The organism is Alteromonas sp. ABH4_456 (assembly GCF_056160645.1).
Genome location: NZ_JBSWXO010000001.1, coordinates 576,716 through 657,759, shown reverse-complemented (window position 1 = coordinate 657,759; position 81,044 = coordinate 576,716). Strand labels below are relative to the sequence as shown.

General features: G+C 46.3%; 73 protein-coding genes, 3 tRNA genes and 1 pseudogene (1 of these 77 cut by a window edge). 49 read left to right on the top strand and 28 right to left on the bottom strand.

Annotated features, from left to right (window positions below; all coding sequences use genetic code 11):
• Window positions 1-211: 211 nt before the first annotated feature.
• From ACXAG2_RS03065 to ACXAG2_RS03055, 3 genes are all read right to left on the bottom strand, one after another.
• On the bottom strand, window positions 212-3,325 hold the full coding sequence (locus ACXAG2_RS03065; protein ID WP_474864421.1) for an efflux RND transporter permease subunit: 3,114 nt from the start codon (window positions 3,323-3,325) through the stop codon (window positions 212-214).
• A complete protein-coding gene (locus ACXAG2_RS03060; RefSeq protein ID WP_474864419.1) occupies window positions 3,318-4,373 on the bottom strand; it encodes an efflux RND transporter periplasmic adaptor subunit in 1,056 nt (351 codons plus the stop codon). Before ACXAG2_RS03060 ends, ACXAG2_RS03065 begins: the two co-directional genes overlap by 8 nt.
• Window positions 4,374-4,498: 125 nt before the next feature.
• Window positions 4,499-6,259 carry an ABC transporter transmembrane domain-containing protein gene (locus ACXAG2_RS03055; protein WP_474864418.1) on the bottom strand — a complete coding sequence of 587 codons (1,761 nt, stop codon included), beginning with the start codon at window positions 6,257-6,259 and terminating at the stop codon, window positions 4,499-4,501.
• 276 nt (window positions 6,260-6,535) lie between these two features.
• Here ACXAG2_RS03055 and ACXAG2_RS03050 point away from each other — a divergent pair, with 276 nt between their 5' ends.
• From ACXAG2_RS03050 to rplS, 6 genes are all read left to right on the top strand, one after another.
• Window positions 6,536-8,566, top strand: a complete 2,031-nt coding sequence (locus ACXAG2_RS03050) for an MHYT domain-containing protein (protein ID WP_474864416.1) — start codon at window positions 6,536-6,538, stop codon at window positions 8,564-8,566.
• On the top strand, window positions 8,547-9,434 hold the full coding sequence (locus ACXAG2_RS03045; RefSeq protein ID WP_474864414.1) for a response regulator: 888 nt from the start codon (window positions 8,547-8,549) through the stop codon (window positions 9,432-9,434). Before ACXAG2_RS03050 ends, ACXAG2_RS03045 begins: the two co-directional genes overlap by 20 nt.
• A gap of 135 nt (window positions 9,435-9,569) precedes the next feature.
• The gene (gene rpsP / locus ACXAG2_RS03040; protein WP_070174859.1) at window positions 9,570-9,821 is read left to right on the top strand and encodes a 30S ribosomal protein S16; all 252 of its coding nucleotides are present in this window, start codon (window positions 9,570-9,572) and stop codon (window positions 9,819-9,821) included.
• A gap of 25 nt (window positions 9,822-9,846) precedes the next feature.
• Window positions 9,847-10,368: a ribosome maturation factor RimM gene (rimM, locus tag ACXAG2_RS03035; protein ID WP_119500786.1), complete on the top strand. Its 522-nt coding sequence runs from the start codon at window positions 9,847-9,849 to the stop codon at window positions 10,366-10,368.
• Complete coding sequence (trmD, locus tag ACXAG2_RS03030) at window positions 10,368-11,129, top strand: tRNA (guanosine(37)-N1)-methyltransferase TrmD (protein WP_474864411.1); 762 nt, start codon at window positions 10,368-10,370, stop codon at window positions 11,127-11,129. The genes rimM and trmD overlap by 1 nt, the downstream gene beginning before the upstream one ends.
• An 18-nt stretch (window positions 11,130-11,147) precedes the next feature.
• On the top strand, window positions 11,148-11,507 hold the full coding sequence (rplS, locus tag ACXAG2_RS03025; RefSeq protein WP_119500788.1) for a 50S ribosomal protein L19: 360 nt from the start codon (window positions 11,148-11,150) through the stop codon (window positions 11,505-11,507).
• A gap of 79 nt (window positions 11,508-11,586) precedes the next feature.
• Here rplS and ACXAG2_RS03020 read toward each other — a convergent pair whose 3' ends face one another.
• From ACXAG2_RS03020 to ACXAG2_RS03010, 3 genes are all read right to left on the bottom strand, one after another.
• The gene (locus ACXAG2_RS03020) at window positions 11,587-12,198 is read right to left on the bottom strand and encodes a response regulator transcription factor (protein ID WP_119500789.1); all 612 of its coding nucleotides are present in this window, start codon (window positions 12,196-12,198) and stop codon (window positions 11,587-11,589) included.
• 2 nt (window positions 12,199-12,200) lie between these two features.
• Entirely contained in the window at window positions 12,201-13,139 is a 939-nt protein-coding gene (locus tag ACXAG2_RS03015) for a sensor histidine kinase (RefSeq protein WP_474864410.1), read from the bottom strand.
• A gap of 177 nt (window positions 13,140-13,316) precedes the next feature.
• Window positions 13,317-13,646, bottom strand: coding sequence for a DMT family transporter (locus ACXAG2_RS03010; RefSeq protein ID WP_119500791.1), 330 nt, complete (start codon window positions 13,644-13,646; stop codon window positions 13,317-13,319).
• Window positions 13,647-13,900: 254 nt separating this feature from the next.
• On the opposite strand from ACXAG2_RS03010, the gene ACXAG2_RS03005 reads away from it, so the two are divergent.
• From ACXAG2_RS03005 to ACXAG2_RS02985, 5 genes are all read left to right on the top strand, one after another.
• Window positions 13,901-16,033, top strand: a complete 2,133-nt coding sequence (locus tag ACXAG2_RS03005; protein ID WP_474864409.1) for a TonB-dependent siderophore receptor — start codon at window positions 13,901-13,903, stop codon at window positions 16,031-16,033.
• A 96-nt stretch (window positions 16,034-16,129) separates the two neighbouring features.
• Window positions 16,130-16,645, top strand: a complete 516-nt coding sequence (locus tag ACXAG2_RS03000) for a maltose acetyltransferase domain-containing protein (RefSeq protein WP_474864407.1) — start codon at window positions 16,130-16,132, stop codon at window positions 16,643-16,645.
• A gap of 236 nt (window positions 16,646-16,881) precedes the next feature.
• Window positions 16,882-17,973 carry a 3-deoxy-7-phosphoheptulonate synthase gene (locus tag ACXAG2_RS02995; protein WP_474844790.1) on the top strand — a complete coding sequence of 364 codons (1,092 nt, stop codon included), beginning with the start codon at window positions 16,882-16,884 and terminating at the stop codon, window positions 17,971-17,973.
• A 30-nt stretch (window positions 17,974-18,003) separates the two neighbouring features.
• Window positions 18,004-19,149 (top strand): bifunctional chorismate mutase/prephenate dehydrogenase, encoded by a 1,146-nt coding sequence (gene tyrA, locus ACXAG2_RS02990; RefSeq protein ID WP_474864405.1) that lies wholly within the window; start codon window positions 18,004-18,006, stop codon window positions 19,147-19,149.
• A gap of 393 nt (window positions 19,150-19,542) precedes the next feature.
• The gene (locus ACXAG2_RS02985; RefSeq protein ID WP_474864404.1) at window positions 19,543-22,197 is read left to right on the top strand and encodes a TonB-dependent receptor plug domain-containing protein; all 2,655 of its coding nucleotides are present in this window, start codon (window positions 19,543-19,545) and stop codon (window positions 22,195-22,197) included.
• 106 nt (window positions 22,198-22,303) lie between these two features.
• Here the strand turns inward: ACXAG2_RS02985 and ACXAG2_RS02980 are convergent, their stop codons facing one another.
• The 7 genes from ACXAG2_RS02980 to yciH form a co-directional block, all read right to left on the bottom strand.
• Window positions 22,304-23,005, bottom strand: a complete 702-nt coding sequence (locus ACXAG2_RS02980) for a TorF family putative porin (RefSeq protein WP_474864402.1) — start codon at window positions 23,003-23,005, stop codon at window positions 22,304-22,306.
• Window positions 23,006-23,014: 9 nt separating this feature from the next.
• Window positions 23,015-24,232, bottom strand: coding sequence for a BCCT family transporter (locus tag ACXAG2_RS02975; RefSeq protein ID WP_474864400.1), 1,218 nt, complete (start codon window positions 24,230-24,232; stop codon window positions 23,015-23,017).
• A 3-nt stretch (window positions 24,233-24,235) separates the two neighbouring features.
• Window positions 24,236-25,939, bottom strand: a complete 1,704-nt coding sequence (gene betA, locus ACXAG2_RS02970; RefSeq protein ID WP_474864399.1) for a choline dehydrogenase — start codon at window positions 25,937-25,939, stop codon at window positions 24,236-24,238.
• A 9-nt stretch (window positions 25,940-25,948) separates the two neighbouring features.
• Window positions 25,949-27,412, bottom strand: coding sequence for a betaine-aldehyde dehydrogenase (betB, locus tag ACXAG2_RS02965; protein ID WP_474864397.1), 1,464 nt, complete (start codon window positions 27,410-27,412; stop codon window positions 25,949-25,951).
• Between the two features lie 323 nt (window positions 27,413-27,735).
• Window positions 27,736-28,923, bottom strand: coding sequence for a prephenate dehydratase (gene pheA, locus ACXAG2_RS02960; protein ID WP_119500799.1), 1,188 nt, complete (start codon window positions 28,921-28,923; stop codon window positions 27,736-27,738).
• Window positions 28,924-29,178: 255 nt separating this feature from the next.
• Window positions 29,179-29,979: a response regulator gene (locus ACXAG2_RS02955; RefSeq protein WP_474864395.1), complete on the bottom strand. Its 801-nt coding sequence runs from the start codon at window positions 29,977-29,979 to the stop codon at window positions 29,179-29,181.
• A gap of 54 nt (window positions 29,980-30,033) precedes the next feature.
• Complete coding sequence (yciH, locus tag ACXAG2_RS02950; protein WP_474864393.1) at window positions 30,034-30,357, bottom strand: stress response translation initiation inhibitor YciH; 324 nt, start codon at window positions 30,355-30,357, stop codon at window positions 30,034-30,036.
• A gap of 238 nt (window positions 30,358-30,595) precedes the next feature.
• Between yciH and ACXAG2_RS02945 the strand changes: the two genes are divergently transcribed.
• From ACXAG2_RS02945 to ACXAG2_RS02910, 8 genes are all read left to right on the top strand, one after another.
• Window positions 30,596-30,901, top strand: a complete 306-nt coding sequence (locus ACXAG2_RS02945; RefSeq protein WP_474864392.1) for an STAS domain-containing protein — start codon at window positions 30,596-30,598, stop codon at window positions 30,899-30,901.
• 21 nt (window positions 30,902-30,922) lie between these two features.
• A complete protein-coding gene (locus ACXAG2_RS02940; RefSeq protein ID WP_474864391.1) occupies window positions 30,923-32,572 on the top strand; it encodes an ATP-binding SpoIIE family protein phosphatase in 1,650 nt (549 codons plus the stop codon).
• A gap of 93 nt (window positions 32,573-32,665) precedes the next feature.
• Window positions 32,666-33,112 (top strand): tellurite resistance TerB family protein, encoded by a 447-nt coding sequence (locus tag ACXAG2_RS02935; protein WP_474864390.1) that lies wholly within the window; start codon window positions 32,666-32,668, stop codon window positions 33,110-33,112.
• Between the two features lie 65 nt (window positions 33,113-33,177).
• Entirely contained in the window at window positions 33,178-35,238 is a 2,061-nt protein-coding gene (locus ACXAG2_RS02930; RefSeq protein WP_474864389.1) for a putative bifunctional diguanylate cyclase/phosphodiesterase, read from the top strand.
• 216 nt (window positions 35,239-35,454) lie between these two features.
• On the top strand, window positions 35,455-35,727 hold the full coding sequence (locus ACXAG2_RS02925; protein WP_474864387.1) for an EF-hand domain-containing protein: 273 nt from the start codon (window positions 35,455-35,457) through the stop codon (window positions 35,725-35,727).
• Window positions 35,728-35,825: 98 nt separating this feature from the next.
• Window positions 35,826-37,226, top strand: a complete 1,401-nt coding sequence (locus ACXAG2_RS02920) for a sensor histidine kinase (protein ID WP_474864462.1) — start codon at window positions 35,826-35,828, stop codon at window positions 37,224-37,226.
• Window positions 37,226-37,819, top strand: a complete 594-nt coding sequence (locus ACXAG2_RS02915; protein ID WP_119500808.1) for a hypothetical protein — start codon at window positions 37,226-37,228, stop codon at window positions 37,817-37,819. The genes ACXAG2_RS02920 and ACXAG2_RS02915 overlap by 1 nt, the downstream gene beginning before the upstream one ends.
• Window positions 37,816-39,156: a sigma 54-interacting transcriptional regulator gene (locus tag ACXAG2_RS02910; RefSeq protein ID WP_119500809.1), complete on the top strand. Its 1,341-nt coding sequence runs from the start codon at window positions 37,816-37,818 to the stop codon at window positions 39,154-39,156. The genes ACXAG2_RS02915 and ACXAG2_RS02910 overlap by 4 nt, the downstream gene beginning before the upstream one ends.
• A gap of 108 nt (window positions 39,157-39,264) precedes the next feature.
• Here the strand turns inward: ACXAG2_RS02910 and ACXAG2_RS02905 are convergent, their stop codons facing one another.
• Window positions 39,265-40,167: a DUF72 domain-containing protein gene (locus ACXAG2_RS02905; protein WP_474864385.1), complete on the bottom strand. Its 903-nt coding sequence runs from the start codon at window positions 40,165-40,167 to the stop codon at window positions 39,265-39,267.
• A gap of 26 nt (window positions 40,168-40,193) precedes the next feature.
• Window positions 40,194-40,349 (bottom strand): hypothetical protein, encoded by a 156-nt coding sequence (locus ACXAG2_RS02900; protein ID WP_161599126.1) that lies wholly within the window; start codon window positions 40,347-40,349, stop codon window positions 40,194-40,196.
• Here ACXAG2_RS02900 and aspS point away from each other — a divergent pair.
• The 16 genes from aspS to ACXAG2_RS02820 all read left to right on the top strand — a co-directional run bounded on the left by aspS (window position 40,348) and on the right by ACXAG2_RS02820 (window position 52,497).
• Window positions 40,348-42,111 carry an aspartate--tRNA ligase gene (gene aspS / locus ACXAG2_RS02895; protein ID WP_474864383.1) on the top strand — a complete coding sequence of 588 codons (1,764 nt, stop codon included), beginning with the start codon at window positions 40,348-40,350 and terminating at the stop codon, window positions 42,109-42,111. The two genes, ACXAG2_RS02900 and aspS, sit on opposite strands and share 2 nt — an antisense overlap.
• A 6-nt stretch (window positions 42,112-42,117) precedes the next feature.
• Window positions 42,118-42,555: a dihydroneopterin triphosphate diphosphatase gene (gene nudB / locus ACXAG2_RS02890; RefSeq protein ID WP_474844803.1), complete on the top strand. Its 438-nt coding sequence runs from the start codon at window positions 42,118-42,120 to the stop codon at window positions 42,553-42,555.
• Complete coding sequence (gene ruvC / locus ACXAG2_RS02885; protein WP_119500813.1) at window positions 42,552-43,070, top strand: crossover junction endodeoxyribonuclease RuvC; 519 nt, start codon at window positions 42,552-42,554, stop codon at window positions 43,068-43,070. The genes nudB and ruvC overlap by 4 nt, the downstream gene beginning before the upstream one ends.
• 31 nt (window positions 43,071-43,101) lie before the next feature.
• A complete protein-coding gene (gene ruvA / locus ACXAG2_RS02880; protein WP_119500814.1) occupies window positions 43,102-43,719 on the top strand; it encodes a Holliday junction branch migration protein RuvA in 618 nt (205 codons plus the stop codon).
• Window positions 43,720-43,731: 12 nt separating this feature from the next.
• Window positions 43,732-44,736, top strand: coding sequence for a Holliday junction branch migration DNA helicase RuvB (gene ruvB, locus ACXAG2_RS02875; protein ID WP_474864381.1), 1,005 nt, complete (start codon window positions 43,732-43,734; stop codon window positions 44,734-44,736).
• Window positions 44,737-45,170: 434 nt separating this feature from the next.
• Entirely contained in the window at window positions 45,171-45,578 is a 408-nt protein-coding gene (gene ybgC, locus ACXAG2_RS02870) for a tol-pal system-associated acyl-CoA thioesterase (RefSeq protein ID WP_119500816.1), read from the top strand.
• Window positions 45,568-46,248: a protein TolQ gene (gene tolQ, locus ACXAG2_RS02865; RefSeq protein ID WP_349585487.1), complete on the top strand. Its 681-nt coding sequence runs from the start codon at window positions 45,568-45,570 to the stop codon at window positions 46,246-46,248. Before ybgC ends, tolQ begins: the two co-directional genes overlap by 11 nt.
• Window positions 46,249-46,267: 19 nt before the next feature.
• Window positions 46,268-46,693, top strand: a complete 426-nt coding sequence (gene tolR, locus ACXAG2_RS02860) for a protein TolR (RefSeq protein ID WP_119500818.1) — start codon at window positions 46,268-46,270, stop codon at window positions 46,691-46,693.
• Window positions 46,694-46,699: 6 nt separating this feature from the next.
• On the top strand, window positions 46,700-47,512 hold the full coding sequence (gene tolA / locus ACXAG2_RS02855; protein WP_474844805.1) for a cell envelope integrity protein TolA: 813 nt from the start codon (window positions 46,700-46,702) through the stop codon (window positions 47,510-47,512).
• A 5-nt stretch (window positions 47,513-47,517) separates the two neighbouring features.
• Window positions 47,518-48,873, top strand: coding sequence for a Tol-Pal system beta propeller repeat protein TolB (gene tolB, locus ACXAG2_RS02850; RefSeq protein WP_119503354.1), 1,356 nt, complete (start codon window positions 47,518-47,520; stop codon window positions 48,871-48,873).
• Window positions 48,874-48,909: 36 nt separating this feature from the next.
• Window positions 48,910-49,476 (top strand): peptidoglycan-associated lipoprotein Pal, encoded by a 567-nt coding sequence (gene pal, locus ACXAG2_RS02845; protein ID WP_303574978.1) that lies wholly within the window; start codon window positions 48,910-48,912, stop codon window positions 49,474-49,476.
• Between the two features lie 22 nt (window positions 49,477-49,498).
• Entirely contained in the window at window positions 49,499-50,314 is an 816-nt protein-coding gene (gene ybgF / locus ACXAG2_RS02840; protein ID WP_474864460.1) for a tol-pal system protein YbgF, read from the top strand.
• A 505-nt stretch (window positions 50,315-50,819) separates the two neighbouring features.
• Window positions 50,820-50,895: transfer RNA gene (locus ACXAG2_RS02835), tRNA-Lys, on the top strand.
• Window positions 50,896-50,940: 45 nt separating this feature from the next.
• Window positions 50,941-51,016 (top strand) — tRNA-Lys (locus ACXAG2_RS02830).
• 229 nt (window positions 51,017-51,245) lie between these two features.
• The gene (nadA, locus tag ACXAG2_RS02825; RefSeq protein ID WP_119500822.1) at window positions 51,246-52,307 is read left to right on the top strand and encodes a quinolinate synthase NadA; all 1,062 of its coding nucleotides are present in this window, start codon (window positions 51,246-51,248) and stop codon (window positions 52,305-52,307) included.
• 99 nt (window positions 52,308-52,406) lie between these two features.
• Window positions 52,407-52,497 (top strand) — tRNA-Ser (locus tag ACXAG2_RS02820).
• A gap of 519 nt (window positions 52,498-53,016) precedes the next feature.
• On the opposite strand, the pseudogene ACXAG2_RS02815 reads toward ACXAG2_RS02820, so the two are convergent.
• A pseudogene (locus ACXAG2_RS02815) lies at window positions 53,017-54,060 on the bottom strand (recombinase family protein); the annotation flags it as partial.
• Between the two features lie 33 nt (window positions 54,061-54,093).
• Window positions 54,094-54,945, bottom strand: coding sequence for a recombinase family protein (locus ACXAG2_RS02810; protein WP_474864379.1), 852 nt, complete (start codon window positions 54,943-54,945; stop codon window positions 54,094-54,096).
• A gap of 892 nt (window positions 54,946-55,837) precedes the next feature.
• On the opposite strand from ACXAG2_RS02810, the gene ACXAG2_RS02805 reads away from it, so the two are divergent.
• From ACXAG2_RS02805 to ACXAG2_RS02775, 7 genes are all read left to right on the top strand, one after another.
• The gene (locus ACXAG2_RS02805) at window positions 55,838-56,158 is read left to right on the top strand and encodes a tyrosine-type recombinase/integrase (RefSeq protein ID WP_474864377.1); all 321 of its coding nucleotides are present in this window, start codon (window positions 55,838-55,840) and stop codon (window positions 56,156-56,158) included.
• Entirely contained in the window at window positions 56,140-56,379 is a 240-nt protein-coding gene (locus tag ACXAG2_RS02800; RefSeq protein WP_474864375.1) for a tyrosine-type recombinase/integrase, read from the top strand. The genes ACXAG2_RS02805 and ACXAG2_RS02800 overlap by 19 nt, the downstream gene beginning before the upstream one ends.
• Window positions 56,380-56,455: 76 nt before the next feature.
• A complete protein-coding gene (locus ACXAG2_RS02795; RefSeq protein ID WP_474864373.1) occupies window positions 56,456-56,800 on the top strand; it encodes a hypothetical protein in 345 nt (114 codons plus the stop codon).
• Between the two features lie 21 nt (window positions 56,801-56,821).
• Window positions 56,822-57,397: an ABC-three component system protein gene (locus ACXAG2_RS02790; RefSeq protein ID WP_173359510.1), complete on the top strand. Its 576-nt coding sequence runs from the start codon at window positions 56,822-56,824 to the stop codon at window positions 57,395-57,397.
• Window positions 57,397-57,891: an ABC-three component system middle component 5 gene (locus ACXAG2_RS02785; RefSeq protein ID WP_474864371.1), complete on the top strand. Its 495-nt coding sequence runs from the start codon at window positions 57,397-57,399 to the stop codon at window positions 57,889-57,891. The genes ACXAG2_RS02790 and ACXAG2_RS02785 overlap by 1 nt, the downstream gene beginning before the upstream one ends.
• Window positions 57,884-59,791, top strand: coding sequence for a hypothetical protein (locus tag ACXAG2_RS02780; RefSeq protein WP_474864369.1), 1,908 nt, complete (start codon window positions 57,884-57,886; stop codon window positions 59,789-59,791). The genes ACXAG2_RS02785 and ACXAG2_RS02780 overlap by 8 nt, the downstream gene beginning before the upstream one ends.
• A gap of 299 nt (window positions 59,792-60,090) precedes the next feature.
• Window positions 60,091-61,158, top strand: coding sequence for a hypothetical protein (locus ACXAG2_RS02775; protein WP_474864367.1), 1,068 nt, complete (start codon window positions 60,091-60,093; stop codon window positions 61,156-61,158).
• Between the two features lie 166 nt (window positions 61,159-61,324).
• On the opposite strand, the gene ACXAG2_RS02770 is transcribed toward ACXAG2_RS02775, so the two are convergent.
• Entirely contained in the window at window positions 61,325-61,627 is a 303-nt protein-coding gene (locus ACXAG2_RS02770; protein ID WP_474864366.1) for a hypothetical protein, read from the bottom strand.
• A 46-nt stretch (window positions 61,628-61,673) separates the two neighbouring features.
• Here ACXAG2_RS02770 and ACXAG2_RS02765 point away from each other — a divergent pair, with 46 nt between their 5' ends.
• The 3 genes from ACXAG2_RS02765 (at window position 61,674) to ACXAG2_RS02755 (ending at window position 65,531) form a co-directional block, all read left to right on the top strand.
• Complete coding sequence (locus ACXAG2_RS02765) at window positions 61,674-61,892, top strand: hypothetical protein (protein ID WP_474864364.1); 219 nt, start codon at window positions 61,674-61,676, stop codon at window positions 61,890-61,892.
• A 328-nt stretch (window positions 61,893-62,220) separates the two neighbouring features.
• Window positions 62,221-63,921, top strand: a complete 1,701-nt coding sequence (locus ACXAG2_RS02760) for an ATP-dependent nuclease (protein ID WP_474864363.1) — start codon at window positions 62,221-62,223, stop codon at window positions 63,919-63,921.
• On the top strand, window positions 63,921-65,531 hold the full coding sequence (locus ACXAG2_RS02755) for a UvrD-helicase domain-containing protein (RefSeq protein ID WP_474864361.1): 1,611 nt from the start codon (window positions 63,921-63,923) through the stop codon (window positions 65,529-65,531). Before ACXAG2_RS02760 ends, ACXAG2_RS02755 begins: the two co-directional genes overlap by 1 nt.
• Before the next feature lie 179 nt (window positions 65,532-65,710).
• Here ACXAG2_RS02755 and ACXAG2_RS02750 read toward each other — a convergent pair whose 3' ends face one another.
• Window positions 65,711-66,025, bottom strand: a complete 315-nt coding sequence (locus ACXAG2_RS02750; RefSeq protein ID WP_474864360.1) for a hypothetical protein — start codon at window positions 66,023-66,025, stop codon at window positions 65,711-65,713.
• 277 nt (window positions 66,026-66,302) lie between these two features.
• Complete coding sequence (locus tag ACXAG2_RS02745) at window positions 66,303-66,647, bottom strand: hypothetical protein (protein WP_474864359.1); 345 nt, start codon at window positions 66,645-66,647, stop codon at window positions 66,303-66,305.
• Window positions 66,648-66,975: 328 nt separating this feature from the next.
• Here ACXAG2_RS02745 and ACXAG2_RS02740 point away from each other — a divergent pair, with 328 nt between their 5' ends.
• The 3 genes from ACXAG2_RS02740 (at window position 66,976) to ACXAG2_RS02730 (ending at window position 70,454) form a co-directional block, all read left to right on the top strand.
• Window positions 66,976-68,601, top strand: coding sequence for a hypothetical protein (locus ACXAG2_RS02740; protein WP_474864357.1), 1,626 nt, complete (start codon window positions 66,976-66,978; stop codon window positions 68,599-68,601).
• A 339-nt stretch (window positions 68,602-68,940) separates the two neighbouring features.
• Window positions 68,941-69,648, top strand: coding sequence for a deoxynucleoside kinase (locus ACXAG2_RS02735; protein ID WP_474864355.1), 708 nt, complete (start codon window positions 68,941-68,943; stop codon window positions 69,646-69,648).
• Window positions 69,645-70,454 (top strand): hypothetical protein, encoded by an 810-nt coding sequence (locus ACXAG2_RS02730; protein WP_474864353.1) that lies wholly within the window; start codon window positions 69,645-69,647, stop codon window positions 70,452-70,454. Before ACXAG2_RS02735 ends, ACXAG2_RS02730 begins: the two co-directional genes overlap by 4 nt.
• Before the next feature lie 224 nt (window positions 70,455-70,678).
• On the opposite strand, the gene ACXAG2_RS02725 is transcribed toward ACXAG2_RS02730, so the two are convergent.
• The 4 genes from ACXAG2_RS02725 to tpx all read right to left on the bottom strand — a co-directional run bounded on the left by ACXAG2_RS02725 (window position 70,679) and on the right by tpx (window position 75,244).
• Entirely contained in the window at window positions 70,679-70,897 is a 219-nt protein-coding gene (locus tag ACXAG2_RS02725) for an antitoxin Xre/MbcA/ParS toxin-binding domain-containing protein (RefSeq protein WP_474864352.1), read from the bottom strand.
• Between the two features lie 644 nt (window positions 70,898-71,541).
• Entirely contained in the window at window positions 71,542-71,835 is a 294-nt protein-coding gene (locus ACXAG2_RS02720; RefSeq protein ID WP_474864350.1) for a superoxide dismutase family protein, read from the bottom strand.
• Between the two features lie 142 nt (window positions 71,836-71,977).
• The gene (locus ACXAG2_RS02715; protein ID WP_474864349.1) at window positions 71,978-74,293 is read right to left on the bottom strand and encodes an Ig-like domain-containing protein; all 2,316 of its coding nucleotides are present in this window, start codon (window positions 74,291-74,293) and stop codon (window positions 71,978-71,980) included.
• 456 nt (window positions 74,294-74,749) lie between these two features.
• Entirely contained in the window at window positions 74,750-75,244 is a 495-nt protein-coding gene (gene tpx, locus ACXAG2_RS02710; RefSeq protein ID WP_303574976.1) for a thiol peroxidase, read from the bottom strand.
• A gap of 165 nt (window positions 75,245-75,409) precedes the next feature.
• Here tpx and ACXAG2_RS02705 point away from each other — a divergent pair, with 165 nt between their 5' ends.
• Window positions 75,410-75,835, top strand: coding sequence for a CBS domain-containing protein (locus ACXAG2_RS02705; RefSeq protein WP_474864347.1), 426 nt, complete (start codon window positions 75,410-75,412; stop codon window positions 75,833-75,835).
• On the opposite strand, the gene ACXAG2_RS02700 is transcribed toward ACXAG2_RS02705, so the two are convergent.
• The 4 genes from ACXAG2_RS02700 to ACXAG2_RS02685 all read right to left on the bottom strand — a co-directional run.
• Complete coding sequence (locus ACXAG2_RS02700; RefSeq protein ID WP_474864345.1) at window positions 75,832-76,314, bottom strand: N-acetyltransferase family protein; 483 nt, start codon at window positions 76,312-76,314, stop codon at window positions 75,832-75,834. The two genes, ACXAG2_RS02705 and ACXAG2_RS02700, sit on opposite strands and share 4 nt — an antisense overlap.
• A gap of 17 nt (window positions 76,315-76,331) precedes the next feature.
• Window positions 76,332-79,493 (bottom strand): efflux RND transporter permease subunit, encoded by a 3,162-nt coding sequence (locus tag ACXAG2_RS02695; protein WP_474864343.1) that lies wholly within the window; start codon window positions 79,491-79,493, stop codon window positions 76,332-76,334.
• A gap of 9 nt (window positions 79,494-79,502) precedes the next feature.
• A complete protein-coding gene (locus ACXAG2_RS02690; protein WP_474844812.1) occupies window positions 79,503-80,660 on the bottom strand; it encodes an efflux RND transporter periplasmic adaptor subunit in 1,158 nt (385 codons plus the stop codon).
• 111 nt (window positions 80,661-80,771) lie between these two features.
• Window positions 80,772-81,044, bottom strand: the 3' portion of a protein-coding gene (locus tag ACXAG2_RS02685; protein ID WP_474864342.1) for a GGDEF domain-containing protein. The gene runs 825 nt beyond the window's last position; 273 of the gene's 1,098 nt are visible here — the last part of the coding sequence; the start codon falls outside the window, past its right edge — the gene reads right to left on this strand; it ends in the stop codon at window positions 80,772-80,774.

The following is an 81,044-nucleotide window of genomic DNA, read 5'->3' as shown; positions in this document are numbered from 1 at the left end:
CTCGGTAATTTCTTTTTGGCGATTGATCTGATCGCAGAAATCACACTGAGTTCCCCTATGGGGTGCTCTACACTTAAGAACAGTTATTTAGAGTCTCAGGGATGCGAATCGTAGACTCAAGTCAGCATGAAAAGGACAAGACACCATTTTATAAGCTTACAGCTTTAAAGCGACAATCGAGTCCTTTAGACAAATATGTCAATTAGTTTGTTTACGCTATTTGCTGTTCATCAGCATCGGTGAGCTCTTTCTCCAGCCGCTGGGTTTCATCTGCCCGTGGCTTAGTGAAACGGGCGAGGGCGAGATACAGCACCGGTGTCAGGTAAAGAGTAAACACTACTGCGATGCCAAGGCCTCCGAACACCACCCAACCGATGGCGTTACGGGATTCCGCGCCGGCACCGGAGGACAGGATAAGCGGCAGACCACCAAGGATGGTGGATACCAGTGTCATCATGATGGGACGCAGACGTACCTTACCGGCTTCTACTATGGCGTCGTAGACTGAATAGCCGTGGTCGCGGAGCTGGTCAGCGAATTCGATGAGCAGGATGGCGTTTTTCGCCAGCAGGCCTATCAGCATCACCAGACCAATCTGCGAATACACATTAATTGTGGTATTGGTCAGGTACAGCGCATAAATCGCTGCGGCGATACCGAAAGGTACAGTGAGCATAACCACAATGGCACTGTTAACACTCTCAAACTGCGCTGCCAGAACCAGCAGCACGATGATGAAAGCCAGAACATAAGTCAGTGCAACTTGCTGAGAGGTTTCTTCAAATGTTTGTGCTTCACCCAGGAACACAGTGCCAATGCCATCAGGAAGTGTGTCGTTGCCGAGGGCGCGGATTTTCTCCACCGCTTCATTGATGGGGAAGCCGTCAGGTAATTCCATTTCCAGTTTAATGGCTCTGCGCTGGGACTGACGCTCCAGCTCCGCGGCAACACCTTCTTCCGTGATGTACGCTACGCTGCTCAGCGGGATGAGTGAGCCATTATCAGACTTCACATAGAGATTAGTTAAATCCGACGGGTTGCTGGTATTTCGTCTGCTGGATTCCAGCATGATTGGAATCGCCTGGTCACCTACATTCAAATCAGCAATATCGTCGCCATTCACGGCAGCCCTGAGTGTCGCAGCAATGTCACTAAGCGGTACGCCCAGCTCTTCTGCCCGGCGACGGTCGATATTCACACGCATTTGAGGCTGGGTGGGTTCATAACTCACACGGGGTGAACCCAATTCCGGAATGTTGGTTTCAATAGCAGCTGCAAAGTCCATCGCGGCTTCATAAATACGTTCGTAGCTGCTGCCGGTTAAGGCGAGTTCAAGTCCGCCACCCTGACCACGTAAATTCAGGCTGTTGCCCCCGAATGCATTTCCCGGCGCTCCCGGAATTGCCTGCAACTGAGGACGGATTTCCGACACGATATCCTGTAATGATTTATCGCGGTCATCCCAGTGTTTAAGAGGTACTGTGATAAATACAATGTTTGGATCCCAGGAGCCGACGACCGTATAGATAGAATCCACAGTACCGTTTTCGACGTAAGGCAGCAGCACCTCTTCCATCTTATGAGCCTGACGATCCATAAAATTCATGCCTGCGCCGTCAGGGCCACGGGCGAAAATACGGATTGTGCCACGGTCTTCGCTGGGGAGCAGCTCATTGTTTATATTCTGAGCTGTAAACCAGGCGCCAACAGCAGCCAGAATACTTAACAGGACAATAAGCCAGGCGTATTTAAGCGACCATAAAAGTGAGCGCTGATAACCACGCAGGCATGCATTTCCGAAACGTCCCAGCGTGGCTGAAAATATGCCTTTCTCTTTGGCTTTCTTCACCGGCAAACGTGCGGTCAGAGCAGGTACCAGAGAAAGTGCGACGAAGGATGAAATGATTACCGCACCGGCCAGTACACCGCCGAATTCTCTGAACAGACGTCCCGCCGTAGACGGTAAAAATGCGATGGGGATGAACACCGAAGCGAGTACCGCCGTGGTTGCTACAACCGCAAAAAACACTTCACGGGTACCGATAACTGCCGCGGCTCTGGCTCCGAGGCCCATGCCCCGGCGACGCTGAATATTTTCTGACACCACAATAGCATCATCAACAATCATCCCGGTTGCCAGCACCAGTGCGAGCAGGGTAAGAATATTGATTGAGAAGCCAAGCATCCAGATAACGCCAAGCGCCCCGGCCAGGGATACCGGAATGGACAGGGCGGGGACGATGGTTGCACGCCATGAACCAATGAAGACTAATAATGTAAACACAACCAGAATAATGGTGATGCTTAAAGAGCCAATCACTTCGCCCACAGAATCACGGATGAATTCAGCGTCATCACTGGTAACGACAATGTCCATATCAACAAAACGTTTGTTCAGATCTTCCACCATGGCCATAACTTCATCTGAAATTTCGATGGTATTAGAGCTGGCTTGTCTGATCACGCCTAAACCAATCACCGGACGACCGTCAAGGCGCACCATACTGCTGCTGTCTGCGGGGCCAAAAAATACGCTGGCGACATCGCCAACCCGGATATCTCCGCTGATCACGATATCTGAAACATCCTGTGCTGAAACAGACGTCGCATCTGCGCGGACGATGAGAGACTGGTCCTGAGACTGGATGCTCCCTGCAGGAACATCAAAGGGCGCTAATTCGAGTGCATTTGCCACATCTGTCATCGACAGGTTGAAACTGGTCAGCCGCAGAGGATCGACAGACACGCGAAGTACGCGCTCGCGGTCGCCACTTAACTGTACGTCAGCAACTCCGGGAATACTCAAAAATAGCGGCGCCAGATCGGTATCAACACGCTCGGTCAGCGTTTCCATATCCAGAGTGTCACTGGATACTGCCAGACTGACTACCGCCTGAGCGTCACTGTCTGCACGGATAATGGATACCTGTTCCACATCCTCGGGTAACTGGCGCTGTACACGACTTACTGATTCGCGGGTTTCATTGGCAGCATCTTCCAAATCAATGCCGGGTCTGAACTCAACCCGCACGCGGGCGGAGCCTTCTTCGCTCTGAGCGTAGATATTTTTCACACCGCTGACCCGGGCCACTGCGCCTTCCAGCCGGCTGGTCACTTCAGCGTCCACGGTTTCCGGAGAACCGCCGGGGTACTCCGCCGTTACAGTGATTTGTGGTGTATCAACGTCAGGCAGTTCCCGTACTTCCAGACCGTTAACGGCAGCAAAGCCGGCAATGACAATAAGCAGATTAAGAACAACAATTAATACGGGGCGGCGAATAGAAACCGACGGCAAATCGCCGGTCTGTTGAGAGTGCTTAGTCATTGTTGTCGCTCCGGCGTGCCAGTTCGGTTGTGATTTGCTGCCCTTCACGAAGACGCTGAACACCTTCAGAAATCAGCATATCACCCGGAGACAGGTTACCGGATACGAGAATTGTGCCTCGCAGACGCTGATGCACAATCACATCAACGCGGCGGGCTTTACCATTTTCAGCAATCCACACGTAGGCACCGGTTGCACCCCATAACAAAGAAGCTTCAGGTACAGCCGCATATTCATTGCCATTAATCTCAAGGTTTACACGGAAGCTCATTCCCGGGCGGTAGTTGTCGAGATTGTTGTCCAGGATAGCCCGTGCACGTAAGGTACGGTCAGTTTCGCTGATACGCGAGTCAACTTCAGCAATTTCTGCCGGCAGTGTTTTATCGCGGTTTGTCCAGGGTTGTAACGTGACTTCCGGCTGGTTGAGCAATACAGTAAGCGCTGCTTCAGGGGCGCGGAAATCAACAAAGAGTTTGCTTCTGTCATCCAGAGTCGTGATGGCGGTGGTGGCTGTAATACGATCGCCCACTTCAACATCTGACAGGCCGACAATCCCGCTGAACGGTGCTTCAACGGTGCGGTCTTCTAAATCAGCTTTGGCTTCATCAAGGGTAACTTTGGCAAGGTCTCGGGTGGTTTGCGCCAGATCGAGTTCACTCTGGGGAATGGCGCCCTTTGCCCGGCTTTCCTGTAAACGTTTATAGGAACGTTCTGCGTCAAGTAACTGGAGCTCAGCGCGGCGAACGGCAACCTGCTGACGGCGGTCGTCCAGTTTTACCAGTACCCGGCCCTGTTCTACATACTGGCCCGGTACAAAATTCACTTCAGTCACTTCGTCTGCAACAGCGGGATACAATACAACCGAGCGGACGGCTTCTGCAGTTCCCACAGCTTCCACATCCCGTTTGGCATATTGAAATTTAATTTCTTCAAGGACAACGAGTTTGGCCTGATTATCGCCAAAAAACTGGGCATTGGCACTGCTGCTCACTATGGAAAATAAAACAGTGAGACTAAAAAAAACAGAGGTTCGTAGTTGGGTTTTCATTGTATTTCCGTGTTTCATCAACGCTTGTCACTCTCCTGCACGCTGAACGGAGACGCGCCGGAGTCAGTAAAGTGATTGTTGTTAAATTTTTGTTTTTATAAGCTGCGTATAGCACCACAGCCTTGTCAGCTAAGCAATTGCAGTTCAGCGTACTCCCTGTACAGCGTATCGTTTTCTATCAGTTCATCGTGTTTTCCGGTACTTACAACGTGTCCCTTATCCATTACGATGATCCGGTCAACATGTTTCACGGTGGCCAGCCTGTGAGCAATAATGATGGTAGTACGACCCTGCATCAGCTTATTCAGCGCCTCCTGCACCATTTTTTCACTGCGGGCATCCAGTGCGCTGGTTGCTTCATCAAGTAACAGTACTGGCCTGTTGGCCAGCAGGGCACGGGCAATGGCAATGCGCTGCTTCTGACCGCCGGACAACCTTACTCCCCGTTCTCCCAACTGGGTGTGATAGCCTTTCTCCAGCTCTTCAATGAATTCGTGGGCAAATGCGGATTTAGCTGCTTTCCTGACCTGCTCATCGCTGGCTGACGGGCAACCGTAGCGGATATTTTCAAGTACGCTGGTGGCAAAAACCACGGGCTCCTGAGTAACAATCGCGATCTGACTTCTTAATGATTCCAGCGATAATGACGTTATAGGGGCTTCGTCCAGCAGAATGGTGCCTTTGCGCACATCATAAAAGCGAAGCAACAATTGAAACAGCGTCGTTTTTCCTGCTCCGCTGGCCCCTACCAGGGCAACCTTCTCGCCGGGATTGACAGTTAAAGACAGTTGATTAAACAGGACGCCGCTGCCGGGGTAACAAAAAGTAATATTGTCAAAAATGATGGCTGGTGGTCTGGCCGTGTCATTGCTGAACTGTATTATGCCCGGGGAGATGTCCGGCACCGTATGTAAAAGTTCCAGTAACCGTTCGCTAGCGCCGGCTCCACGCTGAACTTCGCCGATAACCTCGCTGATGGTTGCCACGCTGCCGCCGGCCATCACCGCATAGAATAAAAAGGCTGACAGTTCACCTGCCGTCATATCACCGGCAAACACTTGTCTGGCACCGAACCAGGCAATCAGGACGATCGCGCTGAGACTCATCAGCATAATTAATCCAATCAGCATAGAACGGTAATGGATACGGCGTCCGGCGGTTTCCATAATGGCATCCACGCCGGCCTTGAACTGGGATCGTTCCAAATCTGCTGCGTTGAACGCCTGTACAGTCATTATTTCATGTAAACTTTGATCAATATGCGCCCCCAAATCTGCCACCCTGTCCTGACTCAGACGGGCGTAATGACGTACCTGAGGGGCAAGCAAACGGATGGGGACTAACACCGCCGGCACCGCCAGTAATACGCACAAGGTCAGCACCGGGCTGGTAATGGTCATCAGCACCAGCGCGCCGGTGAAAGTGATAAAGGAGCGGATCGCCATCGACAGACTCATACCCACCACTGTTTGAATAATGGTGGTGTCGCTGGTGAAGCGGGAAATGACTTCTCCGGTGCGTAATTTGGCAAAGAAAGACGGTGGCAGGGTGAGCAAATGAGAAAATACGCTGATGCGTATATCGGCACTGATGCGTTCACCCAGCCAGGTCATCAGGTAAAAACGCACATAGGTTGCCAGGCTTGCCACCGCAGTAATCACAAGAACACCAATAATTGCCCGGTTCAGCATGTCTGCGTTGTCGTTCATAAAACCCTGATCGACGGCCAGCTTAATTCCCTGACCCAGAAGCAGCCACGCGCCGGAGGCCACCAGCAAGGCGATGATTGCGCCTGTCACCTGTATCCGGTAGCCCGTGAGCAGGGTCCGGATCCATTTAACAACCTGCCAGGTTGTTGCCTTATTCTTTCCTTGATCTGAAGTCATGCCGGTATCTCAAAAAACTCTGAACTTTGTATTTTACGCCACAGTTAACTATCAGGATTGCCGGATAAGACCACTTCGTCATTCAGCAAGACCAAAAACACAATAAATTTCTGACCCATAATTTGAATTTCACCGGAGATTGACCATAGTTAAACAACAGCAAAAGGTATTTTTAGTAGTCAGTCAGGTTCTGTGTTTGTTAAACAAGTGAACCGTCTCCGGGAGCCTCCATGCAAAACCTTTTACATTTATCTGTGATACGAGGAATATAGCAGTATGACTTTCTGGAGGTTTATTACGCCGGAACCGGCGTTATATACGGAAGTAAACGGTCATTATAATCACTTTATTCTTTTCCTTTCTCTGCTCGTTTCTACGCTGGCGGCCTACTCGTTAATTGTTGTGTTAAAACGGATGTGGCAAACCGAATTGTTGTCGACAAGACGGCAATGGAAGCGGTTTGGCAGTGTGACATTTGGGTTAGGGGTTTGGGCGATGCACTTCACCGGCATGCTCGCCTTTATGTTGCCTATCGGCATGTCATTTGATGTGGCATTGACTATGGTGTCTATATTGCCGCCCATTGTTGGCGCTTATATCGCTGCGAAACTCATAGCGACACAAGTATTCACCTTTGCCAATATTCAACTGAGTTCATTGAGTCTGGCGATCGGGATTGGGGCAATGCATTACACAGGCATGGAAGCTATGGAGACTGAAGCTGCCATGACCTACGATTTTGGCTTCTTCTTACTCTCCATCGTTTGCGCCTGGCTGTTTGCGATGGTTGCCATTTATATGGTGATTTACATACAGCGTAAAAACATTCGCGGGCAATTAGGATTGGTGGGGTGTGCCATGGTGATGGGCATGGCCATCGCGGGCATGCACTATGTGGCAATGTATGCGGTGCATTATTATTTGCCAGTAACATTTATTCCCTCAGAGACCGGGGGCCACGCTGAACCAGCCATTCTCGCACTGGCTATTACAACACTGGTATTCGTCATTTTTGCAACAACGCTGCTGGGGTCAATTTTCGACAAGCGTTTACAGGCTGCTGAGCTTACAGCCAAAGTCAGCGCTGCCAGAGAGAAAGACATCGTGGAAAACCTGGCTGACGGCTTGCTGGTGGTCAATGAAAATGGCCGGATTACCGGCGTGAATACTGTCGGACTCAGTTTGTTCGGATATAAAGATGCAGACCAGTTGCGCAACGAGGATATTACAAAGATCCTGCCCGGATTCGACATCCGGCTGCTCACAGGAGACGGTGAAGAAGGGAAGCAACAACACGTCATGCAACTGGACGGTAAACGGTCGGACGGCACTACCTTCCATTGCGAAATGAATTTTTCTCCTATGACCGTGGTTATACAGAACATGCATCTGTTCAACGTGGTTATCCGTGATATCACCCAACGACTTATGCTGGAAGACCAGTTGCGGCAGGCACAGAAAATGGAATCCATCGGCCAGCTTGCTGCCGGTATTGCTCATGAAATAAATACTCCGACGCAGTATGTGTCAGACAATATCTTCTTCTTAAAGGGCGCATCTGAAACCGGCATTTCTGTGATGAAAACCGTTCATGCGCTTCTCAACAGTAAGGATGAAGGCGAACAGGCTGAAATAAGAGCAGAACTTGAAGCTCTGATGAAGGGTGAAGATATTGAGTTCCTTATTGACGAGATGCCAGTGGCATTCGACCAGTCGGTTGAAGGTTTGCAGCGTATTGCAAAAATCGTCGGGGCGATGAAGTCTTTTTCCCATTCGGGTGACGAAAAAATGCATAAGGTCGACCTGAAAGAAGCAATCTCCTCAACCATTACGGTGGCCCGGGGAGAATGGCGTTATGTGGCCGACCTTGAAGCGGAGTTTTCTGAAGATGTACCGCTGGTGACCTGCAGCAGAGACGAAGTGAATCAGGTGGTACTAAACTTTATTGTTAATGCCGCCCATGCCGTAGAAGAAAAGTTTGGCCGCGAACGGATGGAAAAAGGTTTGATTCAGGTGCGTGTGTATCCTGCGGGTGACACGGTGATCATTGAGATTACCGACAATGGAACAGGCATGAGTAAAAAGGTATGCAAACGCATTTTTGAACCGTTTTTTACGACCAAACCGCCCGGTAAAGGAACAGGGCAGGGGCTTTCACTGGCCTATGCAGTGATTATAGAAAAGCACAAAGGCCAAATATTAGTTAACAGTGAAGTTGGACTGGGAACTACCTTTAAAATTGTTTTACCGGTGGAACACCCGCAGACCGTTGAAAGTGAGCTCAGTGATGAAAATACTCTTTGTTGATGATGAAAAAATGGTGCTCAACGGCCTTAAACGGGCGTTGTATCAGACCGGCTGGAAAATCAGTATTGCTGACTCGCCGCAAAAAGGGCTGGAGGCTATCGCCTCCGGTACGCCTGATGTGGTCATTACCGACATTATGATGCCGGTGATGAACGGTGTTGAATTTCTTGAGAAAGTGAGCGAAGGCAACCCGGTGATCAGTCGTTTCGTGTTATCAGGCCAGGCGAATGAGAGTTTAATACTGCAGGGAAGTCAGGTGTCTCACTGCTGGTTTACGAAACCCTGCTCACATGGTTTGCTGACCCAGCATTTACGTGCTGTTGAGGAAGTGAATCAGACATTTCCGGATAGTGCTGCTTGTCAGTCGATGGCAGCCAGTTCGCCTTTGTTTAATTCTTTTACCTTGCTGAAACAGTTCATGCAATGCGTCAATTCCAATTTGTGCGAGCTCACTGCATCTGTACGGCCTGACATCAATGATAATATGAAAAAGGCCGTGTCCCTTTGTGGAGAACGTTTTTTCGGGCAGGGAGATTACAGTGATTTCAAGGATGCATCATTGAAACTGACACTGGGGGAGAGTCAGTTTTATGCGTTGTTGTTCACCGCTGAGTTAATGATGCGGCTGCCGGGTTTATTAAACGACCCTGCAGTTGGCGCCAGGCTGGAACAGGCACTTTCCCGGTGCAAAGACCATGCTACCCCCCTTAATGCACTGGTTCTGATGATCATGGCGTTGAAACAGGATTTGCTGGCCGGTGTAACCATCCCGGCAAAAGTTTCACCCCGACAGGCATTGTTATTTATGCTGCATATGTGGAACTTACCTTACCCCATCATCCACACCGTATCGGAAAAGGTGTCCTGAGGCGCTTTTTTCATCACTAAACTTGCAATTAAAGCGTAGATCCGTATAATGCCGCGGCCTTCTTGTTGGCGCTGACTTTTCAGTGCTTTCAACGAGGTAAGTTAACGGTAACGCTACAACGAGTTTGAGGCAACTATGGTTACTATTCGTTTACAGCGTGGTGGCGCGAAAAAGCGTCCATTTTATCAAGTAGTTGTGGCTGACAGCAGCCGCGCAAGAAACGGTCGTTTCATCGAAAACGTCGGTTTCTTCAACCCAACTGCACAAGGTCAGGCAGAACGTCTGCGTTTAGATCTTGAGCGTGTTGAATACTGGGTTGGTGTTGGCGCGAGCTTATCTGAGCGCGTTAACAGCTTGGTAAAAGAAGCTAAAAAAGCGGCAGCGTAAGCTGTCCTTAATCTGGTAGGTAAAGATGAGTCAAGCGTCTGACAAAGTGATTATTGGCAAGATCGGGGCATCGTATGGTGTGAAAGGTTGGGTCAAGATCAACAGCTTTACTGATGTACCAGAAGGTATTTTTGACTATTCACCGTGGCAACTCAGTGATGGTAAAGAATACCGGATTGATCAGTGGCGACCCCACGGTAAAAGTCTGGTGGCGAAAGTTGTCGGTGTAGAGAGTCGTGATGACGCAGAGCGCATCAAGAATCTGGACATCGCAATTAACGAAAACCAGTTACCTGAACTTGGTGAAGGTGAATTTTACTGGCGGGAGCTCACCGGCATGCAGGTCGTAACTACGCAAGGTTACGATTTGGGTGTGGTGAAAGATGTGTTTAACACTGGCGCAAATGACGTTTTGCAGGTCCGCGCCAAAGTGAATGACGCATTTGGTCAAAAAGAAAGATTATTGCCGTATGTGATGGACTCCGTCATTAAATCGGTAGATAAGGCTGCAAGTGTAATTACGGTAGACTGGGACCCGGGGTTCTAGTGACTGCGGAGAAATGGTTCGGCGTTATCAGTTTGTTTCCTGATATGTTCGCACCCTTCATGCAACAAGGCGTTGTGGGACGGGCTGTGAAATCAGGCATTCTGGATGTCGACATGTTTAACCCACGTGATTACACACACGATCGTCATCGTACCGTCGATGATCGCCCTTATGGCGGTGGTCCGGGTATGTTGATGATGGTGAAGCCTTTAACTGACGCCATCGCCGCGGCAAAACAAGCCGGCGGTGAACATGCAAAGGTGATTTACTTATCACCACAGGGTAAAAAGCTGGATCAGGCAGGGGTTAAACGCCTTGCTACTAACGATCGCATGATATTTATCTGCGGACGTTACGAAGGAATCGATGAGCGCGTCATTGAGGCCCATGTTGACGAAGAATGGTCAGTAGGGGATTACGTGCTAAGTGGCGGCGAACTGCCAGCGCTTGTGCTCATGGATGCGGTAGCCAGAATGGTGCCGGGTGTACTCGGTCATCAGGCTTCTGCCATTGAAGATTCTTTCACCGACGGGTTACTGGATTGTCCGCATTATACGCGGCCTGAAGTACTCGACGGTAAAGCGGTTCCTCCTGTGTTGTTGAGCGGTGATCACGAAAAAATCAGACAGTGGCGACAGATGCAATCGCTGGGCAGAACCTGGCAGCGTCGCCCCGAGTTATTAAACCACCTAGCTCTGACTGAGGAGCAGCAGCGTCTTCTTGAAGTATTCAAGTCGCAGTTGCAGCAAGATGACAGTTAACTAGGACGAGAGGATATGATGAGCAAAGTCAGTCAAGATATCATCAAGAAAATTGAGCAAGCACAGCTCAAAGCTGATGTTCCTGCATTTGGTCCAGGTGACACAGTAGTAGTAAAAGTTCGCGTTACTGAAGGTGACAAAGAGCGTCTTCAGGCGTACGAAGGTGTTGTTATCGCTAAGCGTAACCGTGGTCTTCACTCGTCTTTTACCGTACGTAAAATTTCAAGCGGCGAAGGCGTAGAGCGTGTGTTCCAAACACACAGCCCGGCGGTTTCTTCTATTGAAGTTAAACGTCGTGGTGCAGTTCGTCGTGCTAAGCTTTACTATCTGCGTGAGCGTTCAGGTAAATCTGCACGTATCAAAGAGAAGCTTAACTAAGATTACTAATCCTTGCGTTACTGTTAACTATGAAAAAGCCCGCTTTAAGCGGGCTTTTTTGTGTCTTCTGAAAAAACCTTTACAGCCAGCCTTTCTGTTCTGCGATTCTGGCTGCATCAACACGGTTTGTTGCCCCGAGTTTGGCAATGGACTCTGAGAGATAATTTCGAATCGTGCCTTCTGACAGAAATAACTGAGATGCAATTTCTTTGGTTTTTAATCCGTCGCTGGCGAGTTTCAGCGCCTTACGCTCCTTTTCAGACAGGGGGTTATTGTCATCTAATGCCAGTAAAGCCAGCTCAGGATCAATGACACGTTCTCCACGATTGATTTTCCTTAACGCTGAGATAAGATAATCACTGTCAGATTCTTTTAAAATAAAGCCTTTTGCACCAAGCTGCATAGCCCGTTTAATATAACCGGGTTTAGAAAATGTCGTCATAAATACCACAGTGCCGGCAAAACCTGAGTCCTGTAACTTACGGGCCATGTCCAGGCCACTCAGATTTGGCATTTCGATGTCAGACAAAATCATATCGGGATGAGGATTGTTACTAAGCCATGAGATGGCAGCTTCCCCGTCCACACACTTTCCGGTGACAGTGATGTCATCTTCCAGATCCAGTAAACTGGCGATAGCATCCCGCACCAGTGACTGGTCTTCGACAATGAGTAACGAAATAGCCTGCATAGTTATTCTCCGGTGTGTAAGGTCAGTCTGACCCTTGTAGCGTCGCCACTCGTTATCGACATCTCTGCACCTATTAAGCCTGCGCGTTCTCTGATGCCAGTCAGTCCATTTCCCGCATCAATAACCGCATGCTTACCATTATCTTCAATCGTTATCGCTAACATTCCGTCTTCCCGCAGGGCTGAAAGACTCACAAGATTCCCCTTGCTGTGCCGCAAAATATTGGTAAATACTTCTTTTACGACCAGCGCGAGATGAGATTCTTGCAAGGCGCTGAGACCGCTAAATGCATCGTCGTGAACAGAGGCGTTGACTGCAAAGCCCAGTTCAGAGAGTGCGCGGGTGTTTTTGGTAATTTCTTCCGAAACGCTGAGTTTTTTCAGGTCGCTGACTGCATGACGGATCTCGCTTAAAAGAGACTGAGAAAGATGTGCAAGCGCTTTTACTTCCCGGTGTGCTTCCTGCGTGCGGCCTTTTTCGATGAGTTTCCCCGCTAACTGTGCTTTCAGTGACATGCTGCTTAGTGCGTGGCCGGCAATGTCATGGAGGTCACGGCCAATGCGTTCCCTTTCTGCAATAGCACTGAGCGCACTCAATGACTCTGCGTGTCTGGCATCTTTGAGCTGGCTCCAGGTTTCCTTACGTTCCATTACGCCAAAGCAAAAAAGTACAAGCAGGTTAATTAATGAAGCGAGAAAAAATAGCAGGTGATCATCAAACCAGAATAATTGTAAGCCTGTTAAGGACAAACCGGTAAACAGTACAAATGCGATACCGGCGGAAACCGGGTAGTAGTAGCCGGCAATATATGCAATAAAGCCAAATAGTACAGACGCTCCCGGATTGTAAAAGCTGATGGTAAATGACAGGGCCGTCAAAGCCGACAAAGGCAGGGGCAGGGTAGATAGCTTGCAGTGAATGGCAAGCAGATACAGAGCCACAAACAGGATGTATCCGCAGCCAAAGATCACTAACTCCCGGGGAGCAACTGATTCAGCATAAAAAAGAGGGACAAAATAAGATAACGAGAAAATTAATGAACTGTAAGACCATTTTTTCTTGGATCCTTCCGACAGTAACGGTAGCTGAGCAGCATGCATAACTGATGAATTCCTTCCTTATTGGAATACGACGGCAGATTTGCTGGTAATTAATAGTGTACCCGAAAGTATGAGCACTATTCCCGCAACAGCGTAAGTGTCGAATTTTTGGTTCCAAAATACAACTGACGCAGTGACAATAAGCGCAATGCCCATCCCCGACCATATTGCATAAGCGACACCAATACCCATATTTTTTAATACGGCCGCAAATATCATTCCTGAGATTGCATAAAGAGCAATTGACGCAGAGCCATAATGCCATTTTTCCCAGCCGTCCGACATTTTTAAACAAAGTGTGGCAGCAACTTCTGTGAAAATGGCGCAAGCAAGTAATACATAAATCATGGTGTTCTCCTTATTGTGCAAGCCGGGCTTGCAGCGGGTTCAGTTCCGGTTAAATGTACTCAATGTTGAAGCATGTTCAGTATGGCTTGAGCGGTTGCCTGTTGTAAGTCACAAACATCATCAGTGTCAGATGACAAATGTCATGATAAATAATAATTATCTAATGTTAATGATAATAATTATTATTTGAAATTCGCTATGTCCTCTTTATAATGTCGTCCGAATTTTCACTTTGGTTAAGAGCAGGTTTCACAATGACTAAAAAGCACATTTTTGCGCTTTCACCTATCATGCTGGCAATGGCTGTACAGGCGCAGAATGCTGATGCAGACAACAACGGTGCGCAAGCGGATGAAGACAATATCGAAGTAATCCGAATTGTTGAAAGTCGCGTTCAGCGTATCAGTTCAGGCGCGACAGGCCTGGGGCTGGACAGCTTTGATACGCCACAGTCGCTGTCGATTCTGGAATCTGATCTGATTGAAGACTACCGCTTAAGTGATATCAACAGCCTGTTTAAACAGGTGACAGGTATTAACGTCGATCAGTCTGAAACCGACCGGACATACTTCAACGCCCGTGGTTTTGACATCACCAGTATGCACATTGACGGCTCGGGCATTCCTTTCGGCGATATTTTTGTCGGCGACCTGGATACGGCAATTTATGAAAAGGTTGAGTTTATCCGTGGTTCAAACGGTCTGATCACCGGTCTGGGTAATCCGTCCGGGACGGTAAATTACGTGCGCAAACGCCCCGGTAACGAAACCGAAGCCAGTGTTGACTTTACACTGGGACGCTGGGCATCCATGCGAACTGTGGCTGACGTATCCACACCACTGACTGATTCCGGCAGCTGGGCAGCCCGTGTGGTGGTGGCCCATCAAAATAAAGAAAGCTGGCTGAACCTGTACGAAAATGAACGTAATGTGTTCTACGGTATCGTTGACGGACAGCTGAGTGACAGCGTGACTGTGATGTTCGGCTATTCGCATCAGGACAACAACAGTGACGGTGTAACCTGGGGCGCAGTGCCTTTAATTTATTCAGATGGCACCCAGGTTGATTTCGACCGTTCTACCACGACAGCGATGGACTGGACATACTGGGATACCCTGAATAAAACCGCCTTTGCCGAACTGAACTGGTTTATTAACGATAACCTGCAATATACGTCGAAGCTGAACCACATCCGTTATGAAGATCATTCAGCATTATTCTATACCTACTCCAACACGGGTTTAGAGGCCGACACAGGTCTGGGAATGCTGGGTTATCCCGGCAGATTTGATGCCGAAGATAAAACCCTAATCTGGGATAACAACCTGCAGGGCGTGTTTCAGGCCTGGGGCAGGGAGCAAACATTTAATGTCGGTATCAGCCTGGCTGATGCAGAAACCAGCGATCTGGATGCCGGCGCACTGAGTGGCTTTGATGACATGCCTGCTCTGCCTGGCTGGACGGGAACTGAAGTGGCACTCCCTGAGTGGGCGGCGCCTTATCAAGCGGGTTATACCGACATTTCATTAAACCGTTTTTACGGCTCAGTACAGCTTGCGGTTACCGATGCGCTTGATTTGGTGCTTGGTGTCAGCTTTGTTGACTATGAAAACGAGGGTGAGTCCTGGGGCGCGTCAACCTCTACGACTGAAGATGGCAGCAGCCCGTATATCGGCTTTACCTGGGAAGTACTGGAAGGCCTGAATGTATACGGCAGCTACAGCGATATTTATCAGCCACAGTATTACCTGAATGAAGATCTTCAGCCTCTGGGTTCAGCAGAAGGCCGCAGCTATGAAATGGGCGTTAAGAAAGAGTTCGCAAACAACTTCCTGCTGACTGTTGCACTGTTCAGAACGGAACAGGAAAACCTGTATGAATTCATCGAATACGGCGATGGTGACGGTGTTGATGACGACGATTACTCAGATGACTTTAATTATGCGCTGTACCGTGGTGTAACCGTAGACTCAAACGGTTTTGAAGTTGAACTGTCCGGTGCAATCACTGATGAGTTATCTGTTCAGGGTGGTTTAACGGTGCTGAGCATGGATGACGAGAACGGCGATGAAGCCCGTAACTTTATTCCCCGTCGAACTTTTAAGATGCTGGCGGACTATGCTCCTGTGTGGAATGAAAAGCTTAATATGGGTCTGTCTGCCCGGTATCAGAGTGAAACTTATTTCACATCAGGTTATGGCCGTATTACTCAGGATGCATACGCTGTGCTGGGCGGTTATGTGACCTACAGCTTCAGTGATAATCTGTCTTTCAGCCTGAATTTGGATAACATTACTGACGAGAAATACCTCAGCTCAGTAAGAACCGAGCAGGCATTCTACGGATCACCGACAAACTACAGTCTGACGGTTAGCTGGGATTATTAATTCCTGCTGACAATGTAACAAAATGCCCGCCTGAGTAGCGGGCATTTTTGTGTCTGTGATAGGCTTTCTCTTCCCCATCTTTACAGGCATTTCTGAATGGAAAACGGCACTTCACTTTTACAGCACAATCCTGAATTTCTGAACATGCTGGCAGGGGAATGGTATCTCACTAATGATGCCGGCCTCAGGCAGGCAAGAGCGCAGGCAAAACAGTTGTGTCATCAGGCTGACGTTCTCTCAGGAACGGAAAAGTCACAGTTACTCAGTCAACTTATTCCCGGTGCCACGGGCTTACAGACAGGTCGTCACTTTAATTGTGATTACGGATTTCAAATTGTTTGCAGGGGTGTGTTTACCGCTGGTTGTTATTTGACCATTCTTGATGGCGCTTCTGTGGAAACCGGCGATAATGTAAGGGCCGGAGATAATGTGGTTATTGCCACCGTTGAGCATCATAAAGATCCGCAAAAGCGACTTGCCGGATGGCAACGGGCACGTCCTGTGGTGATAGGGAGCAATGTAACTATCGGAAATGGCGTAACAATTCTGCCGGGCACCGTAATAAAAGACAATACAGTCATCCCCGACGGCGCAGTCGCAGGCCGGCGATAACCTGGTCTTTAGAACGATTTTGCCGGCGTAGTGTCAAAAAAGTCTCCGGTGGTGGTTGCGGCCTTTATCAAAAATTGATAAAAAGTCAACGAGCTACGCCAATAAAGATTTTTGTATTCTGTAAACTTAGATTTACATCGTGAGCGGGCAGTTAAAATACCGTGTAGCGCCGGCGGCAATTTTGCAAAAGGTCACTGCAGGCAGGCCAACCAATTTTATTTTATGAAGAGAGTCTCATGATTAAGGACACCGTTAACAACGTACACGTCAGTGCTGAACAGGTACTGATCACTCCGGATGATTTAGCTAAAGAATTGCCGGTTTCTGATGAAGCCCTTTCGGCTATCTCTGAATCCAGAAAAATTATTTCCGATATTATTCATGGCCGTGACCACCGTTTACTGGTGATCTGTGGTCCCTGTTCCATTCACGACATCGACGCTGCGAAAGATTATGCGCTGCGCCTGAAAGAACTTCATGAGTCGTGCAAAGATACCCTTTTCATTGTTATGCGTGTGTATTTTGAAAAACCACGTACAACCACAGGCTGGAAAGGGCTGATAAATGACCCGCACCTGGACGGTACGTTTGATATTGAAACCGGCCTGCGTAAAGCCCGTGAGTTACTGATCTGGTTAGCAGAGCTGGAAATCCCTGTTGCGACAGAAGCGCTGGATCCAATCAGCCCGCAATATCTGGCAGAGCTGTTCAGCTGGAGTGCTATCGGTGCCCGTACTTCTGAGTCTCAGACCCACCGTGAAATGGCATCAGGTCTGTCTATGCCTGTCGGATTCAAAAACGGCACAGACGGCAGTCTGGATATTGCAGTGAATGCGCTGAAATCAGCTGCTTCCGGTCACAGCTTTATGGGTATTAACAAACAGGGGCAGGTAGCGGTGATTTCTACCAGTGGTAACCCTGACGGCCATATCATTCTGCGTGGCGGTAAACAACCAAACTACGACTCCGTTTGTGTGTCTGATTGCGAAGTTGATTTGGAAAAAGCCGGTCTGACTGCCGGACTGATGGTGGACTGCAGTCACGCTAACTCCTCCAAAGATTACCGTCGTCAGCCGCTGGTTGCACAGAACGTGGTTAACCAGATCCTGGAAGGTAACCAGTCGATTATCGGTATAATGCTCGAAAGTCATATTAATGCCGGTAACCAGAAAGGGGATGGTGTGCCTGTTGACGAGCTGGAGTACGGTGTGTCAATCACTGACGGATGTATTGACTGGGAAACCACAGATACGCTTATTACCCAAACCAGAGATAAGCTGATAACTGTGTTACCATTGCGCCAAAATAAACGGTCTGCTGTAGCCTGAAGCTGCAGCGCCTCTCTTCAGAGTCGCAACATGACGGATCATTCCAGTAAACTGGCCGCACTGCGGTCAGGTATTGACGAGCTCGATGCTGAGCTCGTTTCTTTATTATCCCGGCGGGCAAAACTGACCACTCAAGTTGGTCAAATCAAAGCGGAAACAGGCATGCCTGTGTATGTGCCCGAGCGGGAAAAAGAACTCATTGCCTCAAGACGTGCCGATGCAGAAGCTGCCGGTGTATCGCCTGATTTAACCGAAGATTTACTGCGCAGGATCATGCGTGAGTCTTATCACACCCAGAATAACCGCTACCGCTGTATTAATCCTGATATTCAGCAGGTTGTTATTGTCGGTGGTGCCGGTGCGCTGGGTAAAGTCATCGTCAGTCTGTTTGAAAAGTCCGGTTATCCGGTGGCAGTGGTAGAAAAAGACGACTGGTCAAAACCGGAAACGGAACAGTTTTTTGCGCGGGCAGATCTGGTGATTGTTGCCGTACCTATTACACTGACTGAAGCGGTGATCAGACAACTGGATGCATTGCCTGAACATTGTGTGCTGGCTGACATCACCAGTATTAAAGTCAAGCCTCTGACCACCATGCTGGCGTGCCACAAAGGTCCGGTGGTGGGTTTACACCCCATGTTCGGACCCGATGCGCCCGGTATGATAAAGCAGGTTGTGGTGGTATGTGATGGCAGGGGAGAAGCCAGCTATCAGTGGTTGATTGAGCAAATGCGCACCTGGGGTGCCACTGTTCATCACAGCACGGCAGAAGAGCACGATCGGGCTATGGCCTTTATTCAGGTAATGCGCCACTTCAATACATTTGTTTATGGCGCCCATTTGCAGGGTGAAAACCCGGATCTGGAAACTCTGACAGTATTCAGCTCACCGATTTATCGTCTTGAACTGGCAATGGTAGGCCGCCTGTTCGCTCAGTCGCCGCAACTCTACGCAGACATTATCTTCAATAATCCTGATAACTTTGCGTTGTTAAAGCGTTTTCATGAGCGTTTCGGACAAGCATTATCGTTATTAGAAAAAGGCGATAAACAGGCATTTATCGATGAGTTTGACCGCATTGGCAGCTGGTTCGGAGATTACGCGAAAAAATGTCTTGTCGACAGTAAACAGCTTTTATTAAAAGCCGACGATGATGAGATGTTGAGAAAAAATTAATTATCTTTATTTGATATTTAATTAATAGAAAAAGGTGGACGTTTGTCTGCTTTTTTGTTTTGTATGATATTTAACTCAAATTCGTCGAATTAAAAGGTGATTTTACAATTAATTCAAGGTTAGTGTTCACTATCAATAAAGTTACTGTTTAGTTGGGCTTTATTTAGGTTTCACTGATGTGTGTAAAAATTATTCATCCACTGTCTTTAAAATGTAATTAAAAGTAAAAAATGGAATTTTTGTCGCTATTTCCCCTTTTGTAAATTGATTTACACAGCTGGAATATGATTTATTCCCCGCCGCGATTTCAGTCGCACAAATATAACCATCAATAATCAGAACTTCGTAATTGTCTGATTTCAGATAATGCAAATAGTTCAGGGGAACTAAAAAGTGAACATCAATCCTAAAATCGCCCAATCGATTAAAATTGCATTTGCAATGGGAGCAGCTTCAACCCTTCTAACGACAACACACGCCTTCGCACAGGATACAGCCACAGCTGAACAGCAGGTTGAAAAAGTGCAGGTTACCGGCTCACGCATTAAGCGTACCGACATGGAAACGGCCAGTCCCGTTGCAATCATCAGCGCTGAAGACATTTCTTTAGGCAGCTACACGTCGGTTGAACAGGTTTTACAACAAAGTCCTGCTGCCAGTGGTATGGCAACAGGTGCCGCATCGAACAACGGCGGTGTGGGGGCTGCCCGCATTAACCTGCGTGGTTTAGGCGCCAACCGTACACTGGTACTGGTTAATGGGCGCAGAATGGTAAATTCCGGTACCGGCGCAGACTCTTCGGTTGACCTTAACACTATCCCGCTGGCGGCAATCAAGCGTATTGAAGTACTGAAAGACGGTGCTTCTGCGGTATACGGCTCAGACGCTGTTGCCGGTGTGGTTAACATCATGACAAAAGACGACTTTGAAGGTTTTCAGATTGATGTCGGTTATGCAGGCAGTGATGAGGGTGATGCCAACACAGGTAACATCAGTATTGTAACCGGTGCAGGCGGCGATAAAGGCAATATCGTTCTGGGTATCAGCTATGTTGACCGTGGCTCTGCCATGCAGGGCGACCGTGGTTTCTCTGCCTGTCCTGACAACGATTATGATGCAGAAGGTAACTGCCAGTCAGGCAGTTCCTATGTACCGGGTGGTGCATACAATGCGGGCGACGGCTGGGGAACACTGGACAGTGATAAGAACTTCTCTGAAGGTTACACGCCTTACAACTACTCTGAGCGTTCTTATCTGTACACGCCGCAGGAACGTATCGGCTTATTCGCGAACGGTAATTACAACCTGACTGATGATGCACAGGCATACATGGAATTTTTGTATACCAAGCGTACATCCACGCAGCAAATGGCGCCGTCTCCGATCAGTGCAACCCTGACCGCTGATGCGACAGGTAACCCTTTCGGTGTCGCAACCTCCATGCGTCGTCGTATGACAGAAGTGGGTGACCGGGTTTTCGATCAGACCACAGATACCATCCGTTCAGTCGTCGGATTCCAGGGCTATCTGGATATCGGTAACGGTTTTGACTGGGATGTGTCTTACACCTACGGCCGTAACGATGCCACAGACCGTTCTTCCAATTACATCAACCTGACTAAAATTTATCAGACCATGGACACTGATGTGTGTGACGATGTCACGATTCCTTGTCAGGACTGGTTCGCCACTGAAGGCAACATTACTCAGGAAACTCTGGATTACATCACTTATACCGACCAGGCATCCGGTGGTAACCAGTTTACTTCCTGGAATGTAAACCTGTCGGGAGAGCTTTTTGAACTGCCAGCCGGTTTCGTCGGCTTTGCCGGTGGTGCGGAATACCGTAAAGAGAAAGGCTGGTATCAGCCTGATGCGGTAACTGTTGCAGGTGATGGCAGCGCCTCGGCGCAGGATCCTACATCCGGCGGCTACGACACCACGCAGGTTTACGCAGAATTTGCTGTGCCTTTACTGGCTGACGTCCCCGGAGCAGAAGAGCTGTCTCTTGATGCCGCTATCCGCTGGTTTGATTACAGCACGTTTGATTCTGATATCACCTGGAAGCTGGGTCTGACCTGGCGTGTAAACGAAGATCTGATGTTCCGTGGTGTGGCGTCTACTGCATTCCGTGCACCCACCGTCGATGAACTGTACGGCGGTAACGTGGGTTCCTTCGATTACCTGGTTGATCCGTGCTCAGGCTATGGCAGCCTGGATACCGCGTCAAACGTATATCAGGCTTGTAATGCGCAGATTGGTAACACCTCTTATGCGTACACGGATTCTCAGATTGAGAATACCTACGTGACCATTGATAACCTGAGCCCGGAAGAGGCTGATACTTATACATTAGGTGTGGTGTACAGCCCGTCTTTTGTGGAAGGCTTATCAATGACACTGGATTATTTCACCATTGAATTGAGCAACGCAATTTCCCGTATCGATACACAGTCTTATCTGGACAGCTGTTACGGTGGTGATGAAGAAGCTTGTAGTGTTCTGAGCATCGTCCGTGACGATATCACCGGTAACATTGATTATATGGAATCACCGCTGACTAACGTGGGTACCCTGAAAACCCGTGGTGTTGATGCCAATGTGACCTATAACTTCGACGCACTGGGTCTCAACTGGAACGTTAACTGGGATACCACCCGTCTGCTTGAGTACACCGAAGACAATGTGGAATACACAGGTAAAATCGACGGTAACAACGGTGGATTTGCAGAGTGGAAGTCTAACTTTGCGATTAAAGCCGGTACTGATGACTGGAAGCTGCGCTGGAAGATGCGCTACATCGGTGGCATGACAGACGATTACTATCTGGAATCGTACGGTCTGATGACTGATGTGGGTACTGTGGTGTACCACGATGTTTCAGGTGAATACTACATCAATGATCAGTGGTCAGTGTCTGCCGGTATTGACAACCTGTTTGATAAAACGCCTCCGTACCTCTATTCGTACAACGATATGAACACAGTACCGGAAGTTTACGACGTGCTGGGCCGTTATTTACACGCCCGCATCACTGCACGCTTCTAAGCTTTGTGCAATATGAGTAAAGCAAGTCCTCAAACATGCTTGCTTTACTCTGATTGAACTGCGCAACCGGTCGTCTCCCTGGTACCGTGTTGCGCTTTTTTTTTAGTTAAAAGCTGAATGTGCGGCTGACACTGGCAAATAATCTTGCATCCGCCGTGTCGTAACTCAATGTTGTATCCTCCGCTGCAATCTCAATATCAAAACCATGAAACTGCGTCTGATACGCCACTTTGTAATGCACATAACTGCTGTCACCGGTATCCCACTGATATTTTTCTTCATCCAGTGAATGAGAGTTATCAACTGTCAGCTGTATTGCATGGTTGTCTGCAATACTGAACGTATGGGCGACTTTCCCGATGACATGGTCTGCGCCGGTACCGAAATAATCCCACGAATACCACAGTGTGGTTTCTGTTATACCCAGACGGTGGGTAAAAATCAGTTTTCCGTACATCTCCGGGTAGTTATATTCGCTGGCTGCAGAGCTGCCATAGTAGCTGTAGTAAGCAATACCGAAATCAGCATCTGTTGAATCATTCAGTGACTGATAATAACCGGTGTAAAAATCCAGTTCGCGGTTTGCTGAATCGCCGTAATCCACATTGGATGTCCAGCTGCCCGCATACCAGCCGTTGTCAGCCGCATAGTCGATACTACCCTGAAGGGCCGGATCATTCTGCGTCTGACTTACCCCGTTAAATATGTAATCAGAGGCGCCGGTTACCGTGGCTGACCAGTCCGCCAGCGCGGCTGGTGCAACGGCAAGTGAGCAAATCGCTACCATTTTTGAATATGTAAACTGCATATATTCTCCTTACTGCATGGTTTCGATTTTTTCAAAATCGAGTTCATTTTCTTTCGGTGAGCTGTCTATTTTTCTGACCGGTGTGAATTTCTTGTACAGAATATAGCCCAGACAGCAATAGAACAGGGCAATCACCAGGGCGCCGACCCACTGAATTTTCAGGAAGTCGATTTTGAACAGCATGGTCAGTGCTGCCAGTGCGATGAAGTTCAGGAAGAAGTACTTCCATTTACCCAGTCGTCCAGACGACAGATTCAGGTTGTCGGTATATAAACGAATGAGGGAATCCAGCGAGTTGATCACGAACACAATACCCACAAACACCATGGCGATGTTGCGGATCCCGGTGGTGTCTAAACCGGCCTCGTGATAGTGATACAGCACACCAAACCACAGTGCGATGGGAATCGAGGGGAAGATCAACATCGCTGACAGCACCTGCCAGGTTTTTAAGCCGCCGACGAAGCGGGAAGTAAACTGACCAATCATGATGCTCCAGGCAAACCACCAGAACAGATAAAACGCGTGATAGTTATTCAGCGGGAACAGAAAGTGCTCAATATTTGCGAAATAGCCGCCCAGCAGGGATGTGGCAGCGAAGTATTCTGAAATGTCACTTTTACCCCACAAGAAAGCACCGCCCCACATGAATGCGATGAGCGAGATAAACAACCAGGTCGTAGAAACACTTAAAATTCTGACGTATTTAATATCTGTGCTGCTGTACACCGAAAAAGCGATGGCTGCGAACACGATAAGATAAAACACAGGTACTATGGACTCGCCATCTCCGAGGGACGGCAAATACCATGGCAGGTTTTTAAGAAGCAGGAACGCCGTAAATGCACAGGTACCGATGATCACCATGTTATTGATGAACTTTACCCAGCTGATTTCAAAGAATTTTACCTTCGGCTCGATGACACAAAAGTAAAAACAGGTAACAAAGTAAAAAGCCCAGATGAAGAAGCCCCAGAACCCGAACTCAATGGCGAGAGGGTTGGTAAAGGCATACTCCGGGTTTGCCGGGGTATCGGCATAGGTGCTGAACTCCGTCAATGGAAACATGATCAGTCCTACATCCAGTCCTGAAGTAAACAGAATGGAAATGAAGGTCAGTGTTTTCACCGGCGTCACACCGATCATGGTTAAGTTGCCCCATTTCCACAAAATGAAAACAATGGCGATAAGGGTTAGCGCGATACCGGCGCTTAACCATAAATTCATAGGTTACTCCTGATTGTTCACCGGCGATTCAACGCCCATGACACCCATATCTCTGCTGCGCTGACGTTGCTTCCACTTGAGATCGCCGAGCACATCACGGTTCTCTGAAGCCAATGGTTCATTACCCAAAATCAGATCGGCAGCCCGCTCAGCCACCATGATGGTCGGTGCATTCAGGTTACCGTTAGGAATGGTGGGGAAGATGGACGAGTCAACCACGTGCAGATTAGCGATACCGTGTACCCTGGTTTGCGAGTCGACCACGGCCATATCATCCTCACCCATTCTGCATGAGCAGGAGGGGTGGTAGGCACTTTCCACCGCCCGGCGGACAAATGCATCGATTTCCTCATCAGTCTGCACCTGTTTGCCGGGCTGGATTTCTTCGCCACGGTATTTGTCAAAGGCAGGCTGATTGATGATTTCGCGGGTCAGTCTGACGCAGGCGCGAAAGCCTTCTATGTCATCCTGATGTTGCAGGTAATTAAACTGTATTGCCGGAGCCTGTGACGGATCCGCTGATTTTACATGCACGAATCCACGACTCTTTGGTTTGTTGTGGCCAATGTGCACCTGGAACCCGTCACCTTTCACTGCGCTTTTTCCATCGTAACGCATGGCGGCGGGTAAAAAATGGTATTGCAGATCAGGCCATTCCACACCTTCTTTCGAACGGATAAAGCCGCAGGACTCAAAGTGATTCGTAGCACCGAGGCCATTTTTAAACAGCAGCCAGCGGGCTCCGATCAGGCCTTTTGAAATCCAGTCCAGTTTGCGGTTCAGTGTGACAGGTTCTTTGCAGTAGAACTGAAAATAAAACTCCAGATGGTCCTGCAGGTTTTCTCCCACACCGGGTAAGTGATGTTGACAATCAATACCGGCTTTTTCGAGTACTTCGCGGTTACCGATACCGGATAGTTGCAACAAATGAGGAGATCCGATGGAACCGGCACTGAGAATAACAGCCTTGCTTGCAAATGCTTTTTCAGTGCCGTCTTTGCCGGTGAACTGAATACCTTTTGCGACTTTGCCTTCCAGCAGGACTTTTTCAACAGTCGCCAGGGTCACAATGGTCAGGTTGTCACGGTGCTTAACCGGATCCAGATAAGCCCTTGCGGCAGAGCAACGTTTTCCGCCTTGCACGGTCATGTGCATCGGGCCAAAACCTTCCTGCTGTGCGCCGTTGTAATCGAGCGTTTCTGCATAACCCGCCTGTTTGCCCGCTTCAATGAAAGCGGTATAAAGGGGGTTCTGCATCTGGTTGCCGTTATTTGTTCCCAGCGGGCCGTCTTCTCCGCGGTAGGCGTTGGCACCTTCGTACCAGTCTTCTGCACGTTTAAAATAAGGCAGACAATGTTGATAATCCCATTGCTCAGCACCGTGCTCTGCCCATTCATCAAAATCGCGGGCATGGCCCCGTACGTACACCATTCCGTTTATTGATGATGAGCCACCCAGCACCTTTCCTCTCGGGCAGTGCATTTCACGGTCATCAAGATAAGGCTCCGGTTCCGTGTGAAACTGCCAGGCGTATTTGTCGGTATTCATCGGAATCGACAGGGCAGTGGGCATCTGAATGAAAATGCTTTTATCACTGCCGCCGGTTTCTACCAGTAATACCTTATGCTGCGTATTGGCAGACAAGCGGTTTGCCAGCACACAGCCTGCAGAGCCCGCACCGACGATAATGTAGTCATACTGTTTCATCGTGACTCCTTAAAACGGTGCTTCAAGTGGTGTCATGCCCATGTATACTGATTTTGTCTGGGTATACTGATCAAGGGTTTCGATACCGTTCTCACGGCCGATGCCGGATAGCTTGTAGCCGCCCACAGGCATTTCAGCAGGAGAAGCGCCGTAGTTATTGACCCAGCAAATTCCGGCTTTCAGCAGGTGGATGACACGATGAGCCCGCTGTACATCTTTGGTCATGATGCCTGCTGCCAGGCCCAGAGGGGTGTTATTAGCACGGTCTATCACTTCGTCTTCATCTTTGAAGGTCAGAATACTCATGACAGGGCCGAAGATTTCTTCCCTGCAGATAGTCATGTCGTCCGAACAGTCAGTGAAAATGGTTGGTGCCACGAAATAGCCGTTGGGGGCATCGTCCGGTTGCAACGTCGTGCCGCCGGTGAGCAGTGTCGCGCCTTCAGCTTTTCCTTTTTCGATGTATCCCATCACAAGGTCCTGATGTTTTTTTGAAATCAGGGCGCCGAAATTGACGTCCGGGTTCATCGGGTCGCCGGCTTTGATATTGTTTTCCGTGCGGGTTTTCAGTTCACCGACAAAAGCGTCATAAACACTTTCATGAACAAATACCCGTGTGCAGTTTGTGCATACTTCGCCCTGGGTATAGAAATTCCCCAGCATGGCTGCACTCACAGCCTGAGAAATATCCGCATCGTCAAAAACGATAAGGGGGGACTTGCCACCTAACTCCATGGTGACATCTTTTAAATTGGCGGCAGCGGCTTCCATTACTTTACGGCCCGTGCCTACTTCGCCGGTAAACGACACTTTTTCAATGTCCGGGTGAGTGGTCAGCCAGTTACCTGTGTCGCCGTCACCATGAACCACATTAAACACACCGGCTGGAACGCCGGCTTCTATGTAGACTTTGGCCAGCTCAACCGCTCCCCGCGGTGTTTCTTCTGATGGCTTGAACAGCATGGCATTGCCGGCGGCCACTGCCGGCGCTGATTTCCAGCAGGCGATCTGGATTGGATAATTCCACGCACCAATCCCGGCACAAATGCCCAGAGGTTCTTTTCGGGTGTAGTAGAAATCCCCGCCCAGATCCTGTTGCTGACCAACCTGAACAGGGGCAAGATTGGCGAAGTATTCGATGGCATCAGCACCGGTGACCACATCCACACAATCTGCTTCCTGAATAGGCTTTCCGGTATCCAGTACTTCGTAACGGGCCAGTTCGTCGTTGCGCTCACGCAGAATAGCGACGGCTTTAAGCAGTATTCGTGAACGTGCCATTGCAGTCATAGAGGACCACTGCTTAAAACCTTCTCTGGCACTCTCTATTGCTGCCTGACGGATTGAGTCATCAGCAACTTCAACATCGTAAATGACTTCTCCGGTGGCCGGGTTAGTAACAGAGAAGGTTTCCCCGGACTGGTTACTGACAGGTTTGCCGTGGATAAAATTCAGAAGTCTTTTTTCAGACATTAGATACCTCAGTAAAAATTAAAAATGACGATGACACCGGCCAAAATACGGGTAGCAAAGTACCCCCGCAGTGCAGGTATCATTCAGTTCGAAATCGCGTTATATACTTTCTGAGAGGGTGTTTTGGCTCACTTTCGTTTGAAGTCAAACGGGTGTGATGACGCTTAATTATTATTTAGTGAATTTGAAAGCTTTCTGTATCATATAGATAGCATGCTGAACTTCAGCAGAAAAAAACGCAGTATAAATCGCGGCGCATGGTCGCAGAAATGAGAGGAAAAGGCAAATCAGCCCCTGCACGGGGCTGATTTAAATGTTGGCGATTACTCGCTGTCGATGAGCGCGCTGGCGGCGGCTACTTTTGTCGGACTGACTTCTTCAGTGGGGTAACAACCCAGCACCTTCAGGTAGCGGGTCATCTTTTTCAGGCTCTCAATGGCATTCTGTACCGGTCCGTCTTCCAGATTTCCTTCGAAGTCGATGTAAAACATTTCTTCCCAGGGATTACCCGTGATCGGCCGTGATTCCAGTTTGGTCATATTAAGCTGGTTGTCTTTGAGCACTGTCAGTGCTTCAACGAGAGCCCCCGGCTTCTGTACCGTAGACATAATAATCGTGGTCTTTGCCGGAACCTGTAACGGTACTTTTACCGGATCTCTGGATACAACAAAGAAGCGGCTGTGGTTCTCTTTCTGATTTGCCAGATTAGACTTAATAGCCATTAATCCGTAAAGATTTCCGCCGGCTTCACTGCCGATAGCAGCCACATCGTCACGTTGTAACTCACTGACAGTCAGCATAGCTGAAGAGGTAGCATCCATGGTTTTCACTTCAACATTGCCCAGTTCCGCGAGGAAATGGCTGCACTGAGTAAATACCTGAGGGTGGGCATACAAGGTTTTAATTTTGCTGAGACTGGTGTCTTTAGCTACCAGTAAGCTGTGGCGGACAGGGTGGGTAAGTTCACCAATGATACTCAGGTGAGTGTGTTGCAGCTGGTCATAAACTTCATTGATGCTGCCTGAGCTGGTGTTTTCAATGGGTAGTACAGCGTAATCAGCTTCATTACTTTCTACTTTCTGAACAATTTCAGCAAAGCTCTGGCAGCCCATTTCCATCAGTTCACCGGGCCGGCGGGAGAAATATTTTTGTGTTGCCAGATAGCTGTAAGACCCTTTATCACCCAGAAAAGCGACACGGTTAAGCGGCAGGCTGCTGCCGGGATTCGCCCGTTCAGCCAGCATGGCTTGCTGATTCAGTACACTGTCTTCAATAATGACGTGAAAAATTTGGGTAACGTAGTGGGGGTCCAGGCCAGCGTTCCGGCCTTCTTTGATTAAACGGATAAGCAGTTGTTCTTCCCGTTTAACATCTCTCACCGGAATGTGGTGGCGGATTTTCGTTTCTGCTACTTCATTGGTCAGCTGACGCCGCTCGGCCAGAAGGGTTAACAACTGGCTGTCCAGTTCGGTAATGCGTTTTCGTATTGCGTCTAAAGCGGGTTCTGACATAGTTCTACACTCGTATTCGTGGCAAAAAAAAACCTCCCGTGCGGGAGGTTTATACACACAGCGCATCCTCCCTCAAATGAAGGTGATAAAACCAAAAAAGAATGCGTTAGTGTGCTTTATATTCGTTTTCATATGCCCGACTTTATGACGATGACCGGTGAGTGTCAATAGTTTTATACAGTTTTGCACCGGTCGTTATCACCGTTCATCTTCAATCTTAGTGCCGGTTGTGCTAACAGCACCGGGGTTTACCGGTTACTCGCCTAGAAGGGCTGCCAGCATAGCCCGCACTTCGGTGGGTTCGAAGGGTTTATCACACAGGGCATTAACCCCGGTTTGCTGAATGTTCGCCATGTGCATACTGTCCTGAGACTCAGATGTCACCATGATAATCGGAATATGCGCAGTTTCCGGATTAAAGCGGATAAATTCAGATAATTCACGGCCGTCCATTTCCGGCATGTTGTAGTCTGTCACTACCAAATCAAATTCGGCATCTTTGATATGCGTCAGGGCCATGGCACCGTTTTCTGCTTCAGTGATCTTCTTCAGACCCATTCCTTCCAGCACCCGGCGGATATGATTGCGGGCCAGACGGCTGTCATCAACCAGCAGCACGCGGACTTCATGCACGTCGAACAATTCCAGTTCAAGCTCATCGTGATTAATTAAATCTAAACTTGCGTTCAGTGCCCGGGATAGGTGAATGGGTTCGAAAGGCTTAGGCAAAATCGCGGCTACCCCTGCCTGTTTAAATTCTTCCAGTTTCACAGTACGGCTTTCGCTGGACACCAGCATGAAAGGAATGGATGCATATTCCTGATGACTTTTAATGAATTTTAATAACTCAATGGCGGTGCCGTCTTCAAAATACATGGCACTGACAACCAAATCTGCACTGTGGGATTCGATAGCGTCGCGGGCTTCTTTGATTGAACTGACAGCGTCAATTTCTCTGACGTTTTCCTTGAGTAACAGGTTTGTAATTATTTTTCGTTGTGTATCTGAAGGTTCGACCAGCACTATGTGCAAGTCAGAGATTGAAAGCTTTTCCATTTTTTCTCACCTGACGTCACTATTGAATGAGACTAATTGTAGTAAGGATTCGGTTTATCCACCGGCCAGTTTAACGGTATATTGTTTGTCCTGAAGTAAAGTCCGCAGTTTTTCGCGGTCATCAGTTTGCACTTCTATCAGGCCTTCTTTTACTGCGCCACCGCAGCCGCATTTCTTCTTCAGCTCGGTACACAAGGCCTTCAGGGCTTTTGCATCCAGGTCCAGACCGTGGATAACAGATACACCTTTACCTTTGCGTCCTTTTGTTTCACGGTGAATTCTGACCACACCATCTTTGGAAGATGAGCGGGTCATTTGTGGTTTCGATTCCTGAACACGTCCACCGTCGGTACTGTATACTAATTTTGAGTCTTGCATATGTATGTCTCTGATTACGTTTGTATGGCACCGTACGGGTGATTTAGTCTTTAGTCTAATATCAGTGCGCTTTTCGCTATTTCCGCATGCATCTCAGTACGTTAGTGTGCCTGTTAAGGTAATGATAAGAAATATTACAAGGAAATCCCAATGGATTCCGGCTTTTTCCGTTGTTTATGTTTTATAAACGGTTAATAACGGACTACGCTTAAACAAGGTTTAATCAAAGGAAGAATGAATGACAATTACAGCTGGTTTATCTGATGATGGCGTCACCTGGGTAATCGAAATGGACGATAAATTTGATTTCGGCAAGGTGCAGGAATTCAGAGATGCGTATATGTCGCTACCTCAAACTGTTGAAACCGTAGAAGTCGATTTGGGCAAAACGGAATACATGGACAGTTCGGCTCTTGGCATGTTGCTCAACATGCAGAAAACACTGGCAGACAAATCGCTGAAATACAAAATAACCCATTGTCGTCCTCAGGTCGGGCGCATCTTAACTATCTCCCGGTTCGACAAGAAATTTGCCATTTCCTGATAAGCGGAAAGGCTCAAAGCCATGAAAATTCTGATTGTCGATGACGAGTCGCTGAACCGCTTTTTGCTTCTGCACATGCTGGAAGAAGAGGGGTACACTGATTGCTACGAAGCGAAAAATGGTGCAGAAGCACTGGAGATGGCCTCACGGCTTAAGCCTGATCTTATTTTGCTTGATGTGATCATGCCCCAGATGAACGGATACGAGGTCGCTCCCCATTTAAAGCAAATGTATGGTGACAGCTATCTGCCGGTGATTTTCATCACTTCACTGGACGATAAAGAGAGTCTGGCCCGTTGTCTTGAAGTGGGTGGTGATGACTTTGTCGCCAAGCCTTTTGATAAAGTCATTCTGGCAGCGAAAATCCGTGCTCACGGGCGTATCAGGCAACTCAGCAATAAAATTGAATTGCAGAACCGTGCTTTACGGTATTTTCAGCAGAATGTTGACCGCGAACATACTATTGTTGAGCATATTTTTAATAATGCCATTGTAAACAAGTCTGACATCACCGCTTTCTTCGATTTCGATTTGTCACCGGCGGCGGTGTTTAACGGAGATGTGTTTCTGTGTGAAGCCAGTCCTGCCGGCGGCGTGTATTTCATGGTGGGTGACTTCACCGGTCATGGTCTTGCATCTGCTATCGGTGTGCTGCCTGTCAGCCGGTCTTTCCGTTCTATGGCCAGGCGTGGTCTTTCTGTCGGAGAAATGGCGGCAAAACTGAATACCACCTTATTATCTTTACTTCCGGCAGATATGTTTTGTGCCGCTGTCATTGTGGAAATAGATGCCAGCGGCAAGCGGTTTTCCGTCTGGAATGGCGGCATGCCTCAGTTATTGCTGAAGGAAGCTGGCACACGCCGGGTGCGCACCTTACCGCCAAGGCATATGGCTTTGGGTATCCTCGAGTCTGATGAATTTGAAGATGACTGTGAGGTGTTCGAAGCGGCAGAGGGAGACCAGCTACTGGTCTACACCGACGGATTGATGGAGGTGATGAATGCTGCCGGAGAAATGGCTGACGAACAGGGCGTTATTAAGTGGTTTTCCGCACAGGCAAAGGTAACTTCACAATATTTGCATGACAGGGCAGTGAATTACCGTGGCGACCTGCAGCAGGCCGACGACATGACCATTGTGTTGTATACCTGTCAGTCACTGGCAACAGTGAAAAATGACTTTATCCTCAATGAGCTGCCTTACAGCATCAGTCTGTCTCTCAGCGGAGCAGAGCTTAAAAATCAGCATATCGTACCGTCGCTTATCGAAATGATAAATTCTCAACCCGGTATGACGTTGCTGCGTTCAGATCTTTACACTGTACTTTCGGAGATGTTCAATAACGCACTCGAGCATGGCATTCTGAAACTGGACTCTGCGTTAAAATCCTCACCGGACGGCTTTCTGGAGTATTATCAGGCGCGGGAAATCAGGCTTAAACAACTGCAGGAAGGCTCGGTCAGTTTTTTAATTCAGTTTCTGCCCAAAGATGCTGCACTGGATATCACAATCAGCGATTCCGGAGAGGGGTTTGATTATACAGCGCCGGCAAATACCGGGGAAGACAACAGTTTTGGCAGAGGGCTGACACTCCTCAACGAGCTTTGTGAGCAGGTGACTTACTCAGGTAACGGCAACGCTCTGAAGGTACGGTTGTCTGTTGACCGGTAATTTATCGCCGGCGCTTGCTTGCTTATCTCACGGGGTGAAACATTCTGGTTGAAAACGCGTATAAACAGTTAAACGTCCAAACCGGAATATCACATGTTAAAAGCCGTACTTGATTTGTTCAGGGATAACCCGTCAGACAAACCGCAAACCCATACAACAGAACTGGCCACCGCCGTGTTGCTGAGTGAAATTATTCGCGCAGATCGCGAAGCAGACCCCAGGGAACTTGAGGCATACCGCGCCTTGCTGGAAAGGCAGTTTTCTCTGGATGCTGATGAGCTGAACGCATTAATGAACGAAGGTCAGACGTCGGCAGAAGAAGCGGTCGATATGGTGCAGTTCACACATGTTATTAATCAAAAGTGTAATATTGATGAAAAGCAGGCTATTCTAACGGGCTTATGGGAAGTGGCCTATGCCGATAAAAATATTGCTCCTGTTGAAGAGCATACCATCAGACGTATAGCCGACTTATTACATTTACCTCACAGCCAGTTTATTAAAACAAAGCTTTCCGTTACGGAACAGTCTGCCGGTTGAGCAGTTTGCATAGCTGAGTCGTCCGACTGGTGTAAACAATCAGGCAGGTTAGTTTGTTCCGGTCCATGAAGTTGCCGTTGACGTTGCTGATATCTGTAGCAGTAGCGGCGTCTGTAATCGTTGTCTACATCGTGTCGCTGAACGCGCAGCAAGCCCGTGTTACCTCCATGCAGCATGAGCAGTTGTCTGCCCTCGTGCAGAATGTGGCGGCCCGCCTGGAGCCGGCACAGGGTAACCGTGACATCGATGGCGAAGTAGCACGAAAGGAACTTGCTCTGCAGTTATCACACCGTCAGGTCACTGCGGCTTTCGTATTTGATTTAAGAAAAAACCTCATCACCTCTTCGGTTAAACAGAATAACCTGGCCAGTGACTCCTTTGCTGCCACATTGCCTGCTGGCATTCAGGTGGCTGACGGACTTATGTATGCCGTTGCCAATATCGGTAAAGAGCCTTATCTGACTGGCAGAGTGGTGATGGTCAGTGATATGAACGGGCTGCTGGCGCAGTCGCAGAAGACATTATTTTTCTCTGTCATTCCCTGGCTTGCCGGCACCATCTTTCTCACCGTGATTGTCGCGCTGCTGGTAAGCCGCAGATTGCTCAGACCGCTGCAGGCCCTGATCGAATTTACCCGTGATATCGCCAGAGACAAAGACTACTCAAAGCGATTTTCTGATAAACATAATCACGAGGTCGCCAGGCTGGGCACCAGTATCAACAGTTTTCTCGATACAATCGAAGTCGAACTGATCATCAATAAAGAACAGAACGATACGCTGGTGGAACAGCAGCAAACAATGATGCGGCTGGCGAATTACGACAGCCTCACAGGACTCCCTAACCGGCAATTTGTGGTGGATAACCTCAGGCTTGAGCTGGCCCGTGTAAGACGCACCAAAGATGATTTGGCACTGGTTTTCTTTGATCTCGACGGATTCAAAGGGATTAATGACTCGCTGGGACATGAAACCGGTGATCTGATCCTGATAGAAGTGGCAGACCGTGTGGTGAACCTGTTGCGGGAAGGCGATTTAATTGCACGGCTGGGCGGTGATGAATTTATCATTGTGCCTGACAGGGATGTGTCGGATGCAAGCCTGAAAAATCTGGCGGATAAACTGGTCAGCGCATTTACCGAACCCTTCATGCTGAGAGGTCTGGCGTTGACCGTTGGTGTCAGTGTGGGGATTGCCAGAGCCAGTGATGCGGAGTACGAGCTCAGTCAGTTAATGAGTAATGCTGACCTTGCCATGTACCGATCTAAAGCGAAAGGACGCGGGACTTACACATTATTCACCATTGATATGGTTGAATCGTACAAGCGTAAAATGTCTATTGCTAACAGCATTGACGGTGCCATCCGGCAGGATGAATTTCTGGTTTACTATCAGCCCAAAATTAGTCAGCAGGGTGAAATTATCGGCCTTGAGGCGCTGATACGCTGGCAGCATCCTGAATTTGGTCTGGTGATGCCATCAGAGTTTATTCCCATTGCAGAGCAGGGCGGTAAAATATCGGCCATCACCCAGTGGATGATTGAACGGGTATGTATGGAGCTGCCCGATTTGCAAATGCTGATCTCCCGAAAATTTAAAGTTGCAATCAATCTGTCCGGCCACGATTTACGCCACACCGGATTGTTCGACGATATCTACGGGTTATTCGAACGTTATCAGGTGAATCCTGAGTATTTCGAATTTGAAGTCACCGAATCCGCCTATCTGGAAAACTTTGCTTTTGCTGATAAGTTCTTTAAGCGTCTCAGCAATCTCGGTTGTGCTATTTCTCTGGATGATTTTGGTACCGGTTATTCATCGTTAAGTTACCTCACGCAAATCACCATCGATACGCTTAAGGTTGATCGTCAGTTTATCCGTGAACTGGACACCTCTGAGCGCTCACGGCTGGTAACCGGTACCATCATTGATCTGGCTAAACGACTGGCACTAACCGTATGTGCCGAAGGTATAGAGCACCCCGGTCAATGGGCGTATCTGATTGAGCATGGCTGTGATCATGTTCAGGGGTACTTGTTCAGCAAGCCTGTACCCCTCTCCAAACTGCTGACTATTGACCAAAATTATCTGCATTTATTAAATGCTCCGGATGCGGCGCAGGGATAAAAATTTGCGCCGCCAGTGTAGATAATTTGCAACACTTGCAACTTCTTATTCGTAGTGTTAAACCGCAAGTTACTGATTTTGTTGGTTAATGGTATTTTGGCACTACTTGTGCAATCTCCTGTTTAACGTGAGCTTCTGTATAACCGGACGGGTCTCAGTCCTTTACATCCGCTCACAACCCGCGAGCACAGGAGCCCGCGAGCACAGGAGGTTGTTATGAAGCGAATTGAGAAAGTATTTTTATTGTTATTTACCATTATTGCTGTTCAGGCTGTCGCTGTTGCAGAGGCCAATGCCGGTGAAGCATGGATGTCTGAACTGGATGAAGATCAGGACGGTTATATCTCCCTTAAAGAGGCTGTTGCTGACACCCGTTTGTTACGTCTTTTCAGTCGCATTGACGATAATGCAGATGGTCAGTTGAGCATTGATGAACTGAAAGCCAGTGAGGAAGTAGAATTACTCGGCATGCGCGCATCTGCTAAATAATCTTTTTAACGATGGCACAGGGTATTTGGTGCCATCATCTATTGCGGCATTGAAAGGGGTATGCGATCCTGAAAAACCGGACTTTATTTAGTGATCGAATTTTGCGAGTTGGTTCCCTCAGACAACTTACGTTAGGTAGTTTCTTACTTGCGCTGGTTCCCCTTATAGCACTGCTTTGGCAAAGCCAGAGCGATCTTGCCAAAGTCAGCAGGATGACCACCAAAGAGACACGTTTCGTCGTGACGGTCGTGGGTTACCTGCAAAATCTGGACGGTGCTGCCATCGATCTGGAACGTACCCTCCGTCAGTACGCCATTATCGAGAACGCCACCGTCGCTGATTTAACTGACAATGCAATTGCTCAGTTTGCCAGCGCGCAAAGCAAGCTCTGCGGTATCGTTCCGGCGAGTGAAAATTGCGGGCTGCTGAAAAAGCAAATTGAGCAATTACGAAATTTCCGCACTATTAACGATCAGCTTTTACTGAATGCGTATCTCGCTTCATTAAGTAACGGTGTTACAGCCATCCGTAAAGACGTGGACAAGGCTATTCAAACCCGTCTGGCTGTGCAGCAGGAAGACATGACTGATATGCAGGCCAAGCAGGCATGGTCGACGGCGCTGCTGGTCAGTGTGTCATTGTTGCTGATTTTGCTCGGCAGCCAGTTGATTGTGAATCCGGTGCGCAAGCTCAAGCAAATCATTCAGATCCTCGCCCATCAGCGTGGTGAGCTGCCGCCATTGTCTACGAAGGCGCCCTACGAATTAATTGGGGTAGAAAGAGATCTTCATTGGCTGGCGGAACGTTTACAGCAGCTTGAACATATCCGCACTGCGCTTTTGCGACATGCCGCCCACGAACTTAAAACGCCGCTGGCAAGCATTAAAGAAGGGTGTAGTTTGCTTTCTGAGAATGTTGTCGGTGAGCTGAATCCCCAGCAGGTTGAAGTACTGTCTTTGCTCAGTTCCAGTACCCAGCGCCTGAATACGCTGGTAGAAAAGCTGCTGGATTACAACCTGCTTCTGCAGCAGGCTGAACCCAAATTTACGGACATCAATCCGCAGGATTCGGTCAGAGATTGTATCGAAGATTACGCCCTGGCACTGCAGGACCGTGAGGTTACTGTGGATGTAACAGTAGAAACCATTAGTGTCGACGAGGAGTTGTATCGTCGTATACTTGATAATCTGGTATCGAATGCTGTGGCACACGGTGCAATAGGCAGACCTATTTCCGTCAGAATTTATCAACAGGAGGAGGTAGCAGTACTTGATGTAGCTAACCGGGGGAAAAAGATTCCGCCGGAAAAAGTGGGTAAACTTTTTGAACCGTTTACCCGGGGTGACGATCCAAGAAACGACAATGTCATTGGTACGGGTTTGGGCCTGTCCATTGTTTCAGACTGTGCCCGTTTGATGCACGGCGATGTGTCTGTTGTTGATGTAGATTATGCCGATGTCTGTTTTAGAGTAAGCATTCCGCAGAAGGAAAAACGTTAATGAAAATCAAATTATTGCTGCCACTGGCCGCCATGCTGGGTGGATGTGCAGCGATAGAAGGGAATGAGTCTGCACCAGTTATTCCGGTCGAGGAAAACACGGTCGCACCGCAACTGGTGGAGAGTGATTCCCTTTGTCTGGTAGAAAAAGACACAGAATCTTTTGAGCACCAGTGCGATTTGCTCTATTGGGTGAACCTGTGGGTTCAGGCCGACAATACCCGCTGGCCTGTGCGCAGAGATGCCATCGCCGGGTTGTCCGATTCCACAGAGGATAAAATTAAAAAAATCATTTTATCACTGCCTGTAGACACCCCTTATCAGAGTCGCCTTCGTGCCCGGCACTGGCTGACTGAAGTGAAGGATAAGCTGACGCCGGATATGCAAACCGTGGTGGCCACTATTGTTAATGCCCCCAACGATGAAATGCTTGAGCTTGAATCGGCAATGGTGATCTTAAACCGCGTGAACACCGATAAAGAAAAGCAGTTGCAGATGCTTGAAAAAGAACTGGAATCACAAACAAAGAAGATGGAAGAGTTGCTTAAAGTTGAAGCAACGCTGATGGATAAAAACAGGAGTACGCAGCGATGAATGAATCCGGAGCGCGAAACGCCAGATTATTGCTCGTTGACGACGATAAAAGTTTACTTCGCCTGCTGACCATTCGCCTTGAAGGCGAAGGATATCAGGTCACGGCGGTGGAAGATGGTCAGGCGGCATTACGCAAAATTCGTAGTGATGACTACGACGTGGTGTTGTCTGATTTACGTATGCCGGGCCTTGATGGTCTGAGCTTATTTGAAGAAATCATGGGGGTCCGTAAGGATATTCCTGTGATATTGATGACAGCCCACGGTACGATTTCTGACGCCGTTGCGGCAACCCAGCGTGGTGTGTTCGGCTTTTTGCCTAAGCCGGTGGATCACGATGAATTACGCAAGTTATTGCAAAAAGCCCTGAGTCAGTCGTTATCTGTTCAGCCGGAAGAGTGGTGCAAAGATATCATCACCCGTGCACCGGAAATGACCAGTGTGATGGACCAGGCTTTCCGTATTGCCCAGCGTGAAGTGAGTGTGCTTATCAGTGGTGCCAGCGGTACCGGTAAAGAACTGCTGGCGAATGCTATTCATCGTGCCAGTAACCGTCGTGACAAGCCGTTTATTGCCATTAACTGTGGTGCATTGCCGGAAAACCTGCTGGAGTCAGAATTGTTTGGTCATGCAAAAGGCGCCTTTACCGGTGCGGTGCATGCAAATCCCGGTTTGTTCCGTGAAGCGGATGGCGGTACCTTGTTCCTTGATGAAATTGGCGACATGCCAATGACGTTACAGGTCAAATTGCTGCGTGCTTTGCAGGAACGTCAAATCCGGCCTGTGGGCAGTGCTAAACACGTAGACATCGACGTACGTATTATTTCTGCAACACACAAAGATTTGCATAAAGAAATGGAAGAGGGCAGCTTCCGTGAAGATTTGTACTATCGTCTTAACGTGGTGAATCTGAAACTACCTTCCCTGAAAGAGCGCAGTGAAGACATTCCGTTGCTCGCCCGTACATTGCTTCAGCAAAGCGGTCAGCGTCACGGTGTGAATGTGACGCAGTTTTCTGATGATGCCATGCAGCTACTGGTGAAATCAGAATGGCCCGGTAACGTGCGGCAACTGGTTAACGTGGTTGAGCAATGTGTGGCGCTGACACAAACGCCGGTGATCCCGCTGCATCTGGTGCAACAGGCGCTGTCGGCTACCCGCCAGAGCTGGCCAACACTGACCGAAGCCCGTGATGCATTTGAACAGAAGTATCTGCACAAATTATTGAAAATGACCGATGGCAACGTGACCCGTGCAGCCGAGCTGGCCGGTCGTAACCGTACCGATATGCACAAGCTGATGAAAAAACATGAGCTTGATGCCGGTGATTTCCGCTAGAAGCCGGTAACTTCACCAACATTATTTTCTGATAATGCCCCGCCGCACTCTGTTAAATGAGCAGAGTGCGGATATTTATTTCCTCTCTACAACCCGGTTCTTAATCTTTCAAAACAAAGAAGTTTGCTCAGCAGATGGTGGTGCGAAAGTCAGAGCAGGCAATGCTGCATCAGGATAGCAGACGTTGTAACTGTCGATAAATTCTGCTGCCAGCCAGGGCGCATCGCCATTTTCCGGTTTATGAAAGAACATGTATGGTGTGCGGCCTTCAAGCCGCCACTGATGGCATTTTCCTATCCAGGGCTGTAAGCAGCGAGTATTGGCGGCATCGTCATTGCCACCCACAAAGCGCACAACCGGTGCCGTGGATGTCGCAATCACATTCACCGGCAGTCTGGGCTTTTTCATCCGTACTTCTGTGGTCAGTTCGCTGTCAGACGGACCGGCGAATAATCCCCGCGTATCCATAATGACCCTGTTTACCTTCTGTTCTATGAGCATGCGGTTAAATTGTTGTTCCGCGCCGCCTTTATCAAAAAATGCCGGATGACGTACTTCAACGGCAAGAGGTATGTCTGCCGGAAATTGCTGCAACATGGCGGAAATGGCCTGTAAACTGTCAGGGCCGGTGCTGGCGGGCAGTTGCAACATCAGCATGCCCAGCCGTTCTTTCAGCGGGGCCAGCAGCGACAACTGCTTTTCAATATCAGGGTGGTTCGGGTCCGGTCCGCCACTGTGAGTGATGGTCTGGTGGACTTTAAACGTAAAGCGGAAGGTCTGCGGGGTCTGCTCAATCCACCGTGCCACAGTGTCCGGTGAGGGCAGGGCATAGAAGGTGGTGTTGCCTTCCACTGAATTCATCTGCTTTGCATAATATCCGAGGGCATTTTTTCGTGCTCCGGCATCGTTAAACCAGTCCCCCGGCCAGCGGCTGTGTTGCCACTGAGGCACACCAATGTACACAGGTGGCAGAGAATTGTTCAGTTGGCTGTGGAAATCGCTTTTAGTCATTGGGCTTTACGATGCATTTGTTTATACTATGCGACCTTATTTTTATCTAAAGTCTGAGGCTTAACCGGATAGTTGCCTGACTGAGACAAGTCACCGTCCGGCTGCATTGAAGCACTGACCGCAATGCCTTGCAAGTCAGCATCGCCAGGCAGACAACACATTACCAGAGGTTCAGGGACCATGCGCACAGATTACTGTGGGAATATTGATTCATCTTACGCCGGCCAGGAAGTCACACTTTGTGGTTGGGTTAACAAGCGTCGTGATTTAGGCGGCGTTATTTTCATCGATCTTCGTGACCGCGAAGGCATCGTGCAGGTGGTATTCGATCCCGATTTACCGGAAGTACTGGACGTAGCCAATAAACTGCGTAATGAATTCTGCGTGAAGCTGACCGGTAAAGTGCGTGCCCGCCCTGAAGGTCAGATCAACAAACAAATGCGTACCGGTGAAATTGAAATTCTGGGCACTGGCCTGGAAATCATCAATAAGTCTGCGGTATTGCCGCTGGACTGGAACCAGGAAAACTCTGAAGAACAACGTCTGCGCTATCGTTACCTCGACCTGCGTCGTCCGGTAATGAGCGACCGCCTGAAGTTTCGTGCCCGTGTTACCGGTGCAGTACGCCGATATCTGGAAGAAGAAGGTTTCCTGGATATCGAAACCCCGATTCTGACGAAAGCTACGCCGGAAGGTGCCCGTGACTATCTGGTACCCAGCAGGACTCACAAAGGCGAATTCTTTGCACTGCCACAGTCACCTCAGCTTTTTAAACAGTTGCTGATGATGTCGGGTATGGACCGTTATTACCAAATCGTAAAATGTTTCCGTGACGAAGACTTACGTGCTGATCGTCAGCCAGAATTCACTCAAATCGATTTGGAAACCACCTTCCTTGATGCTGATGGCGTAATGTCTATCACCGAAGGCATGATCCGTGACTTGTTCCTGAAAATGCTGAATGTCGATCTGGGTGAATTCCCCCGTATGACATACGCAGAAGCGATGCAGCGTTTCGGTAGTGATAAGCCTGACTTACGTAACCCGTTGGAACTGGTAGATGTGGCTGATTTGCTGGCTAACGTAGAGTTTAAAGTATTCTCCGGTCCGGCTAACGATCCGAAAGGTCGTGTGGCGGTTATCCGTGTGCCAGGCGGTGCCAGCCTGTCCCGTAAGCAGATTGACGAATACACCAAATTCGTCGGCATCTATGGTGCTAAAGGTCTGGCATGGATGAAAGTGAATGAAGACAAGCCTGGTCAGGAAGGTCTGCAATCACCCATTCTGAAATTCCTGTCTGAAGACATTACTGATGCGCTGTTACAGCGTACCGGCGCACAGGCTGGCGACATTCTGTTATTCGGTGCGGACAGCAAAAACGTAGTAACTGAAGCTATGGGTGCACTGCGTCTGAAGCTGGGTGAAGATTTCGAGTTGCTGGAAGGTGACTGGAAACCTCTGTGGGTTGTTGACTTCCCTATGTTTGAAGAAGCGGACGGCGCGCTGTTTGCGTGTCACCATCCGTTCACGGCACCCCGCGGCCTGACCGCTGAAGAGCTCAAAGCGAACCCGGCTGAAGCGATTTCTGATGCCTACGACATGGTACTGAACGGTGTGGAACTGGGCGGTGGTTCTGTGCGTATTCACAATCAGGACATGCAGTCTGCGGTATTCAGTATTCTGGGTATCGACGAAGAAGAAGCGCAGAACAAGTTTGGCTTCCTGTTAGAAGCTCTGCAGTTTGGCGCGCCGCCCCATGCTGGTCTCGCTTTCGGTCTGGATCGTCTGGTGATGCTGATGACCGGTGCAACGTCAATTCGCGACGTAATGGCATTCCCGAAAACCACCACGGCTGCATGCCCGCTGACAGATGCACCGGGCCCTGCGAATCCGGCAGCGCTGGCGGAACTGGCCATTGCGACTGTTAAGAAAGACGCTGAATAATTCCGGATGGCGTTAAAGCGACCGGAATCTGTGCTGGTGGTGCTCTATGATGAGCACCACCGCATATTGTTACTACAACGCAACGATGACCCTTCATTCTGGCAGTCTGTAACAGGGACTGTCGAAGCCGGTGAGCTTCCTGCAGAAACTGCTGTCAGAGAAGTCGCCGAAGAAACAGGCATCGTTCTGACTCCCTTGCAGCTTAATGACTGCTCTCATATTAACCGCTACGAAATCCGCCGGCGCTGGCTGCACCGTTACCCGCAGGGTACCCGTTTTAATACTGAGCATGTCTTCAGTGCCTGTGTCTCTTCGGCCAGTGAGCTTGTGCTAACTGAGCATCTGGCGTTTGAATGGCTGGACAAACCTGATGCCCTGGCTAAATTATGGTCGCCTTCAAACCGTGATGCAGTAGAAGCATTTGTGCCGGAGTGCCGAAGATGATTATACTGGGTATAGATCCAGGTTCACGTGTAACAGGGTATGGTGTGATTGCCAGAAAACAGGGCAAAATTGTTTATCTGGGAAGTGGGTGTATCCGTGTCAAAAGCGATGTTATGGCTGACCGGCTGGCGCAGATATTTGCCGGTGTGGGTGAAGTAATACGAGAATTCACGCCGCAGCAATTTGCCATAGAGCAGGTTTTTATGGCGAAAAACCCGGATTCTGCATTGAAGCTCGGGCAGGCAAGAGGGGCTGCCATTGTGGCGGCTACGCAGTCTGAATTGCCGGTGGCTGAATATTCGGCGAGACAAATCAAACAGGCTGTTGTCGGAAAGGGTAGTGCGGAGAAAACCCAGGTACAGCATATGGTTAAACATTTGCTTAATTTGCCGGGAACGCCTCAGGCCGATGCTGCCGATGCCCTTGCTGTAGCTCTGTGCCATGCACACACGGAACAAAGTCTGATTAACATGGCGGGACAGGCCAGTAAAACCGTCCGTCGCCGCCTACGCTGAAAAGTACCTGTCTAAATTGGTTATCAAATAAATGATTGGAAGAATTGAAGGGCGATTATTAGAAAAGCAGCCCCCTGAAGTGCTGATAGATGTGAATGGTATTGGTTATGAAATTCAAATGCCGATGACCAGTTTTTATCAGTTGCCTGCTGTCGGCGAAAACGTAGCCGTTTATACCCACTTTGTTGTGCGTGAAGACGCCCAGCTTTTATTTGGCTTTGCCGATAAAATGGAGCGGGGTTTGTTCCGCGAACTCATCAAAGCTAATGGCGTGGGACCAAAATTAGGCCTGACTATCCTGTCAGGCATGTCGGCCGGACAATTTCTTATCAGCGTGCAGAATGAAGATGTGAGCGCACTGGTCAGTTTGCCTGGTATTGGCAGGAAAACCGCTGAGCGTCTGGTGGTTGAACTGAAAGACCGGCTGGCCAAATTCGGTAAGCAGCAGGCAGTGGACATTCCGTTTGATATGGAAAATAAAGCGGCTGATACGATTGTTCCGGTGAATGATGCGAAAGAAGAAGCGCAGAGCGCGCTGGTGGCATTGGGTTACAAGCCGGTTCAGGCAAATAAACTGGTTACTTCGGTTTATCAGGATGGCATGAACAGTGAAAATCTTATCCGCGAAGCTTTGAAAGCTGCGATTTAACGGGAATAAGTGATGATTGAAGCAGACAGACTCATAGCGCCGGCTGCCACCACCGAAGATGAAGTTATCGACCGCGCCATTCGGCCAAAAATGCTGTCTGACTACACGGGTCAGCCCCATGTGTGTGAGCAGATGGAAATTTTTATTCAGGCTGCCCGCAACCGCGAAGATGCGCTGGATCATCTGTTGATTTTTGGTCCACCTGGGTTGGGGAAAACCACCCTGGCAAACATCGTGGCCAATGAGATGGGCGTGAACATCAAAACCACCTCCGGCCCGGTACTTGAAAAAGCGGGCGATTTAGCGGCACTGCTGACTAACCTCGAAAAAAACGATGTGCTATTTATTGATGAAATACATCGTCTGAGCCCTGTGGTAGAAGAAATCCTGTATCCGGCTATGGAAGACTATCAGCTTGATATCATGATAGGTGAAGGCCCGGCTGCCCGCTCTATTAAACTGGATTTACCACCGTTCACGCTGGTGGGGGCAACCACCCGTGCCGGCTCTCTGACTTCGCCTCTGCGTGACCGTTTCGGTATTGTGCAACGTCTTGAGTTTTACAATATCAAAGATCTCACCACCATTATTCAGCGCAGCGCCAGTTATCTGAATCTGGATATGGATGCCGCCGGTGCTGAGGAAGTAGCGCGGCGCTCCCGTGGTACGCCGCGGATCGCAAACCGTTTGCTTCGCCGTGTCAGAGACTATGCAGAAATTAAAGCCGACGGAAAAGTACATGCAGACATTGCAGCGAAAGCGCTGGATATGCTGGATGTGGATAAAGAAGGCTTTGATTACATGGACAGAAAACTGCTGACGGCCATTATCGATAAATTCGACGGAGGTCCGGTGGGGCTTGATAATCTGGCAGCCGCAATCGGGGAAGAAAAGGAAACCATCGAAGACGTTATTGAGCCGTTTCTTATTCAGCAGGGGTTCCTTCAGCGCACTCCGAGAGGCCGTATTGTGTCTCAGCGGGCTTACCTGCATTTCGGATTTGAACCAAAAAGCTAAAATATCCTTTGTTGCCGGTCAGTGATTCATTGGCCGGCCATTTCTTCTTTCTGCTGCTATTTATGATATTTTCTTTCGGGCATAAAAAAAGCCCGCTCAAATTGAACGGGCTAAAACAACAAGTGTTGAAGGAAATAAATCCAGGGAACTCATGTCAATCAGGAGAAAACTCGTGTGAAACCGTTCCAGAACCGCTTCACTCTGTTCGACAGATGGGCGCATTATAGAGTAGTTTCTGAACCTGACAATTGAGGAAAATTATTTTTTTCTATTAGAAAAACTAATGTGTTAAGTTGCTGTTAATGGCTTGCCTTGGGATTTGTTTTTACCGCAGAAATAAAGCGTTTCAACGGCATAAATGGACCATTTGGTGAGTTCCCTAGTAAGTTTTTCTTTATGACGTTTTCATTACATTTTTAAAAGTGGAGTATTGCATGTCTGCAAAACATACCATGCCGGTGCGGGTTTATTACGAAGACACAGATGCCGGCGGTATTGTGTATTATGCGAATTATCTGAAGTTCATGGAGCGGGCCAGAACCGAGTGGTTGAGATCGCTGGGCTACGAACAGGACAAGTTGATGGAACAATCCATAGCCTTTGTCGTCAAACGGGTTGAAATGCATAACCATGCGCCGGCCAGATTTAATCAATTGTTGAGTATTGAATCGCAAATTGTAGAATTGAAGGGCGCAAGTTTGACTTTCAGACAAGAAATAAAAGATCCGCAAGACAACTGTTTAGTGTCGGCGGACATAAAAATTGCATGTGTAGACCCTGTGGCAATGAAGCCACGGAAATTACCAGCCACTTTATCAGGGGATTTAGCTAGTGGAATCTGATTTAACCTTTATCGGTCTGTTTCTTCAGGCCAGTTTTGTTGTTCAGCTTATTATGTTGTTGCTTCTCAGTGTGTCAGTGGCTTCATGGACGTTTATTTTTCAGCGTACCAAAGCATTGAATGCAGCAGATAAAGAAATGCGCCAGTTTGAAGACAAATTCTGGTCAGGCGCAGATCTCAACCGTCTTTATCAGGAATTATCCGCCCGTTCTGATGTAACAGGGATGGCCAATATTTTCTGCGCCGGTTTTAAAGAATTTGTGCGTCTGCGCAAAGGTAACAATGCAGTGAACGGCATTGTCGACGGTACCTACCGTGCAATGCGTGTATCTATGTCCCGTCAGGTGGAAGAGCTGGAAAGCCGTTTGCCCTTTCTGGCGACTGCCGGCTCTATCAGTCCTTACATCGGTCTGTTCGGTACGGTATGGGGCATCATGAATGCATTTATTGCTCTGGGTGAAGTGCAGCAGGCCACACTGGCTATGGTGGCGCCGGGTATTGCAGAAGCCCTTATTGCAACCGCTATCGGTCTTTTTGCTGCTATTCCGGCAGTTATCGCTTACAACCGCTTCAGCCATAAAGTTGAGAAACTGGAGAACAGCTACGGGAATTTCATGGAAGAATTTTCTGCCATATTGCACCGTCAGGCGATGACGGCACAGCCACAGTAACGATGTCCGGAGACTGATTATGTACATTCGTAAACGGCGTCGTCCGGTATCCGAAATTAACGTGGTGCCTTATATCGACGTGATGCTGGTACTGCTGATCATTTTTATGGTTACCGCGCCGCTTATTTCCCAGGGCGTGAAGGTGGAATTGCCGAAAGCCAGCGCCCAGCCGATTGAGCAGGAAGATACACCGCCGCTCATCGCTTCGGTGGACGTACAGGGTAACTATTACCTGAACGTTGGCAACGACCAGGAAACCCCGCTGGGTACGCAGGAGCTCACTGCACTGGTGGCCGAAAAATTAAAGTCTGAACCGCAAACGCCGGTGGTGGTGAAAGGGGACGGACAGGTTGCATATAACGAAGTGATTCAGTTGATGGTCTTGCTGCAAAAAGCAGGGGTGCCGTCAGTGGGATTGATGACAGACCCGGTGGACGAATCATAAAAAAGTATGCGTAAATTAAATTCTAATCAGCAGGCATTAGCTAAAGCCATTGGCGTTCACGTGGCGATTGCTGTAGTGTTGCTAATTAGCGTCAGTTTTTCGCCCGATCCTTTCGAGCCTGTAAGCAACAGTGATGCGCCTGTCATTCAGGCAACATTCATCGACGCGCAGGCCATTGCCGATAAGAAACGTGCTGAAGAGGCTGCAGCTGAGAAGGCTCAGGCGGAAGCCGATGCCCGTCAGCGCAAAGCCAGAGAAGCAGCCGCTCAGGAGCGCAAGCGGAAAGAAGAGCAGGCGGCCAGACAGGCAGCTGAAAAGAAAGCGGCAGATAAGAAGCGCCGCGAAGAAGCTGAGCGTCAAAAGCAGCAGGAACTTAAGCGTATTGCTGCGCAAAAGGAGAAAGAACGTAAGCAGCGGGAGGCTCAGGAAAAAGCCGACGCGGAAAGAAAAGCAAAAGAAGCCCGTGAAAAAGCAGAACAGGAAAGGATTTTGCAGGAGAAAGCCGAAGCTGAACGCGCAGCTCAGGCTCAGCGTCGCCGGAAACAGGTGATGTCTGAAGTTGATCGCTACCGGGCGTTGATAACCTCTAAGGTGCAAAGCTTCCTGTATGCAGATGACAGCTTTAAGGGTAAAGAATGTCGTCTGAACATTCGCCTTGCAACGTCAGGTTACGTGACTCAGGTTAAACGCCTGGGTGGTGATGATGCGTTATGCCGTGCAGCAGAAGCAGCCGTGCGCCGGCCGGATAAGTTGCCTATGTCGGATGATCCGGCCGTGTACGAACAAATAAGAGATATAAACATAACGGTGAGACTGTAGTGACGATGAAAAAAATCAGGATGTTATTAGGTCTTGTCATACTAAGCGCTAGTGGTATGGCAAAGGCAGCATTGGAAATAGTGATCACTGAAGGGGTAGACAGTGCGCGCCCGATAGGTGTTGTCCCGTTTAAATGGGAAGGAGCCGGCCAGATGCCGGAGAACATCTCCGAAGTGGTTATGGCAGATTTAATGCGCAGTGGCAAGTTTAACCCGATTGCCGTTGCAAAAATGCCACAGCAGCCGGCAACCGATAAGCAGGTTAATTACAGTGCCTGGGCGGCTACCGGTGTGGACACCATTGTCGTGGGCAGCGTGGCGCCGGAAGGGGCTGACAGATACAGAGTATCGTTTGAGCTGATTGATGTGTTGCGTGGTCAGGTTACCGGCGGCAAAAGTCAGGGTATGAGCAATGGCAAACTGGTTGACAGTGCCGATCATGTGATTGATGCCCGCCAGTCGGTAATCGGCTCTGCGGATTTTCGTCAGTACGCTCACCGCATCAGTGATGTGGTTTACGAAAAATTGACAGGTGAACGCGGTGCGTTCCTCACCCGTTTAGCGTATGTTGTGGTGCGTGACAGAAATAAAGAAAAGCTGCCGTACCAGCTGGTTATTTCGGATTATGATGGTGAAAATGAGACGAGATTATTGTCTTCACCTGAGCCGTTAATGTCACCATCATGGTCTCCTGACGGTGAGAAACTGGCTTATGTCAGTTTCGAGAATAAACGTCCGCAGATTTTTATCCAGGATATTTACACCATGGCGCGCACAAAGATGACGGATTTCCCCGGCATCAACAGCAGCCCGGTTTTCTCGCCGGATGGTAAAAGTCTGGCAATGGTGTTGTCAAAAGATGGCAATCCGGAAATCTATGTGATGGATATTGCGACGAAAAATTTACAGCGCATTACGCGAAATCGTGCCATCGATACGGAGCCGGCCTGGACACCGGATGGCAAGAGCTTAACATTTAGCTCGGAACGGGGTGGTAAACCTCAGATTTATAGCGTAAATTTATCTTCTCGTAAGGTTAGACGCCTTACATTTGAAGGCGAACAGAATCTTGGCGGTACCATTACACCTGACGGTAAACAAATGGTATTGGTAAATCGCACACGGGGTGATTACCGTATCGCTAAACTTGGATTGGAAAATGGCGGAATACAAGTACTGACGAAGACCTTTCTGGACGAGTCTCCGAGTATTGCGCCGAATGGAAGCATGATTATTTACAGTACCCTTCACAATGGCACACAGGTTTTATCTCTGGTGTCTTTAGACGGGCGCTTTAAGGCCAGGTTACCAGCCACAAATGGACAAGTGAAGTCGCCGAGTTGGTCACCATTTTTGTTTTAAAACAGATATACACAAATAAATATAAGGATTAAGAGGATGCAAATGAATAAAGTGATGAAAAGCTTCATTATTGCCTTGCCAGTGGTGACTATGATGGCTTGTTCTTCCGGCCCGTCTGAAGAAGAACTGGCCGCTGAACGTAACCGTGTTGCCCAGGAGCAGGCAGAAGCGGAACGTCAGGCTCGTGAAGCTGAACAGGCGCGTGTACAGGCAGAAGCTGCTACCCGCATGCAACGTCAGCAGGAAATGGTTGAAGAGCAGAAAGCGGCGCTGAAAAAAGAGCAAACCGTTTACTTTGATTTCGACCGTGCAACGATTAAAGCAGAATTCCAGGCTTTACTGGATAAACACGCTGAGTTCCTGGTAAACAACCCGGATCAAAACGTGGTTATCGAAGGCCACACTGACCAGCGCGGTACACCAGAGTACAACATTGCTCTTGGTGAACGTCGTGCACAAGCTGTTGAAACTTACCTGATGAACGCAGGTGTAAGCAGTAGCCAAATCTCTACTGTTTCTTACGGTGAAGAGAAGCCAGCAGTTATGGGGTCAACTGAATACGCGATGGCACAAAACCGTCGTGGTATCGTAGTTTACCAATAAGGGTTAAGCTTTGGTTAAACCAATGATTCAGGGCGTCACCATGTGTGCCGCCCTTTGTATTTCAGCCGCAGCGCAAGCTCAGGCACCTGTTTATGATGTCGGTAACAGCAGCTCGCAGCAAACGGCTAATTCAGGCAATTCCTCCAGCACGTTAGAGCAACGCATCACTGTACTGGAGCGAATGGTAGACAGTCGCACGCAAATGCAGCACCGTTTACAGCAACAACTCGACACCATGCAGGGTGAAATTGACGAGTTGCGCGGGGCTGTAGAAGTGCACACCAATCAACTTGAGAAAGTGCTTGAGCGCCAACGCGAGTTGTATCTGGAAATTGACAAGCGTGTTGAAGCGTTAAAGCAGGCTGGTGTGGGCAGTGCATCCGGTTCAGCTTCTGATTATTCATCACCTGCGCCGTCTCAGCCAACACCGTCGAAACCTAAGTCACCGGCACCGGCCAGCGCAGAAAGCGAGAGTGATGCCTATGACGCTGCAGTCAATCTGATCCTGAAATCCAGAGAATACGACAAAGCCATTCCGGCTTTTCAGTCTTTCCTGTCATCTTATCCAAACAGTGAATACGCGCCCAACGCGCATTATTGGTTAGGGCAGTTGCTGTTTAATCAGCAAAAGTGGTCTGATGCATCTGAACAGTTCAATATTGTTATTGATCGCTTCTCAGACTCTCCCAAACGACCTGACGCATTACTTAAGCTTGGAGTGATAGCAGAAAGACAGGGCAACAAAGGGCAGGCCAGAAGCCTGTTTCAGCAAGTGGTCAATGAATATCCTGATTCATCAGCCACCAAACTTGCCCAGTCCCGTTTATCCGGATTATAAGCTGATTAAAAAAACCTCCTCCGGGAGGTTTTTTATTGCCCGCAAGATTCTGCGTAAAATACGCCAGCTTGTTTTTTATACGGAAAAACAAAAGTTAGCGGTGTTGAACCAAATTCCTCACTACAAATTTGTCTGCGAAGTGTGACGTTGAGAACGTAAAATAACCATCTGTTGCCGGCGTCTCAAAAATAATTAAAATTATTTTGAGAAAGTTGGTGAATAATCCGGCAGTTGCACAAAATTTTTTTTAAAGATGAGAAAAAATTCAGGCAAATCCAACTGCAATTTCGCGTCCGGATGCTACATTTTTATCTGTCGGGCAGGGTTAAATTCAAAATAACTCTCCGAAAAGCGGGGGAATACTGTACGATTTGATTTCATTTTGACCGTTTGAACAAGAAAAACGAGAAAAGTGAAAATAAATCCGGATTTAAGGTTGCACTGCCTCAGAATCTGAGTATTATATGCCGCCGTTGCCACAGAGTGGTGACGCAGAAAGGCGAAAGGGTCGTTAGCTCAGTTGGTAGAGCAGTTGACTTTTAATCAATTGGTCGCTGGTTCGAATCCAGCACGACCCACCACTTTCTCCTCTGTGAGAATGTCGCTTTTCACCGTAACCATAAGATGGGTCGTTAGCTCAGTTGGTAGAGCAGTTGACTTTTAATCAATTGGTCGCTGGTTCGAATCCAGCACGACCCACCATCTTATCTTTGCTCCGGTTATCCGGAACCTCTTAAAATTCTTAAATACTTCCTGTTAGATATTATCCCGATCCGTTATCAGCTTTATCAACCGCAAAAGCATTGCACTGTTATAAGTCATAGCGCTTTAATCCGAGCAAACACTTTTATTCATAGCGTATCCCTATGTAATTTTTATGACAGTCGGGTATAATCCGTCGCCCTACTGTCGATTATTCAGGCTATTTGTTATGACTATTGCTTTCAGAGTCGATCAAGTTGATTATCCGTTCCCGGCCAAGCCTGCGCCGCTTACTGATGTGCGCAAGGCCGAACTGAAGGAACAGATCAAGCAACTGCTGCGTGATCGTAATGCTGTTCTGGTAGCTCACTATTACACTGACCCCGAGATTCAGGCGCTGGCCGAGGAAACCGGTGGTTGCGTTGCGGACTCTCTGGAGATGGCACGCTTTGGCCGTGATGCCACTGAGCAAACGTTAATCGTTGCCGGTGTCCGCTTCATGGGTGAAACAGCAAAAATTCTCAGTCCTGAAAAAACCGTACTGATGCCAAACCTGGAAGCAACCTGTTCGCTGGATATCGGTTGCCCGGTGGAAGAATTCAGTGCTTTCTGTGACGCGCACCCTGATCACACAGTGGTTGTTTACGCCAATACGTCTGCTGCTGTAAAAGCAAGAGCCGACTGGGTGGTGACATCCAGTATTGCGCTGGAAATTGTTGAGCACCTGGACGAGCAGGGTAAACCTATCATCTGGGGCCCTGATCGCCATCTGGGTGCATACATTGCGAAGAAAACCGGTGCTGATATGCTGATGTGGCAGGGCGAGTGTATTGTTCATGACGAGTTTTCAGCGCAGAAACTGAGTGATATGAAAGCAGTGTACCCTGATGCAGCCATTCTTGTGCATCCGGAATCACCTGCCAGTGTTGTTGATCTTGCGGATGCTGCCGGTTCGACAAGTCAGCTGATTCAGGCCGCTCAGGATATGCCTAACAACACGTTTATTGTGGCAACAGACAAAGGCATTTTCTATAAGATGCAACAACTGATGCCAGAGAAGACGTTTATTGAAGCTCCAACGGCAGGTAACGGCGCAACCTGTAAAAGTTGTGCTCACTGCCCGTGGATGGCAATGAACGGCTTACAGGCCATCTACAACAGCCTGACAGAGGGTGTGAATGATCACGAAATCCATGTGGATGAAGCTTTGCGTCACAAAGCCCTCATTCCGCTGGACAGAATGCTCAACTTTTCGGCACAACTGAAGCAGAAAAAGCTGGCAACTGCTTAATAAAAGCGCAGTTGAGGTTTTTTTCCCGGTGAGTACTTGATTCAGCGGGAGACTTTCCCTACTATACGCGCGCTTTGATGAATTTCGTCAGACAATTCCGGAGAGATGGCTGAGTGGCTGAAGGCGCACGCCTGGAAAGTGTGTATACGTTAATAGCGTATCGAGGGTTCGAATCCCTCTCTCTCCGCCAAATAGTGCCGAAAGAGGGCACCTGTTTTTCAGGGCCCTCTTTTCGCTTTTTTGAGACCTCACTCAGTAGAGCAATTCTCTTTCCGGTTGCTGTAACAACATCTTTTCGAATTACTATTTCATCGACCACTGACAGTAGCAGACACTTAAGTGTTTCTGTCGAGCCGTTTACTATGACTTCCTCGACCAGCTCTACAAACTGGTCAGCTTGTCTTTCTCCAAAGTTCCAGAAAGGCAGAGAAGTGAGTTGATTGTATTCATTCAAAGATGCTTCTAATGCTCTCAATTCTGTCGTTAATGACTCTTTATAAGTATTAAAATATTCGTCAACTTCAAATTCGGCTTCTGTCAATCTTGCATAGAGTGTGTGAAGTTGTGCTTTACGCTCAGAAATCTTTCTAGTGAGTTGTAATTTGTTATGACCTTTCTTTCTATTGATATCGGCGATCATAGTCTGCACTTCTTGCAAGACACTGCGAATAAAGTCGCGTTTAAATATTAATGGGATAATCTCATTTTTAACTATAGTGTCAGCTACTTCTTCCCTTATGTTTGACTCATTGCATGCGTTAGCGCTCTCTCTAACTTGCTTAGCGCAGCGATAGTAGTGATAACTACCGCTCTTAGCTCTCATGTAGTTCATTGGTCCATTGCACGAAGGGCATTTTAACATACCGGTTAACAGGTGCGCTGAGCGCTTTCTCTTCGTGTCCCTATTTTTAAGTTGCCTTTCTTCGAGCCCATTCTGAATTATATCAAAACGCTCTGGTGATATTGCCTTGGGCACAGGAACGATGATTGCGTCTGATTCAGGACCGTCCACATGACTTTTGAATTTATACTCGCCCTTATAACAAGTATTTCTGAGCATTCTATTTATAATGTTACGGTTAAAGGGCTTAGCGTTTCTATATTTAGTTCCCTTATCGTTCAAGTGCGCGGCTATTGCCTTTACGCCCATAGGCTTGCCATTTAGACCAATATCAGCCAAAGAAAATATTGTTCTTACAATGGAAATTTCATCTTCATTTATCGCTAGTTTAAACCTTCGCTTGGTAGCATTAGGGTCTATAACTTCGACTGACTTGTAACCATAAGGTACACGCCCACCTGTATAGAAACCTTTTTTAGCAGTCTCTTCCAGCCTATCTCGAACAATCTGTCGGTTTTGCTCACTATTGTTCTCATTCATTACACCAAAAATAACTCTCAAAATTTTGGCAATACTTGCTGACTCAGGGAGTGGCTCCGTTATGGATATCAGGCGTATTCCACTTTTCAAAAGATATTTAACTCTTGCCTCTTGATCATCTACAACTCTTGAAAACCTTGAAAATTTGTATACAAGTACTACTTCAAAACTGAAACGATCGTACGCTACGTCATTCATCAGTTGTTCCATACCCGGACGTGTTACATCTTCTTTAAAGCCAGAGGCAGTGTCGCAATATTCTGCGACGATTTGATAACCATGTTTTTCAGCGTACTCCTGTATTCTCAGTCTTTGCCCATCAAAGCTATCACTCTCTTGTGCTTGTCTACTTGAACTCACCCTTATATACATTGCTGCTTTAATTTTCATTGTTCATCTACTCCTTTAGTTGACTGTTTTATCATTTTCATTCAAATCTCTTTGAATAAGATCGAAATTTTCTGTAGAAACTGCTTTAGGAACAGGTACAATAATTACAATTTTTTTAGAGTTTTCTGAGTAACTGTTGAATCTATACTCTCCTTTGTAACAAGTGTTTTTAAGAATTTGGTTGATTTTCCTAACGTTAAAAAGATTACCATTTCGATATCTAACCTCATTGCTGTTCAAATATGAGGCTAGCCATTTACTGTTTAAACCAAGACTCGCAAAATCGAATATCAATTTTACAATGTTAATTTCTTCATCATGTATTTCGAGTTTAAATCTTCGTCTATCTGATTCAGGAATTATTACTTCAACTGACTTGTAGCCATATGGAGGTCGCCCTCCTGTATAGAATCCTTGTTTGGCAATTTCTTGTAATCGGTTTCGAATAATTTGGCCCTTTTGCTTACTATAGTTCTCCGCCATTAATCCAATAGTAGCTTTGTAAAAATGCTGGGCACGTTCTGTTGCCCAAATGTCCTTAGTAATAAATATCAAGCCAGATGCTTTTTTAAAAAAGGCTTTGCATCTATCTCCTGCTTTTTCAATTTCTTGTGAAAACCCTGAAAACTTATAAATAAGGACTACGTCAATTTTGCGTCGTTCAGTAGATAAGTCCATCTCCAACTGTTGTAGTCCCGGTAAAATCTGGGCAGAGCTTTTTGCTAGATCGTAATACTCTGCGACGATTTGATAACTATGTATTCGCGCATAATCCTGTATCTTGGCTCTTTGCGCATTTAAGTTGTCGCTTTCAGATGCTTGCATGCTTGGAGGCACTCTGATGTATATCGCTGCTCTTGTAATCATTTTTATTACCTCTCTGAATTAACTCTACGGCTAACTTCCCCGTCGATGTTTCCCGATTGTTTAAGAAGAAACTTTACTTGATCTGATGATGAAAGCTTTTTCACAATGATATTGGCGATGGTTCTGATTACACGGGTGCTTTCAGATTTATCGAGGGGCTTGATTGAAACTGTTGTATTCTTTGTTTTGACGGTTCTCATCTCTATCTCGTCCGTTAGCGAATCAATATGAGAACAAATAATAAGCAACTGTTAAATTGTCAAATCCAAAAAATAGTCGGGAATAAAGAATCCTGATATCTTTTTATAGTATTGGAAATAATAGATATTTTAATATCTCTCTATATTTTTGAAATTTTTAATATCTTAAATAAGTAACTTTTAAAAGATAATTTTTTAAATGTTTTTATATATTAAAAAGAAATAACAAGCGTATTGAAAAGATTAAAGTATTCTTTTAAAACATTGTTTAAATAGCGTCTTAAATAGAAATTAATTTGTATTTACAGGTACTGACTTAGGCTATTTTGTTACCAATTCTCTCATTGGGCGACATTGCGAGTGATGAATGATTGACCTTGAGCTAGGTCGCTTATCACTAGTTTAAAGAGAAAACAGCTTATCGTCTGACCGCAGAGCGCCAGAAATAGGCGATCAATAAGGCTGGGGTCACTTGTCGGAGTCTATTGGCGACCATTTTGCGAGAGTGTTGAGCTAATAGTATCTGTGGCCGGAGATAAGAATGTGGGCGCTTTTCAACTTTTAGGTATCACGGTTATCCCAATCATCGCCTAGAACCGAGCCGAGTGCGGAAAGATTGCCAATAAACACTCTCCACCCGAAATCATCCAGAGAGCCTGTATCATCACGCCACGTAAGAAATAGAACTGACTATGAAGCTACTACTTCTGTTCAGCATTGAGAGCTTATCTGATAGCGTTATTTTTGAAATCTTCTTTGCTATAGACATCAGAAGAGGTGAATTAGTTAAGCTGAATATTGATGGCATTGGCTTCAACGGTAAGTTGGTTCGAGTGCATGGCAAAGGTAAGAAAGAACGATTGATGCCAATCAGTGTCCGTGGTTGTGAATGGCTAGCATTCTACATTGGTAAGAGCAGACAAATGTTTGCATTTATTGGTTCAGGAAAGGCATTGTTTCTGGCAAACTCTACGTACCGGGTAAATTATCTGATATGGCATCACAGTATGTGAAACTAGCTGGATCTGACCGAGCAGGAGCGTGTCACCTATACCGCCACAATAGCGCGACAACGATGCTCGATAATGGCGCTGATCTTCGCCATATCCAAGAAATGCTAGGTCTTGCCAGTATCCTCACGACTCAGTTATACACTCACGTTAGCCGCAAGAAGTTATCTGAAGTATATAAAGCGACTCACCCATCAACTGAGGGTGGTAATGGATTTTTTTAGTTTGCTTTGCTATGCATAGAAAGCTTTTTTTGTTAGTATTTAAGAAAAATATAGTTTTAGTTTTGGAATTTTTTCTATGGATTGGAATAGAGCATTAAAAGTTGGTGGACCATCGGTAATTATTACCTATGTGTTTTACAATCTAATAAATACTTATCTGTCAGAATCTCAACTACTTCAAAACAACCTTCTTCTGAATATTCTCCTCTTGGCAATTGTTTTCTTATTTTGCGTTTTTGTTTGTTATCGCGTGACGATGTCAAAGAATGATTCCTCTAATAAATCCCAAATTATTTATAATGAAATTGAAGAGAATGAAGTTGAATCCTCTTTAAAAATTGGAAAAAAATATAAAGAAGCAGATATCAATAATAATAAAATTAATAAAAACAAAGTTAAGGGTGATTTGGACATCGGTTAATGCCGATAATAGGATTTGGTAATGGTAAGTTCAGTCCAAAATAACGAAATAAATAATAATGAAGTGGCTGGTGACTTAAATGTTGGAAGCACAGTAGTAAAGCTACCTAATTTTAATATTGATGTTAGTGCCGCAGCTTTAAAAGAGTTAATTACAACTCATGAGAAATTGAGGGAGGACTCTCCTGAATACGAGTTTTTTCTGGAGCAACTACAAGAAAAAATCACCGCTAAAGCTCACCGAAAAGTAATAGGGTTAGAAAATAAGCTAAGATTGGCGAATAGAGCGCATTATTACGATGGCGCATTAATTTCAAGCCAGAAAGCAGCCAAAATGATCACTAAACTTCAGCATGTTAAGTCATATCAAATTATATTTGATCATGTTTTGAGTTTGATTTTAACTCGGTTTAAGGCACATATACTCCCGCTATTACAAAAGCAATATGACGAAGTCATCATTGCCAGCGCTATTAACTCAACAATTTTAGAGCCTCTATCACAGGAAGTGTCAATGGCGGGTGGTATTATGAGCAGTGAGTTAGTCGAAGGGATGCTATATTTTTTAACGGAAAAGTGTCATGTGGAGTGGGTGTAATGATCATGTACCATCCTAGCTATGACGCTCATCACTGCGCTTATAGATATCTAAATTTATTACAGTCATTTCCACACTTTCAGTGTGATAAAACACTTTTGAGTTTTGTAGATTTTTACTACGTTTACCCTCATCTACTGAATGAAATGAAAAAGCTGCCATCCCCTTTACATCGTTATAAGTCGCTTATTTCAGGGATTAAGAACCCATTCGAAGTAACTCCAAATTCTAAGGCTTTATTTTTCGAATTAAAATCTCTTCAAAAAGTGGCTTTAGCAAATCTTCAATACAGAGGATTGGTTACAGTTACTAACAACAATGTTTGTTTAATAGATACTAAACTTCCTAATTTGTTAGTTAAAAAATTTGAAGAAGATTCTTTCCGTAGAACAGACATTTTTAAGCTATTAGTTAATGAGCTACCAAAGGTACAGTTGTCGGGAGATAATGGATTAAAAGCTCGTAGTGGATTAATGGAATATAAATATGATTAAGTCAAGTTTCTATATCGAGCGATTAGTTGTTGAGAAGCTAGGACGCTTCGTATATGACGAAGAGTTTCATAAAGGTATAAATGTTATCAGAGGTGAACACTCAGTCGGGAAAACAACAATTTTAGAATTGATCTTCTATGTGTTAGGTGGGGAGATCAAAGCTAACCAATGGCTACATCCTGCGGATAAGTGTGACAGCGTTATTTGCCAGTTAAATATAAATGGAAAAACATTTACCTTAAAGCGAGCGATTGAAGTTGGGAAAATTCCTGATATTTCTATGTTCTCTAATGACATGAATGCAGCACTCGAATCTGTGTTGGGCTGGAAAAACTTTGGCCCTAGGAGAACCGAGAAAAGAGCTTCATTTTCAGAGTGTATGTTTGAGCTACTAGGCTGGGAGCCGTCAAAATCTGAAGAGTATGCCAACCTCACGATGCATCAGTTATTACGGTTTTTATACGCAGATCAGGAAACTTCATCGTTTAAACTTTTTAGAGCTGAAGATAATAAACAAGCTGATAGCGATACAATGAGAATTGCTGTTGCTGAGTTCCTATTAGGTTTAGATAACCTAGATACGCATCAGCTTAGACAAGAACTTTTAATGGCAGAACGTGAGTTTGAGTCAATTAAATCTGAATTGTCAGCTATTTATAAAATATTAGGGAAAGATTCTGGTTTGACCCTTGATAGTATGCAAACTGAAATTGTAAAAAACAACGAGGAAATCATATTACTAAGAGAGCAAAAATTTGAATCAGTATCTAATGATAATTTAGACAAAGAGAGAGCTAGTAAATACAAAAGAGTTGAAGATGAAATCAACTTCATTTCTAGGAAGTTAAAAAGTTTCAAGGATGATTTAGGGACTGTAGTTGGCGAAATTGTTGATTGTGAGCTTTACGCGGAATCACTTGATTTTAGGAAGAAATCCCTTCTTGAATCACAAGCGTTATATAACTCACTTGGCGAAATTAGCTTTGATAAATGTCCAGTCTGCCTTGAGAAAGTAGAACCTGTAGAACAGGGACATTGTTCATTATGCAAATGTGAACTAAAAGAAGAAGAGAGTGATAATTATTTAGAGCTTTTAACTGAATTAAATTTCCAAATAAAGAGTAACTCAACTGTGATGGAAAATTATCTAGACCAAAAAGAAGGTCTGGAGGCGATAATTGAAATTACTGTCGGAGAGCTTAAAGAGGCACAAAGCAGGCTTGTTGAAGTTGCAAAAGTAGTAGATCTTGCTCAAAGCCAAAGAGAAGATAATGCGAGGAAGATTGGATTTCTAGAAGCTCAAAATGAAAACTCTAAGAATAAAATTAATATCATTAAAAGCTTAGATGCCAAGAAATCAAGAAAAGCTGCTCTAATAGAAAAAATTGCAGACTTAAAACAAAAGATTGAAGATGCAACTTTTTCCAATCAAAGACGTTCAAATAACGTATACAACGGATTATCAAAATCTATTGTAAACATATTAAATAGCGAGAAAAGAGAAGATGGCTCACCTTACGAAGAAAGCTTCCTTTCGTCTGGTGTAAGTGATGTAGAGATCGACTTTGCTAAAGATCGATTACTTTTAGATGGCAGAGTAAAGTTCTCAGCCAGCTCTAACTTTATCAAGAAAAATACATTCCACATTTCTACTCTGTTAAGGTCTCTTCAAGACAATGCTTATCGATTGCCTAGATTTCTAATGCTAGATTCTATCGAGAATGGAGGAATGAAACCTTTTCGAAGCCATCAATTCCAGAAAATGATTATAGAGTTGTTTTCTCAAATTGAGGGTGACTTTCAACTTATTTTCTGTACTTCGATGGTGTTAGGTGATTTAAACAACGATAAGTATGGAGTAGGCCCATATTATCTCGACAACGTTATTAAGTTGAAATAACAAAGTTAAAGTAACGCCATCTTTAATTCGAAGCTGGATCGTAGTTTGTTCTAATTTATATTCAGGCACGATACTATGATCCAAGCAACGTCTACACTCGGGATAGTGGGGTTAGTCAAGGGGCGTTGCGTGCCATTTGCAGACGGTGGCACTCCATCTTGAGGGCGGCAGCTGTGCCATAAAGCAGACGTCTAACATTCTTTCCTATGAAAACACAAATTGCGGTTTTTCAGGTGAAACAGGTGTTACTATGAAGTTCCAGTAATAAGCTGTTAGGCAGAAAAGGAGTTTTGTTCATTGTGAGAAGTAATGCACTATATTTTCCATATATATCAGTTCCAGAAAACAACTGGACTATGAAAAGTTTGTTTTACTGGGATAAATTGAGTGCCATTGTACCAATGGATCATATTGAACGACCTGAACAGATGAGCAGGTTTATGAGGGCGTTGTTAGAAAGAGAGCTCGTAGAGCAAGTGTTCCCTTCAAATTATTTATATGACATTCCTGAGTTTGAAAGTAGCTTTATAGAATATCTTCAGACAAAAGCTAAAAGATCTAATGAAAACTTTCTCAGACCTTATTCAACGGCAGGCCGGGTAGCCGCTGAAAAGCTTGGAGCTAGAGTACATAAAGATAATATTTCACCTAGAGCTAACCTGCATATTGAAAAGCTAAATCAGCTTCCCGATTATCTTATTGAAGAAGGTCTTGCTAGGAGAGTTGATGGTGCTTGGTTAAATATGGATACACGTGTTGCAAACATGTTTATGGCTTATTTAGCTATATGTTTAGGTGGTGTCAAAGACGTGAATGCAGCTCCAATTACTAGTGAAGTAAAGTACTCTCAATTTCTTGGGCATTTCTTAAGAAGAGAGCCTAGGTTTAATCATAGAAAAAAAGCGAGAGACGTTGTACTTGAACAACTACTTCCTACCCCTAATGAACCTATTAATTTGGACGATTTAGTAAAATTCAAGATGAAACATGGTCACTTATTACCAGAGCTAAGGTGTAAAATAGAAGTTGAAACAGCCAAAATAGCTCTTTTGGAAAACCCTGATGATCGTATTGATGCAACAGCTTTTTTTATAGAGGATTGTAAAGAGAAGACTGACGAGATCGTCGATGCTATGAAGCCTTCTTGGTCGAAAATTAGTTTCGGTTCTATAGCTCCGCTATTTGGTTCTGGACTCGCTTTATCTGCTACAGGTTTAAACTATAGTGCTGTGTCAGTTGGCTCGGGATTATCTTTCATTGGTAGTGCATATCAAGCCTTGAATAGCATAAGATCGGAACGAAAAAACGCGGAGACTATGCCCTTAGCGTATTTGGCACATGCCCGTCAATTTACTACTACTGCCTAACAAGATACTTATAAGGACTCAAAACGCTTAGCTTATGCCCCTTAGTCGTAAAGTATAGCCAAGTGTTTTCCGCTTTTGAGTAAGGCGTTGAATGTCAGTTACTTGTCTAGAGCTGCCTGTTACTAATGGTATTGTCAGATTAAGTCGAGACTAATTCAGCTGAAGTTTATTCGTGGTGGTCCACGAGACTAGTTTGAATGTGTGGCGATTGAATCCTATCCAAAGCTCTGCGCTTCAATGGTGGGGCTTTGTTGTTATAGCAGGCTGATAACTCCTCGAACTCACCATTTCGCCAGTAGCCAAGTGATCTCCTTCCATCAGGCGTGAGGCGTTCGATGTAGTCTGGAAACTCGAACTGCTTACCATAAAGCGTATGCCCGTGAGCCAACAGTTCATGACTCAGATCACCAGACAGACTATCTCGCGAAACCTGTTCAGCTATCGCCAGAACATCAAGTGAGTTGGTCACAGTATTTCTCCGATAGTTTACCAAATTAGTTCACAGAACTTTCTTCATGAAGCGCTACACCATGTTTGGAAGTAAAGGCTTTGAGCTTTTCCTCATACAGTGGTATCTCTTTTTCGTAGCGGCAGTAGAACCGAATAACCTCATCGTCGGCATTGTAGATAGCTCGAGTATCATTGCGCAGGTTGTTCAACCGCGCACGACTAACGCTGATAATATTGCTTCTAATTCTTCAGAAGCAATTGGCAGAAAAGCGGTTGTGCAGTAAGGCATGGGTATTCCCCTTTGTTTTTCCGCATATTAGTATAGGAGGGGAATTCGTTGTTGTGGATAATAAATTAGCTAGGTGCAAAAACACATTGTTGTTCCAACTAAGCGATTTCGTTGGTCCACGCTATCGAGCGCAATAGTTCATAGGGTGAGCGAGGGTGGTTCCGGTTGATGACAATATGCATCCTTACCTTTGAAGTCGTTAAGGTAAGGCTAACGGCATAAGCTTGTAAAATAAACCACAACTGATATACATGGTTTTACATCTGGACAAAGGCTTGTTCCTGCATGGCTTTCGATATTTATTAGGATGATAAGGTAGTTAAATGGAAATAAGTAAAGTTGACCTAAGTGGTTATAGAAATTTTAAGAATGCATCCGTTAACTTCCGATCTGATAGTCTATTGATAGGGGCCAATGATGTAGGAAAAAGTAACCTTCTCCATGCTCTGCGAATTCTGTTGGATAAAAATTTATCCGAGGCCGATATTGAGCCTACAGAAACTGATTTTTATACAAGCAAAGTTGCATCCTGCAATGAAATAGTAATAACCATTTATTTTAAGAATGTCACTGAAGACGCCGTACTGTCAGTTCTTAAGGGGGCTGTCAGTGATGAGGGGGAGTGCATTTTTCAGTATAAGGCCTATTTGTCTGATTTGAGTTATCGTTTATTCATTGGACATAAAATAGACCAGCTTGAAGAGGTAAATAGTCGTTTTTACTTGCGGTACGTGAATCTCAACTACATGGAATCACGAAGAGATTTAGAAAGGTACATTGCAAAAGAAAAGCGGAAATTGCTTAAAACTTCTTTTGCCTCTTTGTCTGAACAGCAACTCGAAGAAGACAAAGAGTTAATGGATGAAATTAGTCAGGATTTGCTGGATTTAAACGAAAAGGTTTCTCAACTTGTCTACGTTGACCAAGCGACGTCAGAGGTCAATACGGAACTAAAAAAGCTATCCAATCAAAACCTCAATTACAATGTGCAATTGGATACAGGTGCCATACAGGTGAGTGATTTTGTCGATAGATTGAAGTTAGGAGCAAATACTGATGGCTCCTCAGTGACCCTTGGAGGAGACGGCAGAAATAATCAAATCTTATTGGCACTTTGGAAAGCGAAAAGCATAAGGGAGCATACTGTAGACCACGAAGTAGTCTTTTACGTGGTAGAAGAACCTGAAGCGCACTTACATCCTCATCAGCAAGGTCGAATGACCAACTATTTGATTAACGAACTGCCGGGCCAAACGATAATATCGACACATTCCCCTCGAATAGCCGCAAACTTTAAGCCTGACTCAATTATCAGGTTGCTAAGTAAGGATAACTCAACGGTTGCTGCCAGTGCTGGTTGCTCAGATTGCATTGAGCAGGGGTTTGAAGATATGAGTTATCGCATGAGCATCATTCCAGCGGAAGCATTTTTTTCGAGTGGCGTGTTGTTGATTGAAGGTCCTTCAGAAGAATTGCTCTACCATGCTCTTAGTCAAACACTAAACATAGATTTGGATTACCTGAACCTGTCCATTCTTTGTGTAAACGGCATTTCTTTCAAAGTTTATGTGAAAATTTTAGATGCTTTAGAAATACCGTGGGTGATGCGAACCGATAATGATGTTTCAAAAGTTCCCAAAAAGAACGCATGGCAGTACGCAGGGATGAATCGGTGCTTGGAAATTATGGGGGATGACCCGGAAGAACACTCGGACAAAGAAGTTACAGCAAAAGATACTTTAGAAAACGGTTTGTGGAAGGAAGTGGCGGATTACGTCGAGCAAGATGACATTTTCTTGGCACGCATCGATCTGGAAACTGATTTAGTTGAAGAACTTGGGAAAAAAGTTTTAACAGCGCTTGGGAAGAAAACAGAAGAATCCGCTATTAAGCATCTTCAGGATAAAAAAGCGCTACATATGAGAGAGCTTTTGAAAGACATTTCTGGAGACTTGAAAAGTATATCTGGAGGTCAGTTAGCCAAGCCACTCCACGCTCTTGTAGAGCTGGTAGCGTTAGCCTGATGCCTTTTAACCCAACAGAACAGCAAAAGCAGGCAATTGCGTATCCTGATTCACTGGTTGTAACAGCATGTCCCGGTAGTGGAAAAACTACTGTTATGTCAGAAAAAATTAGTGATGTTTTGACTTTGAATCAAAAATATCAAGGCGTTATCGGAATAACTTTCACAAAGAAAGCTAGTGCAGAATTGAAGAAGCGGTGTAGTTCAAACGCAAAAGACTTAAAGAGCAGTTTCTTTGGAACCATAGATAGTTTTTGTTATCAGGAGTTGATAATTCCCTTTCTTTCAAGGATTTGGGGAGGTAACCCTAGAAAATGCACAGTAGTAAAAAAGCTCAGCGATGAACAAGCCGCACTTTTTGAGAAAAAACATAATTCACCTAATATCCAAGAGCTGGATGATGATGCTGGGTTCAAACAGTTATATTTGCAAAACACGTTGTGGATGTCCTCTTTCTCTTCGCTTGCGGTGTTTATTATCAGGGAGTCAATTGCTGCACAGAATTATATTTCGGCAAAATATACTCATGTTTTTATGGATGAGTATCAAGATAGCTCATTAGCACAGCATGAACTGTTTTTGACACTGAAGGATCTTGGTTTAGTAGCCACAGCAGTGGGTGATACTGATCAATCAATTTTTCGCTTTCGAGGTAGCCGTCCAGAACTTTTAGACAGCCTTATTAAGTCGCCGGATTTCAAGCACATTCATCTAGACAAGAATCATCGTTGTCATCCATCTATTACAAACTATGCAAATCGCCTATTAGAGCCTGATTGCGATCTATTGGATACAGACAATATTAGGGTGGCACGTTATGTTTTGGACGGATTGCCTTTCGACGCTGCAAACAAGGTTTCAGAATGGATTATGAGGTGGGTTCGAGAAGAGAAAATTGCAGGGCCTTCTAAAGTTGCAATTTTGGCCAGAACTGCGAGGGTTTTGAATAGCGTTTGCGAAGGTCTTACATGTGACTACAGGCTAGTGTCAGACACCCCTCTAGACGACATCGGCGCTGATTGCTCCGATTTATTTTCAGAGTTATTAAGTTATAAACATGGTGCAATACAATCTGCCCAATCTCTTTTGGACTCGATTTCAGTCAAGTATTTTTTGAGTGGCAAAGAGCAAAGCTTTATACTTCAATTCATAAAGTCAATTCGACAAACAAGCGATGAAGAGTTTTTAGAAACAGCTCTGTTATTAGCTGGCGAGATTGGTTTAGCTGTTAAACCAGAAACTATTGAAGCGACGAAGATAATTCAAACATCAGAATCCATCCTGAAGATGTTTCGCCCAGAGAACGAAGGCGAAGTTCAGGTAATGACATTACATAAGTCTAAGGGGCTGGAGTTTGATGTAGTTATCCATTTCGGGCTAGAGGAGTGGGTGTTTCCATATCGCGAGTTTTCAAGGGATTACAACAATCCTATATATCCTGACCTTGAACAGGAAACCAACCTACACTATGTTGGAATTACAAGAGCTGAGAAACTATGCATCTTGATACAGACTGCGTTGCGGCAAAATAGCGCAGGAAAAATTAGCAATGCGCAACCGTCGTACTTCCTCTCTCTTCCTCAGCTTGAAGGGCTATACAATCGTCATTAGATGTCGAAGACGTAACTAAAGCCGACAGGCCGCTTTTAAGTCTTAAGCAGCCTGTGACGGCTTACACTATCAGATGGTGAAGCTTACTCGTGGCGCGATATAAGGCTAAGTTCAGAGTGTGCCGATTGAATCCAATCCAAAGCCCCGCACTCGCGGGGCTTTGTTTTACAAACTCACCGTTAATTAACCCAAAGTCCGACTGCAATCAAAGACAACATTGTATAACCGACAATAAATATCAGACAGTTTCCAAAAAATAGGCTTAATGAAGGTTCGTAATTGGGTCGGTACTTTCTGAGTTTTCTATACTCTTTCCCCTGAAACATCCCCCAAAGAAGAGATATCATCAAGAATAGCCATGCTAACTCTTGAGCCAAGTTTAAGCCGATGATTGAAAGAGCAACACCGATTGTTAAAGGGCCTAACAAGCTATTTAATTTTTCGTAGTATCGTACCGCAATAGCTTCAGCAGGGTCACTGTGAAATATGGGCAATTTATTTTCTCCTGTTTAGAAAGTCACCTTTCGAAGAATAAAATAAACAGCATTTCCAAAAAAGTATAAACTGTGGCTTTCAATTATTTGTCCATTACTGGCTTTGGTGACTTGGGGTTTTGTTTTCAATGGTCACTGGCTCAATGAAAAGATCCGTTTGGTGCCAAATTTGGGGAGAAGGTCAGTATTTATACAAATTTCAAAATACGTGAGCTATCGATAACCCACATAACTTTGTCCCACATTTTTAAATATAATTGATTTACGCCTCAGTTTGTTAAAGTTTGCCCTGAAGCTGTAGCTTAGGTTCCAGCGTCTCTCCTCCGTTAAGTTTGTCTCTCGCTTCTTTAAACAGCCTTTCTCCCTGCGTCGCTTCAAGCGTCCCTTTGATCCGTATCGAAATTTCAGCGCTGGCTTCAGAATAGGTCATATTGCTATCCTTGTTATTATCAAGTAGTAGCTCAGTTGCCTTACGGTGCACTCTTGCTTCACCGTGTTCGTTGATCGCCATCTGGAGATGATAGGCTTCATTGGCGGCGCCCAAGCTATTCTTTGTCGCTTTACCGCTATCCAAAACGCCACCGGTAAGGTCATTAATAGTTTTGTACATATTGATTTTCATTGCTATTTCCTCAAATTAGAAATTCTACGTGTTTCAACTGCACCGTTGCACTTCAAAGTGAATTGGTGAGTTGGTCTGCCCTAATATTAAGCAAAACCAATAGGGCAAGCAAAGATATATATATTCATAACGTTGCTAAGTGAATATAATTTAGTAGTAATTGATATTCATTTTTAGAGCAACTTTTGCAATGAACTTGTAATATGGCATTATTCATATTCATAAATTTTCATTTTTTCCACTACTGCTTAAAATAATTCGAGTTTAGCATGCTATTATATGCCAAACCGCTTTCATGACGAAAACAGAGGAGTCTAGGTATTTTTCTATGGATTTGAAACTTGATTTAAAAAATCCCTATCCAAATACCTCACAAAGCATTGCATCTGAGATTTTGCAATTATTACTTGTGGTAGAACGCATCAAAGCAGATAAGGATTCATATAAGCGACTAAGGTCATTAGCAAAGATAAAACAGGACTTTGAGGATTCGCGCGGGGTAGCTTCAATCAAGGAAAGGCCTTATTTTCATTCAGGCACCGATAACCTCCCACTAAGCACGCTCTGCTCTGTTCTCGATGAAGGGCTGGGAGCTACCTGTTTCTTAAGCAAATCGATCCGGTTTGCCGAATACAACCAAACACGTCGGTATAACCAAGACCCAACAACCGTTCCTGAAGCCCCTGAGCAACAGCACTGGAGCAAAGTCTGGACTGAAGATATTCCAGCTGTCATTGACTCTCAACAGTATCGCTTTGAAAACCTTAACAAGTGGCGGCTCCACTACCCTCATTTGCAGGTTTTGCTTGCTTACGAGCATGGGAAAGAGCTAATCCTCGCTGTAAGTAAACTTATGGCACTTGACTACTCAAAGTTCGTTGAGTCAGCTCAAGAGTGGGCCACTCAAAGATTTAGCTACATCCGTAACGGCAATAAGCAGAGCTTGTCAAATCTGCCACCTATGCTCGCGCAGCATATAGCATGGCGGGCAACAGAGAAATTCCTAAATGAACTTAACGGTATTACTCAGCAAGCTAAAAGATACCTCGATTGGTCGTTTGAAGAGGGTTACTACTTCCACCCCCCAAAAGTGCAAAAACAAGAAAGGAAGTGGAAAAACTCGCTAGGCCATAATCTTGGACAACAACCTGTTCTAAGCGTGGATTTATTGCAAGCGGACATCCAACGAGCTATCAAAGAGGGAGATCTCAACCTTATTGCCAATGAGATTGCTCTCTCCCTAGCGCACAATATCCAACCAAGCACCTCCTACAAGGGTTTCACTCATAGTGTTGAGTACCGACAGAGCCTAATGGACATCTACGAACCATATGCCACCGGACGCACTCAATTGCTTTGGCATGCTGATAACGAGCTACAGCTCAATTATAAAACTCTACTCCGAGGTATCGGGTTCTCAATATGGCGCGAAAAGCATCAAACAAAAAAAGGGGATAGAACGGCTGTGCTAGAGGCCGCAAGCACATTTTTAGCTGACGAAAAAGACCTGCCCTACTGTTTTGGTAAACCCAGTACCATTAAGCAGTCTTACGAAGAAGTAAAAGGCTATGCGAAAAGTTCTAGAAGCGAAGTAAAGCCCTCCCGTCTGGTCAAGCTAATTCACTCACAGATGACAACTCGCTTGCCGTTTTACACACCAAAAGTTCGCTACGTGTTTGCCCCTTTCAATATTGACTATGAAGAGAAAGTCAGGGAAGTAGCTCACAGCTTAGGCAATTTGCTTGACTTCGAAATAAGACAATTCAGCTATGAAGAGATCTGTGAACTTTTCCGTTCACTCGCCAGCAAAGATATCTCGGTATTACAAGAGGATGACCTATTTGAAATGCTAAGGGAAAGAGGAGTAAAGCGCCTCGGTAGAACACACTTTTTGCCGGAGTGGAATAGACTGTCAGAGGTACTTCGAAAAGATATTTGGATTGGGGATTCTTAAGAGATTGGAGTAGCGACCAGAATTACTATTTGAGCCTTGATGGGAATGATATAAAACGCGTTACCTTTTCTCTAATGTGGACTCTAATTGATTAGTTACAATTTAACCCGACACTTTCAGTGATAGAGTGGAACCGAACCTGACGGTCTCTTGTGTACGTTTTGAGGTAGACGACGCGTTGGAAATATCGGAATCTATTGAAGTTTAGGCTTTATGGGGCTGCTTGTGCTGCCACTTTGTACGTGAAGCGGACGGCCAATATTCTTTCTTATTCAAACACTGGTAAATGGTTTTTCCGGGGTAACGGATGTTACTATGAATTCTCAGTAATAAGCTTTTATGTCAGCTCAAATTCATCACGCTAAATTAGATTTAAGAGATAAGATGGAAAATAAAATCAGAATTTGCATTTCAGGAATGATCGCCGTTGGAAAATCAACACTAGCACGCGCTTTAGCTAAAGATTTCGATATGGAGCTTATATCTGAAGCAAAACTTGGTATATCGTATTTGGAAAGGCTGTTTGATGATCCAGCTCGCTGGAGTTATGAAGCTCAAGCAGCATTCTTGATTGGAAAGGCTAATGCTATAAGAAAAATAGAAAAGAAGCATAAGTCGTATGTTTTAGACAGGTCTATTTGTGAAGACGCGAGTATATTTTTTGAGTACTTCAAAGAGGAAAATCAACTAGATGACCTTACATGTTTAAACTACCAATATTTGTACGATCTTATCGATGACTTTACACCCAAAGAAGACATTAGCATCATTTGTACAATCGATTATGAAAGCGTAGTCAATAGGATTATTTCAAGAGATAAATTTAATGCCTATGTGGAAGGTTACGTAGATTCTATTTATGACCGATATACAAAGTTCATCGAGGAGAGGCGCGGCAATCAAAATACATACATTTGTGACAGTAACATTTTTGATTGGACCGACGACAAAGTTTGCAAGTTGATAACAGATGATGTTCAAAGATTGATAGATCGCGACGCCTCAAATTCAGATGTAAACCTAAATGTCTTGAAGGCTCATATATGAATCAATCCACAAGAAAGAATATAATATTTTTTGTTGGCGTATTTATGGCTCTAGCGAGTGCTGGTGTCGAGTTATGGCTATTTGTTGTCTTAGTTAACGAGGGTAGCTTTGAAGCTCTAAAGCTCACGGTAGCCGCCGCAAACGGTCTTTTAGTTTTTGGCTCAATTAAAATGATTCTTAAGTCATGGGGTTCTATGTTTATTGAAGAATCGAACCCTGTTGCTCTAGGGAGCCTCTCTAGTTGTTACTCAAGTAGGTTTCAGGTGGTTAGTCAGACAGATCTTAATAGCCGCCATATAGTTCCGCCTTTAAACCGTCAATTGATTACCCAGTATCTTGTTCTTCTTGAAGGATTGTTGCAGACGAATCTGGGACGTCATCATTACGAGTTATCGCTTTTTTGTGGTTCTGAAGCCCCAGAAATAATCGCGTACTTCGATTCCAATAAAAATACGACCCCAAGAAGTCATTCCAAACGTGCCGACAATCCACAGTACTATATAGAGAACAACTATGAAGTAGTGGAAATTCTTAAAAATCCCAGTACGGAGACGCAGTTCATTGAAAATACGTTAGTTGATTCAGAGGACTATTCATTTACATCAGAAGAGCAGAAGGGAAAAGTTCGGTCAACACTTCTCCATTGCATAGATGTACGGATACCTGCGGCTATCGTGATTACATGTAATAAAGAAAAAATTCTTGGGCCGGGTAGCGATTTTAAAGAAGCCTTTCTGTCTGTTTATTTTGGAATAGCAACCGACCTATATCTCGGCCTGCTAATGGGAGCTACCGAACAAAAATGACATAACAATACGAGCCAGTCTACTGTTTGTCTAAAACGGCCTGTCAGGTCTGGCATTATCAATTGCTGAAGCTTACTCTAGGAGGACCATAAGCCTAAGTTGTGAATGTGCCGATTTTAATCCAATCAAAGCGCCGCACTCGTGGGCTTTTTGTTACCTGTCCGCTCTGACGGGCTTCAAGCATATTCTCATAACTGAAATGGTTAAACTTATAGCCATTCACCTTAAGCCATTTCGCCAAACTTCATTTCTTCTAATATTTCATATAGCCGCTGACGTCCCTCAAGTGTATTAAGCATGTTTCGGGGACATTCACCACTCAGAATTGGCAAAGGCAAGTCGAGCCATTCGTTCATGGTTGCATCATCATTGCCGAAGAAAACCCTAAACTCTTGCTGCAATTTTTCGACTGTGATTTCTACATTTTCTGATTCTGCTGACATGTCTTAATCTCCTAATGACCGTGTCGCTTAAGTATAGCGGATAATCTAGGGTATTCTGCTCAATGAGTTAGCCACATTGAATGCGGTAAATACAAACTGTTTACCGCTAGTAAACATTTATTTTTTAGCAAGGAGTGGTTACTGTTAGTAAACAATGTTTGATTACTGATACGGATATTAGGTTTGCGAACTTTGTTCACAGGTGCTTGTTTACTTATCTGATGATTTGCCTCAAGCGAATAATTTGTTGAGTTCCAGTGGGCATGTCCATATGGTAATCATTTCATGATTATGGTTTTTATGAGCCGTTTGGGGATGATTGTTCCGTCTGCACAGATCGGCTTTTGAATAGTGACGCCATGATTTATCTAAAACGCCTTTTATTGTACTTAAGGAGGCTAAGCCTTGGTTTCGCTTAGCCTAAATCTACGATGGTTCTATATCTATCAATGCTTTTTTAGTTATTATATTAAAGTGCCTAGGTCTTATCTTACTGATATAAATGAATAAATTCACTAGATACAGCTCGCTTAGTTAGCGCTTGATAACTGTAGTCCAGTGCCCATACTCGTCCCACTCGGCCCGCCAGATACTAAAACCCGCATTCACTGCGGGTTTTTGCTTTTCAGGCTTAAAACTGAATATCAGGCACCAATCACACCGCACAATGCTCTTGCGCCACCGCCGCCAAGTTTCTCCGGCGCGTCCGAGTAATTATCACCGCCCTGGTGAACCATCAGTGCTTTGTCTTTTACGTCTTCCAGTGCTAACCGTGGTGCCAGTGCCGGATGGCTGGCATTGCCCTCGTCGTCCACCAGCAGTATGGGTAAATCACCCATGTGGCTGTTATCTGCCCGGGGATAGCCGTGCTGACCTGTTTTTTCCGGGTCCGCATGACTGCCTGCTGCTCCGGCGGGAACATTCTTTCCGTCTTTCATGGCAGAATCGGCCGGCAGCGAATGGCAGTCCGCAGATACACAAATGACGACACTAAAAAATCCACCTTAGACAGGTGGATTTTTAAAGACAGGTAGCTCAGGCATCATTAGTTATAATGACTGTAACAAATCAATCTGGTACTTACTCCGGTTGAAATTCTGCCCATTGTTCCGTGAATAGCTCACTCCAGTCCATTACTTTATAGACATTCAGACGGGGAGCTATCAAATTCGGATTCCCGGAATCGAGATAGTAAATATTAAAATACTCGATAACAGTCAGGTAGCCTTCATCATCAAAATTAACTAATTCCCACACACGTTGACGCTTATAATGATCCTCTATGTAGCCATTGAAGGTTACCTTATTTCCGTCTGTAACCCATGTGTAATTCAGTGCATTCATATCAGAACTAAAATAATACTCTCCGGTATCCATTGTTGTAAGACTGGAGATTCTGCCCATTGTGCCATTTGAGTTAATGTTGAATCCAAATGCTGTTTCTAAAGTAGGCACTTCTCCATTGGAAAAACCATCAAGACCAACGTTCAGGAGGGAAGTCCAGATATCAGGTAAATCATGTGCGATCTCGACATTATCTAAAGTACTTTCATTGCCTTTAAAGAATCCGCCTGTCCAACTGTACGATACCCCTTCAGAGTTCATCGTATAGAGCGCAATGGTGTAAGAATCAGTATCAAGCAGTCTTTGCGCGCTGATCGTTGTATCTTCTAATGAAACAGACAGTTTTCCGTCTTGCAATTCATAAGTTCCAAGGCTATCAGTAATACGTCCTGTAACCGTTCCATCGTCAAAGGACAGTGCATCGACACTTGGTGCTGTACTCGAAGCTACGGGGGCAGAAATACCGTCATTGTAGTATTTAACAGCTGTATTAACCGGCATTACCCAGTGACCTTCTGTTATTTCTTCTTCTTTGAATGGTTCAGGGTTTAAATTCTCAACTGTAACTATTCCCATTTGAGATGTATTGACGACTTCCTGAGAGAAAGTCAGTGTTTCATAAACATTGTTGTCTACCCGTGATGCAAGTGTGCTTTCACCATTTACCTGAACTAATTTGAAGCTACTGCTTTCTAAGCGGGAAGCAACCTCAACCTGCCAGATGCCTTGCTGTTCACATTCATCAATAATTTCTGCGGACATGGTGTCATCAAATGGATATACGGGGTAGCCACCAGAGCAGGATGCGTATGATAGTGATGTATTTCCTGATGTATAATCAACATTTACCGTTCCATCTTCCACTTCATATTTGAACTCACGGCGCGTGAAAGTGTCGCCGTATAAGCTTACGATAGTCTCAACACCGGTGAGATCTTCGTTAAACTTAAAAACACTGCCGTTGCGCGGTATCTTTGTGGCGTTAGAAAATGTTGCCCATGTCTTCCCTGCAATGTCATTTTCGAAAAAAGAAGAGTGAAGCAGCGGGTCATTCAGTGTTTCTTCTACTGCAACAGCAAGGTCATCATAGAACTGCTGTTGCACCACTCCATTTTCATTTACTAAACCTTTTTCAGTGAGGTAATTGAGTATTACTGTATTGCTACTATCATCCGCGCCAGTAAATAGTGACAGTGTTGTTTCTCCGTCAGGTATTTCATAATCCGGATTATCTGCGAGTAGCTTAATGAAGCCCGCGAGGTTTATTACTTCAGTTGAATCAATGGTATTAGTCCATCCGGAATATGACTTGTCACCGCCGTTTTTGATGTAATCATCGAAGAGAATTGATTGTGCAGTACTGACTTGAGTAACTTTTGTTACGGTAGACTCGTCGTCGTTTAAGTCACGGGAGTTGTTTTCCAGTGCAATATTCAGAAGACTGGAAAATGTACCGCCTTCTCCGGTAAGTAATATTTTTGATTGTCCGCCTGTACCTTGTCCGAGAAGTGATACATTTGCACCGGGGGCAGCAGAGGAAATAGTAATTTCATACCGGCCGTCCTCACCGGTATTCGTTGTAAATAATTCGCTGCCAACCTGTACGGTAAGTTCTGCATTCGAAAGAGGGCTGTCGGTGACAATGCCTGACATTGTAAGACTTTGAGTGTGAGTTATTTCGACCGTGCCTGAAGCACTATCAGTTCCATCACTAATCTCATAAGTAAGCGTTTCAGTACCCATCGCCGTGTTATCGGGCGTATAAGTTAACAGGCTACCAGAATTTTCTACAGTACCGAACTGCGCATCAGACACCGACGTGATAGTGAGAGTATCACCATCCGCATCACTATCATTTGCAAGTACATCAATAGTGATGACCGCTCCGTTCTCCGTCTTAGCGGTATCTGATTGCGTTGCGGGCGATGTATTGTTTGGTGTTTGCGAAGAGCCATTTGAAGAGCCCCGGTCACTATCTGAACTCCCTCCACCACAACCAGTCAGAAGCAGAGTACTCATTACTGTGGCAAGAATGGTTTTATTGAATATCATGATGTTAAATCCTTTTTAATGCAGCATAGTATGTCATTGAAAAATACTTCCCGGCGCGGGAGGTAATCAATATTTTTTTAATTAAAAATTTACTTTTTGTGTTCAAGTTCATTTAGTTTTGGGAGTGCAGGAAAGAGTGGTCTCCTTTCGGGTTGAGATTGTATTTTGAGTGAAATCTAACCTAACAATAAGAAATGAAAGTTACAATAACAGACGGGAAGTTGCCGGGGCTGGTAGTGGTTATGGTGAAGGTTAAAAATAAACTAACTTCGTAGGGTTCGAAGCCTTATATAGTGTGGTTTAGATGTACTTAGCTCAAATGAAAATAATTGGTAGCGGCTCCCTTTCATTTATACATGTAAGGGTAAATTTATACGTTTTATTTTGATTTCATAAGGAACCAAAAAACAAAAAAAGCAGCCATCAGAGGCTGCTTCGCTTAATAAAACATTATGTTTACAGAGCAGCGATAGCTGCTTCGTAATCCGGCTCATCAGCCGTTTCAGCGACCTGCTGGGTGTAGGCCACTTTGCCTTCTTCATCAATCACCACAACGCTGCGTGATAACAGGCCTGTCAGTGGACCGGTGGTGAAAGTCACATTGTAGTCTGTGCCAAAATCTGAGCGGAACGTTGAACCGGTCAGAACGTTTTCAATCCCTTCTGCGCCACAGAAACGGCCGGCAGCGAATGGCAGGTCCGCAGATACACAAATGACCACAGTGTTGTCCAGTGAAGCGGCTTTTTCATTGAATTTACGTACAGACATGGCACACGTGCCGGTATCTACAGACGGAAAGATGTTCAGTACCACTTTCTTACCTGACAAATCTGCAGAACTTACGGTAGATAAATCGGATTTTACCAGCTCAAACGCCGGTGCAGGTGTGCCAACGGCGGGTAAATCACCCAGAGTTTCTAACGGATTGCCCTGTAATGTAACTGTTGCCATGGAAGTTCCTTCATAATTGGAGTGAATGTTCATGATCTATATTGATGGAGTCAGGCGGGATTTCAACCGCTTAATCCGCAATTTATCTAATTATTTTTCAGTCTGCTTTGTAAAGCGGTTATATGCCGTATACTCAGAACGTAAAGAGATAAGCGGGGGAGCGTTGTGAGCGTTAATAATATTATGAGTCAGCGGGTGGTGAGCGTGAAAATGGACGACAGTCTGCACACCATTAAGGAGCTGTTTGAAGCCACGGGGTTTCATCATTTACTGGTTGTTGAGGGACGCAAACTTACCGGGATTATTTCTGACAGAGACTTGCTGAAAGCCTTGAGCCCGTTTATCGATACGATTTCAGAAAGGGCGAGAGACAGGGCGACGTTGGAACGGCGGGCACATCAAATCATGACCCGTGACGTGATTGCCGTTAAAGAACACAGTTCCGTTCTTAACGCCATCAGCACCTTTAACCGTCACCGCTTGTCATGCCTGCCGGTCATCAATGCAAAAGACGAACCTGTCGGGGTATTATCCTGGCGGGATATTCTTCGCTACATGGAAGACAAGGTAACCGCCAGGCAACAAAATTAATCTGCGGCGAACTGTTTGAGAGCGTCGCCGTCCAGACGGTATCTTATCCACTCACCTTGTGGTTTGGCGCCAATAGACTCGTAAAAATCAATAGCGGGTTGATTCCAGTCCAGTACGCTCCATTCAAAACGGCCGCAGTTTTGTTCTGTTGCGATCTTTGCCAGATGTTTCAGCAGAGCTTTGCCTGCACCGCAGCCTCTGGATGCCGGTGATACATACAAATCTTCCAGATAAATGCCGTATTGTCCCTGCCAGGTGGAATAACTGAAAAAATAGATGGCAAAGCCAACCGGGCCGTTTTCATTTTCACACAGCACACAGTGTGCCTTTGGTTGATCTGAAAACAGGGTATCCTCAATATGCGCTATGGTTGCTTTTACTTCATGCTCTGCTTTTTCATATACCGCCAGTTCGCTAATGAAATCGAGTATTTGCTGGCTGTCCTGCACTACTGCAGGACGGATGGTAAGTTGGCTCATCAAAGAAACTCCGTAAATTATTCCGTGCGTGGCTGGCCGGTGGATTTTCGTCCGGGCGTTACATGCTTCGCAATCCGGACAATGTGATGAAACAGCCATTTAAAGGCATTGCCTGAATCAATAAGAATGAGATACAGACAGGGCACCAGAATAAGCGTCACCAGTGTGGCGTACATTACAGCAAATCCCAGCGCGATAGCCATAGGAATCACCAGAACAGCCTGCAGGCTTGTTTCAAAGAGAATAGGCAGTACGCCCGCAAAAGTCGTAATGGATGTGAGCGTAATGGCTCTGAAGCGGGCAGAACCCGCTTCTTCCACAGCATCCCGGGTACTGTACCCCTGACGGCGGCGCTGGTTAACAAAATCTGTCAACACTAGTGAGTCATTAATCACAACCCCGGCGGCGGCAATCAGACCGAAAAACGACATGGTACTGAGATCATAGCCGAGCAGGAAATGTCCGAATGCTGCGCCGGTGAAGCTGAAAGGGATAACCGACATAATGATGAGAGGCTGGCTGTAGCTCTTTAACGGCACGGCCAGCAGTATGTACACCATAATCATAGCGGCAGTGAAAAACAGCATTTGCTGATCCTGCTGTGCCTGTTGCTCTTCAATATCACCGCCCAGTTCTGTCATGACACCGGGGTAGGTTTTTTGCAGTTCCGGTAGCAAGTTTTCATAGATGGCTTTTATAGCCTCACCCGGTTCTACTTTCTGTTCGTCGATGCTGCCCCAGATATACACACTGCGATAGCCACTTTCACGGCGGATATAGCTGATGCCGGGGGCTTCGGTCAGCTCCGCGATGTCACCCAGCATGACTTCCTGACTGGCAGGAGTGGTAATCACACTGTATTTAAGATCGGCAAGCCGTTCCCGCTGGACGGCAGGGTACCGCACCATGACCTTAACTTCCTCGCCGTCACGGATCACCCGCTGCGCTTCGCCACCATAAAAGCTGCTGCCAATCTGCCCGGCGATGTTTTGCAGCGTCAGACCAAGATCGTAGGCCACCGGCTTCAGTGTCATCTGCACTTCTTTGCTGGCGGGATCGATAGTTGAGCTGACGTCAAACAAGCCTTCTTCCCGCTGTAGCATCTCAATGAAAGCCAGTCCGGCCGCGTTCAGGGTTTCCAGCTCCGGTCCGAACAGCAGGAAACCAAATTCGCCGTCATCGCTGCCGCCGTTGATATCATCTATGACAACCAGTGATTTCATTGCCGGAATGTCCGGCATGGCTTCACGCCAGCGTCTGGCAAGTTCGAAGGTATTAATTACCCGTTTACTTTCATCTACCAGTGGTGCAAACACTTCGCCGTTAGTACGGTCGTCGTTGAACACCAGAATATCCCGGACCATGCCGTCGCCACCAAACTCCTGTTTGATTTTTTCATCTTCATCGAGGATGGTTTTTTCAATGATTTTTAACGCATCGAGTACGGCGCTGTCCGGTACGTTTTCGTTCATTTCAACGCGGACTGAAGGGAAGTCGTGGGGCACTTTGCCTTGAGGGACCATGCGAATGAAATTGCCCTGAATTAAACCCAGTGCCAGCATCAGCAGTGCCACAAACACCATCAGCACAGCCCATCGCCATTCAATGGCTTTAATGACGGTACGCTTGTACGGACCGTTGACAAAGCCATTAAAGCGGCTGTTAAAACGGGCGCGCCAGCTATCCGGCTTCACCGGCTTAAATGTGATGTGAGCGATGTGCGCCGGCAGAATAAGTTTGGATTCAATGAGACTGAAAACCAGACAACAAATCACCACCACGGCGATGTTCACCATGAAAGGTCCGTCCATACCGTCACTTAATGTGAAGGGAGCAAACACGGCGATGGTGGTCAGCACCCCGAAGGTTGCCGGTGTTGCGACACGCTTGGCACCGCGGATCACGTTATCAATACCGCTGCCTTTGCTTTCAATTTCTGTGTAGGCACTTTCTCCGATGACGATGGCGTCATCCACCACAATACCCAGCACCATGATGAAGGCAAACAGAGAAATAATGTTCAGACTGATACCGAGAAGCGGCATCATCATCACTGCGCCGAGAAAACAGACCGGCAGCCCGAGCATGACCCAGAAGGCGAGTCTGAAGCGTAAGAAAATGGTCAGCAACAATGCAACCAGAATGGCACCCTGCAGCAGGTTTTTCAGCATCATGTCCAGACGGCCGTCGAGGTAGTACGTCATGTCGACCATGGTTTCCAGCGACACACCTTCAGGAAATTGTTCATTTTTGTGTGCAATGTAAGCTTTTACTGTTTCTGCCACTGGCACAATATTCTGAGAAGGTGTTGCTTTGACCGCAATATAGATGGCGTTTTTACCGGAATACTTGAAGTAGTATTCGCCCTCGGTGAAGGCATCGCGGATCTCTGCCACATCGCCGAGCAATACTCTGGCACCGCCGGGGCCGACTTTAACCGGGATGGCAGCGAATTCTTCGCCACGGTAGTACTGGTTCTCAACACGCACAGAGATAATGCCAGAGCGGGTTTTCAGTTGTCCGGCAGACAGGTTGGTGGAATACGCCCTGATGGCGGTGCTGATATCACTGATAGAAAGATTGTATTTACGTAACTGATCAGGATTCACTTCAATGGCAATTTCGTCTTCGGGATAGCCCACGTCGACCAGCGAAACGTTATCCAGCAGTAATAATTCATCCTCGACTTCTTTCGCCAGGACTTTCAAATCTTTAAGCGGAAGATCGCCCACAATGGGCATGTCGATAACCTGTTGCCTGAACGCCAGTTGCCGGATATTTACGGGCTCCATGTCTGCAGGGAAGGTGGCAATGCTGTCGACTTTCAGTTTAATTTTATCCAGAACGTCGCTCAGTTCTTCCTTATCGTCAATCTCCATATTGACTTCGCCACCGTTGCGGTAAGCTCTTGAGATCGTACTGTTGATTTCAGAAACGTCTTTTACCGCCTCTTCAATCTTTATCAGGATCCCTTCTTCAATTTCCTGCGGAGACGCGCCCGGGTAACTCACATCAACACGGATGTAGTTAACCTCGACGTTGGGGAACATTTGTTTCTGGATAGAGGAATAGGCAGACAAACCCATGATGATAATAAAACCCATCAACAGGTTTGCAGCAACAGAGTTTCTGGCGAACCAGGCAATCACGCCGCGGTTCGTATCGTGTTCCTGATGCATAACTTCCCCTTAAATACCGGCGGAAGTGCTATTCGCATGAGCCGCAACCAGTTTGTTGCTCTGCTCAATCACTTTCACTGCCATTCCGTTAAGCGGATATTCCGGCGGGGAGGTGACAAGTTGCAGACCATCAAAATTCCCGCGAACGAAATAGAAATCGTCCTGCTCACGGACAATTTCAACAATCTCCGACTGCAATGTGGCATCTTCACTCACCAGCCAGATCCGTTTATTATTCACCAGTTCCTGTGGAATACGGAACACATTTTCCAGTGTTTTACCGTTAAAGCTGATGTTGGCGAAACTGCCGAATTTAATCAGGGCTTTGCCGGAGCGTACACCGTAAGGGTCGTCAATACGTGCAACCAGATGACTCATTCTGGTGGACTGATCCACGATACCCAGATCGCGGTGGAGTTTGGCCGGGATAGTACGCCTGTCTACGGTTACTGTTGCGTCGAGGCCGGTGACGCTGACAGGCAAAAATGACTGGTCGAAGCCGGCAACCGGGAAGGTAATTTCAGCGGTTTCCACATTATTCAGAGTGGCAGCCACTGTACCGGGAGTTACGTAGTCACCGGTACCGATTTCACGACTGATGATCAGAGCATCATAAGGGGCGCGTACTTCACAATTGTCCAGATCCCGCTTAGCAATGCGTAACATGGCTTCAGCAGATTTTACGGCGGCCTGTGCGCTGAGTAACTGAGGCTTTCTTAAATACAGGTCGGTCACACGACTCTTTGACATGCCGGCCGCTTCCCGCTCCGCCACGTTCGCCTGAGCCTGCTCCTGTATTAATTGTGCCTGTGCTGATGACAGGTTAGCTTCGGCCTGCAGCAATGCGGCTTCGTAGGCATCTTTCTCGATGGAAAACAGGATTTCACCACGACGGACAAGCCCGCCGGGCACAAAATCCGGGTTCCAGGACGTTACCTCCCCCGATACCTGAGCAGCCAGCATGGTGCTTTCAAGCGGCGTGATTTCGCCATAGGAATTAAGGGTAACCGCGTAATCTTCAGCCTGAAGCTCGCTGATTGTCACTGTCGGACGGGTATCTACTACTTCGGGTTCTTCTTCTTTATCACCCGCCGAGGCGATAAGTGTCATACCTGCAAATCCTGCAGCAAGAATGACTATTGGCAGGGCAATTTTTTTCCATTGCATGTGACGCTTCCCCAGTTTCCATCTCTGTTATTATGATACTTGTTGCATCTGCTGATTGTATTGTCTGTTTGTAACTGCGTATTTATTTTGTTTCAGCGACTGCTTTTTTTATTATTGCATAACACTGGCGCATACAACTTTATTACGACCAGTTTGTTTTGCTTTGTATAGTGCTTTATCGGCCAGAGATAACCCACGGTTAAGTGAAGTTTCCTCATTTATTTCACATATACCGAAACAGGCGGTGACCTTTATTTCTTTTTGTTCCAGCCAGATGCTGGTTTTTGCCAGCGTATTACGAATTTTTTCTGCCAGAACAGAAGCACTTTGTTCTCCGGTTTCAGGCAATACCATTAAAAACTCTTCTCCGCCCCAGCGGCAGAC

Excerpts from the sequence above, each read along its gene's own strand:
- ACXAG2_RS03065 (WP_474864421.1), bottom strand. The coding sequence starts at position 3,325 with ATGACTAAGCACTCTCAACAGACCGGCGATTTGCCGTCGGTTTCTATT.
- ACXAG2_RS03060 (WP_474864419.1), bottom strand. The coding sequence starts at position 4,373 with ATGAAAACCCAACTACGAACCTCTGTTTTTTTTAGTCTCACTGTTTTA.
- ACXAG2_RS03055 (WP_474864418.1), bottom strand. The coding sequence starts at position 6,259 with ATGACTTCAGATCAAGGAAAGAATAAGGCAACAACCTGGCAGGTTGTT.
- ACXAG2_RS03050 (WP_474864416.1), top strand. The coding sequence starts at position 6,536 with ATGACTTTCTGGAGGTTTATTACGCCGGAACCGGCGTTATATACGGAA.
- ACXAG2_RS03045 (WP_474864414.1), top strand. The coding sequence starts at position 8,547 with ATGAAAATACTCTTTGTTGATGATGAAAAAATGGTGCTCAACGGCCTT.
- rpsP (WP_070174859.1), top strand. The coding sequence starts at position 9,570 with ATGGTTACTATTCGTTTACAGCGTGGTGGCGCGAAAAAGCGTCCATTT.
- rimM (WP_119500786.1), top strand. The coding sequence starts at position 9,847 with ATGAGTCAAGCGTCTGACAAAGTGATTATTGGCAAGATCGGGGCATCG.
- rplS (WP_119500788.1), top strand. The coding sequence starts at position 11,148 with ATGAGCAAAGTCAGTCAAGATATCATCAAGAAAATTGAGCAAGCACAG.
- ACXAG2_RS03020 (WP_119500789.1), bottom strand. The coding sequence starts at position 12,198 with ATGCAGGCTATTTCGTTACTCATTGTCGAAGACCAGTCACTGGTGCGG.
- ACXAG2_RS03010 (WP_119500791.1), bottom strand. The coding sequence starts at position 13,646 with ATGATTTATGTATTACTTGCTTGCGCCATTTTCACAGAAGTTGCTGCC.
- ACXAG2_RS03005 (WP_474864409.1), top strand. The coding sequence starts at position 13,901 with ATGACTAAAAAGCACATTTTTGCGCTTTCACCTATCATGCTGGCAATG.
- ACXAG2_RS03000 (WP_474864407.1), top strand. The coding sequence starts at position 16,130 with ATGGAAAACGGCACTTCACTTTTACAGCACAATCCTGAATTTCTGAAC.
- ACXAG2_RS02995 (WP_474844790.1), top strand. The coding sequence starts at position 16,882 with ATGATTAAGGACACCGTTAACAACGTACACGTCAGTGCTGAACAGGTA.
- tyrA (WP_474864405.1), top strand. The coding sequence starts at position 18,004 with ATGACGGATCATTCCAGTAAACTGGCCGCACTGCGGTCAGGTATTGAC.
- ACXAG2_RS02980 (WP_474864402.1), bottom strand. The coding sequence starts at position 23,005 with ATGCAGTTTACATATTCAAAAATGGTAGCGATTTGCTCACTTGCCGTT.
- ACXAG2_RS02975 (WP_474864400.1), bottom strand. The coding sequence starts at position 24,232 with ATGAATTTATGGTTAAGCGCCGGTATCGCGCTAACCCTTATCGCCATT.
- betA (WP_474864399.1), bottom strand. The coding sequence starts at position 25,939 with ATGAAACAGTATGACTACATTATCGTCGGTGCGGGCTCTGCAGGCTGT.
- betB (WP_474864397.1), bottom strand. The coding sequence starts at position 27,412 with ATGTCTGAAAAAAGACTTCTGAATTTTATCCACGGCAAACCTGTCAGT.
- pheA (WP_119500799.1), bottom strand. The coding sequence starts at position 28,923 with ATGTCAGAACCCGCTTTAGACGCAATACGAAAACGCATTACCGAACTG.
- ACXAG2_RS02955 (WP_474864395.1), bottom strand. The coding sequence starts at position 29,979 with ATGGAAAAGCTTTCAATCTCTGACTTGCACATAGTGCTGGTCGAACCT.
- yciH (WP_474864393.1), bottom strand. The coding sequence starts at position 30,357 with ATGCAAGACTCAAAATTAGTATACAGTACCGACGGTGGACGTGTTCAG.
- ACXAG2_RS02945 (WP_474864392.1), top strand. The coding sequence starts at position 30,596 with ATGACAATTACAGCTGGTTTATCTGATGATGGCGTCACCTGGGTAATC.
- ACXAG2_RS02940 (WP_474864391.1), top strand. The coding sequence starts at position 30,923 with ATGAAAATTCTGATTGTCGATGACGAGTCGCTGAACCGCTTTTTGCTT.
- ACXAG2_RS02935 (WP_474864390.1), top strand. The coding sequence starts at position 32,666 with ATGTTAAAAGCCGTACTTGATTTGTTCAGGGATAACCCGTCAGACAAA.
- ACXAG2_RS02930 (WP_474864389.1), top strand. The coding sequence starts at position 33,178 with ATGAAGTTGCCGTTGACGTTGCTGATATCTGTAGCAGTAGCGGCGTCT.
- ACXAG2_RS02925 (WP_474864387.1), top strand. The coding sequence starts at position 35,455 with ATGAAGCGAATTGAGAAAGTATTTTTATTGTTATTTACCATTATTGCT.
- ACXAG2_RS02915 (WP_119500808.1), top strand. The coding sequence starts at position 37,226 with ATGAAAATCAAATTATTGCTGCCACTGGCCGCCATGCTGGGTGGATGT.
- ACXAG2_RS02910 (WP_119500809.1), top strand. The coding sequence starts at position 37,816 with ATGAATGAATCCGGAGCGCGAAACGCCAGATTATTGCTCGTTGACGAC.
- ACXAG2_RS02905 (WP_474864385.1), bottom strand. The coding sequence starts at position 40,167 with ATGACTAAAAGCGATTTCCACAGCCAACTGAACAATTCTCTGCCACCT.
- aspS (WP_474864383.1), top strand. The coding sequence starts at position 40,348 with ATGCGCACAGATTACTGTGGGAATATTGATTCATCTTACGCCGGCCAG.
- ACXAG2_RS02900 (WP_161599126.1), bottom strand. The coding sequence starts at position 40,349 with ATGGTCCCTGAACCTCTGGTAATGTGTTGTCTGCCTGGCGATGCTGAC.
- nudB (WP_474844803.1), top strand. The coding sequence starts at position 42,118 with ATGGCGTTAAAGCGACCGGAATCTGTGCTGGTGGTGCTCTATGATGAG.
- ruvC (WP_119500813.1), top strand. The coding sequence starts at position 42,552 with ATGATTATACTGGGTATAGATCCAGGTTCACGTGTAACAGGGTATGGT.
- ruvA (WP_119500814.1), top strand. The coding sequence starts at position 43,102 with ATGATTGGAAGAATTGAAGGGCGATTATTAGAAAAGCAGCCCCCTGAA.
- ruvB (WP_474864381.1), top strand. The coding sequence starts at position 43,732 with ATGATTGAAGCAGACAGACTCATAGCGCCGGCTGCCACCACCGAAGAT.
- ybgC (WP_119500816.1), top strand. The coding sequence starts at position 45,171 with ATGTCTGCAAAACATACCATGCCGGTGCGGGTTTATTACGAAGACACA.
- tolR (WP_119500818.1), top strand. The coding sequence starts at position 46,268 with ATGTACATTCGTAAACGGCGTCGTCCGGTATCCGAAATTAACGTGGTG.
- tolA (WP_474844805.1), top strand. The coding sequence starts at position 46,700 with ATGCGTAAATTAAATTCTAATCAGCAGGCATTAGCTAAAGCCATTGGC.
- tolB (WP_119503354.1), top strand. The coding sequence starts at position 47,518 with ATGAAAAAAATCAGGATGTTATTAGGTCTTGTCATACTAAGCGCTAGT.
- pal (WP_303574978.1), top strand. The coding sequence starts at position 48,910 with ATGCAAATGAATAAAGTGATGAAAAGCTTCATTATTGCCTTGCCAGTG.
- ybgF (WP_474864460.1), top strand. The coding sequence starts at position 49,499 with ATGATTCAGGGCGTCACCATGTGTGCCGCCCTTTGTATTTCAGCCGCA.
- nadA (WP_119500822.1), top strand. The coding sequence starts at position 51,246 with ATGACTATTGCTTTCAGAGTCGATCAAGTTGATTATCCGTTCCCGGCC.
- ACXAG2_RS02810 (WP_474864379.1), bottom strand. The coding sequence starts at position 54,945 with ATGATTACAAGAGCAGCGATATACATCAGAGTGCCTCCAAGCATGCAA.
- ACXAG2_RS02805 (WP_474864377.1), top strand. The coding sequence starts at position 55,838 with ATGAAGCTACTACTTCTGTTCAGCATTGAGAGCTTATCTGATAGCGTT.
- ACXAG2_RS02800 (WP_474864375.1), top strand. The coding sequence starts at position 56,140 with ATGGCATCACAGTATGTGAAACTAGCTGGATCTGACCGAGCAGGAGCG.
- ACXAG2_RS02795 (WP_474864373.1), top strand. The coding sequence starts at position 56,456 with ATGGATTGGAATAGAGCATTAAAAGTTGGTGGACCATCGGTAATTATT.
- ACXAG2_RS02790 (WP_173359510.1), top strand. The coding sequence starts at position 56,822 with ATGGTAAGTTCAGTCCAAAATAACGAAATAAATAATAATGAAGTGGCT.
- ACXAG2_RS02785 (WP_474864371.1), top strand. The coding sequence starts at position 57,397 with ATGATCATGTACCATCCTAGCTATGACGCTCATCACTGCGCTTATAGA.
- ACXAG2_RS02780 (WP_474864369.1), top strand. The coding sequence starts at position 57,884 with ATGATTAAGTCAAGTTTCTATATCGAGCGATTAGTTGTTGAGAAGCTA.
- ACXAG2_RS02765 (WP_474864364.1), top strand. The coding sequence starts at position 61,674 with ATGAAGCGCTACACCATGTTTGGAAGTAAAGGCTTTGAGCTTTTCCTC.
- ACXAG2_RS02760 (WP_474864363.1), top strand. The coding sequence starts at position 62,221 with ATGGAAATAAGTAAAGTTGACCTAAGTGGTTATAGAAATTTTAAGAAT.
- ACXAG2_RS02755 (WP_474864361.1), top strand. The coding sequence starts at position 63,921 with ATGCCTTTTAACCCAACAGAACAGCAAAAGCAGGCAATTGCGTATCCT.
- ACXAG2_RS02745 (WP_474864359.1), bottom strand. The coding sequence starts at position 66,647 with ATGAAAATCAATATGTACAAAACTATTAATGACCTTACCGGTGGCGTT.
- ACXAG2_RS02740 (WP_474864357.1), top strand. The coding sequence starts at position 66,976 with ATGGATTTGAAACTTGATTTAAAAAATCCCTATCCAAATACCTCACAA.
- ACXAG2_RS02735 (WP_474864355.1), top strand. The coding sequence starts at position 68,941 with ATGTCAGCTCAAATTCATCACGCTAAATTAGATTTAAGAGATAAGATG.
- ACXAG2_RS02730 (WP_474864353.1), top strand. The coding sequence starts at position 69,645 with ATGAATCAATCCACAAGAAAGAATATAATATTTTTTGTTGGCGTATTT.
- ACXAG2_RS02725 (WP_474864352.1), bottom strand. The coding sequence starts at position 70,897 with ATGTCAGCAGAATCAGAAAATGTAGAAATCACAGTCGAAAAATTGCAG.
- ACXAG2_RS02720 (WP_474864350.1), bottom strand. The coding sequence starts at position 71,835 with ATGAAAGACGGAAAGAATGTTCCCGCCGGAGCAGCAGGCAGTCATGCG.
- ACXAG2_RS02715 (WP_474864349.1), bottom strand. The coding sequence starts at position 74,293 with ATGATATTCAATAAAACCATTCTTGCCACAGTAATGAGTACTCTGCTT.
- tpx (WP_303574976.1), bottom strand. The coding sequence starts at position 75,244 with ATGGCAACAGTTACATTACAGGGCAATCCGTTAGAAACTCTGGGTGAT.
- ACXAG2_RS02700 (WP_474864345.1), bottom strand. The coding sequence starts at position 76,314 with ATGAGCCAACTTACCATCCGTCCTGCAGTAGTGCAGGACAGCCAGCAA.
- ACXAG2_RS02695 (WP_474864343.1), bottom strand. The coding sequence starts at position 79,493 with ATGCATCAGGAACACGATACGAACCGCGGCGTGATTGCCTGGTTCGCC.
- ACXAG2_RS02690 (WP_474844812.1), bottom strand. The coding sequence starts at position 80,660 with ATGCAATGGAAAAAAATTGCCCTGCCAATAGTCATTCTTGCTGCAGGA.